The 113,859-nt window shown below is 66.6% G+C and carries 101 protein-coding genes (1 of these 101 only partly in view); 51 read left to right on the top strand and 50 right to left on the bottom strand.

Features of this window, described 5'->3' with window-relative positions; genetic code table 11:
• The 15 genes from B2P87_RS03115 to ruvC all read right to left on the bottom strand — a co-directional run.
• A partial coding sequence (locus B2P87_RS03115) for an ATP-dependent metallopeptidase FtsH/Yme1/Tma family protein (RefSeq protein ID WP_286851817.1) occupies positions 1-718 on the bottom strand: 718 nt, incomplete at its 3' end.
• Positions 719-796: 78 nt separating this feature from the next.
• Complete coding sequence (gene tilS, locus B2P87_RS03120) at positions 797-2,050, bottom strand: tRNA lysidine(34) synthetase TilS (RefSeq protein ID WP_141889719.1); 1,254 nt, start codon at positions 2,048-2,050, stop codon at positions 797-799.
• Complete coding sequence (ybgF, locus tag B2P87_RS03125) at positions 2,047-2,874, bottom strand: tol-pal system protein YbgF (RefSeq protein ID WP_141889718.1); 828 nt, start codon at positions 2,872-2,874, stop codon at positions 2,047-2,049. Before ybgF ends, tilS begins: the two co-directional genes overlap by 4 nt.
• Positions 2,875-2,878: 4 nt before the next feature.
• A complete protein-coding gene (gene pal / locus B2P87_RS03130) occupies positions 2,879-3,391 on the bottom strand; it encodes a peptidoglycan-associated lipoprotein Pal (RefSeq protein WP_058286620.1) in 513 nt (170 codons plus the stop codon).
• A gap of 103 nt (positions 3,392-3,494) precedes the next feature.
• On the bottom strand, positions 3,495-4,820 hold the full coding sequence (gene tolB, locus B2P87_RS03135) for a Tol-Pal system beta propeller repeat protein TolB (RefSeq protein ID WP_141889717.1): 1,326 nt from the start codon (positions 4,818-4,820) through the stop codon (positions 3,495-3,497).
• Positions 4,817-5,968, bottom strand: coding sequence for an energy transducer TonB (locus tag B2P87_RS03140; RefSeq protein WP_141892033.1), 1,152 nt, complete (start codon positions 5,966-5,968; stop codon positions 4,817-4,819). The genes tolB and B2P87_RS03140 overlap by 4 nt, the downstream gene beginning before the upstream one ends.
• A 15-nt stretch (positions 5,969-5,983) precedes the next feature.
• Entirely contained in the window at positions 5,984-6,475 is a 492-nt protein-coding gene (tolR, locus tag B2P87_RS03145) for a protein TolR (protein ID WP_141889716.1), read from the bottom strand.
• A gap of 4 nt (positions 6,476-6,479) precedes the next feature.
• Positions 6,480-7,175, bottom strand: a complete 696-nt coding sequence (gene tolQ / locus B2P87_RS03150) for a protein TolQ (protein WP_141889715.1) — start codon at positions 7,173-7,175, stop codon at positions 6,480-6,482.
• A gap of 107 nt (positions 7,176-7,282) precedes the next feature.
• Complete coding sequence (gene ybgC, locus B2P87_RS03155; RefSeq protein WP_141889714.1) at positions 7,283-7,666, bottom strand: tol-pal system-associated acyl-CoA thioesterase; 384 nt, start codon at positions 7,664-7,666, stop codon at positions 7,283-7,285.
• Between the two features lie 5 nt (positions 7,667-7,671).
• The gene (locus B2P87_RS03160) at positions 7,672-8,094 is read right to left on the bottom strand and encodes a hypothetical protein (protein WP_141889713.1); all 423 of its coding nucleotides are present in this window, start codon (positions 8,092-8,094) and stop codon (positions 7,672-7,674) included.
• 23 nt (positions 8,095-8,117) lie between these two features.
• Positions 8,118-8,657: an RNA 2',3'-cyclic phosphodiesterase gene (gene thpR, locus B2P87_RS03165; RefSeq protein ID WP_141889712.1), complete on the bottom strand. Its 540-nt coding sequence runs from the start codon at positions 8,655-8,657 to the stop codon at positions 8,118-8,120.
• Positions 8,657-9,325, bottom strand: coding sequence for a hypothetical protein (locus tag B2P87_RS03170; protein ID WP_141889711.1), 669 nt, complete (start codon positions 9,323-9,325; stop codon positions 8,657-8,659). Before B2P87_RS03170 ends, thpR begins: the two co-directional genes overlap by 1 nt.
• 351 nt (positions 9,326-9,676) lie before the next feature.
• Positions 9,677-10,708 carry a Holliday junction branch migration DNA helicase RuvB gene (gene ruvB / locus B2P87_RS03175; RefSeq protein ID WP_141889710.1) on the bottom strand — a complete coding sequence of 344 codons (1,032 nt, stop codon included), beginning with the start codon at positions 10,706-10,708 and terminating at the stop codon, positions 9,677-9,679.
• Positions 10,709-10,837: 129 nt separating this feature from the next.
• The gene (ruvA, locus tag B2P87_RS03180; RefSeq protein WP_141889709.1) at positions 10,838-11,527 is read right to left on the bottom strand and encodes a Holliday junction branch migration protein RuvA; all 690 of its coding nucleotides are present in this window, start codon (positions 11,525-11,527) and stop codon (positions 10,838-10,840) included.
• Positions 11,528-11,540: 13 nt separating this feature from the next.
• Positions 11,541-12,038: a crossover junction endodeoxyribonuclease RuvC gene (gene ruvC, locus B2P87_RS03185; RefSeq protein WP_027236725.1), complete on the bottom strand. Its 498-nt coding sequence runs from the start codon at positions 12,036-12,038 to the stop codon at positions 11,541-11,543.
• A gap of 327 nt (positions 12,039-12,365) precedes the next feature.
• On the opposite strand from ruvC, the gene B2P87_RS03190 reads away from it, so the two are divergent.
• Positions 12,366-12,584: a DUF1127 domain-containing protein gene (locus B2P87_RS03190; RefSeq protein WP_141889708.1), complete on the top strand. Its 219-nt coding sequence runs from the start codon at positions 12,366-12,368 to the stop codon at positions 12,582-12,584.
• Positions 12,585-12,780: 196 nt separating this feature from the next.
• Here the strand turns inward: B2P87_RS03190 and B2P87_RS03195 are convergent, their stop codons facing one another.
• The 3 genes from B2P87_RS03195 to B2P87_RS03205 all read right to left on the bottom strand — a co-directional run bounded on the left by B2P87_RS03195 (position 12,781) and on the right by B2P87_RS03205 (position 15,466).
• Positions 12,781-13,125: a hypothetical protein gene (locus B2P87_RS03195; RefSeq protein ID WP_141889707.1), complete on the bottom strand. Its 345-nt coding sequence runs from the start codon at positions 13,123-13,125 to the stop codon at positions 12,781-12,783.
• Between the two features lie 103 nt (positions 13,126-13,228).
• The gene (locus B2P87_RS03200) at positions 13,229-14,101 is read right to left on the bottom strand and encodes a 50S ribosomal protein L11 methyltransferase (protein ID WP_141889706.1); all 873 of its coding nucleotides are present in this window, start codon (positions 14,099-14,101) and stop codon (positions 13,229-13,231) included.
• A 129-nt stretch (positions 14,102-14,230) separates the two neighbouring features.
• Positions 14,231-15,466: an MFS transporter gene (locus B2P87_RS03205; RefSeq protein WP_141889705.1), complete on the bottom strand. Its 1,236-nt coding sequence runs from the start codon at positions 15,464-15,466 to the stop codon at positions 14,231-14,233.
• Between the two features lie 164 nt (positions 15,467-15,630).
• On the opposite strand from B2P87_RS03205, the gene B2P87_RS03210 reads away from it, so the two are divergent.
• Complete coding sequence (locus tag B2P87_RS03210) at positions 15,631-16,692, top strand: YeeE/YedE family protein (protein WP_141889704.1); 1,062 nt, start codon at positions 15,631-15,633, stop codon at positions 16,690-16,692.
• Between the two features lie 141 nt (positions 16,693-16,833).
• Here B2P87_RS03210 and B2P87_RS03215 read toward each other — a convergent pair whose 3' ends face one another.
• Positions 16,834-19,029, bottom strand: a complete 2,196-nt coding sequence (locus tag B2P87_RS03215) for a primosomal protein N' (protein WP_141892032.1) — start codon at positions 19,027-19,029, stop codon at positions 16,834-16,836.
• Between the two features lie 81 nt (positions 19,030-19,110).
• On the opposite strand from B2P87_RS03215, the gene fsa reads away from it, so the two are divergent.
• The 7 genes from fsa (at position 19,111) to B2P87_RS03250 (ending at position 23,724) form a co-directional block, all read left to right on the top strand.
• Positions 19,111-19,764, top strand: a complete 654-nt coding sequence (gene fsa, locus B2P87_RS03220; RefSeq protein ID WP_008557895.1) for a fructose-6-phosphate aldolase — start codon at positions 19,111-19,113, stop codon at positions 19,762-19,764.
• 409 nt (positions 19,765-20,173) lie between these two features.
• Complete coding sequence (locus B2P87_RS03225) at positions 20,174-20,881, top strand: DUF484 family protein (RefSeq protein WP_141889703.1); 708 nt, start codon at positions 20,174-20,176, stop codon at positions 20,879-20,881.
• Positions 20,878-21,798: a tyrosine recombinase XerC gene (locus B2P87_RS03230; RefSeq protein ID WP_141889702.1), complete on the top strand. Its 921-nt coding sequence runs from the start codon at positions 20,878-20,880 to the stop codon at positions 21,796-21,798. Before B2P87_RS03225 ends, B2P87_RS03230 begins: the two co-directional genes overlap by 4 nt.
• 50 nt (positions 21,799-21,848) lie before the next feature.
• Positions 21,849-22,076: a GDCCVxC domain-containing (seleno)protein gene (locus tag B2P87_RS03235; protein ID WP_141889701.1), complete on the top strand. Its 228-nt coding sequence runs from the start codon at positions 21,849-21,851 to the stop codon at positions 22,074-22,076.
• 131 nt (positions 22,077-22,207) lie between these two features.
• Complete coding sequence (locus tag B2P87_RS03240; protein ID WP_058286604.1) at positions 22,208-22,420, top strand: hypothetical protein; 213 nt, start codon at positions 22,208-22,210, stop codon at positions 22,418-22,420.
• Between the two features lie 39 nt (positions 22,421-22,459).
• On the top strand, positions 22,460-23,170 hold the full coding sequence (locus B2P87_RS03245; RefSeq protein WP_058286603.1) for a CDP-alcohol phosphatidyltransferase family protein: 711 nt from the start codon (positions 22,460-22,462) through the stop codon (positions 23,168-23,170).
• Between the two features lie 194 nt (positions 23,171-23,364).
• A complete protein-coding gene (locus B2P87_RS03250) occupies positions 23,365-23,724 on the top strand; it encodes a hypothetical protein (protein WP_141889700.1) in 360 nt (119 codons plus the stop codon).
• Positions 23,725-23,860: 136 nt separating this feature from the next.
• On the opposite strand, the gene B2P87_RS03255 is transcribed toward B2P87_RS03250, so the two are convergent.
• Complete coding sequence (locus B2P87_RS03255) at positions 23,861-24,313, bottom strand: methylated-DNA--[protein]-cysteine S-methyltransferase (RefSeq protein WP_141889699.1); 453 nt, start codon at positions 24,311-24,313, stop codon at positions 23,861-23,863.
• Between the two features lie 182 nt (positions 24,314-24,495).
• Here B2P87_RS03255 and B2P87_RS03260 point away from each other — a divergent pair, with 182 nt between their 5' ends.
• Both B2P87_RS03260 and B2P87_RS03265 read left to right on the top strand, forming a co-directional pair.
• Positions 24,496-24,885 (top strand): hypothetical protein, encoded by a 390-nt coding sequence (locus B2P87_RS03260; protein WP_141889698.1) that lies wholly within the window; start codon positions 24,496-24,498, stop codon positions 24,883-24,885.
• Positions 24,886-25,033: 148 nt separating this feature from the next.
• The gene (locus B2P87_RS03265; RefSeq protein WP_141889697.1) at positions 25,034-25,390 is read left to right on the top strand and encodes a hypothetical protein; all 357 of its coding nucleotides are present in this window, start codon (positions 25,034-25,036) and stop codon (positions 25,388-25,390) included.
• A gap of 27 nt (positions 25,391-25,417) precedes the next feature.
• Here B2P87_RS03265 and B2P87_RS03270 read toward each other — a convergent pair whose 3' ends face one another.
• From B2P87_RS03270 to B2P87_RS03295, 6 genes are all read right to left on the bottom strand, one after another.
• Positions 25,418-26,440 (bottom strand): transporter substrate-binding domain-containing protein, encoded by a 1,023-nt coding sequence (locus B2P87_RS03270; RefSeq protein WP_141889696.1) that lies wholly within the window; start codon positions 26,438-26,440, stop codon positions 25,418-25,420.
• 13 nt (positions 26,441-26,453) lie between these two features.
• Positions 26,454-27,533, bottom strand: a complete 1,080-nt coding sequence (locus tag B2P87_RS03275; protein WP_141889695.1) for a transporter substrate-binding domain-containing protein — start codon at positions 27,531-27,533, stop codon at positions 26,454-26,456.
• A gap of 150 nt (positions 27,534-27,683) precedes the next feature.
• A complete protein-coding gene (locus B2P87_RS03280) occupies positions 27,684-28,274 on the bottom strand; it encodes a hypothetical protein (protein WP_286851832.1) in 591 nt (196 codons plus the stop codon).
• Between the two features lie 490 nt (positions 28,275-28,764).
• Positions 28,765-31,767: an isoleucine--tRNA ligase gene (ileS, locus tag B2P87_RS03285; protein ID WP_141889693.1), complete on the bottom strand. Its 3,003-nt coding sequence runs from the start codon at positions 31,765-31,767 to the stop codon at positions 28,765-28,767.
• 234 nt (positions 31,768-32,001) lie between these two features.
• Complete coding sequence (locus B2P87_RS03290; RefSeq protein WP_141889692.1) at positions 32,002-32,490, bottom strand: DUF2269 family protein; 489 nt, start codon at positions 32,488-32,490, stop codon at positions 32,002-32,004.
• A gap of 1 nt (position 32,491) precedes the next feature.
• A complete protein-coding gene (locus tag B2P87_RS03295; protein ID WP_141889691.1) occupies positions 32,492-33,799 on the bottom strand; it encodes an SDR family oxidoreductase in 1,308 nt (435 codons plus the stop codon).
• 159 nt (positions 33,800-33,958) lie between these two features.
• On the opposite strand from B2P87_RS03295, the gene B2P87_RS03300 reads away from it, so the two are divergent.
• On the top strand, positions 33,959-34,381 hold the full coding sequence (locus B2P87_RS03300) for a group III truncated hemoglobin (RefSeq protein WP_141889690.1): 423 nt from the start codon (positions 33,959-33,961) through the stop codon (positions 34,379-34,381).
• A 107-nt stretch (positions 34,382-34,488) separates the two neighbouring features.
• Here B2P87_RS03300 and B2P87_RS03305 read toward each other — a convergent pair whose 3' ends face one another.
• The 3 genes from B2P87_RS03305 to B2P87_RS03315 all read right to left on the bottom strand — a co-directional run bounded on the left by B2P87_RS03305 (position 34,489) and on the right by B2P87_RS03315 (position 37,345).
• Positions 34,489-35,481: a YcjF family protein gene (locus tag B2P87_RS03305; RefSeq protein WP_141889689.1), complete on the bottom strand. Its 993-nt coding sequence runs from the start codon at positions 35,479-35,481 to the stop codon at positions 34,489-34,491.
• On the bottom strand, positions 35,478-35,846 hold the full coding sequence (locus B2P87_RS03310; RefSeq protein ID WP_375543671.1) for a GNAT family N-acetyltransferase: 369 nt from the start codon (positions 35,844-35,846) through the stop codon (positions 35,478-35,480). Before B2P87_RS03310 ends, B2P87_RS03305 begins: the two co-directional genes overlap by 4 nt.
• An 83-nt stretch (positions 35,847-35,929) precedes the next feature.
• Positions 35,930-37,345, bottom strand: a complete 1,416-nt coding sequence (locus B2P87_RS03315) for a YcjX family protein (protein ID WP_141889687.1) — start codon at positions 37,343-37,345, stop codon at positions 35,930-35,932.
• A 200-nt stretch (positions 37,346-37,545) separates the two neighbouring features.
• Here B2P87_RS03315 and truA point away from each other — a divergent pair, with 200 nt between their 5' ends.
• The 3 genes from truA to B2P87_RS03330 all read left to right on the top strand — a co-directional run bounded on the left by truA (position 37,546) and on the right by B2P87_RS03330 (position 40,308).
• Positions 37,546-38,313: a tRNA pseudouridine(38-40) synthase TruA gene (gene truA / locus B2P87_RS03320; RefSeq protein ID WP_141889686.1), complete on the top strand. Its 768-nt coding sequence runs from the start codon at positions 37,546-37,548 to the stop codon at positions 38,311-38,313.
• Between the two features lie 221 nt (positions 38,314-38,534).
• Entirely contained in the window at positions 38,535-39,272 is a 738-nt protein-coding gene (locus tag B2P87_RS03325) for an NYN domain-containing protein (RefSeq protein ID WP_058286588.1), read from the top strand.
• A gap of 100 nt (positions 39,273-39,372) precedes the next feature.
• Complete coding sequence (locus B2P87_RS03330; RefSeq protein ID WP_141889685.1) at positions 39,373-40,308, top strand: 2-hydroxyacid dehydrogenase; 936 nt, start codon at positions 39,373-39,375, stop codon at positions 40,306-40,308.
• A gap of 113 nt (positions 40,309-40,421) precedes the next feature.
• On the opposite strand, the gene B2P87_RS03335 is transcribed toward B2P87_RS03330, so the two are convergent.
• The 3 genes from B2P87_RS03335 to B2P87_RS03345 all read right to left on the bottom strand — a co-directional run bounded on the left by B2P87_RS03335 (position 40,422) and on the right by B2P87_RS03345 (position 43,284).
• Positions 40,422-41,138 (bottom strand): flavodoxin family protein, encoded by a 717-nt coding sequence (locus B2P87_RS03335; RefSeq protein WP_141889684.1) that lies wholly within the window; start codon positions 41,136-41,138, stop codon positions 40,422-40,424.
• 138 nt (positions 41,139-41,276) lie between these two features.
• Positions 41,277-41,636, bottom strand: a complete 360-nt coding sequence (gcvH, locus tag B2P87_RS03340) for a glycine cleavage system protein GcvH (RefSeq protein ID WP_058286628.1) — start codon at positions 41,634-41,636, stop codon at positions 41,277-41,279.
• Between the two features lie 199 nt (positions 41,637-41,835).
• The gene (locus B2P87_RS03345) at positions 41,836-43,284 is read right to left on the bottom strand and encodes a glutamine synthetase family protein (protein ID WP_141889683.1); all 1,449 of its coding nucleotides are present in this window, start codon (positions 43,282-43,284) and stop codon (positions 41,836-41,838) included.
• Between the two features lie 215 nt (positions 43,285-43,499).
• On the opposite strand from B2P87_RS03345, the gene B2P87_RS03350 reads away from it, so the two are divergent.
• From B2P87_RS03350 to B2P87_RS03360, 3 genes are all read left to right on the top strand, one after another.
• Complete coding sequence (locus B2P87_RS03350) at positions 43,500-44,276, top strand: IclR family transcriptional regulator domain-containing protein (RefSeq protein WP_141889682.1); 777 nt, start codon at positions 43,500-43,502, stop codon at positions 44,274-44,276.
• 70 nt (positions 44,277-44,346) lie between these two features.
• Complete coding sequence (locus B2P87_RS03355) at positions 44,347-44,658, top strand: hypothetical protein (RefSeq protein WP_244940777.1); 312 nt, start codon at positions 44,347-44,349, stop codon at positions 44,656-44,658.
• 121 nt (positions 44,659-44,779) lie between these two features.
• Positions 44,780-45,763, top strand: a complete 984-nt coding sequence (locus B2P87_RS03360) for a type I glyceraldehyde-3-phosphate dehydrogenase (protein WP_141889680.1) — start codon at positions 44,780-44,782, stop codon at positions 45,761-45,763.
• 23 nt (positions 45,764-45,786) lie between these two features.
• Here the strand turns inward: B2P87_RS03360 and B2P87_RS03365 are convergent, their stop codons facing one another.
• Both B2P87_RS03365 and B2P87_RS03370 read right to left on the bottom strand, forming a co-directional pair.
• Complete coding sequence (locus tag B2P87_RS03365) at positions 45,787-46,395, bottom strand: hypothetical protein (protein ID WP_141889679.1); 609 nt, start codon at positions 46,393-46,395, stop codon at positions 45,787-45,789.
• Positions 46,396-46,459: 64 nt separating this feature from the next.
• Positions 46,460-46,726, bottom strand: coding sequence for a hypothetical protein (locus tag B2P87_RS03370; RefSeq protein ID WP_286851845.1), 267 nt, complete (start codon positions 46,724-46,726; stop codon positions 46,460-46,462).
• Between the two features lie 563 nt (positions 46,727-47,289).
• Between B2P87_RS03370 and B2P87_RS03375 the strand changes: the two genes are divergently transcribed.
• The 4 genes from B2P87_RS03375 (at position 47,290) to B2P87_RS03390 (ending at position 54,930) form a co-directional block, all read left to right on the top strand.
• Positions 47,290-49,092 (top strand): autotransporter assembly complex protein TamA, encoded by a 1,803-nt coding sequence (locus B2P87_RS03375; protein WP_141889677.1) that lies wholly within the window; start codon positions 47,290-47,292, stop codon positions 49,090-49,092.
• On the top strand, positions 49,089-52,718 hold the full coding sequence (locus tag B2P87_RS03380) for a translocation/assembly module TamB domain-containing protein (protein ID WP_141889676.1): 3,630 nt from the start codon (positions 49,089-49,091) through the stop codon (positions 52,716-52,718). Before B2P87_RS03375 ends, B2P87_RS03380 begins: the two co-directional genes overlap by 4 nt.
• A 215-nt stretch (positions 52,719-52,933) precedes the next feature.
• A complete protein-coding gene (locus B2P87_RS03385; RefSeq protein WP_244940776.1) occupies positions 52,934-53,983 on the top strand; it encodes a glycosyltransferase family 2 protein in 1,050 nt (349 codons plus the stop codon).
• A complete protein-coding gene (locus B2P87_RS03390; protein WP_141889675.1) occupies positions 53,980-54,930 on the top strand; it encodes a glycosyltransferase in 951 nt (316 codons plus the stop codon). Before B2P87_RS03385 ends, B2P87_RS03390 begins: the two co-directional genes overlap by 4 nt.
• 137 nt (positions 54,931-55,067) lie before the next feature.
• On the opposite strand, the gene B2P87_RS03395 is transcribed toward B2P87_RS03390, so the two are convergent.
• Positions 55,068-55,820 (bottom strand): WecB/TagA/CpsF family glycosyltransferase, encoded by a 753-nt coding sequence (locus B2P87_RS03395; protein WP_141889674.1) that lies wholly within the window; start codon positions 55,818-55,820, stop codon positions 55,068-55,070.
• Between the two features lie 191 nt (positions 55,821-56,011).
• Between B2P87_RS03395 and B2P87_RS03400 the strand changes: the two genes are divergently transcribed.
• The 8 genes from B2P87_RS03400 to B2P87_RS03435 all read left to right on the top strand — a co-directional run bounded on the left by B2P87_RS03400 (position 56,012) and on the right by B2P87_RS03435 (position 74,725).
• Complete coding sequence (locus B2P87_RS03400; protein WP_141889673.1) at positions 56,012-57,475, top strand: hypothetical protein; 1,464 nt, start codon at positions 56,012-56,014, stop codon at positions 57,473-57,475.
• Between the two features lie 261 nt (positions 57,476-57,736).
• Entirely contained in the window at positions 57,737-64,186 is a 6,450-nt protein-coding gene (locus B2P87_RS03405) for a type I polyketide synthase (protein WP_141889672.1), read from the top strand.
• A 5-nt stretch (positions 64,187-64,191) separates the two neighbouring features.
• Positions 64,192-65,208, top strand: a complete 1,017-nt coding sequence (locus tag B2P87_RS03410) for a glycosyltransferase family 2 protein (protein ID WP_141889671.1) — start codon at positions 64,192-64,194, stop codon at positions 65,206-65,208.
• Entirely contained in the window at positions 65,205-69,770 is a 4,566-nt protein-coding gene (locus B2P87_RS03415; RefSeq protein ID WP_141889670.1) for a MupA/Atu3671 family FMN-dependent luciferase-like monooxygenase, read from the top strand. The genes B2P87_RS03410 and B2P87_RS03415 overlap by 4 nt, the downstream gene beginning before the upstream one ends.
• Positions 69,767-70,456, top strand: coding sequence for a 4'-phosphopantetheinyl transferase family protein (locus tag B2P87_RS03420; RefSeq protein WP_141889669.1), 690 nt, complete (start codon positions 69,767-69,769; stop codon positions 70,454-70,456). Before B2P87_RS03415 ends, B2P87_RS03420 begins: the two co-directional genes overlap by 4 nt.
• A complete protein-coding gene (locus B2P87_RS03425; protein ID WP_414671956.1) occupies positions 70,453-71,391 on the top strand; it encodes a hypothetical protein in 939 nt (312 codons plus the stop codon). The genes B2P87_RS03420 and B2P87_RS03425 overlap by 4 nt, the downstream gene beginning before the upstream one ends.
• A complete protein-coding gene (locus tag B2P87_RS03430) occupies positions 71,388-73,892 on the top strand; it encodes a hypothetical protein (protein ID WP_141889668.1) in 2,505 nt (834 codons plus the stop codon). The genes B2P87_RS03425 and B2P87_RS03430 overlap by 4 nt, the downstream gene beginning before the upstream one ends.
• A complete protein-coding gene (locus B2P87_RS03435) occupies positions 73,889-74,725 on the top strand; it encodes a glycosyltransferase family 2 protein (RefSeq protein ID WP_141889667.1) in 837 nt (278 codons plus the stop codon). The genes B2P87_RS03430 and B2P87_RS03435 overlap by 4 nt, the downstream gene beginning before the upstream one ends.
• A gap of 167 nt (positions 74,726-74,892) precedes the next feature.
• Here B2P87_RS03435 and B2P87_RS03440 read toward each other — a convergent pair whose 3' ends face one another.
• Positions 74,893-76,098: a glycosyltransferase gene (locus B2P87_RS03440; RefSeq protein WP_141889666.1), complete on the bottom strand. Its 1,206-nt coding sequence runs from the start codon at positions 76,096-76,098 to the stop codon at positions 74,893-74,895.
• A gap of 237 nt (positions 76,099-76,335) precedes the next feature.
• Between B2P87_RS03440 and B2P87_RS03445 the strand changes: the two genes are divergently transcribed.
• Positions 76,336-77,706 carry an oligosaccharide flippase family protein gene (locus tag B2P87_RS03445; protein ID WP_141889665.1) on the top strand — a complete coding sequence of 457 codons (1,371 nt, stop codon included), beginning with the start codon at positions 76,336-76,338 and terminating at the stop codon, positions 77,704-77,706.
• 82 nt (positions 77,707-77,788) lie between these two features.
• On the opposite strand, the gene B2P87_RS03450 is transcribed toward B2P87_RS03445, so the two are convergent.
• The 4 genes from B2P87_RS03450 to B2P87_RS03465 all read right to left on the bottom strand — a co-directional run bounded on the left by B2P87_RS03450 (position 77,789) and on the right by B2P87_RS03465 (position 82,395).
• A complete protein-coding gene (locus tag B2P87_RS03450; protein WP_141889664.1) occupies positions 77,789-79,039 on the bottom strand; it encodes a DUF874 domain-containing protein in 1,251 nt (416 codons plus the stop codon).
• Positions 79,040-79,186: 147 nt separating this feature from the next.
• Positions 79,187-80,032 (bottom strand): CpsD/CapB family tyrosine-protein kinase, encoded by an 846-nt coding sequence (locus B2P87_RS03455; RefSeq protein ID WP_333868371.1) that lies wholly within the window; start codon positions 80,030-80,032, stop codon positions 79,187-79,189.
• 159 nt (positions 80,033-80,191) lie between these two features.
• Positions 80,192-80,989: a sugar transferase gene (locus tag B2P87_RS03460; RefSeq protein ID WP_141889663.1), complete on the bottom strand. Its 798-nt coding sequence runs from the start codon at positions 80,987-80,989 to the stop codon at positions 80,192-80,194.
• 389 nt (positions 80,990-81,378) lie between these two features.
• Positions 81,379-82,395 (bottom strand): AraC family transcriptional regulator, encoded by a 1,017-nt coding sequence (locus tag B2P87_RS03465; RefSeq protein ID WP_141889662.1) that lies wholly within the window; start codon positions 82,393-82,395, stop codon positions 81,379-81,381.
• 355 nt (positions 82,396-82,750) lie between these two features.
• Between B2P87_RS03465 and B2P87_RS03470 the strand changes: the two genes are divergently transcribed.
• Complete coding sequence (locus B2P87_RS03470; protein WP_141889661.1) at positions 82,751-83,602, top strand: 2-dehydro-3-deoxygalactonokinase; 852 nt, start codon at positions 82,751-82,753, stop codon at positions 83,600-83,602.
• A gap of 297 nt (positions 83,603-83,899) precedes the next feature.
• Here the strand turns inward: B2P87_RS03470 and B2P87_RS03475 are convergent, their stop codons facing one another.
• Together B2P87_RS03475 and B2P87_RS03480 are read right to left on the bottom strand one after the other, a co-directional pair.
• Entirely contained in the window at positions 83,900-84,700 is an 801-nt protein-coding gene (locus B2P87_RS03475) for a TIGR03084 family metal-binding protein (RefSeq protein WP_141889660.1), read from the bottom strand.
• A gap of 90 nt (positions 84,701-84,790) precedes the next feature.
• Positions 84,791-85,804: a hypothetical protein gene (locus B2P87_RS03480; RefSeq protein ID WP_141889659.1), complete on the bottom strand. Its 1,014-nt coding sequence runs from the start codon at positions 85,802-85,804 to the stop codon at positions 84,791-84,793.
• 361 nt (positions 85,805-86,165) lie between these two features.
• On the opposite strand from B2P87_RS03480, the gene B2P87_RS03485 reads away from it, so the two are divergent.
• Positions 86,166-87,497, top strand: coding sequence for a hypothetical protein (locus B2P87_RS03485; protein WP_208764519.1), 1,332 nt, complete (start codon positions 86,166-86,168; stop codon positions 87,495-87,497).
• Between the two features lie 67 nt (positions 87,498-87,564).
• On the opposite strand, the gene B2P87_RS03490 is transcribed toward B2P87_RS03485, so the two are convergent.
• Positions 87,565-88,683: a THUMP domain-containing class I SAM-dependent RNA methyltransferase gene (locus B2P87_RS03490; RefSeq protein ID WP_141889658.1), complete on the bottom strand. Its 1,119-nt coding sequence runs from the start codon at positions 88,681-88,683 to the stop codon at positions 87,565-87,567.
• 278 nt (positions 88,684-88,961) lie between these two features.
• Between B2P87_RS03490 and B2P87_RS03495 the strand changes: the two genes are divergently transcribed.
• The 9 genes from B2P87_RS03495 (at position 88,962) to B2P87_RS03535 (ending at position 97,457) form a co-directional block, all read left to right on the top strand.
• On the top strand, positions 88,962-90,695 hold the full coding sequence (locus tag B2P87_RS03495) for an ABC transporter substrate-binding protein (RefSeq protein ID WP_141889657.1): 1,734 nt from the start codon (positions 88,962-88,964) through the stop codon (positions 90,693-90,695).
• A 156-nt stretch (positions 90,696-90,851) separates the two neighbouring features.
• Positions 90,852-91,916, top strand: coding sequence for an ABC transporter ATP-binding protein (locus B2P87_RS03500; RefSeq protein WP_058286556.1), 1,065 nt, complete (start codon positions 90,852-90,854; stop codon positions 91,914-91,916).
• A gap of 7 nt (positions 91,917-91,923) precedes the next feature.
• On the top strand, positions 91,924-93,018 hold the full coding sequence (locus B2P87_RS03505) for an ABC transporter ATP-binding protein (RefSeq protein WP_141889656.1): 1,095 nt from the start codon (positions 91,924-91,926) through the stop codon (positions 93,016-93,018).
• Positions 93,018-93,881, top strand: a complete 864-nt coding sequence (locus tag B2P87_RS03510; RefSeq protein ID WP_058286554.1) for a carbohydrate ABC transporter permease — start codon at positions 93,018-93,020, stop codon at positions 93,879-93,881. The genes B2P87_RS03505 and B2P87_RS03510 overlap by 1 nt, the downstream gene beginning before the upstream one ends.
• Positions 93,882-93,894: 13 nt before the next feature.
• On the top strand, positions 93,895-94,692 hold the full coding sequence (locus tag B2P87_RS03515; RefSeq protein ID WP_141889655.1) for a carbohydrate ABC transporter permease: 798 nt from the start codon (positions 93,895-93,897) through the stop codon (positions 94,690-94,692).
• The gene (locus B2P87_RS03520) at positions 94,692-94,970 is read left to right on the top strand and encodes a DUF2160 domain-containing protein (RefSeq protein ID WP_027236659.1); all 279 of its coding nucleotides are present in this window, start codon (positions 94,692-94,694) and stop codon (positions 94,968-94,970) included. Before B2P87_RS03515 ends, B2P87_RS03520 begins: the two co-directional genes overlap by 1 nt.
• Positions 94,971-95,275: 305 nt before the next feature.
• Complete coding sequence (locus tag B2P87_RS03525) at positions 95,276-95,692, top strand: BlaI/MecI/CopY family transcriptional regulator (protein ID WP_008555282.1); 417 nt, start codon at positions 95,276-95,278, stop codon at positions 95,690-95,692.
• Positions 95,682-96,824, top strand: coding sequence for a M56 family metallopeptidase (locus tag B2P87_RS03530; protein ID WP_141889654.1), 1,143 nt, complete (start codon positions 95,682-95,684; stop codon positions 96,822-96,824). The genes B2P87_RS03525 and B2P87_RS03530 overlap by 11 nt, the downstream gene beginning before the upstream one ends.
• A 384-nt stretch (positions 96,825-97,208) precedes the next feature.
• Positions 97,209-97,457 (top strand): calcium-binding protein, encoded by a 249-nt coding sequence (locus B2P87_RS03535; protein ID WP_008554669.1) that lies wholly within the window; start codon positions 97,209-97,211, stop codon positions 97,455-97,457.
• A 122-nt stretch (positions 97,458-97,579) separates the two neighbouring features.
• Here the strand turns inward: B2P87_RS03535 and B2P87_RS03540 are convergent, their stop codons facing one another.
• The 6 genes from B2P87_RS03540 to B2P87_RS03565 are packed head-to-tail and all read right to left on the bottom strand — an operon-like array spanning position 97,580 to position 102,465.
• Positions 97,580-97,804 (bottom strand): NnrT protein, encoded by a 225-nt coding sequence (locus B2P87_RS03540; RefSeq protein WP_141889653.1) that lies wholly within the window; start codon positions 97,802-97,804, stop codon positions 97,580-97,582.
• Positions 97,801-97,974 (bottom strand): hypothetical protein, encoded by a 174-nt coding sequence (locus tag B2P87_RS03545; RefSeq protein ID WP_167510233.1) that lies wholly within the window; start codon positions 97,972-97,974, stop codon positions 97,801-97,803. The genes B2P87_RS03540 and B2P87_RS03545 overlap by 4 nt, the downstream gene beginning before the upstream one ends.
• 1 nt (position 97,975) lies before the next feature.
• Complete coding sequence (locus B2P87_RS03550) at positions 97,976-99,853, bottom strand: nitric oxide reductase activation protein NorD (RefSeq protein ID WP_141889652.1); 1,878 nt, start codon at positions 99,851-99,853, stop codon at positions 97,976-97,978.
• Between the two features lie 4 nt (positions 99,854-99,857).
• Positions 99,858-100,652 carry a CbbQ/NirQ/NorQ/GpvN family protein gene (locus B2P87_RS03555; protein ID WP_008557247.1) on the bottom strand — a complete coding sequence of 265 codons (795 nt, stop codon included), beginning with the start codon at positions 100,650-100,652 and terminating at the stop codon, positions 99,858-99,860.
• A gap of 3 nt (positions 100,653-100,655) precedes the next feature.
• Positions 100,656-101,999, bottom strand: a complete 1,344-nt coding sequence (locus B2P87_RS03560) for a cbb3-type cytochrome c oxidase subunit I (protein ID WP_058286548.1) — start codon at positions 101,997-101,999, stop codon at positions 100,656-100,658.
• Positions 102,000-102,012: 13 nt separating this feature from the next.
• Positions 102,013-102,465: a c-type cytochrome gene (locus tag B2P87_RS03565; RefSeq protein WP_141889651.1), complete on the bottom strand. Its 453-nt coding sequence runs from the start codon at positions 102,463-102,465 to the stop codon at positions 102,013-102,015.
• A 124-nt stretch (positions 102,466-102,589) separates the two neighbouring features.
• On the opposite strand from B2P87_RS03565, the gene B2P87_RS03570 reads away from it, so the two are divergent.
• From B2P87_RS03570 to B2P87_RS03585, 4 genes are all read left to right on the top strand, one after another.
• On the top strand, positions 102,590-102,802 hold the full coding sequence (locus B2P87_RS03570; RefSeq protein ID WP_141889650.1) for a hypothetical protein: 213 nt from the start codon (positions 102,590-102,592) through the stop codon (positions 102,800-102,802).
• A 177-nt stretch (positions 102,803-102,979) separates the two neighbouring features.
• Entirely contained in the window at positions 102,980-103,186 is a 207-nt protein-coding gene (locus B2P87_RS03575) for a cold-shock protein (RefSeq protein ID WP_008553396.1), read from the top strand.
• Positions 103,187-103,326: 140 nt separating this feature from the next.
• Complete coding sequence (locus B2P87_RS03580; RefSeq protein ID WP_141889649.1) at positions 103,327-103,557, top strand: DUF982 domain-containing protein; 231 nt, start codon at positions 103,327-103,329, stop codon at positions 103,555-103,557.
• 135 nt (positions 103,558-103,692) lie between these two features.
• Positions 103,693-103,893, top strand: coding sequence for a hypothetical protein (locus B2P87_RS03585; RefSeq protein WP_058286545.1), 201 nt, complete (start codon positions 103,693-103,695; stop codon positions 103,891-103,893).
• A 209-nt stretch (positions 103,894-104,102) separates the two neighbouring features.
• Here the strand turns inward: B2P87_RS03585 and B2P87_RS03590 are convergent, their stop codons facing one another.
• On the bottom strand, positions 104,103-104,798 hold the full coding sequence (locus B2P87_RS03590) for a Crp/Fnr family transcriptional regulator (protein WP_141889648.1): 696 nt from the start codon (positions 104,796-104,798) through the stop codon (positions 104,103-104,105).
• 241 nt (positions 104,799-105,039) lie between these two features.
• Between B2P87_RS03590 and B2P87_RS03595 the strand changes: the two genes are divergently transcribed.
• From B2P87_RS03595 to B2P87_RS03615, 5 genes are all read left to right on the top strand, one after another.
• Complete coding sequence (locus B2P87_RS03595; protein ID WP_141889647.1) at positions 105,040-106,233, top strand: NnrS family protein; 1,194 nt, start codon at positions 105,040-105,042, stop codon at positions 106,231-106,233.
• Between the two features lie 121 nt (positions 106,234-106,354).
• On the top strand, positions 106,355-107,353 hold the full coding sequence (locus B2P87_RS03600) for a cytochrome-c peroxidase (RefSeq protein WP_141889646.1): 999 nt from the start codon (positions 106,355-106,357) through the stop codon (positions 107,351-107,353).
• A 25-nt stretch (positions 107,354-107,378) separates the two neighbouring features.
• Positions 107,379-109,760, top strand: coding sequence for a hybrid sensor histidine kinase/response regulator (locus tag B2P87_RS03605; protein WP_141889645.1), 2,382 nt, complete (start codon positions 107,379-107,381; stop codon positions 109,758-109,760).
• A 238-nt stretch (positions 109,761-109,998) separates the two neighbouring features.
• The gene (locus B2P87_RS03610; RefSeq protein WP_141889644.1) at positions 109,999-112,032 is read left to right on the top strand and encodes a peroxidase family protein; all 2,034 of its coding nucleotides are present in this window, start codon (positions 109,999-110,001) and stop codon (positions 112,030-112,032) included.
• A 226-nt stretch (positions 112,033-112,258) separates the two neighbouring features.
• Positions 112,259-113,859 carry the 5' portion of an acyl CoA:acetate/3-ketoacid CoA transferase gene (locus tag B2P87_RS03615; protein WP_141889643.1) on the top strand. Its footprint extends 331 nt past the window's final position, so 1,601 of the gene's 1,932 nt are visible here — the first part of the coding sequence; it begins with the start codon at positions 112,259-112,261; its stop codon lies off the right edge, out of view.

Here is a 113,859-nt window from a genome sequence, read left to right on the forward strand (position 1 = left end):
CGAACATGTCGCGCACGCGGCTTGCACCGACACCCACGAACATTTCCACAAAGTCGGAGCCGGAGATGGTGAAGAACGGCACGCCGGCCTCGCCCGCAATGGCGCGCGCCAGCAGCGTCTTACCGGTGCCCGGAGGGCCGACCAGCAGCGCGCCCTTGGGGATCTTGCCGCCCAGGCGCGAGAATTTCTGCGGATTGCGCAGGAACTCGACGATCTCTTCCAGCTCTTCCTTGGCCTCGTCGATGCCGGCCACATCGTCAAAGGTGACGCGGCCATGCTTCTCGGTCAGCATCTTTGCCTTGGACTTGCCGAATCCCATGGCGCCGCCTTTGCCGCCGCCCTGCATCCGGTTCATGAAATAGATCCACACCCCGATCAGCAGCAGGAACGGGAGCAGCGTGATCAGGAACGACTGGAAACCGGACTGCTGCTGCTTTTCAGCGCGCACCGGGATGTCGTTTGCGATCAGCAGCGAGGTGACCTCGGCGTCGCCCGGCTTGATGGTGACATAGTTCTGCCCGTCGGTGGTGGTGTAGCGCACCTGTTCCCCGTCCAAGGTGACGGTGCTGACCTTGCCGGTTTCAACCGAGCTGACGAAGTCAGAAAAAGTGCGTTCACGGCTCTGCATCGTGCTGCCGGAACCGCTGAACAAATTGAACAGCGCCAGAATCAGCAGAAACAGAACAACCCAAAAGGCGATATTGCGAGCGTTGCCCAAGGAAAGTTCTCCCTATCAGTTAGGCGCACCTCACAGGCCGCCTGCGTTGTGCTTAAAATAAGGATCATTCGGGCAGGTTCAATGAGATAAAAGGGATGCAAAGAACTCTTCTTCGCTTCCAGCGGTTTCAGCCGACCAGCCATTGGCCATTCCCGCCGCGGGCGCAGCGGCCAGCCGGGCGCCGCGCCACACCGCCGGGGTGGCCTCCAGCACCGGCCCCGGCACGCCGGCGGCGCGCCAGTCGGGGCATTGCGCCAGCCCCTGCCGCCCCAGCGCCCGCACCTCGCATCCCTTTGCGTCGCCGCCGAAAATCTTCCACCTGCCGTCCCAAAGCTGCCCCGGCAACGCGGTTACCCCGTTCACGGCATTGTATTCCCGGCAAACCCAGACCTGCTTGGCAGTGCAGACCAGACGGCAGCCTGCCAGGGTGGCGGAGCTGCCGCTTCGCGCCGCCAGGACCGCTTTTTCCATCGGCACCCGGCGCGGCGGATAGGCGGCGCCGGACACCCATTGGACCGCGCGCACCAGCAGCCGGTGGCTGATTTCGACGGGCAAGGTGCGGAACTTGCGCTGGCACAGCACAACCGCGCCCGCCTGCACATGGGCCAGATCGCGGGCGGCCAGAAAGACGTACCAGTCAAGCGCCTCACGGGCCTTGGACATGTTCCGGGCGATGCTGGCCAGCACTTCGGGCGTCACCCCCAGCGGCGCCAGATGCTCCAGCGCCTTGCGCACCCGCACCCGTTCAAACCGGGTATCCTCGTTGCTTGGATCCTCGGCCCAGTCCACGCCGCGCGCTTCCAGATAGCGGCGCAGCTCGCTGCGGGTCACATCCAGAAGCGGCCGCAGCAGGGTCACCCCCTTGTGGGTGCGCCGCGCCGCCATGCCCGACAGCCCCGTCACGCCAGAGGCCCGGGCCATGCGCATCAGCACCGTTTCGGCCTGATCGTCCGCCGTGTGGCCAAGCGCCAGCACCGGGATGCCGTGCTGCCGCGCCCAGCCGCACAAAAGCTCATACCGCGCTGCCCGCGCCTGCGCCTGCAGGTTGCCGTCCTGCGGCCTGTCCGTCCAGTGTAGCACCTCATGGGGGATGCCAAGCCGGGCCGCTGCCGCGCCGGCCGCTGCCGCCTCATCCGCTGAACCGGGGCGCAGCCCGTGGTCGACGGTTGCCGCAAAAAGCTGCACCTCGCCGCTGCCGAAACAGTCGTGCAGCAGATGCATAAGAGCCATCGAATCACCGCCGCCGGACAGGGCAATTCCCAGCTTGGCGGGCAGAGCAGACCGGAACTGACTGCGCACCAGGGCCGGGATATCCCGCCCGGCCTCGGTCAAGAGCAGCCCAGCTTGGCCAATTCGGCCCTGGCCTCTTCTTCCGCGCTGGTGCCCGGGAACCGCACGCCGACTTCGGACAGCGTCACGCAGGCCTGATCGGTCTGCCCCAGACGGCCCAAAGCCGCGCCCAGCTCAAACAGCGCCTTGGGCGCCACCGGGCCGGCGGAATTGCCTGAAAAGGCCGCCAGATAGGCCCGGGCCGCTTCGCGGGTGTCGCCCAGCCCGTCCAGCGCCTTGCCGCGGCTGAACTCGGCCGCCGCCGCCAGCGGGCTGCCCGGATAGGCCTGGTTGAACGCCGCAAGCTTTTCTGCCGCTTCCTGGTACTGGCCTTCGGCCAGCAGCGCCTCGGCGGCGTCGAAATCGGCCTGTTCGCCAATCGCCAGTTCGCCGCCCGCGGTGCCGCCGTCCGCGGTTTGCGGGGCTACCGCCACCGCCGCCGGCAGTTCGCCGCCGCCCAGCGTGGTGGTTTCGCCCAAGGCGCCGACATCGCCGCCTTCCAGCTCGACCAGGCGGAACTCCAGATCGCCGATCCGATTGGTGCCATCGGCAACAATCCGGTCGATCCGGTGGCCCAGTTCCTCGGTCTTCAGGGTCAGCCGCTGCAGTTCGCCTTCAATCGCGGCGACCCGGTCCAGCACCGTGTTGCCGGAGACGTCCGCAGACGGGGATCCGGTGGTGGACAGCTCGCGTTTCAGCCGCTGCACCTCCACATGCAAGACGGTCAGCTCCTGGCGGATGTCCGCCAGGGTCTGCTGGTCCTGCGCCGCCAGCGGCAGCGGCAGCAGCATCACAGTGGCCAAAAGCGCGGTGCGCAGAGGTTTCATGCCGTTACCCCGTCAGGCCGCCAGCCAGCACGGTGACAGCGCGGCGGTTCTTGGAATAGCAGGTCTCGTCCGAGCAGATCTCCAGCGGGCGCTCCTTGCCATAGCTCAACACCTTGATGCGGCCGCCGGCAATGCCCTGGGAGATCAGGTATTCGCGGGCGGCATTGGCGCGTTTGGCGCCCAGGCCCAGGTTGTATTCGCGGGTGCCCTGCTCGTCCGCGTGGCCCTCGATGGTGACCGCGTAATCGGCGTTCTGCGCCAGCCAGCGCGCCTGCCCCTGCAGGGTGGCCTGGGCGGCAGGCGACAGCGTGTGCTGATCGACCGCAAACAGAACCCGGTCGCCAACGGACTGGCGGAAATAGGCCGGGCTGGCGGGATCCAGTGCCCCGGCACCGGCGCCCGCACCTGCGCCGCCTGCCCCGCCGGCGCCGTTCAAATCGTCATTCCAGGGTTTGTTGCTGCAGGCTGCAAGCCCCAGCACGGCCACTGCCGCGATCGCCAATTTCAAGCCGCTCATGATGTCTGCCTATTCCTTTGCGTTTCTTGCCCCGACGTTATCATAAGCCCGGGTCTGGTTCCATGCGGGTATCCCCGCCTTTATGGCCCTGTTTCCGCAGCATTCACTTCTGCAGCGGCGACCACGACGGGTCCGACGCCCCGTCCGGCGTCTTGACCGGCTTCAGGTTGCGCCCGGTGATATCCACCGAGTAAAGAAGCGCCCGCCCGGAGCTGCCCTGGCTTTCACGGGTGAACATGATCACCCGGCCATTGGGCGCCCAAGTCGGCCCTTCATCCAGGAAGGAGGCGGTCAGCAGCCGCTCCTCGCTGCCGTCTGTGCGCATCACGCCGATGTGGAACCGGCCCTTGTTCTGCTTGGTGAAGGCCACCATGTCGCCGCGCGGCGACCAGACGGGCGTGCCATAGCGGCCCTCGCCGAAGCTGATCCGCCGCGCTTCGCCGCCGCCTGCGGGCATCACATAGAGCTGCTGGCTGCCGGACCGGTCGCTTTCGAACACGATCTGGCTGCCATCGGGCGAGAACGACGGCGCTGTCTCGATCGAGGGGGCCGAGGTCAGCCGGGTGTTGGCACCGGTGCTGATGTCCATCGAGAACAGGTCGGTGTTGCCGCCCTGGGTCTGGGAATAGACGATGGTGCGCCCGTCCGGCGCAAACCGCGGCGCAAAGCTCATGGTGCCGTCGCCGCTGGACAGCACCTTGCGCTGCACCTGGCCCACGTCCAGCACATGGATCTGCGGAAAGCCGCTTTCATAGCTGGTATAGAGCACCCGGTCGCCGGTGGGCGAGAACCGCGGCGCCAGCACGATGGAGGCGCTGTTGGTCAGGTACTGCACATTGGCGCCGTCGTAATCCATCACCGCCAGCCGCTTGCGGCGGTCGTTCTTGGGGCCGCTTTCAGAGACATAGACCACGCGGCTGTCGAAATAGCCGCTCTCGCCGGTAATTTCGCTGTAGATGGCATCGGCCACCTTATGCGCCATCCGCCGCCAGCCGTCGGTGGTGCCGGTGAACTGCAGCGCGGTTTCCAGCTCCTTTTCCGCAAACACGTCATAGCCGCGGAACCGCACCGTCAGCCCGTTGCCGGTGACGCTGACCGCGCCGGTGATCAGCGCCTGGGCGTTCACCGCCTTCCAGTCGGCAAATTTCACCGGGCCGTCGAACGCCGCCACCTTGGAGATGTGGGCGCTGGCAGGCACCTCCCGGAACAGGCCGGTGCCGCTGAGGTCAGAGGCGATCACCCGCGCGATTTCGGCGGCGTATTCCGCTGCCGCCGGGGTTTCCGGCACGAAATCCGGCACCGCGTAGGGCAACGGCTCGATCACACCCTGGTCGATTTCGATGCGGAGCGGCCCGGTCTGCGCCGCGGCTGCGCCTGCTCCGGCCAGTGCCGAAGCGCCGATCAGGAGTGCTGCCAGAATATTCCTCATTTGATCCGCATCCTTTCCGGATTGAATGTCATCTCAATATCACGCCATTGCGCGTATTTTTCAGCCGGAAGCTGAAATCCACTGGCACCGCAGCGGATAATCGCCCGCCGCGCCGCATCAAAGGCCTGCTGCGCCGCCGAAGACGCGCCGCCGGTGCTGGACAGCATCCGGATCGACCCGGAGTCAGGCCTGCCGTCCTGCGCCAGCGACACCGCAACAACCACAGTTGTCTTCAGCGCGTCGGTGGACAGCGAGCCCACGTTCCAGCACTGCGACACCGCCACCCGCAGGGCGTCCTTTTCCCCCAAGGTCAGCGGCGGGCCGGACGGTTCCGGATCTTCCACATCGGCGCCGCCCGCCAGCGCTTCGGCCAGGGCGTCCGCCACGGCCGAGGACGTGCCGGACGGCTCCGGCTCTGCCGGCTCTTCCGGCTTTGCCGGCTGGGCCGCTTCGGTAACCTGCGTGTCCGGTGCCGGCTGCGGCTTCGGCCGCGACGGCCGGGTCACGGGGCGCTTGGAAACAGCCGGCGCGGCGGAGGCCGCAATGTCCTCGCCCTCGTTCTCTTCTGTGACGATCCGGTCGCTGGCGGCCTCGCGCGCAGTGGCTTCCTGCGTCTCTTGCTCGGTCTCGGCCCCCTCGTCCGGCGCGACCTCGGGCTGAACGACATCGTCGATCCGGGTGTCTGGCTCCGGCGGCGCAACGGGTTCCGGCGCCACCCGGTCCACCGGGCGCGGCGCGGCCTCCGGCCTCACCCGCGGCACCAGCGCGGCGATCTCCGGCTCTTCCGCCGCCGGCGGCGGCGCATCAGGCACCTCCGGCTCGGGCTGCGCATCGGGCAGCTCTGCCACCTGCGGGTCAGGCTCTGCCGGCGCGACCGGCTCGGGCCGGGACACCTCGGGCTCCGGGTCCGGCTGCGGAGCGGACTCCGGCGCGGGCTGCACCTCCGCAGGCTCGTTCAACGGTGCGGGCTCCGGCGCGACCTGCGGCGCCTTGCGCTGCTGGCTCAGTTTCTCGAATTCCTCCGCGGAGATCAGCGCCACCTGCTGCACATTGGACGGCAGGGGTTCGGACGGGAACCAGGCGCCGAAGACGACCCATGTCATCAACAGCCCATGGCCTGCCAGCGAGATTTTGGTTCCGGTCTGCACCACGTGCGTCCCCGCCTACTGCCCCGTGCCTTCGGCTTGCCGCCCGTCCAAGGCCGGGCCGCCAGTATCCGTGACCAGCCCCACGTTGGAAAAGCCGCCCGCATTCAGCGCGCCCATCACCTGCATCACGTCCGCATAGGCGATCTTGCCGTCCGCGCGCAGGAACACCCGGTCCGAGGACCGCTCTGCCGCAATCGCCCGCAGCTTGGGCACCAGTTCATCGCGCACCACCGGGGTGGTCTGGATCTCCACCCCGCCCTCGGCGGTCATGGTCACGGTCAGCGGCTCTTCCTCGTCGCCCGGCAAGGCCCCGGCGGCGGTCTTGGGCAGTTCCACCGGCACGCCGACGGTCATCAGGGGTGCGGCCACCATGAAGATGATCAGCAGCACCAGCATCACGTCGACAAACGGCGTGACGTTGATCTCGGACATCGGCGCGCCCCGGCGGCGGCGGCGTCCCCGGCGGCGGTCGCCGCCCCCCGAAGGCTGCTGGACTGCGGCGCCCATCGCCTCAGGAATCCAGCTGGCGGCTGAGGATGGTGGCGAACTCGTCGGCAAAGGCCTCGTAGCCGCCGATGATGCGGTCGCTGTCCGCGCTCAGCTTGTTGTAGAACACAACCGCCGGAATGGCCGCCAGCAGGCCCAGACCGGTCGCCATCAGCGCCTCGGCAATGCCGGGCGCGACGACGGCCAGGTTGGTGTTCTGCTGCTCCGCAATTTCGATAAAGGCGGTCATGATGCCCCATACGGTGCCGAAAAGCCCCACAAACGGCGCGGTGGAGCCGACGGTGGCCAGCACCGACAGGCCGCCCTGCAGCCCCTCGGTCTCCTTGGCGATGGCGACATCCATCGACCGGTCGATGCGCGCCTGCGCGCCGGGGATCAGCCCGCCGTCGCTGCGGTGGCTGCGCCGCCATTCAGTCATCCCTGCGGAAAAGATCCGCGCCGCCTGTCCCGGCGGCTCTGCCCCCACCTGGTCGAACAGCTGATCCAGCGGGTTGCCGGACCAGAACGCCCGGTCGAAGGCATCCGCCTCCTGCCGCGCCTTGCGGTAATTGATCATCTTCTGAATGATGATGCCCCAGGACCAGATCGAGGCCCCGACCAGCATCAGCATCACCAGTTTCACGGTCACGGTGGCCCGCGCAAATAGGCCCCACATGGAGAAATCAATCTCCTGCGCCAGCGCCAGAGTTTCTGCTTCCATTCGCCTGCTCTACGGTTTTTCCCGGCCGTTTATCCGGCCTTATTTGGCAAGACGCTAGCGCAGTTCAATGGCAAAGACCATCAAAACAGGCGGCAGTGTGCCAAATGTTACCGCAATGCGCGAATCTCTGCCGGCAGCCGCGCCGGTTTGCCGCCCGTGGTGATGCAGACGATGGTGACCTGGGCGCGGAACAGCGGCTGGCCGTCGCGGGTGACGTCCTGGATCAGGGTCATCCGGGCGGGGGTCACAGCGTGCATCGAGGTGGTGACCAGCAGCTCCTCGTCGAATTTCGCAGGCGCCAGGTAATCCGCCTCGATCCGGCGCACCACATAGATCAGCCCGGCCTCGCGCATGGCGTTCTGATCGACGCCGATGCCGCGCACCCAGTCGCTTCGGGCGCGTTCGATGAAGCGCAGGTAATTGGCGTGATAGACGATCCCGCCCATGTCGGTGTCCTCGTAATAGACCCGGACGGGGAATTGGTGGTTCATTGCCGTCACAGTAAGTCCATCCGTTTCAAAAGAAGCCCCAACACTGTCAGTCCTAGTGACTGCGCGATCACTTTCAGCTTCTCGGTTCTGAGGCTTTCCCCTTTGCCTTCGCGTGCCCGCCACAGACCGTTGCCGATAATCCAGAGAGCAAGAGCACTCGTCAGCAACCCGACGGAAGTCAGCGCATGAAACTGCCAAGCTTCAACCGCACCGTCTACGACAAGCCACCCCATTGCCAGAACCATCAAGGCAATACCGGCCGCGGCAAAGGGATAGGACTTTCGCACAGCTCGGCCTGCAGACCCCTCAGACCACTTGCCGTGTTCCGCAGGTAACCTCAACAAAGCCGACCAGGTAAGGAATGACCAAACAAGAAAAACAATAAAAATAAAGCCGCTCAATTTCAGCGCGATGCCAAGAAAGCTCATTTTCCCTCCAACTGCGGCAAGCCTTATTGCAGCTCGTACTCCGCCAGCATGTCATAACGCGCGCCTTGCGGTGCCAGCGTCGACTGAAACAGTGCAAAACGCTCCACTTCGCAGTCCAGCCGAAAACCTGCCGCTCCCGCGAGATACCGCGCGATCTTCTCCACCTGCCCCGCCTCCAGATGCCGGGGAAAGCGCGCCAGCGTGACATGCGGACGGAAGCGCTCACGCGGCAGGTCCAGGCCCGCTTCGCGGCAGGCGCTGCGGACACGGCCACGCAGCTGGGTCAGCTCCGGTGTTGCTTGAACCTCCGCCGCCAGCACCCGCGGCAGCTTGCCGCCAAAGGTGTCCAGCCCGCGGAAAGAAAGCGTCAACGGCGGCGCGCTGATCTCCGCCAGCGATTGGTGCAGCGTCTCAAGCACTGCCTCCGGCTGGTCGTCCAGAAAGGCGAGCGTCAGGTGCATGTTCTCTGTCGGCACATGCCGCCCCACCGTCAGCCCCTCCTGCAGGCGCTCCAGCACGTCCAGGGCTGCATCCGGCAGCGGCAGGCCCACGAAAGCGCGCATCAGGACTGCGGCTGATCCGCCGTCGGCGCCTGCAGGCGCGCGAACAGGCGCAGGGCGTGGGATTTGTCGTCTGCCGCCACCGGCATCATCCGGTCATATGCTGCGGCAATCACGCCCGCGATCTCCGGGCGCAGGATGGTGGCACCGGTTTCCGGCAGCACCGCCAGCGGCGAAGCCTCGGCAAAGGCCGCATCGCCCCACAACAGCGCCGCCTGCACTGCCTGGGTCAGCGCCAGGGTCTCGGCCGGGATCTGCGCCATCGCGCCCTTCATCCGCAGGAACACGAACCCCGCCTTGATGCCGCCCTGATCGTCAAACCGGAACGCGCGGTACTGGCTGGCGCCCGCCTCCTTCAGCCGCGCGACCAGCGGCTGCAGGCCCGGGATCAGCCGGTTCAGATCCGGCACCTCCAGCAGTTCGTCCCAGTCGCGAAAGAAGAAGAACATCAGGTTCGAGCCCAGCTCCGGGTCGGTCTCGGCCATCTGGTGGCCCGCCAGCGTCATCACCGCCTCCAGCGCGCCCTTGAGGGTCTTGAGGGTCTCGTCCTGCACCCCGAACACGATCGGCGCCACTGGCCGCCCCCAGCGGGCAAAGGCATAGGCACCGTCGTTGCGGGTGAACAGGGCTTCGATCTGCTCCGGTGTCAGGTCTCGCAGCTGGGCGGTCATGGGCGTCTCCTTCGTCTGCCCCGTCTATGCCGTCTGCGCCGCGCGGCGGCAAGGGGGGCGGCTCCCGCGCCTGCCCGGCCTCCTGGCTGCGCCAGGCCGCCGGCAGCAGTCTTGGGCCCGGCGCCGCTGGCGCGGCGCAGACCTGGATTGAGCGCAGCCGCGCCGTGCGTCAGCGCGGCGCCCCGCCCAACGGGTGCAGGCGCATCTGCGATGCGCCGGCGGCGGGCGGGAGCGCCTCCCTGGAAGAGAAAATGACCCCTCGCAAATAGGTCAGCTGTCCTGCCGCAATGTTTCGCGCGCGAAACATTCGGACAGAAACACTGACACAACTTATGGTGGTGCGCGCTGCTTTTACCCGAACAGGTCGTTCTGGCTGCGCGGCGGCGGCATTCCGAGGTGCGTCCAGGCCTTTTGCGCCAGCATCCGCCCGCGCGGCGTGCGCTGGATCAAGCCCTGCTGCAAGAGGTAGGGTTCAATCACCTCCTCCAGCGCGTCGCGGCTCTCTGACAAGGCGGCCGAGATCGTCTCGATCCCCACCGGACCGCCGCCGTAGTTTTCGGCGATCAGTTTCAAATAGCGGCGGTCAGCCCCGTCGAGTCCCAGCTGATCCACGCCCAGCCGCGTCAATGCGCCGTCGGCCAGTTCCCGGGTGATGGTTCCATCGCCCTCGACCACCGCAAAGTCCACCACGCGGCGCAGGAGCCGCCCGGCGATCCTGGGGGTGCCGCGCGCGCGCCGCGCGATCTCGCGGGCGCCGGCGTCATCGGCGGGCGCGCCCAGCTTGAGGGCGTTTCGGCTGACGATCTCAAACAGTTCATCAATAGTGTAGAACTGCAGCCGGGTCGGGATGCCGAAGCGGTCCCGCAGCGGCGTGGTCAGAAGGCCCATGCGGGTGGTGGCGCCGACCAGGGTGAAGGGCTGCAGCTCGATCCGCACGGTGCGCGCCGCCGGCCCTTCGCCGATCACCAGGTCCAGCTCGAAATCCTCCATCGCCGGGTACAGCACCTCCTCCACCGCCGGGTTCAGACGGTGAATTTCGTCGATGAACAGCACGTCGCGGGATTCGAGGTTGGTGAGGATCGCCGCCAGATCCCCCGCCTTGGCCAGCACCGGGCCGGAGGTCATGCGGAAGTTCACCCCCAGCTCGCGCGCGACGATCTGCGCCAAGGTGGTCTTGCCGAGGCCGGGCGGGCCGTGGAACAGCGTGTGGTCCATCGCCTCGCCGCGGCGGCGGGCGGACTCGATGAAAACGCGCAGGTTGGCGCGGGCCTCGGCCTGGCCGATGAATTCGCCAAGTCCCTGCGGGCGCAGGGCGCGGTCGTTTTCCGCAGCACTGTCTTCCGGCAGCGGTTCGGGGCGCAGGGCGGGGTCGGCGTCAATCACAGGCATTTCCCCTGATACAAAGGGCAGCGCCCGGCCGCGGGCGGAAGCGAAGCGCCCGCCCATGGGGGCGGTCGGGCGCTGCCCGGCCTGTCGGCCCGGCGGTACATTGAGATTTCACGCCCAAGTCCATTATCCTTTCGGCGCCAGCAGGCGCAGTGCGGCGCGGATCAGTTCCGGCTCATCGGCATCCGGCCAGGTGGCCGCGGCTTCCGCCACCGCAGCGGCGGCGTCGGAAGGGCCGTAACCCAGATTGCCCAGGGCCGACAGCGCCCCGGCGGAGGCGGCAGCCGCACCGCTCGGCTTCTTCGGCGGCGCTTTGCGGGCCGGTTTGGCGGCGGGTGCCGGATCAGCCGCCTCGACCAGCTCCAGCCCGGGTCCGTCCATCGCATCGGCCACTGTGCCGCCCATTGCCATCACGCCGGGCGCCTTGTCCTTCAGATCCAGCACGATCCGCTGCGCGGTCTTGGGGCCGACCCCCTTGGCCGCCTTGACCGTGGCCCAGTCGCCCAAAGCAATCGCCCGGCTGACCCCGTCCGGACCCAGCGCGCCGAGAATGGCCAGCGACACCTTGGCCCCAACCCCCTGCACCGAGGTCAGCAGCCGGTGCCATTCCTTCTCTACCAGCGAGGTGAAGCCGTAAAGCTGCATCAGGTCCTCGCGCACCACCAGATCGGTGTACAGCGCGACGGGCTCCCCCGCGCCCGGCAGCGCCGCCATGGTGCGGTCGGAGCAATAGACGATATAGCCGACGCCGCGCACGTCAATCAGCACATGATCCTGCGCCCGGTAGTCGAGGCGGCCCGTCAGTTTTCCAATCATGCCAGCGGTCCGGTCATGCGCGTTTCTCCTTCAGCTGCCGCTGCTGCGTGCCCCTGTAATAGGCGTGGCAAATGGCAATCGCCAGCGCGTCCGCTGCATCGGCGTTTTTCGGCAGGCAGCCCGGCAGCTGCAGCTTGACCATATGCATCACCTGCTCCTTCTCGGCGTGGCCCACGCCCACCACCGTTTTCTTGACCCGGTTCGGGGCGTATTCCCCCACCGGCAGCCCGGCCTTGGCCAGTGTCAGCAGCGCCACGCCGCGCGCCTGGCCCAGCTTCAGCGTGCCGGCGCCGTCCTTGTTCACGAAGGTCTGTTCGATCGCCGCCTGGTCCGGGGCAAAGGCCTCGATGATCTCGGTGACCTGATTGTGCAGCGACAGGAGCCGCTCGCCCAGATCATCGCCGTCGGAGGTGCAGACGCCATTGGCGACATGGCTCAGCCGGGTGCCGCGCGATTCGATCACGCCCCATCCGAGGTTCCGCAACCCCGGATCAATTCCCAAAATCCGCATGATGTGCCCGGTCCCTGCCTGCTTGTCAGAAATTTATTTTTCCCACCGCTAGCACAAAACGCGAACATGTCCAATTGCTTTCCGGCTGCCCGCAGCCGCGAAGCGGCGCTGCCGTGGTCTGAAACCGACCCCTTGCAGAGGCGGAAGCGACATTTTCCGGCCAATTTCCCTGCCGCGCGGAAAGCCCTTGTTTATAAGGGTTTAAGCTATGCACAGACTGCATATGACACATGCAATTTCGGATCTTGCCGCGCTGAAAGTTCGCCACTAGATGCCCGCCATCGCACCACAGAGACGATCGCCAACACCAGATCAGAGGACAAGGACATGGCCGCTTTCGACACCACCCGCACCACCTATGGGTCCACCGGCCTGTTTGGCCGCATCGGCGCCCTCGCTGCCAGCGCTGCTGGCGCTTTTGCTGCCTGGAACGACGCCCGCGCAACCCGCAACGTGCTGTCGGGCCTGACCGACCGCGAGCTGGCCGACATCGGCCTGTGCCGCGGCGACATCGAAACTGTCGCGGCTGGCAAACCCGTATTCTGAAACCCTTTCTTCAGCCCTGCCGCCTCCCTCGGGGCGAATAGGCGGGGCGAATAGGGAAATGCCGCGGACCCGCACCGGGCCGCGGCGTTTTTTTGTCTGGACGCCCCCCCTACCAAGGCACGTTTTCCGGGCATGAAAAAGGCCGCCAGCTCCCCCTGCCGGCGGCCTTTCTGCGGCCCCGCAGCTGACCCGGCGGTCAGCGCAGCACGGGCCCGATCTTCTGGGCGATAAAGACGGAGACCGGATCGGCCTGCATGATAAAGGCCCCAGCGCGCTCCACTGCGCTGCCGCCCGCAAGCGTCCGCACCCGCTGGTCATAGCTGCCAAAGCCCAGCGCGGCCATCAGGAAGCCCTTGAACAGCAGAAACGCCGCAGCGAAGAAAACCAGCGTGCGGGCGGAAATCCGGGATTGCACGCTGCCCGGCTTGATCACCAGCAGCCCGTCCGGCCGCAGCTTTGCCGAGTAACCCCCGGCCATGGCTTCATGTTTGCGGTTGATCTGCTTCAAACGCGCCTGGAACTGATCATGATGTTCCCCCATTACGAGCCTCCGAACTGGCCCCCACCAGCGGATGGCTCATTCTTGGCTCGAAATGAGGCGAAAATGCGGCAAACCCTTAAAATTCATCGCAAACTTAAATCAATTACCCCGCTTTGCGCAGAAGTAACGTTGTCCATTCACCAATTTCGTCCCGGCGTTCAAGATTGACGCCGTTCTGTGCATAAACGGCGACCACGCCGTCGGCCTGCTCGTTCAGGATACCGGAGAGAATCGCATAGCCGCCGGGGCGCAGATTCGCCGCCAGATCGGGGGCCAGGGCCACCAGCGGCCCCTTCAGAATATTGGCGAAGATGAGATCGTAGGGCGCCTGCGCCTGCAAGTCCGGATGATCGAACCCGGCCGCTTCGAGGCAGATGACCTGGCCTTCCATGCCGTTGGCCTTCAGGTTGGCCTCGGCGACGTCCACCGCCACCTCGTCGATGTCGCTGGCCAGAATGGCGCCGTCCCAGACCCGCGCGGCGGCCATCGCCAGAACCGCGGTGCCGCAGCCGATATCCGCCACTTTTTCGCCCCGAAAGCCCTGGTCCAGCAGGTGATCCAGCGCCTTGAGGCAGCCAAGGGTGGTGCCGTGGTGGCCGGTGCCGAACGCCATGGCGGCCTCGATCAGCAGCGGAATGCGGCCAGCGGGCAGCTTGTCCGCGTCGTGGCTGCCGTAGACAAAGAAGCGGCCCGCCTCAACCGGCGCCAGCTCGCGGCGGACATGGGCGACCCAGTCGGTTTCCGGCACTTCGGAGACGACAAAGGGTTTGGCGTCATGCATCGCGGCCAGCAGGGCAAGGCCCGCCTCATCCGGGGCTTCGGTGAAATAGCCGCCGACCTCCCACAGGCCGGAGCCGTCCTCCACCTCAAAGACGCCGATGCCGGTGGGCTCGGGGTTCAGCCGCTCCATCGCGTCACCCAGTGCTTCGGCCTGGGCTTTTCCTGGAAGGGTCGTGAGGGCGGTGAAGGTGGTCATAGCGTCTCTCCTGAAGCTGTTGGCAAGCGCCTAGGCTGCCGCGCGCCCCGCGTCAAGCGCCGCCCGCCTGGCTCCAGACCGGGCAGCGCCCGGGCACATCAAGAGCGCGGGCGCCACGGGGCTGTCCGGTCATTCGGCCGGCGCGGGACGGGCGTATTTGCTGAAAATGGTCTCGTTGCCGGGCTCCGGATGGCGCGGGATCAGCAGCGACAGGGACAGCGACACCAGCGCCATGCCCGCCGCCAGTGTAAACACCATGCCCGGCGAATAGACCCACAGCAGCCCCAGCAGCACCGGCAGGAACACCGCGGCGATGTGGTTGATGGTAAAGGCCACGGCAGCGGTAGGGGCAATGTCGCCCGGATCGGCGATCTTCTGGAAATAGGTCTTGAGCGCCAGCGCCAGCGCAAACAGCACATGGTCCACCACATAGAGAACCGCGGCAACCACCACGCCCCAGCCGAACCAGTAGATGCCGCCGTAAGCGGCAAAGACGGCGGCGAGGCCTGCGTATTCGAAGATCAGCGTGCGCCGCTCGCCGAACATGGCCACGGCCTTGCCCAGCATCGGCGCGGCGGTCATGTTGATCACCAGGTTGATCAGGTACAGCCCGGTCAGCTCATGCACCTCAAAGCCGAATTTCTCCACCATCATGAAGCCTGCAAACACCACAAAGATCTGCCGCCGCGCGCCGGCCATGAACTGCAGCGCATAGTAAAGCCAGTAGCGTTTGCGCAGGATCAGTTTCTTGGTCTGCGGGTGCGGCGCGTCGAACTGCGGATAGGCGAACAGCGCAAACAGCGCGATCAGCGCCGTGGCCCCGCCCGCCGCCATGAACACGGTGTTGTAGGCCAGATCGAAGCGGTCCCAGGTCAGCACGATCAGGCCATAGACCACCAGCGTCGCAGCGGAGCCTGCCGCCACCAGCCAGCCCAGCGTCTGCGGCGCCTTTTCCTTGGACAGCCATTGCAGCTGCAACGACTGGTTCACTGTCTCGTAATAGTGAAAGCCGATCGAACTCAGCAGCGTCACCATCAACAGGCCGCCCAGCGACGGGAACCAGGCGGTGACCGCTGTCGCCACCCCCAACAGCACCAATGAGATCATCCCCAGCACCTGCTCGCGGACGAAGATGATGACGGCGATCACCCCCACCGCCAGAAAGCCCGGGATCTCCCGCACCGTGTGCAAGAGGCCGATGTCGGCCCCGTCGAACTGTGCCGCCTCGATCACGAAGTTGTTGAGCAGCGCGCTCCAGGCGTTGAAGGCTATCGGCATCGCCAGCGCCATCAGGAACAGGAGCGTCACGGGACGGCGCCAGAACGGGAGGCCTTGCGCCTCATGCAGGGGCATCGGTTTGAACATGCACCGGATGTACGCCTCCGCGCCCGGTTTGGCGAGAGGCAACAGGCGGCTGCACATCCACCTTTGCGCCAGCGCGCAGAAGCATACCGCCCCCGTCCCTGATCTGCATCAAAGCGTCCTCCTGCAGGACCACATATGCAAACATGTGAATTTGGAGGTGTGTGATGGATCTGGTTCCCCTGGTTGAGCGTATCGGCGAGGCGCCGGCAGCGGCCTTGCTGGGCCTTTTGACCGGCGTTGTCTTTGGCATCGCCGCGCAGCGGTCGCGGTTCTGCCTGCGGGCCGCCACGGTGGAGTTTGCGGGCGGCCGGCTGGGCGACAAGGTGGCGGTCTGGCTGCTGACCTTTTCCACAGCGGTGGTCTGGGTGCAGGCGGCGCAGATGCTGGGGCTGATGGAAAGCGCCGATGCCCGGATGATGGCGGTGCCGGGCAGCTGGTCCGGCGCCATCCTCGGCGGGCTGATGTTCGGCTGCGGCATGGTGCTGGCGCGCGGCTGCTCGGGGCGGCTTCTGGTGCTGGCGGCCACCGGCAACCTGCGCTCGGTGGTGTCGGGGCTGATCTTTGCGGTGGTGGCGCAGATGAGCCTTTCGGGCCTGCTGTCGCCCGCGCGGGACTGGCTGGCCAGGCAGTGGATCACCGGGGGCGGGCGCAATCTGGACCTGCTGGCGGCCCTGGGCATCCCGCAAGCAGGCGGGGTGATCCTGGGGCTTGCCACGGCAGCGCTGGCCCTGGTGCTGGCGCGCCGCAACCGCATCGGCGCGGCGCGGCTGGTCTTTGCCTCCGGCGTCGGGTTCGCCGTCGCGCTAGGCTGGGTGCTGACCTATGCGCTGAGCCAGGTGGCCTTTGACCCGGTGCAGATCGAAAGCGCGACCTTCACCGGCCCCTCCGCCCACACGCTGATGTTCTTCCTGGACCGGGGCGCGGTGCTGGAATTCGACATCGGCCTGGTGCCCGGCGTGTTCATCGGCGCGATGCTGGCTGCGGCTTTTGCCGGGGAGATGAAGCTGCAGGCCTTCGATGACGCCGCCACCATGCGCAAGGCGATGACCGGCGCCGCGCTGATGGGGTTCGGCGGCATGCTGGCCGGCGGCTGCGCCATCGGCGCGGGCGTCACCGGCGGCTCGATCTTTGCAGGCACCGCTTGGGCGGCGCTGTTTTTCATGTGGATCGGCGCGATGGCCACCAGCATCCTGACCGGCGCTGCAGCTGAAACCGCAACGGCCTGAGCCGGTGTTTCAGGCGAGGCTCTGCCTCGCGCTCCGGGATATTTTCAGCCAGATGAATGAAGGATCCACACTTCATCTGGCCCCAAATATCCCGGGGGAGGCCCGCAGGGGCCGGGGGCAGAGCCCCCGTCTGCCGCAGTCCTAAAAGAAACTCTGCGGGTCGATGTCGACGCTCAGCCGCAAGTCGCCCTTCAGCCGCAGCGGCGCGATCCAGCGGGCGATGGCGTCCTGCAGCGGCACGCCCTTGGCCGCCTTGACCAGCAGCCGCACCCGGTGGCGGCCGCGCACCCGGGCGATGGGGGCCGGGGCCGGGCCGAACAGCTGGGCGCCGATCTGGCGCAGGGGACCATCGTTGCGGGCCATCGCATTGCCGAGGTCAAACACCGCCGCCAAATCCGGACCCGACAGGATGATCCCCGCCATCCGCCCGTAGGGCGGCACGCCGGCGGCCTGGCGTTCGGCGGCTTCGGCCTTCCAGAAATTTTCCTCATCCCCCGACAGGATCGCCCGGATCACCGGGTGTTCAGGCTGAAAGGTCTGCATCAGGGCCTCTCCCGGCCGCTCGGCGCGGCCGGCCCGGCCCGCCACCTGGCGCATCAGCTGAAAGGTCCGCTCCGCCGCGCGCAGGTCGGAGCCCTGCAGGCCGAGGTCGGCGTCGATCACCCCCACCAGCGTCAGGAGCGGAAAGTTGTGGCCCTTGGCGACCAGCTGGGTGCCGAGGATGATGTCGGCCTCGCCTGCTGCAATCTCCCCGATCCTCTGTTTCAGCGCGCGGGCGGAGCCGAAGAGGTCGGAGCTGAGCACCGCGATGCGCGCCTCCGGAAACAGGGCGGTGGCTTCCTCCGCCAGACGCTCGATGCCGGGGCCGACGGGGGCCATCTTGCCCTCCACCTCGCAGGAGGGGCAGGCCTCGGGCACCGGCTTGGTTTCGCCGCACTGGTGGCACATCAGCCGCTTCATGAAACGGTGCTCGACCATCCGCGCGTCGCAATGGTCGCAGGCCACCTGCGCGCCGCAGGCACGGCAGATTGTGACCGGGGCAAAGCCGCGGCGGTTCAGGAACAGGAGCGACTGCTCGCCGCGTTCCATTCTGAGGGTCATCGCCTGCTTCAGGGTTGGCGAGATCCAGGTGGCGGGCAGCAGGTCTTCTGACCGCATGTCCACCGCGCGCATCTCCGGCAGCACCGAGGCGCCGAAGCGGGAGGTGAGGTTCAGCCGCTTGTACTTGCCCGCCTCGGCATTGGCCCAGGTCTCCAGCGAGGGCGTGGCTGAGGCCAGCACCACCTGCGCCGAACACATCGCCGCGCGCAGCACCGCCATGTCGCGGGCGTTGTAGAGCACCCCGTCCTCCTGCTTGTAGGAAGTGTCGTGCTCCTCATCGACGATGATCAGGCCAAGGTCGCGGAACGGCAGAAACAGGGCGGAACGGGCGCCGATCACCAGCTGCGCCGCCCCCTGCCCGACCATTTTCCAGACCCGGCGGCGTTCGGTCATGGTGGCGCCGGAGTGCCACTCAGCCGGTTTGGCACCGAACCGGGCCTCGACGCGGGTCAGGAATTCGGCGGTCAGCGCGATCTCCGGCAGCAGCACCAGCGCCTGCCGCCCGGCGCGCAGGGCGGCGGCAACGGCCTCCAGGTAGACCTCGGTCTTGCCGGAGCCGGTGACGCCCTTCAGCAAGGTTGTCCCGTAGCGCCCGCTGTGCACGGCATCTGCAAGCGCAGCTGCCGCGTTGGCCTGGTCGTCGGTCAATTGCTTGGAAGGCAGTTCCGGGTCCAGATGCGGATAGGGGGTGTCGCGCGGCGCTTCCTCCTCGCGCAATGCGCCCTGTTTCACCAGCCCCTTCACCACCGAAGGCGTGACATCGGCCATATCCGCCAGCTCGCGCGGGGTGAAGGCGAGGCCGCCGAACTCCTCCAGCACCTCCAGCACGCGGGTGCGGGCCTCGGTCATCCGGTCCGGCACGCCGTCGCCCCGGCGCAGGATCTTGCGCATCGAGGGCGGATCGCTGAGGCCCGGCGCGCGGGTGGCCAGCCGCAGCATCGCGGGCATCGGGGTCAGGGTGTAGTCGGCGGCTTTGCCGAGGAACTGGCGCATCTCGCTGCGCATCGGCGCGACATCCAGCACCCGGATCACCGAGCGCAGCTTGGCCGAATCGAAGTCCCCGGCACCCGGCCCCCAGACCACGCCCAGCACCTTGCGCGGCCCCAGCGGCACCTCGACATAGGCGCCGAGGTAACAGCCGCCCTCCGGCGCGCGGTAATCCAGCAGCCGGTCAAGGGGTTGCGTGGTCAGAACCCCGACCCTTTCGCCTGCCTGAAAGAACTCCTGCCCGCTCATGCTGCTGCCCATGTTGCCGCCCGTAATCCCATGAGGTAAAGGCTGAGGCGACCGAGGCCAACCCATCCAAAGGACTGCCCCATGAAATTCTTCGTAGATACCGCCGAGATCGACGCGATTGCCGAGCTGAACGATCTGGGCATGGTGGACGGTGTCACCACCAACCCGTCGCTGATCAAGAAATCCGGCCGCGACATCATCGAGGTCACCAAGGAGATCTGCGCCCTGGTCGACGGTCCGGTGTCGGCGGAAGTGACCGCAACCGATGCGGAAACCATGATCGCCGAAGGCCGCAAGCTGGTGGAGATCGCCGAGAACATCGCCGTCAAGGTGCCGCTGACCTGGGACGGCCTCAAGGCCTGCAAAACCCTGACCGATGACGGCCACATGGTGAACGTGACCCTGTGCTTCTCCGCCAACCAGGCGCTGCTGGCAGCCAAGGCGGGCGCGACCTTCATCTCCCCCTTCGTCGGGCGTCTGGATGACATCAACCTGGACGGCATGGAGCTGATCGAGGACATCCGCATCATCTATGACAACTACGGCTTTGACACGCAGATCCTGGCGGCCTCGATCCGTTCGGTGAACCACGTGCTGGATTCGGCCCGCATCGGCGCCGACGTGATCACCGCGCCGCCCGCGGTCATCAAGGCAATGGTGAACCACCCCCTGACCGACAAGGGCCTGGATGCCTTCCTCGCCGACATCAAGGCGGCAGAGATCAAGATCCTCTGATCTTCCTGCCGGACCGGATGCAACACAAGGCGCCCCGCTGCGGGCGCCTTTTTCTTTGGCCAGTGCTTCTTTGGCAGGTGTTTCTTCGGAATGTGTTGCTTTGGCCGCTGCGGGCCAAGCGCTCCCGCACCGCCAAGCCCCCCGGCTGACGCCGGGCCGCCTGGAGCGGCTTGGGCCCGGCAGCGCGCCTGCCAGCGCGCTGCCGCGGCGCTGTTGCGCCGCTGCGCCGGGCATCTGCCCGGCGCCCGGCCCAACGGGAGCGGGGCATTGCGATGCACCGGCGACGGGCGGGAGCCTGCCTGCGCGCGGCAATTTCTGCCGGTCCGGAATTTTTCCGCAGCATTGCGCGAATCCCGTGTTATACACGTCACCAAACCCGTCAGAGGTCCGGAGCCGTAAGAGTTCACCCATGAGCAGTACAAGCCCTTCAGTCAGCCTGGAAGACCAGCTGCGCGAGGCGATCCTCGCCAAACCCGACGCGGTGCTGGAAGACCAGCACCTGATGAACGCCCTGGTCGCCGCCAATGAGCGCGCGATGGGCTCCAACGTCGTCGACCTGCGCGGCATCGCGATGGAGCGGATGGCGGCGCGGCTCGACCGGCTGGAGGACACCCACCGCTCGGTCATCGCCGCGGCTTACGACAACCTGGCCGGCACCAACCTCATTCACCGCGCCGTGCTGCGGCTGCTGGAGCCGCGCGATTTCACCGCCTTCCTCGCCTGCCTGGAACAGGACATGCCGGAGATCCTGCGTGTCGATGCCCTGGCGCTGGTGCTGGAAACCGCGCAGCCCGGCGGCGCCGCGGTCGAGCGCAAGTCGGGCGCACTGAAACTGGCAGGCCCCGGCTTCACCGAAAGCTATGCCGGACAGCCCGGCAGCCAGCGCACCGTGACCCTGCGCCAGACCCAGGGCGGCAGCCCGCGGGTCTATGGGCAAAAGGCCGAATGGATCCGCTCCGAGGCCTGCCTGATGCTGGATCTGGGCGAAGGCCGCCTGCCCGGGATGCTGGTGCTGGGGTCGGAAGACCCGCATCAGTTCTCGCCGATGCAAGGCGCTGATCTGCTGGGCTTTTTCAGCGGCGTTTTCGAACGTTCGATGCGCTGCTGGCTGTCATGACCCTGATCTCCCCGGCCTGCCGCGATGCGCTGCAGCTCTGGCTGGAGCGGCTGGGCGGGCTGGAGGATGCCTCGGCCAACACGCTGGCGGCCTACCGCGGCGATGTGACCGCCTTTCTGGCCTTCATGACGCAGCACTTTGGCGGCCCGCAGGGACTGGGCGCGCTGGCGCGGATCACCACCGCCGACATGCGGGCCTGGATGGCGTCGGAGCGCAACTCCGGCACCGGCGCGCGGTCGCTGGCACGCAAGCTGTCGGCGGTCAAGACCTTCTACCGCTGGCTGGCCAAGCGCGAGGGGTTTGAGCCTGCCGCGGTGCTGCTGGCGCGCGCGCCCAAGTTTCAGAAAAAGCTGCCCCGTCCGCTGGCGCCGGAGGCCGCCAAGGCGGTGCTGGAGACGGTGGAGCTGCAATCGGACACGGACTGGGTGGCCGCCCGCGACGTGGCGGTGGTCACGCTGCTCTATGGCTGCGGCCTGCGGATTTCCGAGGCACTGGGGCTGAAGGGCGCCGACGCGCCGCTGCCGCAGGTGCTGCGCATTCTGGGCAAGGGCCGCAAGGAGCGCGTGGTGCCGGTGCTGCCCGCCGCCCGCGCCGCGGTGGACCGCTATCTGGCGCTGTGCCCGCACCCGCAGGAACGCGCGGCGCCGCTGTTCCGCGGTGTGCGCGGCGGCGCGCTGAACCCGCGCCAGATCCAGGAGGTGATGGCCAAGACCCGTGCCCAGCTGGGGCTGCCCGCCACCGCGACCCCGCATGCGCTGCGCCACAGCTTTGCCACCCACCTGCTGGAGGCGGGCGGCGATCTGCGCGCCATTCAAGAGCTTTTGGGCCATGCGTCGCTGTCGACCACCCAGGCCTATACGGCAGTGGACACCGCCCATCTGATGGATGTCTACATGCGCGCCCACCCCAAGGCGTGACTTGACCCGGCGCGGTTTCCGGCCTTTGCTGGCACCAGGGAGGCCTGCCCATGCCCGTCTCACAGCCTGAAGACCCCATCCTGACCAGCACGCTCACCTGCCCGTCCTGCGGGCATCAGGCGACGGAAAGGATGCCGCAAGACGCCTGCCAATGGTTCCACGAATGCCCGGGCTGCCGCAGCCTGCTGCGGCCCCGGCCCGGCGACTGCTGCGTGTTCTGTTCTTACGGCACCGTGCCCTGCCCGCCGGTGCAAACAGGACGCGGCTGCTGCGGCTGAGCCCGCCGGCGCCGGATCGGCCGGCCTGAGCTCGATTAGCTAAAATGCGCGCTATTTTTGCACGCTGCGGCAAGCCGGTGTTAAGGCCGCTGCGGCTTTATGGCGGAAACCGATCCAGAAAGGATTCCGCTATGACCATTCCCGGTTCTGCCGCCCTCTATGCCGATGGCGCCCCTGCCGCCCCCGCCCCGCCGCCCGGCGGCCAGCCGCGGGAGCGGATGGGCGATCTGCCGTGCGGGGCGCCGTTCTCCTCCCCCGATATCACCGACCCCGTCCCCTTTGGCCGCCGCATGGCCCGCATCCAGTTTTTTGCCGGCACGGAATTCCGCTCAAAGCTGCATTGAACGGTTGCGGGACCGGGGCAAATTCGCCATCAGGGACCCATGACACCACAGATCCGCGCCCTCTCCGTTCACCTGCTCACCGCAACCGGCGCCGTCTTCGCCATGCTGTCGATGCTGGCAGCGGCGGAGGGCAAGTGGAGCCTGATGTTCGTCTGGCTGGTGGTCGCCTTTGCGGTGGACGGCATCGACGGCCCGCTGGCGCGGCATTACCACGTCAAGCGCTATTCGCCTGAGTTCGACGGGGTCCTGCTGGACCTGATCATCGACTATCTGACCTATGTGTTCATCCCCGCCTTTGCGCTGTTCCAATCGGGGCTGATGGCGGGCTGGACCGGCTGGTTTGCGATCATCGTGATCACCTTTGGCAGCGCGATGTATTTTGCCGACACGCGGATGAAGACCAAGGACAATTCCTTCTCCGGGTTTCCGGGCTGCTGGAACATGCTGGTGCTGGTGATCTTTGCGCTGGAGCCCAGCCATTGGACCAGCCTGGTGCTGGTGACGCTGCTGTCCATTGCCATGTTCCTGCCGCTGAAATTCATTCATCCGGTGCGCACAGCCCGCTGGCGCAAGGTCTCGCTGCCGATGGCGCTGGCCTGGACGTTCTTTGCCGGCTGGGCCGCCTGGGTCGATTTCCACCCGTCCAGCTGGGCCCATTGGGGTCTGGTGGTCACCTCGGTCTACCTGCTGTTTGTCGGCATCGCCCAGCAGATCATTCCCGAACGCCGCCGCGCGCCCTCGCATCCCTGATCCTGCCGCGGCCCGCACGCGCGGCCCTGCACCGGCCACGCATTTTCGCAGGCGCCCCAGGGCTTTGGCAAACCGCCGAAAGTTTGAATGGGTTTTGCATTAGAAAGCGGCCGCGCCGGTAAGCCGGATTTAACGGGCAACTGCGGACACTGACCGGGACTTTGCCCTCGCGGCAGCGATCACAGGAGACCGCCATGCATTCCGTATCCGCCCCTGCCCTCGCCCCAAGCGGGCTGAGCAACGCCTTGAACGCAGTGACCGGCAGCAAACAGCCGGGGCCGCCCGACCATGCCAAGGCCTGGGGCTGGCGCGCCAAGCAGGCCGGCGCCGCCGAGGCCGCACAGCCGCCGGCGGGCGGCACCTCCGGCACCGCGGAGACCGGCGGCGCAGCCCCGGCAGACAGCGCCGCAGAAGCCGCCGCCGCACCCGTCTCTGAGGCTCCGTCCGAAGCTGATATGGAATCGGTGATCCTGGCGCTGATCAGCGATTTTTCCGAAACTTCCGGCGCGGACACCGCACCGCTGTATGACCAGGTGAAGGCCCTGTTTGCCTGACCCCTTGCCGTGCCGCCCCCCCGGCACGATTTGCTCCCGCGGGGACGCTGCCCCGCTGTGCCCTGCGGGCCTGGAACCCCTGTTTCTTATTCAGCGCAATTGAAGCCCCGCAAGACACAGCGGCCAGCCTGCAAGGTCAGATCAGCAGGCCCGCGGCGCCTTCGTGTTTCAGCAGGGCAACCTTGGTTTCCACCCCGCCCTGGCCGGAAAACCCGCCCAGCCCCGTGGCGCTGAGCACGCGGTGGCAGGGGATGATCACAGGGATCGGATTGCCGCCGCAGGCATTGCCCACCGGCTGGGGCGGGGCGCCGAGATCCTTGGCAATCTCCCCATAGGTGCGGGTTTCGCCAAAAGGGATCGCCTGCATCGCCTCGCAAACCGCCTTTTGGAACTCAGAACCCTCCACATGCAGCGGCAGATCGAATTCCGTCAGCTCCCCGGCGAAATAGGCGCGCAGCTGCGCCACTGCCCGGTCCAGCAAGGCCGACCGCCCCGTTGCCGCCGCAGACCAGTCCAGCCGCACAAGCGCACCGCCCCGTTCTGTCACGCTGAGCGCGCCGACAGGTGTTTCAAGGCTGGCTGAAATCATCCTGCCTCCCCGGCTCTGCCACAGGCCCCATCATCCCCGGGAATTTCCCTGCTGGCAAGGCCGCCTGCGCCCGGTTGCCGCAAGCGCGGTTAATGCCGCGTTAACCAATGCTAAGAGTTCCTCACCCAATTACATCAAATTATCATAAAGTGGGTCTCAAGAACGAAGCGAAGGGTAATCAAATGCTGTCTGCAGTTTCCGGCACCGCCAGTCTCTATAACGGCATGAAGCAGATGCAGGCTGCGTACCGCAAGCAGCCCATGATCGCGGAGGCAGGCGGCCAGCCGGTGGATACGCCGCTGATCGACGGCACCACCCGGGGCATCGGCCGCAGCCTGCAGCGGCAGCAGGTGCTGAGCGACGCCCGCACGGAGGCGCTGACTGCGCAGTATATCGGCCCGGCCCGCGACGCGGCCCGCACCGGTGCGCTGAACCTGAAGCAGGTGAACGACATCGGCATGGCCGCGTTCTATCAGGACCTGATGAATGGCTGCCAGGCCGGCCCCAAACCGGTCAGTGCGCTTCAGGCGGAAGCCAGCTATATCAAGGCCCGGCTTATCACCGGCTCATAAGGCCGGCTTCCAGGCTGGTTTTTCAGGCCCATTTGCGGGCCGCCCGCCCGGCCGCTACGCCCTGCGGAACCGCGTTAACCTGCTGTTAAGCGTCTTATGTTAACCTTCGCTTAAGACCGGTTCACAGCCAACGCGAAGGACCCGCTCTATGTTTTTGCCAGTTTCAGGAAGGGTAGATCCTGTCAAACCGAACCGCGGCCATCTGACCGCCCGTCCGGTTGTGCGCTCAGATGACCCGGACCGCAGCGAATCCGCAAACACCAGCCCGCGGGAGCAGGAACCGCATGGCCATCCGCAGGACCCGTCCGGCCGCGATGACCGCCGCAGCCGTCCGGCCGCCGCCGCCCAGCAGGGCACCGGACCGGCGTCCGGCCTGCCGCAGGAAAACCCGGTCCTGGCAGAGCACCTTCTGCTGCAGCGCGCCGAACATCAGGACCCGGGCAGCGAGGCCGAATGCGAGGCGGCCTGCCACGCCTACAAGGCGGTCAAAACCCTGTCAGCCTGACGCAGCCGCCTCTTTGTGCGCCGCCCCTTATTGCAGCTGCGCCCAAAACAGCTCCAGGTGGCGCGACATGATCTCTTCGAACCGGCCGCTGCCGCGCAGCTTTTGCAGGCCCGCATTGATCCGGTAAAGATGGGTGGTGCCGCGCCAGTGGCGCTTGGAAATCACCACATGCAGGCCCTCTTCCGACAGCGGTTTTTCCAGCGGCACGACGGTGTCGCGCAGCCCTTCCCCAACGATTGTGCTGGCGCCCAGGAACAGGTTGACCGCAACCGCGTCCACCTTGCCCTCTGCCACCATGCGGAAGCAATCGGCGGGGGTCTTCGGCTGCACCAGAGTGATTTTGCCGCCGTCCAGCCAGCGGCGCCCGGGACGGTTCAGATCATGGGTGAAATAACCGGCCGGGCGGCACAGGGTCTTGCCCTCGACGTCGGCGTCCTCGCGGTAGTCAAAGCCGCTGTCGGCGCGGGCAAACAGCATGATCGGCAAGGTCATCACCGGGTCCGAGAAATGGAAGCTGGCGCAGCGCTCATTGTCCGGCTCAGCCGCGCAGTCGGGCTTGAGCCAAGGGAAGCCCATATCGAATTCCTTCTGGTCCAGCATCGGGAACAGGTGCTTGGACCAGTCATCCTCCCAGCTCACCGAATAGCTGACTGGCGCAGGCGCCAGCTCCAGCGCGGCGTTGACCAGTTCGGTCACCATCCCCTGCCCCGGCAGGCCGCGGCCGGTGAACGGCGCATAGCCGCCGCCGGTCAGCAGCGTCAGCTCTGCCTTTTCCTGGCGCAGCGGCGTGGCATCCGGGGCGGTGGCGCCGGTGATGCAGGGGATGAACAGCTTGCGGCCCGGCAGCACCGTCGCGCCCGCCAGCAGTTTCTGGTTGTGGTAATAGACCAGCGTCCAGCGCTCGCGGTCGCCATAGTGGGTCTCGGCGATGGAAAACAGCGTGTCGCCGGGCTGCGCCACATAGTCGACATCGCAGATCGCCCAGGCGGCGGCCGGCGCCAGGCTGAAGAAGGCGGCCAACTGGATAAGGCGGGAGAACAGCCGTTTCATGATGGCATCCCCCTCAGAAACCGGCCCAGATCCGGGCCATGTGGTCTTCGACAATCGCCTGATAGCTGCCGTCCTCCTGGATGCTGCGCAGGCCGGTGTTGACCATCGACAGCATCTGATCCGCGCGCGGATGGGTCTTGTGGACCACCACATAGATGCCCAGCACCGACAAGGGCTGCGGCAGGACGGTGAACCGGTCCTCCAGCCCGTGCTCCTTCATCACGCTGCGGCCGGTGAATTCGTTGATTGCCACCGCATCGGCCTCGCCCGCGGCCACCATGTCAAAACAGTCCTTCACCTTGTGCGGCTGCTTCAGGGTGATCTTCTTCTCCGCAATCCAGTTGCGGCCGCGCTCATCCAGATCAAAGGTCAGATAGCCCGCGGGGCGGCACAGTGTCTTGCCCTCGATGTCGCTGTCCTGCTCAAAGGCGAAGGGCCGGCTGCTGTCGGCAAACAGCAGCATCAGGGTTTCGAACATCGGCTCCGAGAAGTGGAAGTTCTGGCAGCGGTAGCTGTCCGGCATGGTTTCGCAGTCGGGCTTGTACCAGGGGAAGCCCAGGTCCAGGAGCGCGTTGGACAGCAGCGGGTCGAAATGCGAGGCCCAGTCGTTCACCCAGTGGATGGCGTAGCCTTCGGCCGGCGCCGCCTTGGCCATGGCGGCGTTCACCACCTCGGTGATCAGCCCGCCATTGTGCGAAGCCTTGGAGGTGAACGGCGCATAGTCGTCGCCGGTCAGCAGGTTGATCTTCTTGCGCACAGCGGCATTGCCCGGCGCCACCTTGACCGGCACCGCAGCGGCCGGGGCGGCGGCGCTGATCTCCTTGCCGCCCGGCAGGCCCAGCGGCAGCCCTTCCAGGCAGGCCAGCGACAGCTTCATGCCGGCCCGGATCGCGTTCGGCTTGGGGCCGATCTGGTCGATGTTGCGATTGTGGATGGCGCTCCACTTGCCCGCGTCCTTGTACATCTTGTCGGCAATCACCGACAGGCTGTCGCCGGACTGCACGGTATACACCCCGCCGCAGGTCTCTGCGGCTGCGGAGTTGGCGGCAAGCGCAAACAGCCCCATGGCTGCGGCAGCGAAAAAGGTCTTCATGGTCCCCCCGGAAGTCTTGAGCACCGCGGCCGTTTTCGGCCTGCGGCGCGGGTCTGTGTTGTTTTTGTTATGAAAAGCCGCCGGTCTGACAGCACCACAATCTGTGCGGGCATCCCGGTGGCAGCTCCGGCGCAGCCGCCGGAGCAAAGGTCAATTGCCGACGAATAGCGCCAGCAGCGTGGCGGTGTCGACCCGCCCGCCGGCGTCAATCAGGCTGGCGGGCACGGTGATTTCCCGGCGCGCATAGGCGCCGTTCACCATCTGGTCGATGTAGGCCTCCGACTGGCCCTGGGCGGCGGCGGTCATCACCATTTTGAACAGCGCGGTGCCTTCGGCAGGCGCCGCAGCGGCGGCGGCCGGCGTTGCAGGGCCGGGCTCGGCCTGCTTGCTGCGCAGCGCGGCCAGCGTGCCGGCGGTGATACGGGCAACCAAAGCGTCCTCGCCGCTGCCTGCGCCCTCGGCCAAGCCCGCAGCCGAAGCCGCCCCGGCGGGAAGAACCGCGTCCGGCGCCAGGCTGGCCTGGTCAATGTCCGCAGGCGTGGTGCCACCGCCGAACTGGAAATAAAGCAGCATGGCAGAAGCCACCGCCAGCCCGGCAGCGGCCAGGCCCAGTTTCGGCAGGGGGCTTCCGGTTTCAGCATTCGGCAGGGGGCTTCCGGTTTCAGCAGCGGCAAAGGGCTGCAGTTCTGCCCGCGCCGCCCGGGCGGCAAAGGCCGCCTTAACTGCTTTTGCCGCCTTCAAAACTATTAGGGTTCGGGCAGGCGCCTGCTGCGCGGCGGGCGCAGGTATTTGCGCTGCCTTCGCTGCACTTGTCACAACGGGTTCAGACGTCTTGACCGGGTCCATCACGCTGCTTGCCGTTGGGCCCGCACCGCCAGCCACCAGCCCGACTTTCATGTTTTTCGGCGCAGAGATCCCGTCAATCCGGACTGCCATTTTGCGCGGCGTGCCAAACTCGACCGCCGGTTGCGCGTCCGCTTTCAGCTTCAGCATTAAAAACTGCCCCCCCTGCCCCATGCCATGTTTTTGAATGAATGGCTGAAAATCTTCATAGAATTAACGAATTCTTAACCAGTTGTGGAAAACCGGTCAACATCTAGAGGAATCCAAAACCCTTGGACACAAGGCAGCACCCGGGAAAAGTGCAGGGAGTTGCGTAATAGCATCGCAAAAACGACAGCGCCCGGCCATCGGGCCGGGCGCTGCACTCAATTACGGGGTGAGCGGCGGGTCAGCTCAGCGCGCTGTCGCAGCGGCCACAGACGCCCGCGTGGCTGTGGCGGCCCACATCCGGCAGGATCTTCCAGCAGCGCTGGCACTTATCGCCTTCGGCCTTCTCAAACACCACTGAGACGCCATCCACCTCCGGCATCCGGAAGGCTTCGGCCGGGGCAGGGTCATTGGTCAGCATGATATCCGAGGTGATGCAGATATCGGCGAAGTTGACCGATTTCAGCGCCGCCAGCGCCTCCTTGTCGCGCACATGCACCACCGGCGCGGCCTCCAGCGAGGCACCGATCACCTTGTCGGTGCGCTGCACCTCCAGCGCCGCGGTCACCACCCGGCGGGCCTGGCGGATCTTGGACCATTTATCGGCCAGCGGCGGGTTCAGCCAGTCCGCCGGGGTTTCCGGGATGTCCTGCAGGTGAACAGAGCTGCCCTCGCCCGGATATTTCTCCAGCCAGACCTCTTCCATGGTGAAGACCAGGATCGGCGCCAGCCAAGTGGTCAGGCGGTGGAACAGGATGTCCAGAACGGTGCGCGCGGCGCGGGCATTCAGCGTGTCGCCGTCGCAGTAGAGCGCATCCTTGCGGATGTCGAAGTAGAAGGCCGACAGATCCACAGTGGCAAAGTTGAAGACCGACGAGAACACACCCTGGAAGTCAAACGACTGGTAGCCGCTGCGCACCTTCTGGTCGAGTTCCGCAAGACGGTGCAGCACCCAGCGTTCCAGCTCCGGCATATCCTCCGGCGCCACCCGCTGCTCTTCGCGGAAGTCGCCCAGCGACCCCAGCATGAACCGCATGGTATTGCGCAGGCGGCGGTAGCTGTCGGCGGTGCCCTTCAGGATCTCCGGCCCGATCCGCTGGTCGGCGGTATAGTCGGTCTGGGCCACCCACAGGCGCAGGATGTCGGCGCCGTATTGTTTGACGACCTCCTCCGGCACGATGGTGTTGCCGAGCGATTTGGACATCTTCATGCCCTTCTCGTCCAGCGTGAAGCCGTGGGTCACCACGTTGCGGTAGGGCGCGCGGCCCTTGGTGCCGCAGGCCTGCAGCAGAGAGGAGTGGAACCAGCCGCGGTGCTGGTCGGTGCCTTCCATGTAGACGTCGGCAATGCCGTCCTCGGTGCCGTCTTCGCGGTCGCGCAGCACAAAGGCATGGGTCGAGCCGGAGTCGAACCATACGTCCAGCACGTCGAACACCTGGTCGTAATCGTCCGGGTCCACGCTGTTCCCCAGAACCCGCGCCTTGAAGCCGTCCTCGTACCAGACATCGGCGCCGTGCTCCTCGAACTCGGCCACGATGCGCTTGTTCACGTCCTCGTTGCGCAGCAGGAAATCCGCATCGGTCGGCAGCGCGCCCTTCCTGGTAAAGCAGGTAAGCGGCACGCCCCAGGCGCGCTGGCGGCTCAGCACCCAGTCGGGGCGGCTTTCGATCATCGAGAACAGGCGGTTGCGGCCGGTCTGCGGGTACCACTTCACCAGCTCGTCGATCGAGCGCAGGGCGCGTTCGCGGATGCTGTCACCCATCTCGCCCATGCCGTCATCCAGCTTGCGGTCGACAGAGGCGAACCACTGCGGCGTGTTGCGGTAGATGATCGGCGCCTTGGAGCGCCAGGAATGCGGGTAGCTGTGCTTGATCTTGCCGCGCGCCAGCAGGCCGCCGACCTCTACCAGCTTGTCGATGATGGTCTTGTTGGCATCGCCCTCGCCGCCCTTGCGGTTGAGGATGTAGGTGCCGCCGAAGAACGGCAGGTCAGCCCGGAAGCCGCCGTCGTCCATGACGTTATAGGTGATCATCTGCTCCAGCATGTTCAGATCACGGTAGAGCTCGAACTCCTCCATCCCGTGGCTCGGTGCACAGTGGACAAAGCCGGTGCCTTCGGTGTCGGTCACGAAGCTGGCGGCGCGGAAGTCGCGGATGCCGTCCCATTCGCCGTTCGAGCCTTCGGCGCCGGCCAGCGGATGCTTCAGCGACAAGCTGGACAGTTCCTCGGCGGAAACCCCGCGCAGGCGGGTATACTGGTCCTCGCTCAGACGCGCGCGTTTGAATACATCCGCGGCCAGGTTGTCAGCCAGCAGGAAGCGGTCGCCCGCCGCGGCCCAGCATTCGTCCGGGGTGCCCGTGACTTCATAAAGGCCATAGGCAATGTCCGCACCGTAAACCACTGCCTTGTTCGACGGGATGGTCCAGGGGGTGGTGGTCCAGATCACCACATGGGCGCCTTCCAGATCCTGCGCAACGATCGCCGAGTCGGCGCCGGCATAATCGGCATCCTCGCCGTCAGCAGCCACGAAGCCGCCGGCCTCGGCCACCTTGAACTTCACCCAGATGGTGAAGCTTTCCTTGTCGTGATACTCGACCTCGGCCTCGGCCAGGGCGGTTTTCTCGACAGGCGACCACATCACCGGCTTGGAGCCTTGGTAGAGCGTGCCGTTCATCAGGAACTTCATGAACTCGTCTGCGATGACCGCCTCGGCGTGGTAGTTCATGGTCAGATACGGATCGTCCCAGTTGCCGGTGATGCCCAGCCGCTTGAACTCCTCGCGCTGTATTTCGACCCAGCTGTCGGCAAAGGCGCGGCATTCCTGGCGGAATTCCACGACCGGCACCGCGTCCTTGTTCTTGCCCTTCTTGCGGTACTGCTCCTCGATCTTCCATTCGATCGGCAGGCCGTGGCAGTCCCAGCCCGGCACATAGCGCGCGTCAAAGCCCATCATCTGGTGCGAGCGCACGATCATGTCCTTGATGGTCTTGTTCAGCGCGTGGCCGATGTGCAGGTGGCCGTTGGCGTAGGGGGGGCCGTCATGCAGGGTGAAGGGTTTGCGCTCCGCGTCCGAGCCCTTGGCCGCGGCGGCCTTCTCGCGGAGTTTGTCGTAGACGCCGATCTGCGCCCAGCGTTCCAGCCAGGCAGGCTCGCGCTTGGGCAGGCCCGCGCGCATCGGGAAATCGGTTTTCGGCAGATTGAGAGTGTCTTTGTAGTCAGGCGTCTGGGGCGTGTCGGCGCACATCGGGGGCGTCCTTTGGATGATCAAGGTCGGAAATTGGGATATTCGGTTCGGCGCGATGGCTCAAGCGCCTTTGCCCGGCGGCTCAATGGTTTCAGAGCGCCGGGGATATAATTCGAATAATGATGGCCGCGAATAGGGACATGCGGGCCTTATAGGCCTGTGCAGCGGAGGCGTAAAGCGGCAGTTGCGCCGCATGCTGGTGAGGATGGCAGCGGGCGGAGGCACCCGCCCTGCTCAGCGCGCCAGCCAGACGCCCAGATCAGGCCGCGCCAGCATCAGCCAGAGGATTGCCAGCACCGCGGCAAAGGCGGGAATGCCGCAGGCAAACCAGATGGCGAACAGGCGATGGTAGCGCGCGGGCAGCGCCTGACCCGCCTCCGCCGCCGCCCGCGCCAGGTCGCGCAGCCGCAGCTGGATCCAGACCACCGGCAGCCAGAACGCCCCGGTCAGCACATAAAGCCCCAGCGACAGCGCCAGCCAGCCTTCGCCGAGCGGCCAGCCCAGCCGCCAGGCCAGCAGCCCGCCAGTGACCGGCTGAGCGATGACCGCCGTGGCGGTGAACAACAAGTCCGCCAGCACCACCACAGAAGCCGTATGGGCAACAAGCACCGTGTCTTTTGTGCGGTGCGCCATCAGCATGAAGAAGGCGATACCGGCCCCGGTGCCCAAAAGCACGCAGGCACCGGTCACATGCAGCCAGCGAAGCACAAGGTCGAGGTCCATTTCAGCGCTCCTGCAGCAGTTGATGGGTGATCAGCGCCAGCAGAACCCCCGGCACCACCTTAACCAGCGGCCCCAGCGGGTCGGCCCACATCTGCGGCGTGACCGCGGTGGCCGCGGCCAGATAGAGCAGGGAGACCGCCGCCATGCCCAGGCAAGCGCGTGCCGCCCAAGGCCGCCAGAGGATTGCCAGCCCCAAGGCAATGTCAGCCAGCGACCAGAACACAACGCTGGTTTTGGCCAGCAGGCCGCTCCAGCCGGCATCCATCAGCACATTCGCCGCAGCCTCCAGCTGCCACAATCCGATCAGCCCTGAGGCCAGCCAGAATACGCTCAGCACGGCGGCAGCGATTGGCATAATAAGGGCCATCCGCGCGTCCAGGCGCTGGGCACGCCCTGAAGGCAGCGCGTGATAGAGTTTGTTCAGCGGCGCCATCCCCTGCCCCGTGGCAGCCCGGTACGCGGCAGGATCGCCGCGCACGCCGTTCTGGATTTCGGCAATTGCGGTCTTGCGCAGCGGCGAACGCCAGCCCAGGCGCCCCAAAGCATCGGCACAACCCGCCACCGGCGGCAGCAGCCACGACGGGAACCGCACCGCCAACCGGGCAGGCGGGAACCCCAGCCAAGCGCGCGTCACTGCCAGGACCTCCTCCAGAGTGTGCGGCTGATCCTCCACCAGATCATAGGTGCCTTGCGGCAGGCCGCCCTTCAGTGCGGCAACCACCGCCGCCGCCAGATCCGCCATTCCGATGCATTGCACCGGCGCCTCGGCCAGCGCCACGGGCTGCACCAGCGGCACGGCCGCCAGCATCCGCAGCAGCCTTGTGCCGCCATAGGCGTCCTGCCCGATCACCAGTCCCGGCTTCAGGATCCGGAAAGCTGCGCCGGAGGCCCGCAAGGCCGCGTCGCCCCGTCCCTTGCTGCGCATGAACTCCGTCCCGGCCTCAGGCCTCGCGCCCGCTGCCGACACCTGCACAACCGGGATGCCACGCGCCGCGCAGGCCGCACCCAGCGCCGCGATGGCGGTATGGTGCACGGCCTCCAGCTCTCCCGGCGCCATGTCCTGCAGGACGCCTGCGCAGTTCACTACGCCATCCACGCCCTGCAGCAAAGGCGCCCAGTCCTCAGCCCGCAGAAGCTGCAGCAGGTCGCCCTTCACAAACGGCACACCCGGCAATACCCGCGCCGCCTGCGCGGCGCTGCGGCCCAAACCGGCAACATCGAACCCGGCGGCTCGCACGGCCCGGACCACCTCGGCACCGATAAACCCGTAGGCGCCCAGAACCAGCACCCGCATAGTGTTCCCCGCCATCAATGAATGCCTTTTTGAAAAAATCTCCCGCTCACCATAACGGCAGGATCCTCAGGCACCAGCGGCGCCGCGAACGAGCGCTGCGGCAGATGCGTCTTACCCCTTCCGCTGGTCCCGGCTTCGGCATATCTAGCGCACAAAGGCAGGCCGGAGCACACAATGACCGACACCGAAACGCAAAACCCGCTGGCGCGGTTCGAAATCACTGCTGAGGAAATCTCCCGGGTGGTCGCAGTGTTCTACGCCCGCGTGCGCACGCACGATGTGCTGGGGCCGGTCTTTGCCGCGCATGTCTCCGACTGGCCGGAGCATGAGGGGAAGATCGCAAACTTCTGGCGCAATGCGATCCTGCGCGAGCGCAGCTACAGCGGCAATCCGATGCGGGTGCATGTCTCGCGGCCCGACGTGAAGGCAGAGCATTTCCCGCTGTGGCTCGGCCTGTTCCACGAGGTGCTGCGGGCCGAGCTGCCAGCGCAGACCGCGCTGCAATGGGGGGCCTTGGCCGACCGCATCGGCGAGGGCTTCCGCACCGGCATCGTGGCGATGCGCCAGCCCAAGGACCAGCCGCCGAAACTGTTCTGACCCCGCCCCACCGCAGCGCTCCCGCACCTGCTGGCGGCCTGGCTGCGCCAGACCGCATCAGCAGCCTTGGGCGCGGCTCATGCCGCGCATGAGCCTTGGCACGCGCATTATTTTTCTTTGGAGAACAGGCCGGTCAGCGCCCGCTGCACCACTTTGCGGGTGCTGGGCTTGCGCCGGTCCGAAAACGGCATCGGGCGGCAGACCTCCATCGCGGCGATGCCGACCCGCGCCGACAGCGCGCCGTTCACCAGACCTTCCCCGAAGCGGCGGGAGAGCTTGGACAGCACCGAGCCGCCCAGCACCGGCTCCAGCAGATCATCGCCCGCCGCCACCGCGCCGGTTGCAGCCAGATGCGCCAGCACCGCGCGGGTCAGCCGCCAAGAGCTGAAAACTCCAGGCCGGCCGCCGTAGATCCCTGCCACCCGGCGGATCATCCGCAGCGAGGAGACCAGCGCCGTCAGGATATCCGCGAGCGCCATCGGCACGATCGCTGTCACCGTGGCGACCTGCCGGGCGGCGGCTTCCACTTCCCGCAGGGCCAGGGCGTCGAGCGGCACCAGCAGCTCCTCCTCTGCCAGCAGCAACAGGGCGTCGCCATCCATGATGTCGGCCTTGCGCTCTGCCAGCCGGGCCTGGTGCCAGCTGAGATCCTCGCGGTCCTTGTAAAACCCCTCCAGCCGGCTGGTGAAGGCGCGGGCCGCGGTCAGGTCAGAGACCTCTGCCGCCTGGTGCCGCAAGGTATCGACCCGGCGCAGCCGCGACAGCGCCGCCAGCTCGCGCAGGCCCATCGCAAGCGCCAGCAGCACCAGAACCGCCAGACCGGTGCTGACCGCCCAGCCCAGCACCGGCACCCGGGCGATCAGCCCGGCGGCAAAGTCCCAGGCCGCGACCGAGGCCATGGCGCCGACCACCGCAACCAGCAGCGCCCAGAACCAGCGTGCCAGCCGCGACGGCTTGCGGGCGGCAATCCGGGCCGCCTGTTCCATTGCCGGCGGCGGCGGAAGCCCCGGCGCCGCAGGCTCGGGCACCGGCGGGGCGTCCGCAACCGGCGGCGCCCCGGCCTCTTCCTCCAGATCGAACAGAACCGGCTTCTTGCTCATGCTGCCGCCTCCCGGATTGCGCGCCATTCATAGGCGATGTCGGGCAGGCCTTCCTCATTGCCCGCCCCGCCGCCGCGGCCGGTCTCGGCAAAGCCCTCGCGCCGGTAAAACTTCTGCGCACGCGTGTTGGCGGCAAACGTGCGCAGGATCAGCCGCGGCGCGGCCGCCTTGGCCGCATCCAACAGCGCCTTGCCCGCGCCCTGCCCGCAGGCGCCGGGCGCGAGGTAGAGCGCGCAGACCTCGGCCCCGTCGCGGGCCAGGAAGCCCAGCACGCAGCCCTGCCGCTCCGCCACGGTGACCCAGCCGCGGTCGATCATCGTGCCGCAGAAGGAGATCGCCTCCGCCCACGTGTAAAGCTTGGGCATCCACTCCGTATCCTGCTGGAAGTAAAAGAGAATATCTCCGGCGGCACCGGCATCCAGGGGAACGGCAGGTCGCAGACAGAGGGTCACAGTACATCTCCGATCAGGAATTCGGCGGCGCGGTCGAGGCGGATATGCGGCGGGCCGCTGCCATGTTTGAGGGTGAGCGGAGCCGGCGCAAAGGCCATCGCCTGATAATCCCCCTCCAGCCAGCGCGCGGCGCCCTGGCGGGCGGGGGTGAGCAGCTGGGCCGGGTCTTCGGGCAGCGCACCGGGATAAAACGCCGCCTGCTTGCCGGTCTCCAGCAAGGTGCCGCGGACGCAGGGCAGCTCAGTGCCGTTGTGGGGGCGCATCTCCTCGGTGGTGGTGCGCAGCGAGGCCATGGCCAGCGCCGCGGTGTGCGCCCCGGCAAAGCGGGCGCGGTCCTGCGCCTCGCGGGTCAGCGCCTCGATGATGGCGGTCATGCGGCCGTGCTGAGCGTGGTGCAGATGGTCGGCCTTGGTGGCGGCGAACAGGATCTTCTCCACCCGCTTGCCGCCCAAGAGCCGGGTCAGGAAACGGTTGCGGCCCGGTTTGAAGGCGCTGAGGATATCCACCATCGCGTGGCGCAGATCCTCCACCGCCTGCGGGCCGGAGTGGATGGCGGAGAGCGCATCGACCAGCACCACCTGGCGGTCGATCCGGGCAAAATGGTCGCGAAAAAAGGGTTTGACGACCTTGGACTTATAGGCTTCATACCGCCGCTCCATCTCCCGCCACAGGCTGCCGCGCGGGGCGCCGGCTTCCGGCGGCAGCGGTGCGAAGGTCAGCACCGGCGAGCCCTCCAGGTCGCCCGGCAGCAGGAAGCGGCCCGGGGTGCAATCGTAAAAGCCGGCGGCGCGGGCGGCGTGCAGGTAGCCGGTGAACGCGGCGGCAAGGGCCTGCGCCTGCGGCTCGTCATGTGCCCCGGCGGGAGCGGCTTTGGATTTCTCCGCCAGGAAAGGCTGCGCCTGCGGGCGCGCGGCGATGCGCGAGAGCACGTCGGAGGACCACTCGGCATAGCTCTTGTCCAGCAGCGCCAGGTCCAGCAGCCATTCGCCCGGGTAGTCGACGATATCCAGATGCAGCGTGCGCAGCCCCTGCAGGCCGGACAGAAGGCCGGCGGGCCGCACCTTTAGGCTGAGACGCAGCTCTGACACCGCGCGGGTGCTGTCCGGCCAATGGGGTGACGGCCCGGTCAACGCCGCGAGGTGGGACTCAAAATCGAAGCGCGGCACGGTGTCGTCGGGCTGCGGCTGCAGAAAGGCGGCCTCGATCCGCCCCTCACGCGCGGCGTTCAGCTGCAGCATCCGGCCCCGGTCCATCAGATTGGCGACCAGCGAGGTGATGAACACCGTCTTGCCGGAGCGCGCCAGCCCGGTGACGCCCAGCCGCAAAGGCCGGTCAAACAACGCCGAGGAGAGGCCGCTGGTGACGCTCTCCACCCCGCTTATCACCCCGTCTGCAAGGGAGGTTAACACCAAGGCCCTGATCCTGCTCTGTTCTTGCTGCTGACAAGATAGGCAGCATGGCTTGAGGATACCAGCCGCTGCCGCCGAATGCGGTTGAGTTCCCGCGTTGCTGGTGCTGGCGGCCCACAGCGCTGGGGCGCGCCTGCACCGGGGCGAAGCGCTGCCGCACGCAGGGCTTGCCCCGGCCCGGCCCTGTTGCTAGTTGCCCGGCCATGCCGCGTTTTGCTTTGAAAGTCGAATACCACGGGAAGCCTTTTGCCGGCTGGCAAAGGCAGAAGGATCTGCCGTCCGTGCAGGGCGCAATCGAGGCTGCGCTGGCGCGGCTGGAACCGGGGGAGCACACCATCGCCGCCGCCGGGCGTACCGATACCGGCGTGCATGCGCTGGGACAGGTGGCCCATTGCGACATGGCCAAGGAGTGGGACCCGTTCCGCCTGTCGGAGGCGCTGAATTACCACCTGAAGCCCGATCCGGTCGCCATCGTTGACTGTGCCCGGGTGGACGATGACTGGCACGCGCGGTTCTCCGCGGTGGAGCGGCAGTATCTGTTCCGCATCCTGATCCGCCGCGCGCCGGCCACTCATGACGCCGGGCAGGTCTGGCAGCTAAGCCATGACCTGGACACGGACGCCATGCAGGAAGCGGCCAAATATCTGATCGGAAATCATGATTTCACCACCTTCCGCTCTTCCATCTGCCAGGCGCAAAGCCCCGTGAAGACTCTGAACGAGCTGACGGTGGAGCGGGTGCAGGGTTTTTCCGGGCCGGAGATCCATTTCCACGTCCGCGCCCGCAGCTTCCTGCACAATCAGGTCAGGAGCTTTGTCGGCACGCTGGAGCGGGTTGGCGCCGGCGCCTGGGAGTCGGCGGATGTGAAGACCGCGCTGGAGGCCCGCGACCGCGCCGCCTGCGGGCCGGTCTGCCCTGGCCACGGGCTGTATCTGGCGCGGGTGGGCTACCCGGAAGACCCCTTCGCCTGAGATCAAAGCGCGGCGGAACCCCCGCGGCACAGCCTGTGCACCTCCCGTGCACCCCCTGTGCACCTCCCGGCACACGCGGCCGGGCGCCGCCCCCCCGCAAGCCGCTCTTGCATCCTGGCAGCCGCGGCCCATACTCGACCCGGACATTCCGGCACCAGGCAACGGCAGGCAAATGCGCTGCCGCCCTGCCCCACTCAGATTTGCAAAAGGCATAACCCGCAATGGCAAACACCACAAAACCGCCGCTTCTGGCCGTCCTGATCGACGCCGACAATATCTCGGCCAAATATGCGGAGGCGATGTTCGAGGAGATCGCCTCCTTCGGCGAAGCCAGCATCCGGCGCATCTATGGCGATTTTGCCGGCGGCAGCCCGCAGGGCTGGAACAAGGAGAAGCTGGCGGCGCTGGCAATTGTCCCGCATCAGCAGTTTGCCAATACCACTGGCAAGAACGCCTCTGACATCGCGCTGGTGATCGACGCGATGGACATCCTGCATTCGGGCCGCTTTGACGGTTTTGTGCTGATCTCCTCGGACAGCGATTTCACCCGGCTGGCCAGCCGCATCCGCGAACAGGGGCTGGATGTCTACGGCATGGGGATGCGCAAGACGCCCGCGGCCTTTGTCAAAGCCTGCAAGCGGTTCATCTATGTGGAGAACCTGCTGGAGGACCCGGGCAAGAGTAAGCCCAAGCCGAAGAAAGCGGAAGAGACCAAAGATGACGCGCCGGCAGAGCTGGTGGACCCGACCAAGCTGGTGGTGCGGGCGATGGATGCGATCGACCAGGACGACGAGTGGTTCACCCTGGGCCAGATCGGCCAGTACATCACCGCCGCCTCGCCGGATTTCGACACCCGCAGCTATGGCAAGCGCAAGCTGAGCGACCTGATCGCCTCGCTCAAGCTGTTCGAAACCAAACGCGGCGAGGGCAACCAGATCCTGGTGCGGCGGCTGGACTGACGCCCTAAAACCGGCAGCGGCGGGCAAATCCGGTGCCCGCTTTACCCCGGACCGAAGCCCGACCCGGCACAATCACGCATGCGGCAAGCAGGAGGCCCCGATGGCAGTTCTGATCAGCATCGGCCACGACGGCTGGTACACCGAAGACCAGCTGGCTGAGGAGCTGCGGGCGGTTGACCCCGGTGCCGACATCCGGCCCCTGTCTGCCCCCGGCAATCTGGAGGAAGTCACGATGCTGGCGGTCTCAGCGCTGAAGGGCGACCTGCCGGCACGGCTGCCGAACCTCCAGCTGGTGCAGAAACTAGGGGCCGGGGTGGAGACCATCGTGGCGCATCCCGGCCTGGCGCCGCATGTGCGCATCGCGCGGCTGAAACCGCAGGAACCCGCGCAGGAGATTGCCGAATACTGCCTGGCCTATGTGCTGCGCGGCCAGCGGAACATGGCGGCGCATGCGGCGGCGCAGGCCCGCTGCGCTTGGCAGCCGCTGGCACCGAAGCGCCCGGCGGACACCACCGTCGGGGTGCTGGGGCTGGGCCACATCGGCGGCAGGACGGCGCGGCTGATGCGGGACATGCGGTTCCGGGTGCTGGGCTGGAGCCGCTCGCCCAAGGAGATCGAGGGCGTCGGCTGCCGCCACGGCGAAGCGGCACTGCCGCAGCTGCTGCGCGAATGCGATTATGTCTGTTCGATCCTGCCCTCGACCCCCGCCACCCGCGGGCTGATGAATGCGGAAAAGCTTGCCGCGATGAAGCCGGGGGCCACGCTGATCAACGCCGGCCGCGGCGATCTGGTAGATGAACCGGCGCTGCTGGCAGCGCTGAACGCGGGCACGCCCGGTCAGGCGGTGCTGGATGTGGTCCGCCAGGAGCCGCTGCCCGCGGACAGCCCGCTGTGGACGCACCCGCGCGTCACCATCACCCCGCATGTGTCAGGCTGGCATCTGGGCGGCGCACTGCGGGACGTGGTGGAGAATTACCGCCGCCTGCACGCAGGCGAGCCGCTGCTGCATGAGGTGGACCGTCAGCGCGGTTATTGAGCGGCAACGCCCTCTGCTTCTGCTGGCTAAAAATATCCCCGCCGGAGGCACCGCCTTGTTTCCTCAAGGAAACAAGGCGGAATCCCGCGCCAGCCCCGGACGCGACCGTCCGTCTATGCGCGGTAATCGGGGTTCTCATAGTCGAACCGGCAGCCCGCCGACCAGGCGTTGCGGTCGTTGCCCTCGTTCGGGTAACCGCCCGCATCGCGCAGCATGGCGGCCAAGTGCATCAGGTTCCAGGTCATGATGGTTGTGTTGCGCTGGGTGAACTCATTCTCGAAGCCCGCAGGCTTGCCCTCCACCTCGTCGCCGTAAGACGGCCCTGGCCCGGCCTCTCCGATCCAGCCGCAATCGGCCTGCGGCGGGATGGTGAAGCCCAGGTGGCTGAGCGCGTAGCAGATTGTCATCGCGGTATGTTTGATGCCGTCCTCGTTGCCGGTGATGACGGTGCCGCCGGTCTTGCCGTAAAAGATCGACTGGCCCTTGTCGTTCAGTTCGCCGCTCATGCCATAGAGCCGCTCGATCAGGACGCGGCAGACCGAGCTTTCCTCGCCCAGCCAGAGCGGGGTGCCGATCACCAGGATCTGCGCCGCCTTCACCTTTTCCCAGATCCTGGGCCAGTCGTCGCGGTCCCAGCCCTGTCCGGTCATGTCCGGGTAGACGCCGGGCGGCACCTGGTGATCCAGCATGTGCAGATGCTCCACCGCGACACCGTTCTTTTCCATGATGGCAGAGGACGCCTCCATCAGCAGTCGGGTGTGGCTTTTGCTGCCGTCCTTTTTCAGCGATGTGTTGATGAAAAGAGCTTTGAGCCCTGAAAATCCGGTCATTGCGCACCTCCTGCCGGGCATGGGTGTTTTGGCGATGACCGGATAGTAGCCCGCAACCGGCAGGTGCATAGGGGGCTGGCGGGATCGTGATCACCGCCGCCCGCAGCCTGCTGCGGTGGCCGCAGCAGGCGGGAGATATCAGGAGATGAAGTCCTTGTAGCCGGCTTCATCCATGTAGTCGTCCATCGGCGACAGGTCGGAGGGCTTGATTTTGAAGAACCAGGCCGCGCCTTCGGGGTCGTCGTTCACCTTGCCGGGGTCGTCGGCCAGGGATTCGTTCACCTCGACGATCTCGCCATCGAGCGGGGCGAGGATGTCGGACGCCGCCTTGACCGATTCAATCACCACGATCTCGTCGTCCTTGGAGACTTCGGTGCCCGGCTCCGGCAGCTCGACATAGACCACTTCGCCCAGCTGTTCGGCGGCGTGGGCGGTGATGCCGACGGTGATCAGGTCGTCCTCGGGCAGCAGCCACTCGTGTTCCTCGGTGTATTTCATGGGGGTTTTATCCTTCGAAGAGGCGTGGGGTTTGAATGGGTTGAGGCTGCCGGAAATGGCGCCGCGGATGGTAAAGGCCGGCGCGGCCGGCCCCTGCATACGCGGGTATACGCTATCAATGGGCGGGGCTGGCGATCAAGACGGCAAAGCCGCATTGAATAGGAATTTTTACGCATCGCCCGGCGGCCCGCGCGGCGCCTCAGAACAGGTTGAAATACTCCGCCTGCTCCCACTCGCTGACGGTGTCCAGATAGCGCTCCCACTCGAACTGCTTGAGCTGCAGCAGGTAATCCGCGGCGTCCGCCCCCAGCGCCTCGCGGCACAAGGCTGAGCCTGCGAAGCCCTCCAGCGCCTGGCCCAGCGAGCGCGGCAGGCGCGCGGCCTCCTCGCTATAGGGCGACAGGGTGGGTTTCGGGGCCTCCAGCCCCTCGCGGATCCCGGCAGCGCCCGCGATGATCTGGGCGGCGAGCGCGTAATAGGGGTTGGCGGAACTATCGGGGGCGCGGTTTTCGATCCGGCTGGCGGCATCGCCCGGCTGCATCAGCGCCCGCAGCATGGCGCCGCGGTTGTCCACGCCCCAGCCGATTCGGCTGGGGGCCAGCTGGAACGGCAGATACCGCTTGTAGCTGTTCACCGTGGGCGCAATCAGCAGCGAGGTCTCAGCCGCGTATTTCAACAGGCCCGCCATCCAGCCGCTGGCAGGCGGGGTCAGCATCCCGGCGGCTTCGGGCATGAACAGGTTGCGCCCCGTGGCCAGATCCTGCAGCGACTGGTGCACGTGCCAGCCGTTGGCCATGGCACCCGCCAGCCGCGGCTTGGCCATGAAGCTGGCGTGCAGGCCTTTGCGGGCGCAGACCTCCTTGACCATGGTGCGGAACATCACCATCGCATCCGCCTGCGCCATGGCGCTGTCGGGGGCAAAGGTGAATTCGACCTGGCTGGGGCCCATCTCGATTTCCACGGACCGCACCGGCAGGCCCAGTTTCTGTGCGTTGCGGCGCAACAGGTCCAAGATGCCCTCGACCTCGCCATAGCGGGTTTCGGTGAGATACTGATAGCCTTGCGTCAGGTTGCGGGTCTGCACCGGTACGCCGGGGCGGCCTGCCTGCTCGTGGGCGGCAGATGGGTCCGCCAGTTCGAAGATGTGAAACTCCACCTCCAGCCCGAAGGTGGCCGCCATCCCCTGCCCCGCCAGCCGGTCCACCGCCCGCTGCAGCACGCTGCAGGAGGCAAAGGGGATCCGCTGGCCGTCCGGGTAGACCGGCGCGCAGAAAATCCAGGCGGAATGGCCGGACCAGGGCAGCGCGCGGAAGGTGTCCGGGCGCGGCACCAGCAGCACGTCGCCAGCGCCCTGCATCGGCCCGGCCAGCCCGGTGCCGCCCTCCCACACAGGAAAGGCATTGCGGTGCGAGGTGTCCTTGAGCAGCAGGGTCGCGGGCACGTTGAGGCCGCGCTCGAAGACAGAGGCAAAAGCCTCCGCCATCACTGTCTTGCCACGCAACAGCCCGTGCTGGTCCGGAAACAGCACCCGCACTGTCTCGATCCCGTCGAACTGCGCGCGCGAGGTGATCTCAGCCGCCTTGCGGCAGCCCTCCGCGCCGAGCAGCCCCAGGCGGGCCAGTTTGCCGGATGTGAAGTCTTGTGCCATGGACGGCCTCTCGATGCAGAGCAGTTTGAAATTGCACCGGAAACGGTCCCAGCGTCCAGCCCGCCGCCAGGTTTCCCCGTAACCCGTTGCGCAATCCGGATATTGCGGAGGTTTTGCGGCTTGACAGAGTTCATGAAGCGAACAAGGTGTGCAGTATTTGCACAAAGGCCGCCGCAGCAGGCGGCAGCATTTCAAGACCAGGACAGGCGGCGCAGATGACAGCGGTGGAACAGGACAGGAATATTTCGTCAAGCTTTGCCAAAGGGCTGGCGGTTCTGGCGGTGTTTGATGCGGCCTCCCCCAGCATGACCCTGGCCGAGATCGCCCGGCGCACCGGCCAGGACCGGGCCACCGCCCGGCGCGGGGCGCTGACGCTGGTGCAGGCGGGTTATCTGCGCCAGGACGGGCGGATGCTGTCCCTGACGCCGCGGGTGCTGGCGCTGGCGGGCGGCTTTCTGCAGGCCAACCAGTTCGGCCGCCGGGTGCAGCCGGTGCTGAACCGCCACGCGCGGCAGATGGAGATCGAGGTGACGCTGGCGATGCTGGACCAGGGCCGGGTGCTGCTGCTGGCGCAATCGACGGTGGATCACGGCCATATCACCTATGGCTTCACCGCCGGATCGCATATTCCGCTGGCCCATACCAGTCTGGGGCGGATGCTGTTGGCCGGGCTGCCGGAGGGTGCGGCGGCGGCGGTGCTGGCAGAAACAGATATCCCGCACCACACCAGCCAGTCGCTGACCGGTCCCGCCGCCATTCTGGACCGCGTCGCCCAGGCCCGCGAACAGGGCTACTGCCTGACCGACAGCGAGTTCGAGGCCGGGATCACCGGCTATGCGGTGCCGGTGTCGCGCCCGGGCCGGACGCCGATCGTGGCGGGCTGCTCTGCCCCGCGCGGGCGGCAGCCGCAGGCCGATGCCGAGCGGCTGTTGCGCGGGCTGCAGCTGTGCGCGGCGGAGCTGCGCCAGGCCGAGGCGGTGGATCACCTGTAAGGCGCGTCTTGCTTTGTGCCGGGGCGGCGCTAGGCTGGGCGCAGGCATTTCCCGCAGGAGCATTTCGATGATGAAACAGACTGCACTGGCGGCGGCCCTGTGCGCCGCGCTTGCGCCCGCCGTATCCGCAAAAGGCGTGGAAGGCATCAAGGTCAGCGTGCTGGGCCGCGACTGGCTGGTGGTGCCGGTCGAAGGCACAACCGGCCGCTACAGCGCCACGCGGATGAACCTGGAGCACCTGGCCTTCCGCCCGCCCGCGGTGCTGACCGCCCGGCAGGCGGTGCGGGCCATGCAGGCGGCCACCGGCTGCAGCGTCAATCTGGATACGATGGTGCGTACGATCACCGGCACCTATTACGCGCAGGTCATCTGCCGCAAATAGAAGCGCCTTTGACGGTTGTGCGGTTTTGCGGTCTTTTTCTGAAACATCCTCTTGGGAAATGTGATCATTTTCCCGGGGGCCATGGATTGAGCGGCCCTAGCGCGCCTGCCATAGATTGCGCATGAAACTTGCTATCAACGGATTCGGCCGCATCGGCCGCGCCATCCTGCGCCAGATTCTGACCACATCGCGCGGAGACGGCATCGAGGTGGTGCGGATCAACGATATCGCACCCTTGGACATGTGCGCCTATCTGTTCCAGTACGACAGCACATTCGGCCCCTTTGCGCATCCGGTGGAGCATGGCAACGGCGCGCTGCAGGTGATGGGCCGCAGCATTCCGGTCAGCCACGAGCCCGACCTGACCAAGGTCGGCCTGAGCGGCGTCGATCTGGTGCTGGAATGCACCGGCATCGCCCGGACCTCCGACGTGGCAGAGCGCGGGCTGAAGGCCGGCGCCGGCAAGGTGCTGATCTCCGGCCCCTCCCCCGCGGCTGAGCTGACCATGGTGCTGGGCGCCAACGAGGAGACATTGGGCGACGCCCGGATCGTCTCCAACGCCTCCTGCACCACCAATGCGCTGACGCCGCTGGTCAAGCTGCTGGACGGGATCGCCGGCATTGATACCGCGCATATGACCACCATCCACTGTTACACCAACTCGCAGCCGATGGTGGACGCGCCGCGGGGCGATTTCGCCCGCTCGCGCGGCGGCGCGCAGTCGATGGTGCCGACGACGACCTCGGCGATGCATCTGATCGACGAGGTGCTGCCGCATCTGAAGGGCCGTGTCAGCGGCGCCGCGGTGCGGGTGCCGACGGCCAGCGTGTCGGCGGTGGATCTGGTGGCGCAGCTGAAGACCCCGATGAGCGCGGCAGAGTTCACCGCCGCCCTGCGCGAAGGGGTGGCGGCCTCGCAGGTGATGGGCTGGACCGATATGCCGCTGGTGTCCTCCGATCTGCGGGCGCGGACCGAGTCGCTGGTTATTGCCGGGCCGGAAACCCGCATGGCCGGGACCGCCCAGGTGCGGGTGTTCGGCTGGTATGACAATGAATGGGGCTTTTCCGCCCGGATGCTGGACGCGGCCCGGCTGATGGCCGGCTGACAGCCGCCCGCCGTTGGCGGCGGCTATCCCTGCGGGCTTCGCCCCTGTCCTGCCAGCCGCAGCCAGCGGAAAATCAGCATCAGGGCAAACATGCAGACCGCAAGGCCGATCAGGTCACCCGCTGCGTAAACCGCCATCACCGGCAGCTGATCGTCGGGGAAAATCAGGCCTGAGAACACCACCGTCTGCCCCAGCGAGTTGATCACCGACGCCAGCCCGCCGATGGCCAGCAGCCCGGTCCAGGCAATCCGCCGCGACTGGCCGGCATACAGATCCCAGCCGAACAGCCAGGCGACCTCGAAGGCCGCAAACACCGAGAAGGCCCCGACGCCGATGGATTGCAGCAAGACCGGCTCCATCAGCTCCCGCACGCCGGCCGTGGTGAACAGCAGCTCCGACAGCAGCGCGCCCGCGGCGAGCGGCAGCACGGCTTTCCAGCCGAACAGCCAGATGCACAGCACCCGCACCCCGTGCGGCAGGTAGGCCAGACTGGCGAAAACGGTGATTTCCGGCAGAAACAGGTTCTGCACAGGTGTGACCACCAAGGCGGTCAGGCCGTGGCAGATGACATAGACAGCGGTGATCACCGCAAACCCCTGTACCGGGGACAGCAACTGGTAAAATCGACTCATGCCGCCCGTTTATCCAGAGGACGCAGAAGCTGCAATCATATGCAGCGCCGCCGGCGGCAAACCATCACTGGGCAGAGGGATCGAAGCGCACCACGTAACGCTTGGCCCGGCTGCCGCCGGCCCGCTCCAGCAGACCCATGCTCAGCAGTGATTTCAGCGTGCGGTGATAGGTGGCCTGGGCAATCCCCTGCACCAGCCGGTGGCTGCGAATCTGGTCGGATTGCACCGCGGCGCCAGGCGCGCTGGTCAGCGCATGGGCCGCCAGCAGCACGTCCCGCTCCGCCGGGCTGAGCCGGTCCAGCCCGATATCGCGCTCCATCTGAAACAGCATGTCGCGCAGTTCAAAAACTGATTTCAAAGCATCCAAAACTGTTACCCCTTGAAAACTCAACCTTCTGGTTCAGAACAGGCCCTGCCAGGGCAAGGCGAAATGATACCCCCTGAAATTATCAGACTGACAATTATATGGACAGCCATAATCCAGATGGTATCATTTCAGACAGGCTAGCTGCATGTGAGTGGTGGCTGCGCCTGCGTTACCCGATGTAGTTTTTGTTAATCAGTGCCAGCTCCGGCAGGTTCGCCTGCCGGAGCTGAACCGAATAGTACATTTTAAAACTGCTTTCCAATCTCCTTTACGGTCATTTTTCCCGCATTCGCGCCATAGCGGCAAAAAAATGTCCTTGCCGGACGCCTCTTTCCCGCGGCTGCCGGGGCCGCAGCCCCTCTCCGCCGTCCGGATGCGCGGCAATCCGCCGCTGCCGGAGACAGGCGGAATGCCGCTGCTTTGCCAGTTCCATCGCGTAAATTTCCCGTGCTAGGCTCAGCGCTGACGCCTGCCGCCCTGCCGGGCCGCACGGCCGGATTTTTTTACGCCCGCCACCGGGAGCAAACATGAATTTTCCATTCCGCCCGCGCCTGACCGCGCGCGCCCTTGCCTTCAGCTTTCTGACCCTGCTGCCGCCTGCCGCCTTTGGCGCCGACGCCACGCTTCAGGCCCCCGGGGCAAATGCCGGCCTTGCTGACCGGCTGCGCGGCGCCTCGGCCTCGGTTGCCGCCAGCGGCGAAACCAATGTGCAGGAGATTCTGGCGGCGGCGCTGTCGGACTACCGGACGCTGGTGCAGGTGCTTTATGACGCGGGCCATTTCGCGCCGGTGGTTAATATCCGCCTGGACGGGCGCGAGGCGGCGCTGATCCAGCCGCTGAACCCGCCGCAAAGCGTCCGCACGGTGGAGATCACCGTCCAGCCCGGCCCGCGGTTTGCCTTCGGCAAGGCGGACCTGTCGCCGCTGCCGCGGCAGAGTGACGTGGAGTTTCCCGAGGAATACGCTCCCGGCCAGCCCGCCAGCACCGGCGCGATCCGGGATGCGGCGGTTGCGGGGGTGCGGGCCTGGCGGCGCAGCGGCCATGCCAAGGCCGCGGTGGCCGAGCAGAGGATCACCGCCAATCACCTGCAGGCGCGCCTGGATGCCCAGCTGCGGCTGGCCCCCGGCCCGCGCCTGCGTTTCGGCCGGATGGCCGTGACCGGCGACACAAGGGTGCGCGAGGAGGCTATCCGCAGTATCGCGGGCTTTCCGGCGGGGGAGACGTTCCACCCCGACCTGATTGCGAAATCCGCCAGCCGGCTGCGCCGCACCGGCACCTTTTCCAGCGTGGTGCTGCGGGAGGCAGAGCAGCCGAACCCGGATGGCACCCTCGATTACACCGCGGTGGTCGAGGACCTGCCGCCGCGCCGCCTCACGTTCGGGGCCGAGATCAGCTCCTCCGACGGGGTGGAGCTGTCGGGCAGCTGGATGCACCGCAACCTGTTCGGGGCTGCGGAAAAGCTGCGGATCGAGGCGCGGGTCAGCGGCATCGGCAGCAGCAACGACATCGACGGGCGCGTGGCAGTGCGGCTGGACCGGCCCGCGGCGCTGGGGCCGGATGACCTGATCTTCTACCTCGCCGAGGCCGAACAGCTGGACGAGGAGCATTACAAGGCCACCCAGGTGTTCGGCGCGGCCGGGGTGCGGCGCACCTTCTCCGACAAGTTCTTTGCCGAGGCTGCGCTGGGGGTGTCCTCGATCCTGGCCGAGGACGTGTTCGGCAAGCGGCGGTTCAAATACATCGCGGGCCGCCTGCGCGCGGAATACGACGAGCGCGACAGCCGGGTGAACCCGGCCAGCGGCTATTACCTGCAAGGCACGGCGACGCCCTTCATCGGCTTTGGCGGCAGCAAGTCCGGGCTGCAGATCAAAGCGGACGGGCGCGCCTATTACGGCTTGGGCGCGGACGACCGGATCGTGCTGGCCGGGCGGCTGCAGCTGGGCTCTGTCGCCGGCCCGTCGCTGAGCGAGATCTCCCCCACCCTGCTGTTCTTCTCCGGCGGTGCGGGCACGGTGCGCGGGCATGAGTTCCAGTCGCTGGGCGTGCCGGTTGCCGGCGGCACCGCCGGCGGGCGCAGCTTTGCGGCGCTGTCGGGCGAAGTGCGGGGAAAGGTCACCGACACGATTTCCCTGGTCGGCTTCTACGACATCGGTTTTGTCGATGCGGACAGTTTTGTGTCGGGATCGTCCGCGCGCCACGCCGGCGCCGGCATCGGGGTGCGGTATGATGTGGCGGGGATTGGGCCGATCCGGCTTGACCTTGCCTATCCGGTGGACGGCGGGTCCGAGGACGGGCTGCAATTTTATATCGGGATAGGACAGGCGTTTTGAAACAGATACTTGCCTATAGCCTGGCCCTGGGCCTCGCGGCGGCGCCGCTGGCGGCGCAGGACACTCCGGAAGAAGACGCGGGCGGGCTGCTGGTCGATTTCCTGGAGGACACGCTGTCAGGCGACAGCCGCTATATCAGCGTCAGCGGGCTGCAGGGGGCGTTTTCCTCTGAGGCCACAATCCAGAAGATCACGGTGGCCGACGAGAAAGGCATCTGGCTGACCATCGAAGGCGCCGCGCTGGACTGGAACCGGCTCGACCTGCTGCGCGGGCGGTTCTCGGTCAATGAGCTGTCGGCGGAGCGCATAGCGGTGGAGCGCGCGCCCGAGCCGCTGCCGCCGGACCCGGAACTGCCGGAGGCGGCGGCCACGCCCTTCTCGCTGCCGGAGCTGCCGGTGGCGATCGAGCTGGGCCTGATCAAGGCGGAGCGGATCGAACTGGGCGCGGCTCTGGCAGGAACCGAAGCCAGTCTTAGGGTTGAGGGATCGCTGCGGCTGGCAGACGGCGCGCTCGACACCAAGCTGGAGGCGGTGCGGCTGGACAAACCCGGCGACCACCTGCGGCTGGAGGCGGGATATGCCGATGAAACCCAGCAGATCACCCTGGACCTGACCGCGGATGAGGCTGCGGGCGGGCTGATCTCGCGCAGCCTGGACTTGCCCGGCAACCCTGACCTGCAGCTGACCGCCAAGGGCAGCGGGCCGGTAACGGATTTCACCGCTGACATCAGCTTCAGCGCCAACGGCGCGGAGCGGCTGGCGGGCCAGGTGGTGCTGGCGGCCCAGCCCCTGCCCGCGGATGCGGCGCCGGAGACGCCGCGCGGCATCCGCTTTTCCGCCGATCTGGGCGGCAATATCGACGTGCTGCTGCCGCCGGTGCACCGCCCGTTCTTTGGCCCGGGCCTGCGGCTCAACGTGAAAGGCATCCGTGAAGGCAGCGGCGCGCTGGCGCTGGACACTCTGGTTCTGCGCACCCGGGCGCTGCAGGTGAGCGGCGCCGCGGCGCTGGCGGCGGGCGGCCGGCTGGACACCGCCAATCTGAAGGCTGCCATCACCCCGCCGCCGGGCCAGGCCGCGGTCACCCTGCCCGTGGGCGGCGGCCAGACCACGCTGGCGGCGGCGGACCTGCAGCTGCGGAAGCGGACGGACGGCAACTGGACCCTGGACGGGGTTCTGCACCAGCTGAGCCATCCCGCCGCACTGGTGGACCAGGCAGAGGTCACCGGCCGCGGCACGCTGGATCAAAGCAGCGGCCTTGCGCTGGAGGGGCGGCTGTCGGCCGCGCTCAGCGGGTTGCAGCCGCGCGACCCGGCGCTGGCCAAGGCCACCGGCAGCGACATCCGCTTTGAGGGCACCCTCAGCACCGAAGGCCCCGGTGCGCTGCGGATCACCGAAATGGAACTGCGCGGCACCGATTACCAGGCGGCGGGTGATGTGACCCTGGACGGGCTGGAAGAGGGGCTGAAAATCACCGCGGACCTGACCGCAGAGGCATCGGAGCTGGCGCGTTTCTCGGAGCTGGCCGGACGGCCCCTGGGCGGCGCGGTGCGGGCGGACGTCCAGGGTTCCTTCACGCCGCTGTCCGGCGCCTTTGACACCGATCTGGACCTCACCGCCGAGAACCTCTCCGCCGGGATTGCCAAGGCGGATGAGCTGCTGGCGGGCACCACCACGGTGGCGCTCAAGGCGTCGCGGGACGAGATCGGCATCGCCGTCGACACATTCGAGCTGAAGGGCAGTGCACTGGCCGCTTCTGCTGCGGGCACGCTGAACAATGACAGCGGACAGATGGAGATCAGCGCCCGGCTGACCCGGGTGGAGGTGCTGCTGCCGCAGGCCCCCGGCACGCTGGAGCTGGCCACCACGGTCACCCGTACCGGCAGGCGGTTTGATGGCGTGGCCGAGCTGACCGGGCCGCATTCCTCCAGCGCCCGGCTGGACGGGTCTGTCACTTTGGAGGGCGACGCCGATTTCGACTTTGCCGCCGCCTTTAATGAGCTGGAGCGGTTCGTGCCCGAACTGGCGGGCCGGCTGACCGCCGAAGGCACCGCGGAGCGGCGCAACGGCGAGTGGCAGATCGCCGCCACCGCGGATGGCCCGGCGGAGCTTGCGGTCAAGGCCGAGGGCCGCTTTGCCGAAAGCAATGGCGACACCGATCTGCGGTTTGACGCCGTCATCGGGCGGCTGCAGCAGCTGGTGCCGGATCTGGCCGGGCGGCTGGCCGCCAAGGGCACCGCCGCCCGCCGCGACGGTACTTGGACGGTCGACAGCACCGCCAGCGGCCCCGCGGGCATCGACAGCCGCATCGCAGGCAGCTGGAACGAGGCCGAGGGCACCGCCGATGTAACCGCCAAAGGCACCCTGCGGCTGGAAGGGATGAACCCTTTCATCTCTCCCAACCTGATGCAAGGGCCTGCGAATTTCGACCTGGCCATGCGGGGGAAGCCGGCGCTGGACTCCTTGAGCGGCACCGTGTCGGTCCCCGGCGCCTCGCTGGCGATCCCGGCGGCGGCGCAGCGGCTGGATGACATCAACGCCACCGTCTCCTTTGCCCGCTCCAGCGCGCAGGTGCAGGCCTCGGCCCGCGGCCGCGACGGCGGCACCCTGCAGATCAGCGGCCCGGTGGCGATGCGCCCCCCCTTCAGCAGCAATCTGCAGATTGCCATCGGCGATCTGGTGGTGACGGACAACCTGTCTTACGAGACCCTGCTGAACGGCAGCCTCACCTTGTCCGGCGCAATGGCGGGCGACAAGCGGATCGGCGGGCAGATCAATGTCGGCGAGACCAATATCAACCTCAACACCGCAGGCGGCTCGGTCTCGTCGGCGCCAATCCCGCCGATCAGCCATGTGGGGGCACCGCGCGATGTGCGCCAGACCCTAGCGCGGGCGGGGCTGACCGGCAACAATGGCGGCGGCGGGGGCGGCTCAGCCAGAACCGAACTGGATATTCTGATCAGCGCCCCCTCGCGGGTCTTTGCCCGCGGCCGCGGACTGCGCGCAGAGCTGGGCGGCGAGATCCGCCTGCGCGGCACCACCGCGCGGCTGTCGCCCTCGGGCCAGATCAGCCTGATCCGCGGCACCTTTGACATCCTGGGCCGGCGGCTGGAGCTGGACGAGGGGCGGATCACCCTACTGGGCGATCTGAAACCCTATCTGGAGTTCAAATCCACCGCCGCCACCGGCGAGGGCACCGCCACGCTGGAGATCTCCGGCCGGGTCGATGCGCCGGAGATCAAGGTGACGTCGGAGCCGCCGCGCCCGTCGGAGGAGGCGCTGGCGCTCTTGCTGTTCGGCGACAATATTGAGGATATCTCGCCGCTGGCGCTGGCCCGGCTGGCCGGCTCCGCGCTGACGCTCAGCGGGCGCGGCGGCGGGGCGCAAAGCAAGGTGCGGCAGGCCACCGGCGCCGACACGGTCGATATCGGCGCCGACAATCTGGGCGCTGGCCAGCTGGGCCTGGGCGGCTATGTGGCGGAGAACGTCTATACCGATTTCAACGTCAACACCCGCGGCGACAGCGAGCTGAGCATCAATCTGGATGTGACCAAAAGCCTGACGGTGCAAGGCACGGTGGACAGCGAAGGCGAGACCGGGTTCGGCCTGTTCTTCAAGCGCGACTATTGACGGCGGCGGCCTAGCCGCGGACAGGGCGCACCGCCGTCCGGTCCGCGCCGCCGGGCCGCCGTCCGCCGAGGGCCTGTTTGCGGCCATCTGCCGCCCCTGGGACTGCAGCAATCCCGCCGCAATTGCAGTTGAGCCGGCAGGCAGCGCTTGCAGCCGCCGGCGGAACCTTGCAGGTTGACAGCGACAGTCCCGGCAGGCGCAAAACGGAGCCCCGCGTGCACAAATCATTCGGCCACAGGCTGGCGGCCCGCGCCGGGAGGATGGCGCAAGACGCCCTGCACCGCGCAAGGCTGCACAGGTCGCTGCAGCATCTGCACGGCCCCGCCCGCCGGTTTGCCGCCCCGCAGGAGGCGGTGCTGATCGCGCTGGTGCGGGACGGGGCCTATTACCTCGACGTCTTTTTCGAGCATTACCGGCGGCTCGGCGTCTCCTGCTTTGTCTTCATCGACAATGGCTCGACGGATGGCACCGTGGAGCGCATCCTGCAGGAGCCGGGCACCGCAGTGCTGCGCTCCGCCCTGCCCTGGCTGGAGTTTGAGAACAGCTTCCGCGCCTATGCCGCCAGCCGGTATGGCCAGGACCGCTGGTGTCTGTTTGCCGACATGGACGAACTGCTCGATTTCGAAGGCAGCGGCACCGCCGGGCTGCCCGGGCTGACCGGCTATTTGGCGCAGCAAGGCTATACCGCGCTGCAGGCGCAGATGCTGGAGATGTTCCCCAAGGGCCCGCTGGCGGCGGCCCGCGGGCTGCCCTATCGCGGCGCGGTAAAGGCCTTCCGCTATTGCGATATCAGCACGGTGCAGGCGCTGGATTACGCCGCCGCGGAGACCGGGCTGGCCTATTACCTGCGCCAGAACAGCCTGCCGCCGGGCGGGGCGCGGATGCTGTATGGCGGGGTCCGCGGCAAGGTCTTCGGCGAGCGCTGCTGCCTCAGCAAGCACCCGCTGGTGTTCAACGGCCCCGGCGTGCAGGCGGCAGTGCATCCGCATGTCTCTGCCGGGGTGGCGGTGGCGGACGTCGAAGGGCTGATCCGCCACTACAAGTTTGCCGGCGACAGCCTGGCACGCGATCTGCAGACCCGGGCCGAGGCGGTCTCCGAACATGGCGAGGACAGGCTGCGCAGCGACGCAATGCAGGCGCAGCCGGAGCTGAGCCTGTGGTCAGATGCGGCCTTGGAAGACGCAAGCATCGCCGGTCTGCAGCGCCGGGGCTTCCTGCGCTGCGCGCCGGGGTACAGCGCCCGGATGGCCGGAGACGGCGCATGAGTGCGGCGTCCATCGGCGCGGTGGTGATCGGCCGCAACGAAGGCGCGCGCCTGATCCGCTGCCTGCGCTCCCTGCAAGGGCAGGTGCAGCAGCTGATCTACGTGGACAGCGGTTCAAGTGATGGCTCGGCGGAGGCGGCGCGGCGCTTGGGCGCTGAGGTTGTGGATCTGGACCTCAGCCGCCCCTTCACCGCCGCCCGTGCCCGCAATGCCGGTCTGGCCGCCCTGCGGGGCGGGATCGAGCTGGTGCAATTCGTGGACGGCGACTGCGAGGTGGACCCGGGCTGGATTCCAGCCGCGGCGGAGTTCCTGCGAACCCGGCCCCGGGCCGCGGCGGCCTGCGGGCGGCGGCGGGAGCGGTTTCCGCAGGCGTCGGTCTATAACCGGCTGTGCGACGCCGAATGGGACACCCCCGTTGGCGAAGCCGCGGCCTGCGGCGGCGATGCGATGATGCGGGTGGCGGCGGTCTATACCGCGGGCGGCTACCGCGAGAGCCTGATTGCCGGCGAGGAGCCGGAACTGTGCCTGCGGCTGCGGCGGGCGGGCTGGGAAATCTGGCGGCTGGACGCTGAGATGACGCTGCACGACGCGCAGATGCTGCGCTTTGGCCAGTGGTGGAACCGCAGCCGCCGCGCAGGCCACGCCTTTGCCGAGGGGGCTGCGCTGCATGGCGCGGGACCGGAGCGCCATTGGCGCACCGAGACCCGCCGCGCGCTCACCTGGGGCGCGGTGCTGCCCGCCGCCATCGCGGCTGCCGGGCTGATCAGCCCTGCCCTGCTGCTGGCGGCGCTGATCTACCCGGTCCAGGTCCTGCGCCTGTCCCGACGCATGGGGTATGAACGGGCGCTGTTTTCGGTACTGGGCAAATTTGCCGAAGCCTCCGGCGCGCTGGAGTACCACTGGCGGCGGCGGCGCGGCACGGCGCGCGGCATTCTGGAGTACAAGTAGCATTGCCGGGGGCTTTGCCCCTCTTGGCCTTCCGGCCAATTCACCCCAGGATATTTGCAGCCAGATGAAAAAAGGATCCGGTCTTCATCTGGCTGCAAATATCCCGGAGCGCGAGGCAGAGCCTCGCATCAGGCTGCTCAGCGGGTCCGGATCCGCCAGGCTTTGAGCATCTGGGCAGGCAGGATGGCCAGGCATCTGGCATAGCGCGGCAGCAGCCGGGTCGGGCTGGACAGCGCCCGCCACAGCCACTCCATCGCGATCGCCCGCACCCAGGCAGGGGCGCGCTTCTGATGGCCGCCGAGGAAATCCAGCCCGGCGCCGATGCTGGCAAAGCCGGTGCGCGGCGCCAGCCGGCGGCCGCGCTGCGCCAGACGCTCCTGCTTGGGGGCGCCCAGCGCCAGGAAACACAGGCCGACGCCTGTCTCATCCAGCCGGTGCAGGATCCGGTCGGCCTCCTCGCCCTCCGGATCGAACCGGCCCGAGGGGGCGTGGCACCAGGCGATGTCCAGCCCGGACACTTCGGCGGCCAGCGCCTCCGCGGCGTCTGCCAGCGCCTCTTCTGTGCTGCCGGCCAGCGCCACCGGCACCCCGGCCCCGGCCGCCAGGCGGCACAGCGGCAGCACCAGATCCGAGCCCGGCATCAGCTCCACCGGGCGGCCCGCCAGCCGCGACAGCCAGACGATCGGGCGCCCGTCCGCCACCACCAGATCCTGCGCCTGGTAGGCGGCCAGGAACTCCGGCGACTGCGCCAGTTTGACCAAGTGGTCCAGGTTGACCGTGGCCAGGGCAAAGCCCTGGCGCGCCTTGAACCGCGCCCGGATCTCCGCCTCCAGCAGCGCCCGGCGGGGCATGTTCACCGCCACCCGGCGGCCGTTGAAATCGAAATACACTGCATCCCCCGGTCTTAGACAATTCCCTGATACATCCGGCATCCGCGTCAGGCCAGCACAGCCCGCCGGCCCCGGCCGCCAGCGTGGCATCGCTGCACACCGTTTACCGGTTCTTGCAAATCCGCGCGACAGCGCCCGCGGCAATCGTTAAACTTTGAACCAACGACCGGGGAACGAGGAGAAACTGGCCTGTGCCCAATGCCTTGGCCTATCTGATGCTGCTGGCCTGGCCGCTGGTCAGCCTGGTGCTGTTCCGGCGTCTGCCGCTGGAACGGGCGATCCTGTGGTGCCTGATTGCGGGCTATCTGCTGCTGCCGCCGCTGGCCGAGTTCGACCTGCCGCTGGTGCCGGATATGGACAAATTCGCCATTCCCTCGGTGATGGCCTTTGTGCTGTGCGCAGGGCTGCTGCGCAAGCCGGTGCCGCTGTTGCCGCGGCATCCGGCAGTGCGGCTGCTGACGCTGCTGTTCGTGTTCGGCGTCATCCCCACGGTGCTGACCAATGGCGAGCCGATCCTGTTCCGCAAGATCGCCAATTCCGACCCGATTATCTTCCTGACCGATCAGCTGCCGGGCCTGCGCTGGCGCGACCTGGGTTCCGTCATCATCAACCAGATGATCGTGCTGATCCCGTTCCTGCTGGCCCGCCGCTACCTCTCCACGCCCGACGCCCAGCGCGAGCTGCTGCTGGCGCTGATGATCGGCGCGCTGGCCTATACCATCCCGTCGCTGGTCGAGATCCGGTTCAGCCCGCAAATCAACGTCTGGGTCTACGGTTTCTTCCAGCATGACTTCAGCCAGATGATGCGTCAGGGCGGCTTCCGGCCCATCGTGTTCCTGCCGCATGCCCTGTGGCTGGCGTTCTTCATGCTGTCGGCGCTGCTGGCGGCCACCGCCCTGGCCCGTGCCACCGCCGGCGGGCAGCGGCTGCGCCTGGCGCTGGCGGCCGCCTATCTGTTTGCGGTGCTGGTGCTGTGCAAGAGTCTGGCCTCGCTCGCCTATGCGCTGGCTTTTGTGCCCGTCGTGGCGCTGGCGCCCTTGCGCTGGCAGCTGCGGGCGGCCCTGCTGCTGGCGGTGATCGCGGTGGTCTACCCGATGCTGCGCAACACCGGACTGGTGCCGACCGAAGCGCTGGTGGCACAGGCCGAGGTGATCAGTGCCGAGCGGGCGCATTCGCTGAACTACCGGTTCGAGAACGAAGCGCAGCTGCTTGCCAGGGCTGCGGAAAAACCGTGGTTCGGCTGGGGCGGCTGGGGCCGCAACCTGGTGCGGCACGAGGAGACCGGGCAGATCCTGTCGGTCCCGGACGGGCGCTGGATCATCGTCTTCGGCACCTTCGGCTGGCTGGGTTACATCGCCGAGATGGGGCTGCTGGCGGCGCCGCTGATGCTGCTGGCCTCTGCCGCGCGGCGGGCGCCTGCCGGCAGCGTCTCGCCCTATGCCGCGCCGATTGCGCTGATTCTGGCGGCCACCATGGTCGACATGCTGCTGAACGCGACGCTGGTCCCGATCACCTGGATGTGCGCGGGATCGGTTCTGGGCTATGCTGAGCGGCTGCTGTACCCGGATGTGTTCCGCCCGCGCCCTGCGCTGTTCGGCGGCGCGCAGGCAATGCTGCCTGACACCGCAGGCGCTGAGCGGCGCAGCATCCTGTGATGCCGCAATCTTTCCGCTTTTCCGGCCCAATTCAACACAATGCGTCCATAGGACAGCCGCATGGATTGACGAAGATAAACAAGAATTCATCCGGCCCCGCGGAGCAGATGGGGATCTATGCCGCAAGGCCGGAGCAGCCGCCGGGAAAAATCCCGGCACCGGATAATAAACCCGTCCGGCGGGCCCTGCCATTTTCGCAAAGCGGACTGGCTGCGGCGTGCCGGGCTGTTTGCGAAGGGCCAGTGGGGTCAGGTATTGACGATGCAGGATGGAATTACCGCAGCGGCGGGCGCTGCCGAACAGATTACGCACGGTGATATTGCCATTGTCGGGCTGTCGGTGACGGTGCCGGGCGCAGGCTCTGCCGAGGCGTTCTGGCAGAACCTGCGCGCAGGGATCGAATTGATTGAGGTTCTGGACCGCGAGACGCTGCTGGCACATGGCGAACGCGCCTCGGCCCTGGCCGACCCGAACTATGTGCCCGCCGCGGCCCGTCTGCAGGGGTTTGACGAATTTGATGCCGAGTTTTTCGGCTTCAGCCCGAAAGAGGCTGCCATTCTCGACCCGCAGCACCGCAAGTTCCTGGAAGTCGCCTGGGGCGCGATGGAAAACGCGGGCCATCCGCCGGAAAGCATTGCTGGCCCCATCGGCGTTTATGCCGGCTGCGGCATGGGCAGCTATTTCTACTTCAACATCTGCTCGAACCCGGCCCTCGTCGATGACGTGGGCATGTTCCTGCTCCGCCATACCGGCAACGACAAGGATTTCCTGTCGACCCGCGTCAGCCATGTGTTCGACCTCAAGGGGCCGTCGGTCAACGTGCAGACCGCCTGCTCCACCTCGCTGGTGGCGGTGCATTACGCCTGCAAAGCGCTGCGCGAGGGCGAGTGCGGCATGGCGCTGGCGGGCGGTGTCACCATCGAGCTGCCGCAGAGCCGCGGCTATCTCTACAAGGAGAACGAGATCCTCAGCCCCGACGGCCATTGCCACGCCTTTGACCACCGGGCGCAAGGCACCGTCTTCGGCTCCGGCGCCGGTGCGGTGGCGCTGCGGCGGCTGGAGGATGCGATTGCCGACGGCGACCACATCTGGGCGGTGATCAAGGGGTCCGCCATCAACAACGACGGCGCGGACAAGGCGGGCTATCTGGCGCCTTCCGTCGGCGGCCAGTCAGCAGCGGTGCAAAAGGCGCTGGCAGCAGCAGGCACCCCGGCTGAGACCATTGATTACGTCGAATGCCACGGCACCGGCACCTATCTGGGCGATCCGATCGAAGTGTCAGCCCTGACCGACGCTTACCGTGCCAGCACGCAGGACACCGGCTATTGCCGCATCGGTTCGGTCAAGACCAACATCGGCCATCTGGACACCGCAGCGGGCGTTGCCAGCCTGACCAAGACCGCGCTGGCGCTGTACCACCGGGAAATCCCCCCCTCGCTGGGCTATGAGGCGCCGAACCCGGCGATTGATTTCGACACCTCGCCGTTCAAGGTGAACGCCGCCCTGACGCCCTGGGTGCCGCACAAGGGTCCGCGGCGGGCGGGCATCAACTCGCTGGGCGTCGGCGGCACCAATGCCCATGTGATCCTGGAGGAAGCGCCGGAGCGCGCGCCTTCGGAGGAAAGCGATTTCCCGTTCCAGATCCTTTGCGTTTCCGGACAGTCCAAGGCGGCGCTGGAGGCCAACTCCCAGGCGCTGGCTGAATATCTGAAAGCCAACCCCGAGGCCGATCTGGCGGACGTGGCCTATACGCTGAAGGAAGGCCGCCGCGGCTTTGCCAAACGGCGGGTACTGGTGGCGGAGACCAATGCAGAAGCCGCCCGGCTGATTGAAGAAAACGATCCGCGCAAGGTCTTCACCCACGACCGCCTGGGCGACTCGCCTGAGGTTGTTTTCATGTTCCCCGGCGGCGGCGCGCAATATGCGGGCATGGCGCGGGATCTTTACGAGACCGAACCGGTCTTTGCCGAGTGGATGGACCGCGGGCTGGAGCATCTGCAAAAGAGCCTCGACTACGACATCCGCGCCCTCTGGCTGCCGGAGGAGGGAGAGGAAGACGCCGCCAATGCGCGCCTGCAGCAGCCCTCGGTGCAGCTGCCGCTGATCATGATCGTGGAATACGCGCTGGCGCAGCTGTGGATCAGCTGGGGCGTGCGGCCTGCCGCGCTGGTCGGTCATTCCATGGGCGAAAACACTGCCGCCTGCCTCGCCGGTGTGCTGTCTTTTGAGGACTGCATCGACCTTGTCCTGCTGCGCGGACGGCTGTTCGACACCGTGCCTGCGGGCGGGATGCTGTCGATTGCGCTACCGCTGGCCGAAGTCGAGGCCATAATTGGCGATGACCTGGATATCGCCAGCGTCAACGCGCCCTCGCTGACCGCCGTGTCCGGCCCGCAGGACGCGCTGGACCGCCTTTCGGCAGACCTGAGCGCCCGCGAGGTGGAACACCAGCGCATCCAGATCGACATTGCCGCCCACTCCCGGATGCTGGACGGCATTTTGCAGGAATACGGAGATTTCATCCGCTCCCTGACCCTGTCCGCCCCGAAGCTGCCGGTGATCTCCAACCGCACCGCCACGGCCCTGACCGCAGACCAAGCTGTCAGCGCCGATTACTGGGTGGGCCAGCTGCGCAATACCGTGCGCTACGCCGATTGCATCGAAACCCTCGCCCAAACCCCGGGCCGCGTGTTCCTGGAGGTCGGCCCCGGCAAGGCGCTCAGCGCGCTGGCGCAGATGTCGCCGGCGGTAAAGCAGGGCCAGGTGCTCAGCTCCCTGCGCCATCCGGATCAGGACGTGATGGATGACAGCTATTTCTTCGGCGTCATCGGCCGCCTGTGGGCCTGCGGCGTCGAGGCCGACTGGCGGCAGATCTGGGGCGAGGCGCGGCGCAACCGCCTGCCGCTGCCCGGATACGCCTTCCAGCGCAGCCGCTACTTTATCGAACCCGGCAGAGCTGTGGTGGAGGAAGACGCTGAGTCTCCGGCCCGCCACGCGGATCTGAGAGACTGGGGCTACCGCCCGGCCTGGCGTCCGAGGCTGGCAGACTGCGCGTGGGACGTGGACCGGGAACTGGGCCAAGATCCGCAAACCTGGCTTATCTTCGAGGATGACACCGGCCACGCCGCCCGCGCCGCCGCCCGGCTGGAGGCCGCAGGCCATGCCGTCGCCCGCGTCCGCGCCGGCGACACCTATGCGCAGCTGTCGCCGAACGCATATATCCTGCCGCCCGAACAGGGCCGCGCCGCCTATGGCGCGCTGCTGGCGGATCTGGCCGGGGCCGGTCTGCTGCCGCACCGGATCGCTCATTTCTGGCTGGTGACGGAACAGGAAACCTTCCGCCCAGGCTCCTCCTTCTTTGACCGCAACCTTGAGATGGGCTTCCACTCCCTGACCGCGCTGGCGCAGGAGCTTGGCAATGCCGATCTGCCCGGCCCGCTGCATATCACGGTCTTTACCACCGGCGCCGCACAGGTCCGGGACGAGGCCCTGCCCTATCCGGAAAAGGCGATGATCGCAGGCCCTGCCGGCGTGATCCCGCGGGAGCTGCCGGGGCTGACCTGCGCCACCGTGGACATTGAGCTGCCAGCGCCGCCGCAGGGCCTGTTTGCCCGCCGCACCCTGGCGGACACGGACATCACCGCCCGGCTGCTGGAAGAGCTGATGGCGGAGCCCGCAAACATCTCCGCCGCCTGGCGCGGAGAGAAGCGGTTCGAACTCACCTGGCGCCCGCAGCCGCTGCCGGAACCGGAGACACCGCCCTTCAAACAGGGCGGCCATTACCTGATCACCGGCGGCTATGGCGGAATCGGCCTGGCCATCGCGGCTTATCTGATGCGGGACTGCGGGGCGAAGATCACGCTGATCTCCCGCGAGGGCCTGCCGCCGCGCGGCAGCTGGGACCGGTATCTCGGCAGCCACAGCCCGGCCAACCGCACCGCCCGGCGCATCCGCGCGCTGATGGCGCTGGAGGAGACCTGCAACGGCACCGTGCTGCCGCTGGCCGCCGACGTCTGCCACGCGGGCGAACTGCGCACCGCGCGCGCGCAGGCCGAGGCCGCAAACGGCCCGCTGACCGGCGTCATCCACGCGGCCGGCGTCATTGATGACGGCCCGCTGCTGGCCAAGGACGACGACCGGATCGCGCAGGTGCTGGCCCCCAAGGTGAGCGGGCTGCGCGCGCTCGACACGGTGTTTCCGGACGGCAGCCTGGAGCTGATGGTGCTGTTTTCCTCCTCCTCCACCGTGACCCGGCCCGCGGGCCAGGTGGATTACATCGCCGCCAACGAATACCTCAACGCCTGGGCCAAGCACCGTTCCGGCGGGCAGACCCGCGTCGTGGCGGTGGATTGGGGTGTCTGGGCAGACACCGGCATGGCCGCCGATGCCATGAATGCCCGCAACAGCGCCGCAGGCGCCAGCACGCCGGAGCCCTGCCCGCAGCCGCTGCTGCAGCAGCAGCGGTTCGACGCTGCCGGCAACCGCATCTTCACGCCCCGCTTCAGCACCGCAGACTGGCTGCTGGATGAGCATCGCACCGCAGACGGCACCGCCCTGGTGCCGGGTACCGGCTACATCGAAATGGCCGCCGAGGCGCTGACGGCAGCAGGTGCCGAAGGGCCGTTCGAAATCCGCGACCTCTATTTCCTGCGCCCTCTGGTTGTGCAGGACGGCGACCCCAAAGAACTTCTGGTTAAGCTAGAAGCTAAAGAAAATGGTTATGAACTGTTTGTTTACTCGGCATGTACAAATGGTTACTCTCTGAACTGTCAGGCAATGCTGGCCTCCGCGGCGGTGGCAGAATGCCCCGCCGCACTCAACCTCCAGAAGATTTTCGCCCGATGCCCGGAGGAGCAGGCGCCTGCCGGCGGGCGCCTGCAATCCCCGCAGGAGGCGCATCTGCGCTTTGGCCCGCGCTGGCATGTGCTGGAACGTGCGGCCCTGGGGAATGGCGAAGGGATTGCCTGCCTAGCCCTGCCGGAGGCTGCGGCGCAGGACGGCACCCTGCTGCATCCCGGCCTGATGGACCTTGCCACCGGCTGGGCGATGAAGCTGATCCCCGACTATCAAGCAGATGCGCTTTGGGTGCCGGTCTCCTACCGCACCATCCGCGTCTTTGCGCCGCTCATCGCGACCATCTTCAGCCACGTGCGGCTGGCCGGCGCGCCCGGCAGCGGCTCCGCCGTGTTCGACGTGACCCTGACGGATGCGGAGGGCACTGTGCTGGCCGAGATCGAAGGTTTCCGGATGCAGCGCCTCGCGTCCGGCTTTGACGCAGCAGCCGCAACGGCCGAGCCCGACGCCAGCGCAGCAGAGCTGGGGCTGGAGCCTGCCCGCAGCGCGCAGCCGCTGTCGCCGGAGGAACGCCGTCTGCAGCTGAACATTTCCAACGGTATCAAGGCCGAGGACGGCGGCGAGGCGCTGGCCCGCGCGCTTGCCGCCGGGCTGCCGCAGGTGGTGGTGTCCTCGCTCGACCTGCCCGCGCTGATTGCACAGGCGTCGCAGAGCGCCGCGCCCGCCGCGGCAGAGGCGCAGACCTTTGACCGCCCGCAGCTCGACACCGATTACATCGCCCCGCGCAACCCGGTGGAGGAGGAGCTGGCCAAGCTCTTTGCCGCGCTTTTGGGCGTCAGCCAGGTCGGGATCGAGGACAGTTTCTTTGACCTTGGCGGCCACTCGCTGATTGCGGTGCGGCTGTTTGCGCAGGTAAAACGCAGCTTTGGTGTGGAGTTCCCGCTGTCGGTGCTGTTCGAGGCGCCCAGCGTCGCCGCGCTGGCAGAGCGGATCATCGCCCGCACCGGCGGCGGGGTTGCGGCGGAACCGGGAGACACGCCCCAAACTGCGGAGGAACAGCCGCAGTACACCCATCTGGTGCAATTGCATCCGGGCGATGGCACCGGGCGGCGGCCCTTCTTCCTGGTGGCGGGCATGTTCGGCAATGTGCTGAACCTGCGCCACTTGGCGCTGCAGGTCGGCAAGGACCGGCCGGTCTACGGCCTGCAGGCCAAAGGGCTGGTGGGCGACGCCGCGCCGCACAGCCGAATCGAGGACGCCGCCCGCAGCTGCCTGTCCGAAATCCGCCAGATCCAGCCCCAGGGCCCCTATCTGCTGGGCGGCTTCTCCGGCGGCGGCATCACCGCCTATGAGATGGCGCAGCAGCTGAAGGACCAGGGCGAGGACACCGCCGCGCTGATCCTGCTGGACACGCCGCTGCCGGTGCGCCCGCCACTCAGCCGCCGCGACAAGGCCCTGATTAAACTCGCCGAACTGCGCCGCAAGGGGCCGGGCTACCTGGCCGAATGGGCCAGAAACCGCATCGCGTGGGAGTTTGAGAAACGCCGCGCCAGCCCGGCGGAGACCGGCGCCCGGCCGGAATTCAACAGCCGCAAGATCGAACTGGCCTTCCGCGCCGCAGTCGGGACCTATGGCCTCAGGCCCTGGGACGGGCCGCTCACCCTGTTCCGGCCGCCGCTGGACCGCAAATGGCAGGTCTCAAACGGCCATTGGGTCAGCGCCGAGCGCGAGTATGTCTTTGACGACAACGACTGGACCCAATGGGCCCCCGCCACCGAGGTCGCCGAGGTGCCGGGCGATCATGACAGCATGGTGCTGGTGCCCAACGTGAGCGTGCTGGCGGCAGGCGTGAAGGCGCGGCTGGACGCCGCCGACGCCGCCGCCGGGCGGCCCCGTTACGACCAGGCCGCGGAGTGACCCTGATGAGCCAGCAGCGTATCCTTACCATCCTTCTCAACTACCGCACGCCGGAGATGACCCTGCAGGCGGCCGAGGCCGCGCTGCGCGAGATGGAGGACCTGCCGGGCGAGCTGCTGATCATCGACAACGGCTCCGGCGACGGCTCCTTTGAGCAGATCCGCGCCGGGGCAGAGGCCCGCGGCTGGCTGGACAGCGGGCGGCTGCGGCTGCTGGCCTCGCCGGTCAACGGCGGCTTTGGCGCGGGCATGAACATCGGCATCCAGGCGGGCCTGGCCGGCGGCAGCGCGCCGGAGTTCTATTACCTGCTGAATTCCGACGCCTTTGTGCAGGGCGGCACCATCCGCACCCTGCGCGACTTCCTGCTGGAGCATCCCGGCGCCGGGCTGGCCGGCTCCTACGTGCGTGGCACCGATGGCGACCCGCACCGCACCGCCTTCCGCTTCCCCTCGATCGCGGGGGAGTTCGAGGCCAGCGTGCGCACCGGCATCTTCACCCGCCTCCTGAAGCCCTGGGTGGTGGCGATGGATATGCCGCAGGGCGAAGTGCAGGTGGATTGGACCGCCGGCGCCAGCCTGATGATCCGCCGCGAAGTGATCGAGGCCGCGGGCGGCTTTGACGAGACCTTCTTCCTCTATTTCGAGGAAACCGACCTCTGCCGCCGCGCCGCCCGCGCCGGTTGGCGCACCCACTATGTGCCCGCCAGCGAGGTGGCCCACATCGGCTCTGTCTCCACCGGCATGAAGGGCTGGCAGCGCACGCCGCAGTACTGGTTCGACTCGCGGCTGCACTACTTCACCAAAAACCATGGCCGCGCCTATGCCACCGCCGCCACGCTGGCCCGCATCAGCGGCAGCCTGATTTATGGCCTGCGCCGCCTGATCCAGAACAAGCCGCAAGCCGATCCGCCGCATTTCCTGCGCGATCTGTGCCTGCACAGCCTGCGCGCGCTGATTGCGCCGCGCCGCTCACCCTCTTCGGAAACGCGCCTCCCTTCTCCGCTTGCAAAGGAGCAGAAATGACCGCATTCACCTGTGCCCTGATCGGCAATGAATCCCTCCTGATCGGCTGCGCCGATGCGCTGCTGGCCCGCGGCCACCGGATCCGGGCGGTGGTCTCTCAAGACGCCGACATCCGCGACTGGGCCGCGGACAAGGGCCTTACGCTGCTGGATAAACCCGCGGATCTGACCGGCGGATTTGACTGGCTGCTGTCGATTGCCAACCTGACCGTGATCCCGGACATGGTGCTGGCCCTGGCCGCCAAGGGCGCGGTCAATTTCCACGACGGCCCCCTGCCCCGTTACGCGGGCCTCAACACCCCGAACTGGGCGCTGATCAACGGCGAGCCGCAGCATGGCATCACCTGGCATCTGATCGAAGGCGGCGTCGACGAGGGCGATATCCTGGCCCAGCGCCTGTTCGACGTGGCGGCGGACGAGACCGCCTTCAGCCTCAACTCCAAATGCTATGCCGCGGCGATGGACAGCTTCGGCGAGGTCGTCACGCAGCTGGAAACCGGTGAACTGAAGCGCCAGAAGCAAGACCTGAGCCAGCGCCGCCTGTTCAAAAAATCCGACCGCCCGGCAGCGGGCGGGATGCTCGATTTCACCCGCCCCGCGGCGGACCTGGCCCGGCTGGTGCGCGCGCTGGATACCGGCGGCTACTGGAACCCGCTGTGCGCCGCCAAGCTGCGCATCGGCGGCACAGTCATACTGGCTGGCGGTGCCGAAGTTGCGGACGGCAGCGGCGCGCCGGGGACGGTGCTCGAAGCCCGCAAAACCAGCATAACAATCGCCACAAGCGACGGCACCCTGACCCTCTCCCGCCTGACCACGCCCGCAGGCCAGCCGCTGGACATTACTAAACTGGCCCATGCCGGAGATCTGGTTCCCTCCCTGACCGCGGCTGAGGCAGAGGCGCTCACCACCCGCCTCGCTGCGGCCCAGGGCGGCGAAAGCCATTGGCGCGGGCGGCTTGCCGCGATGCAGCCGGTGCAGGTGCCGCTGGCCTCGGATGCCGGAGGGGAGGGGTTCGGCCGCTCTGAGATCGCCTTGCCGGGTGCCCTCAGTGAGGGCCAGGCGGCGGCTGGTGTGCTGGCCTGGGCGCTGCTCAGCAGCGGGGAAACCGCCGCGGATGTGGCACTCGCCGCTGGCAGCACGGAGGACCTGCCCGGCCTGATCTCCCCTTGGGTTCCGGTACAGGCGCAGCGCGGCCAGATGCTGCAGGATCTTACCGGCCGCATGGCAGAAGAAATTGAAAAGGCGCGGAAATACGGCGGTTTCCCTGAGGACCTGGTGGCCCGCGATCCGGCAATTCCGGCGCAGGCGCAGCCCGCAATCGGCCTGTCTCTGGACCAGGACCTGCCGGTCGGCGGCTGCATCGCCACCGTCACCTTCTGCGGCGGCAACATGGGGCTGCACACCGACAGCAGCCGGCTGGATGCAAAATCCGCCGGACTGCTCGCCGCCCGGCTGGAGCTGGTGCTGACCGCCATATTGGAAGACGCAAACCGCCCGGTCGCAGAGCTGCCCATCCTGCCGCAAGCCGAGCGCAAGCTGCTGCTGGAGGACTGGAACAACACCGCCGCGGAGTACCCCGCCGGTCAGACCATCCACGCGGCGTTTGAGGCGCAGGCGGCCAAGACCCCGGACGCAACTGCGCTGGTGTTCGAAGACCAGAGCTTCACCTACGGCGAAGTCAACGCCCGCGCCAATGCGGTGGCCGCCCGCTTGCGTGAAATGAACGTGAAACCGGGCAGCCATGTCGGCATTTACATCCGCCGCGCGCCGGACCTTGTGTTTGCCGCGCTTGGGGTGATGAAGGCCGGCGGCGCCTATGTGCCGCTGGATCCTGCCTATCCCGCTGACCGCATCGCGCATTACATCGCAGACAGCCAGGCGCAGGTGATCGTGACGCAAAGCGCGCTGGCCGCCAGCCTGCCTGCCTCGGACGCTGAAGTGCTGGATATCGAAACCGTCCCCGCGGGGACAGCCGGGGAAAACATCTCCGGCGGCGCCACCGGCAGCGATCTGGCCTATCTCATCTACACCTCCGGCTCTACCGGCCTGCCCAAGGGGGTGATGGTCACCCATGCCAATGTGTCGAACTTCTTCACCGGCATGGACGCCCGCATCCCGCATCAGGAGGGTGATGCCTGGCTGGCCGTCACCAGCCTCAGCTTCGACATTTCGGTGCTGGAGCTGTTCTGGCCCCTTTCGCGCGGCCTGAAACTGGTTCTGTCCAGCGACGAAAGCCGGCTGGAGCTGTCCAAGGGCCCTGTGGCGCTCAGCAGCCGGAAGATGGATTTCAACCTGTTCTACTGGGGCAATGACGACGGGCCGGGGCCGCAGAAATACCATCTGCTGCTGGAAGGCGCCAAGTTCGCCGACCGGCACGGTTTCAACGCGGTCTGGACGCCGGAGCGCCATTTCCACGCTTTTGGCGGGCCTTACCCGAACCCGTCGGTCACCGGCGCCGCGGTTGCGGCGGTGACGCGGAATATCGGCGTGCGCTCCGGCTCTTGCGTGGCGCCTTTGCACCATCCGGCGCGGATTGCCGAGGAATGGGCGGTGATCGACAACCTGACCGCGGGGCGTGCGGGCATCGGCTTTGCCTCCGGCTGGCAGCCGGATGATTTCATCCTGCGCCCCGAAAACACCCCGCCCGCCAACAAGGCCGCGATGTTTGACGCCATCGAAACCGTGCGCAAGCTGTGGCGCGGCGAGGAAGTGGCCTTCCCGCGCAAGGACGGCGGTGCGCACAGCGTGATCACCCAGCCCCGCCCGGTGTCCAAGGAGCTGCCTGTCTGGGTCACCACCGCGGGCAACCCGGAAACCTGGCGCGAGGCCGGGGCGATCGGGGCCAATGTGCTGACCCACCTTTTGGGGCAAAGCATCGAGGAGGTGGCAGGCAAGATCCGCATCTACCACGACGCCCTGCGTAAGGCGGGCCATGACCCCGCGGATTTCAGGGTCACGCTGATGCTGCACAGCTATCTGGCGGAGACCCGCGAGGAGGCCCGTAAGGTGGCGCGGGAGCCGATGAAGGACTATCTGCGCTCTGCCGCCGGGCTGATCAAGCAATACGCCTGGGCCTTTCCGGCCTTCAAGAAACCCGAGGGCGTCAACAACCCCTTCGAGATGGACCTGGGGATGCTGTCCGAGGAAGAGCTGGAGGCGATCCTCGACTTCGCGTTCGAGCGGTATTTCGAAGAGTCCGGCCTGTTCGGCACCATCCAGGACGCCTGCCAGCGGGTCGAGCAGCTGAAGCGCATCGGCGTGGATGAGGTCGCCTGCCTGATCGACTACGGCATCGCGCCTGATGTGGTTCTGGAAGGGCTGAAACCGCTGGCCGAGGTGCTGCGCCTGTCGAACGCGCCGCAGGAGCTGGCGGCGGATGACTTCTCGCTGGCGGCGCAGATCGTGCGGCATGGGGTCAGCCATATGCAATGCACCCCGTCGATGGCGCGGATGATAGCCGCGGACGCGGACGCCAGCGCCTGCCTGGGCCAGCTGCAGCATCTGCTGGTCGGCGGCGAGGCGCTGCCCGGCGATCTGGTGCAGGCCTTGAAGGACGCGACCCGGGCAGAGATCCGCAACATGTACGGCCCGACCGAGACCACGATCTGGTCCACCGTCGAGAAAATCTCCGCTGTCCCCGCAGGGACAGCCGGGATTGGCACGCCGGTTGCCAACACGCAGGTCTATGTGCTGGACGAAAATCAAGCGCCTGTCCCCGCGGGAACGCCGGGGGAGTTGTATATCGGCGGCGCGGGTGTCACGGCGGGCTACTGGCAGCGGCAGGAGCTGACCGCTGAACGGTTCGTTAACACACCGTTCGCTGCGGGCCGCCTGTACCGCACCGGCGATCTGGTGCGCTGGACGGCAAAAGGCAGCCTGATGTTCCTGGGCCGCACCGATCACCAGGTGAAGATCCGCGGCCAGCGGATTGAGCTGGGGGAGATCGAGGCAGCGCTGGCAGCACAGCCTGGCGTGACAGGTGCCGTGGTGGTGCCGCGCGGAGAGGCCGGAGCGGAACAGCTCGCCGGCTATGTCACAACCTCTGCGCCGGTGTCCGGGGAGGCGCTGAAACAGGCGCTGGCGGCCCGGCTGGCGGAGGTCATGGTGCCCGCGCATATCGTCACGCTCGAGGCTTTCCCGCTGACGCCAAACAAGAAAATCGACCGCAAGGCGCTGCCGGACCCGCAGCCTGCGCGGGTTGAGGCCGCCCCGGCGGTGCCGCTGGATGCCGGTGCGCAGGCCAGGATCGCTACCGTCTGGAGCCGGATCCTGGGCGTCAGCGGCATTGGGGCGCAGGACAATTTCTTTGCCCTGGGCGGCCATTCCCTGCTGGCGGTGCAGGCGCACCGGGAGCTGCGCACGGAACTGGGCACGGCGGCGCTGTCGATCACCGACATCTTCCGCTATCCGACGCTGGCGGGGCTGGCGGCGCATATCGAAGGGCTTGCAGGCACCCCGGCAAATACGGAAAAACAGCCTGAGGCAGACGCAGGGCCGGACCGCGCCGACACCATGTCGAAGCGGCGGGCCATGCGGGCAAACCGCAGGGCAAGGGCCGGATGACAGAGACCAACAGCAAACTGGCAGAGCGGCTGGCCCTGGTCCGGCCGCTTTTTGCCGCCGATGTGGCGCTGGCCGGGGCGGACCCCTTGGGCACGCCGCCGCCGCCGCTGGCTGATGAGGCCGCAGGGCTGTCGCCCAACGCGGTGGAAAAGCGGCGCAACGAGTTTGCCGCCGGGCGGTCCGCCGTGCATCAGGCGATGCGGCAGCTGCAGATCCCCCCTGCCCCGGTGCAGGTCGGCAGCGACCGGGCGCCGGTCTGGCCTGCGGGGGTGGTCGGCTCGATCACCCACACCAAGAGCTGCGCCATGGCGGTGCTGGCCCGCGCAGGCGACGTGCAGGCCTTGGGCATCGACGTGGAGGAAGACACGCCGCTGAAGGACGACCTGCTGCCCGCGATCTGCTCGGCGCGGGAACAGGCCTGGCTAAGGGGCCAGGACAATCCCGGGCAGATGGCCAAGGTGATCTTTTCCGCCAAGGAAGCGGCCTATAAATGCCAGTACACGCTGAGCCGGGCGTTTTACGGCTTTGACGGGATGGAGCTGGAATTCGATCTGGCGGCGGCGGCTTATCAGGCGTTTTTCACTGCCGACCGGCCGCCGTTTGCCCGCGGCGAGTCCGTCGGCGGGCGGTTTGCGATCGGGGCCGGGCTGATCATGACCACGGCGGAAATCCGGGGGCGCCGATGATGGGGCGGCGCGGGTTCCTGGCGCTGGCGGCGGCGGCTGCCACGCTGGGGCTGATGGTGTTTGCAACCCGCAGCCGCAGCGTGCCGGTGCCGCCGCCGCTGACCCCGCCGGAGGGGCCGCTCAGGGTGTTTCACCTGGGCCATTCGCTGGTCGGGCCGGACATGCCGCATATGCTGGCGCAGCTGGCGCCCAAGGGGCATGAGTATAACAGCCAGCTGGGGTCGGGCACGCCGCTGCGGGCGCATTGGGAGCCGGAGGAAAACATCCTCGATTTCGAAACCGCCAACCGCGCGCCTGCCTACCGCGATGCGAAGGAGGCCGTCGGGTCGGGCGACTACGGCGCCGTGGTTCTGACCGAGATGGTCGAGCTGCGCGATGCGGTCAAGTATTTCGACGCGGCCAAGTATCTGGGAAAATGGGGGGATCTGGCGCGGCAGGGCTCAGCGCAGACCCGGCTTTACCTTTATGAGACCTGGCACCGGCTGGATGACCCCGAGGGCTGGCTGGAGCGGATCGGCAGTGATCTGGAAACGCTGTGGACCGGCAAGCTTCTGGCGCCGGACAGCCGCCGCAATCCGGGCCACCCGGTGTATCTGATCCCCGGCGGGCAGGTGCTGGCGGCAGTGGCGCGGGCTGCGGAGGCCGGGGAGGTGCCCGGACTGGCTTCACGTGAATCGCTGTTTGCGCGCACGCCTGACGGCGGACTGGACCCGATCCATATCAATGATCTGGGGGCCTATGTGATTGCCTTGACCCATTACGCGGTGCTGTACCAGCGCTCTCCCGCAGGGCTGCCTCATGCGCTGGCCCGGGCAGACGGCAGCGCGGCGCAAGCGTTCAGCCCCGACGCGGCGGCGAAAGTGCAGGCAATCGTGTGGGAGACCGTGCGCGCCCTGCCCCGCACCGGTCTGGCGGCGGCAGAGGGCCCGGCATGAACCTGGAGGCGCTGATCACCTCGGTTGTGATGATCGGCCATTCGCTGTTCGGGCCGGACAATCCGCAGATGCTGGACCAGTTGCTGGACACCCGCGCCGAGGCCACGGTGGAGGCGCAGATCATCAACGGTGCGCCGCTCAGCTATAACTGGCAGCACAGCGGCAGTGCCGAGGGTGTTGATTCACGTGAAAGACTGCGCGCTCCTGCCGGTGCGGTGATCGTGACGGAAGCGATTCCGCTGGCCAATCACCTGAAATGGAGCGGCACGGAACAGGCGGTGACGCAGTTCTATGAGCTGGCCCGCGCCGCCAACCCGGAGGTGCAGTTCTATTTGCAGGAAACCTGGCACAGCCTGAACAGCGGCACCGGCACAGCGGTGCCGTTTGATGACGGTGCGGATGTGCCGTGGCGGCAGCGGCTGGAACAGGACCTGCCGCACTGGCAGGCGGTGGTGGAGGAGGTCAATGCCGCAACCGGCGGCGATGTGAAACTGCTGCCCGCAGGCCAGGCGATGGCGCGGCTGGACGATGCCATTCAGGCGGGCACGATGCCCGGGCTTGCCAGTATCCGTGATGTCTTTGCCGATGACATCCACCCCAACGCCACCGGCTTTTACTTCCTGGCGCTGCTGCAATACGCGGTGCTGACCGGGGAAAACCCCTCGGGCCTGCCGCACCGGCTGACGGACCGCTGGGGCAAGCCCTATCCCGCGCCGGCGCCAGAGCTGGCGGCGCGGCTGCAGGACATTGCCTGGGCCGCAGCGCAAGGCGGCAGCCTGCGCACCGCAGCCCTGCCTGCGGAGCCGGCGGCGCTGCCGCAGGATCCGGTGCTCCCCGTGCTGAACGCATCGCCGGCGGCAGCAGAGCCGCTACTGGCGGGGCCGCCCGTGCGCCAGCCCGTCGCCATCAATCTGGCGGGCATTGCCGACTGGAGCACCCAGGCCCCGTTCCTGGACCACTTCAAAACCGCGCGGCCCTGGATCGGCCACCTGCCCGGCCAGTGGGGCGGCGCGGATCACGGCGATCTGCAGGCGGCGGGCTATCTCGATCCGGATGGCTGGCCCACCGCGATCCCGCCGGAACTGGGCTCCATCGGCACGGTGATCCTGACCGACCTGCCGCAGGAGGCGGTGTCCCTGAAGGGCCGCTATGTTCTGCGGTTCGAGGGCGAGGGCATCGTCGAGGTCGCGGGCCGCGCGGAAAACGTCCGCTATGGCAAGGGCGAGGTGCGGTTCGGCTACACCCCCGGCCCCGGCCCGGTGGAAATCCGCATCCAGCGCATGGGCCGGGATGGCGGATATGTGCGCAATATCACCGTGGTGAAGGAAGAGCATCTGGAGGCGTTTGACAGCGGCACCCTGTTCAACCCGCTGTGGCTGGAGCGGCTGGACGGCTTTGCCGCGCTGCGGTTCATGGACTGGATGGCCACCAATGACTCGGCCCAGACCGGCTGGGAGGACCGCCCGCTGCCGCAGGACTACACCTGGGCGCTGAAGGGGGTTCCGGCCGAGGTGATGCTGGCGCTGGCCAATACGCTGGGGGCCGATGCCTGGTTCACCATGCCGCATATGGCGGATGACACTTACGTCCGCCAGTTTGCCCGGCTGGTTGAGCAAGGGCTGGACGAAGGTCTGCGCGCCTATGCGGAATATTCCAACGAGGTGTGGAACTGGCAGTTTCAGCAGGCGGCCTGGGCCGATGCGCAGGCCCAGGCGCGCTGGGGCGGCGAAGGCTTGTGGATGCAGCTTTATGGCGGCCGCGCGGCGGAAGTGGCGCAGATCTGGACGGAGGTCTTCGGAGCGGACAGCAAGCGGCTGGTGCGGGTGATCTCCTCGCAGACCGGCTGGCTGGGGCTGGAGGAGCAGGTGCTGGCGGCACCGCTGTGGAAGGCGGAACGGGCGGACCGGCTGGCGCCCGCGGCCTATTTCGACGCCTATGCGGTAACCGGGTACTTCGGCGGCATCCTGGGACTGGAAGAGCGCGCCGGGCAGGTCCGGGCCTGGATTGCCGCCAGCCGGGACCAGGCCCGGGCGGCGGCTGCGGAGCGGGGGCTGGCGGGGGCCACAGCGGCGGAGTTTATCGAGCAGCACCAGTATGATGCGGCCTCAGCCCAGGCCGGTGCGGAGCTGCGCGACGGGCTGATCTCGGGCGACAGCGCCGACACGCTGGCGGATTTGCTGGGCCGGGTGCTGCCCTATCATGCAGGCGTCGCGCAAAAGCACGGGCTGGACTTGATCATGTATGAGGGCGGCAGCCATGTGGTCGGGATCGGCCCGATGGTGGAGGACGGCGCGCTGACCGGCTTTTTCACTCATTTCAACTACACGCCCGAAATGGGGGCGCTCTACCGCGAGCTGCTGGCGGGCTGGCGCGCGCTTGGGGGGGCGCTGTTCACCGCTTACGCCGATGCGGGCGCGCCCGGAAAATGGGGCAGCTGGGGCGCCTTGCGCACCTTGAGCGATACCAACCCGCGCTGGGATGCGCTGGAGGCGGCGAAGTGAGCCCCCGGGTGTCGGTGCTGATCCCGGCCCACAATGAGGCGGGCTATATCGGGGCCTGCCTGGAGGGCGTGTTTGCCTCCGCGCCGCTGCCGCAGGGCATGACGGGCGAAGTGCTGGTTTTGGCCAATGGCTGCACTGACGAAACCGCGGCGCTGGCCCGGGCATTTGAGCCGCCGCCCGGCTGGACGCTTGAAGTGCTGGAACTGCCGGAGGGCGGGAAATTGCGGGCGCTGACGGCGGGCGATGGCGCGGCGCGCGGGGATATCCTGATTTATCTGGATGCCGACGTGGCGGTCTCGCCCGCACTGATTGCGCAGCTGGCTGAGGCCCTGGCGAATGGCGCGCCCCGGTATGCCAGCGGCCGCCCGCAGGTGGCCCCTGCCCGCAGCGCGGTAACCCGGGCCTATGCGCGGCTGTGGACACGGCTGCCGTTCTTCACCCGCGGGGTGCCCGGGTTCGGCGTCTTTGCCATGAGCCGCGCCGGACGGGAGCGCTGGGGGGATTGGCCGGATATCATCGCCGATGACACCTTTGCCCGGCTGAACTTTGCCCCGGCGGAGCGGGTGCAGGTGGCGGCAGGCTACAGCTGGCCGATGGTGGAGGGGTTCCGCAATCTGGTGCGGGTGCGGCGGCGTCAGAACGCCGGAGTGGCGGAAGTGGCCGCCCGGTATCCGCAGCTGCTGCCCAATGACGACAAGCCGCCCGCTGGCGGTGGTGCGGTTCTGAAGCTGCTGGCGGCGGATCCGGCCGGATTTCTGGTCTACGGCTTGGTGGCCCTGGCGGTCAAATCCCCGCTTTACGCCTCGCAATCCCGCTGGACCCGCGGCCGCTGAGTGCGGTTGCCAAGCCAATGCCCTCCCGCGCCCGCAGGATGCCCTGGCTGCGCCAGCGCACCCTTGGCGGCCTTGGGCCAGGCTCAGCGCCAAGGGCGCTGAGCCTGGCCCAACGGGAGCGGCGTATCTCACAGATGCGGCGGCGACGGGCGGGAGGGCTCCGGCGGCTACCCTGAGATTGCTTTGCGGAAATGCGCGGCGAGTTTGGCCGCCTCGCCCGCGCTGTCGTGACGCTCCAGCACCCGGGCGCGCCCCGCCTGCCCCATGGCCGCCCGCCGCGCTGCCGGAGTGTGCGCCAGCGCCAGCACCGCCTCTGCCAGCGCGGCCTCATCCCCGGCCGGCACCAGCCAGCCGGTCTGTCCCGGCACCACAAGTTCCGGCGTGCCGGCAATATATGTCGCGGCCACCGGGCGGGCGGCAGCCATCGCCTCCATCACCACCATCGGCAGGCCTTCGGCGAAGGAGGGCATCACCAGCGCGTGGGCGCGGGCCAGCTCGGCCCGCACGCCGTCCTCCGCCAGCCATCCGGTCAGGGTGATGTTGCCGCCCAAGCCTTGCCTGGCAATCTCCGCTTCCAGATCCGCGCGCATCTCCCCGTCGCCGATCAGTGCAAGATGCAGGTCCGGGATCTCCTGCACCAGACGGGCCATGGCGCGGACCAGCACCATCTGGCCCTTCTGCTCGACAAAGCGCCCGATGGCGGCCAGCCGCAGCGGCCCCTGGGGCAGCGGCGCAGGATCGGCGAAGCGGTCCGGTTCGATGCCGCAATGCACCACTTTAAGGCTGTCCCACTTGCCGAACGCGGCCCAGCGGCTGAGCTGGCTTTTGCCGAAGCTGCTGACGGCTACAGTGAACCTGGCCCGGTTGATCTTTTCACCCAGCGACAGGGCGTGCGGCGCATCGAATTCCTCCGGCCCGTGCACCGTGAAACTGTAGCCGGGGCCGCCCAGCACATGCGCCAGCATCGCAACCGCGGCGGAGTTGGTGCCGAAATGCGCGTGCATGTGCTGCACGCCCTCAGCTGCGCAGCGCTGTTTCACTAACGCCGCCTCGGCCAAGTAGACCAGGTGGCGCAGGATGCCCTTGTCCGAGGCCCGCGCCAGTTTCAGCGCCAGCTTCAGCGCCTGCCCGAACCGGGCCGGCGCCGCCGTTTCCCGTGCCAAGGCTGCCAGCAGACGCCCGGCCCCGGCCTTCAGAACATACTGCGTGCGGGCCGCCTCGGCCTGATCGCCCGGATCGGCCAGGGCCGCGCCGGAGGGGCGCATCGCCAGGCGCAGGATGTCCACGCCCTGGCGTTCCAGCGCCTGCAGCTCGCGGCGGATGAAGCTGTGCGACGGCTGCGGATAGGTGTTCAGGACATAGGCGATCTTCAACGCTGAATAATCCGTGCAAAAAGGTTTGTCCGCCGCAGGTTAGCGGCGGTTTCGCGTCTTGCCCAGCACCGCCGTCCGCTTGTCGCGCAGGCGTGGAGAATGCGGCAAAGGTTGCGGGATTGTCCTGCGGTTCCGGGCTGCTGGAGCTGTCTGCGCCACCGCAGGCGTCCCCGCGATTGACGCCCCTGCCCCGCCTCCCTAGCCTGCGGTACCGGACGTTGGGGGATCTATTAGAACATGCAGCGGGTTGCATCGCATTTTGCAGGCCAGGGGATGGCGGCGCGGGTGCTGCGCTCGGCCTCCTGGCTGATGATCGGCTATGGCGGCAGCCAGGCCCTGCGGCTGGCCTCGAACCTGATTCTGACCCGCATCCTGTTCCCCGAGGCCTTCGGCCTGATGGCGCTGGTCACCGTGGTGACGGTGGGTCTGTCGCTGTTTTCCGACGTTGGCATCGGGCCGTCGATTGCCCAGAACAAACGGGGGGATGATCCGGCGTTTCTGGATACTGCCTGGACCATTCAGGTGATCCGCGGCTTTGGCCTGTGGGCGCTGACGGCATTGCTGGCCTGGCCCGCGGCGGCGTTTTACGGCGCGCCGGAGCTGCTGGTTTACCTGCCTGTTGCAGGCGCCGGGCTGGCGATTGCCGGCTTTAACCCGACACGGATCGAAACCGCGCACCGGCATCTGCTGTCTGGGCGGGTCACGGTGCTGGACCTGGGCGGCCAGGTGATCGGGCTGGCGGCGATGATTGCGCTGGCGCTGGCAACGCAGTCGGTGATTGCGCTGGTGCTGGGCGGGGTGATCCAGGCTGCGGCCAAGCTGGCTTTGTGCCATTTCGGCCTGCCGGGCACCGCCAACCGGTTCCGCTGGGAGAAGGCCGCCGCGCAAGAGCTGATCCATTTCGGCAAGTGGATTTTCCTGTCCACCGCCTTCTGGTTCCTGACCTCGCAGGGGGACAGGGCGATCCTGGGGAAGTTCGTGCCGCTGGAAGTGCTGGGGATCTATAACATCGGCTATTTCCTGGCGAGCTTTCCGATGCTGCTGGGCCATGCGGTGAACCAGCGGCTGATGATCCCGGTTTACCGCGACAAACCCGCGCGGGAAGCACCGGAGAACCTGCGGCGGCAGCGGCAGCTTCGCGGCGGTCTGACGGCGGCGATCCTGGCGATGCTGCTGGCGATGGCTTGGGCCGGGCCGTGGCTGGTGCAGCTGCTTTATGATGACCGCTACGTGCTGGCCGGGCCGATGATCGTGCTGATTGCGCTGGCGCTGGCGCCGGCGGTGATCACCATGACCTATGACCAGGCGGCGCTGGCGGCAGGCGACAGCCGCGGGTTCTTTGTGTTTTCCGCGGTGCGGGCCTGCCTGCAGACGGCGCTGTTCCTGGGCGGCGTGGCTTGGTTCGGGCTGGCGGGCGGCATCGCGGCGCTGGGGCTGGCGATGCTGGCGGCCTATCCGGTGCTGGTGCGGCTGGCGCGGCGTCACCATGTCTGGGATCCGCTGCATGATGCGGGCTATGCGCTGCTGACGGTGGCGGCAGGCGGAGCCGCGCTGAGCTGGCACTGGCCCGAAGTCGCCGCAATGGCAGCTGCTCTTGGCACCCCTTAGGCACCGCCATAGGCGCCTGCATCGCAAACGCGCTCTGAGGGCAGTGCCCTGCCGCGAGCTGCCGGGAAAAGGTGCCTGATGCCTAGCTTCTGCGCCTGATCAGGTCCAACAGCCCGCGGCGCGGCGGGCGGGTGTTCATCACCGGGATGGAAACCACGGGCACCAGGCCGGTTTCCCGCTCCATCTGCGCGGCGGTGCGCAGCACCGGCTGGCGCAGCTCCTGCAGGAAGGCGGCCAGAAAGGCGGCCAGCAGGCTGGCCGCGGCCCCCATCAGCGCCTTGGTCTTGCGGGCACCGGTCACCGGGTAATCCGGCAAGGGCGCCGGTTCGATCACTGTCAGACGCTCTGCCTGGCGGCCGGTTTCCAGGCGGAAGCCTACTTCTGCCTCGTTGCGGCGGGCGGTCATCTGCGCAAGCTCTGCCTGCAATTGCTCCAACCGCCGGTCGTAGGCGCCCAGCCGGCGCTCCACCTCCGGGGTGGTTTGCAAGGACGCCTCAAGCCCGGCCCTGCGCCGGGTCAGCAGCTGCTCCTGCGCGTCCAGCGTGGCCAGTTTCTGCTCCGCTTCCTCCTGCATCCGGCGGGCGGTGGCGGGGCGTTCGGTGGCCAGCGCCTGGTCCGCGGCGCGGCGGATTTCGATCCGTTCGCGGGCGATTTCCAGAAGGCCCTCGTTCAGAGCTGCGATCTCTGCCCGGCGGAATTCGATGGTGCCCGGCAGGGTTACGTCATTTTCGTTGCGGTAGGCCGCGATTTCATCTTCCAGCGCGGCGACCTGATCGGCCAGCGCGGCTTCCTTGCCGGCAAAGAAGCTAAGGGTTTCGCGGGCCTGATCAATGCGGGTGGCGACGCTCAGCTCAATCGTGCGGCGGCCGAATTCGCTGGCGACCTGCTGCGCCTGTTCGGCGGTGGGCATCCGGGCGGTGATGGTCAGCACCGAAATGGTGCCATCGTCGGCAAAGCCTTCGCGGGCGGCAGCCACGCCGGTGATCCGCACCGAATCGCGCAGCAGCGCCACTTTCTGAAGCTGGGTCAGCGCCTCCATATCCGCATAAAGGCCGAATTTTTCGATGACTTCCAGCACCGCGCCGCGGGCCATCAGGCGCTGCTCGATCAGCTGTATGCGGCGGGCGGAAGAGCCCTCGACGGTGGATTTGGCCAGTTCGCCCGCAATCTGCGGCTGGGTGACCTGCAGCACCTCGGCGGTCTCATACTGATGCTGCTGGCTGGCGGCGAACCAAAGCGAGCCGAGGCAGCCCAGGATAAAGACGCAGACAATGGTGAACAGCCTGCGCCGCACCATGTCCAAAAAATCGCCCAGCGAGTAAATCGGCCCCATCTGTCTGCTCTCTTGCCCCTGCCCGTTGCCCGTGCCCGTTGCATGTGCCGGCTGCCCCTGCCCGCTGCCTGTGCCGGATCGGCCCGGCAGTGGCCCGCGCCCGGAGTCTGACCACAGCAACCGGGCAAAACTATGACGCCGGGATGGTCAATTCAGCGGGCTGTCCGTGTCGCGGGCCCGGTTCAGCACCACGCCCAGAAGCTCTGTATGGCCGGCCAGCATTTTCTCGCAGGCGGCCAGCTGCGCGGCGGTGGTGCGGGTGCCGTCGGAGATCAGCAGCACCGCGTCCACCTGCGGCAGGAAGGCCGCGGTGTCGTCATGCTCCAGCACCGGCGGCAGGTCGAACAGCGCGGTATCGGCGCCCGAGCGCAGCATCATGGCGTCCAGCGCCTCGGCGCAGCTGCCGCTGTGCAGCAGTTCTGCCGCATCCTGATCCGCGCTCCGGTTGAGGCCAACTGCCAGCGACGGCAGCGGGCGCACGAACTGGTCTTCGATCCGGGTGCTGCCGGACAGGAAGGCGGACAGATCGCCCTGCGTCTCTATCCCCAGCGCCCGGGCCATGCCGGGGCGGCGGAAGTTCAGGTCCATCAGGATGGTGCGGCTGCCCGGCACCCGGGCCAGGCTGAGCGCCAGATTGACCGCCGAGAAGGTGGTGCCGCAGCCCGCCGCGGGCGCGGTTACCGCCACCCTGTTCCAGCCGCGCGCCTTCAGGCTGTGCAGCAGCCGGGTGCGCAGCAGGTCAAAGGATTTGGCCGCAGGCGAGGTGCGGAACCGGCTGACCAGCGGCAGCCGCGCGGCCTGCTCAACGCCGGTGTCAAACGGCACCTGGCGGATCCGGTCCCAGGGTTCCGGCAGGCGGGCCGGCAGCTGCACCTGCGGCGGTGCGGCGGGCGCTGTCCTCTGCTGTGGCTCTGCCGCGCCGGTGCCGCCATCGGCAGACGGCGCCGCCGGCGCGCGGCGGCGGCGGAACCGCTTGAAGCTTTGCTCGCTCATGCCGTCCTCATCGTCTTCCAGTCCCGTAAGCGGGCTGCGGGCCGGGATGGCGCCGCACGCCCCTGATATTGCAAAATGCTTCACAACCCTGCCCTCCGCAATGGCTGGCTGATCTGCTGCCAGGCCCGGACGGCGGGCCTGCATAGGATCAGACAGAGGTTAATATCCCGTCCCCTTCATCACCACGCCGACGGTGCGCCAGAGCAGCCCAAGGTCCCGGCCCAGCGACAGCCCGTCGCGGTACTCGAAATCGGCCTGCACGCGGCTGGCAAAGCTGCCTTCGTTGCGCACAGAGACCTGCCAGATGCCGGTGATCCCCGGACGCAGCGCGAAATAGGCGGCAGCATCGCCGTAAAGCGGCAGCTGTTCCGGCATCATCGGGCGCGGGCCGACCAGGCTCATCTCGCCTTTGAAGACGTTCCACAGCTGCGGCAGCTCATCCAGAGAGGTCATGCGCAGCAGCCGCCCGACCGGGGTGATGCGCGGATCGTTCTTGAGCTTCTGGGTGTCCTGCCATTCCCGGCGCAAGGCGGGGTCGCTGTCCAGATAGTGCTGCAGCAAGGCGTCGGCGTCGCGCACCATGGTGCGCAGCTTCAGGATGCGGAACACCTTGCCGCCGCGGCCCAGACGCGGCTGAGTGTAAAACGGCCGCCCGCCCTCCAGCCACAGCGCCGCGGCACAGAGTAAGATAACCGGCAGCGTCAGCGGCAGGATGAGGATAACCAGCAGCAGGTCCAGAACCCGCTTGCCCGCTATCCGGTAGCCGCTGCCGCCAGCCCGGCGGCCGGGCCGGGCAATAGGCCGCCCCGCCGCCGCAAAGCCGGTCAGGCCTGCATTCATGTTGATAGGCTGCAAGCGCAGATGCTGCAGAGGCCGGTGAGGCAGAGTGGCGCCCCCGGTATCCTGTTCAAACTGCGCAAAAGACAGCCCCGCCCCTCCGGGAACCAAGTCTTTCATCGAAAACCCCCGCTACCCAGCCTGAAACCGGCTGGACCGCCCTCATTGACGAGGCGGCCGTGTCTAAACTCAAACCGGCCTCCCGCGCGCCATCGGCCGCAGAACACCACTACTGATTTTCAGGTTCCAAAACGGGGCGCGCCCCCACGCGCCCGCGCCGTTCTTGTTGGTCGCCTAATCCCCTGGCGACACTGCATTTCTGCAGTCACCCCCAATTAAACCAAATTTTAGGAAATTCGCGCAAATTGTGGCAAGGCACCGGAAAAGCCCGGAAAAAGCCTCAATACGGCCGCGTGAGCGGAAACAATTTCCGCTCAATCTACGGAATTGTTCCAGAACTGCGGAAATCAGGTGCAGAATCGCTTCTCGCGCACCCCGGTCTGAGCCGGTCAGCCGCCGCGGAACTGTCCCGGGCTTTGCCCTGTCCAGCGCCGGAAAGCCTCGCTGAAACTGTTCAGCCCGGAATAGCCCAGCAGAAAGGCAATTTCGGAGAGCGGCAGTCTGCTCTCCCGGAGATAGCGGATCGCCAGAGCCTTGCGCAATTCCTCAAGAACGGTGAAGTAGCTGGTGCCTGCCCGGGCCAGCTTGCGCGACAGGGTGCGCGGGCTCATGCCCAGATCGGCCGCCACATTCGCCAGCGATGCGGTGCCGCCGGACAGCCGGGCAGACACCGCTTCTTCGACCTGCGCCGTCAGGTCGGTGCTTTTGCGCCCCAGCCCGCGGCCGTGCAGCAGCTGGTCGCCAAAGGTGCGCAGCACCCGCAGCAGCAGGCGGTCGCCGCTGGCCAGCGGCAAATCCAGATCCTCGGGTTTGAACACAATGCGGCTGGCCGGAGCCGCGAACCGCATCGGGCAGCCGAAAAAGGCCGCGATCTCTTCGGCGCCGCGGCGGCGCTGGTGGACAAAGGCCGCCTCCTGCGGCTCGATCCGCGTACCGGCCGCCTCGCGCAGGGCGGAAAAGAACAGCGCCGCAAGGAATTCGGTATACTGATCCGCCTGCTGGCCGGAGGCCGCCGTGCAGGACCAGGCGAACTCTCCGTGCGAGGCGAGACGGGATGTGTCCACGTCCCAGGCGTCGCTCATCACCCCGGCATAGCGCGCGATGTTGCGCAGGAAGCAGCCCGCGGTCGGCGAGGTGCGGGCGATATAGCCCAGCAGGCCGGCCAGCCGCAGGTCGCTGGCGCAGCCGAGGCGGAAGCCGAACAGCGGATCGCCGGTCAGCTCCGCAGCGCGGCTGAAGAAGCCGGCGATGGCAGCAAAGGGGGCGGCAGGCTCTTCCTGGTTCAGCAGGGCCTGGCCGAAACCGGTGCCGGCAAACACGGCGGCGGGCGTGAACCCCTGGGTCAGCAGGTGACGCGCGGCGAGCTGGGCAAATATGGCATTGTGCGGTACCGGTGCGGCGGGCATGTTTGCGGTCTCTCCTTTTGCTGTCACGGCCGGTTTCAGTGTTTACGGTGCAAACCGTGTTCCGGATTGGCAGGGTCAGTTACGCGCGGCCGTTCGGTGCGGCGCCGGCCAGGAGGACAGGCAGTGCCCGGACCCGGCGCTCTCACCGTACTGGATATTGCGCGCCGGGCGCAGCGCTGCGCGGCCTGTCTTTCGCAGAAATGGCGTGCGTTTTAGCCTATGACGCGCATACCAGCGGGTAGACACCTCTCCTTACGGGTATTTGCGGCTGTACGGCTGCGCGCCGCGCCCTTGCCGGGACCGGGAATCACCGCCATAACCGCAGGCAAAGCCATGGCAGAGGAATGAGGACATCATGCACCCTCCCCAAAGCGCGGCCGGCTTTCTGGCTGCCAATCTGGACGGGCTGACGCTCACCGCCTGGACCGTGATCCCCGGCGCGCCGGCCGCTGCTCCGGCGCAGGTGCTGCAGCTGCCGGACAGCGGCGCTGCCGCGCTGGCCGCGGCGCTGCGCCAGGCCCTGGGCGGCGCGATCTGCCCGGTGGTTCTGGGCGGCAGCTCCCTTTTGCCGCCGCATCCGGTCCCGGCAGTGCCCGCCGGTCTGCCGCTGGGCGAAACCCGGCTGGACGGGCTGGAAATCCACGCCCTGCCCGGTCTCCGACAGGCGGCGCCCTGCGGCGTGATGCAGGGTGCCCTGGCCCGGCTCAGCGGTTTCCTGCAGCTGAACCCGGACTGGGACGGGGTGGTGTGCCTGCCCGGAGCGGTGACCCACTGGGTGCAGGTCAGCGCCCGCGAGGCAGTCAGCTTCCAAAGCGCCCTGACCGGCCAGATGGCGCAGGCAGCGGCGCAGGCGATGGGACTGAAGGCGGCGGTCAGCTGGGACAAGGCGGCGCTGGCGGAGGCGGCAGCAGACGGGATTGCGAGGCCGGAACAGCTGGCGGCCCGGCTGGCGTCGGTCCAGGCTTCGTCGGCTCTGGATGAGATGCCCGCGGCCGATGCGCGCGCCCGGATCTGGGGGCTGCTGCTTGGCGCCGAACTGGCGGCAGCGCGGCCTTACTGGCTGGGCCAGAACCTGGCGCTGATCGCAGAGCCGCCGCTGCAGGCGCTCTACGGGGCGGCACTGGAGGCGCAGGCGCTGCCGGTCAGCCTCGCCGATCCCGGCCGCATGGCGCTGGAGGGGCTGAGCCGCGCCTGGAACCGCCGCTGAGCGGCGGCGGCTGTTTCCTGGCCGGGACTGAGGCTTTCGAGGGCGCCCCGCCTGGCGCCCGGCACAGGCCCGCGCCTGGAAAAGCGAAGCGCTCCCGCGCCCGCAGGTGCCCCGGCTACGCCCAACGGGCACAGGCCGTCCGCCAGGTCGGCCGAAGCCGGGCGGGAGCGCTTCGCTGTCCTTGCCCGCCAGCCAGGCTGCATTTCACGTGAACCGGGACTTTGCCAGCCAGGGAACAAGGCGGAACAGGCCCGTAGAAAAGACCTGTGCATAACGCCTGTGCCTAAAGCCTGTGCATCAGGTCTTTGCGATGAAGCGGCTGCCCTTGCCGGGGGGCGTTTCCGGCGGGCCGGCAAAGCACTGGGCGATGCGCATCCAGTCCTGCGCTGCGGCGCCTTCCGCCTGCAGGCCGGTGTCGCCGGCATTGCGGACCTGCGTAACCACTTGCGCAAATTCCACAGCGCTGCCCTTGACGAAATTGCCGGCCTGCGGCGTGTTCCACTCCCAGACCGCGCCCGACGGTCCCGTCAATTGCACAAACGGCGCTGGCTCCGGCACCTCCAGCCCGCGGTTCGCGAAGCTCCAGCCATAGGTGGCCACCCCGAGATGCGCGATATTGCGGATGCGGTCGTGGTCCTGCCGCTGCAGCCCCAGCAGGTCGAACACCTCTTGGCCATGCGCCCAGGTTTCCATCTGCCGGGCGGTTATGGCGCTCAGCGCGCTCATGTCCGGGCCGATCCACTTGAGCCGCCTTTTGGGATCCGCCGCAGCATAGGCATCGGCGCAGCGCTCCGCCCCGTCCCGCCAGCCCTGAAACAGTGCGCGGCCCGACAGGCCGCCGAGCCAGGGGAACTGGCATTCGAGGATCGTCTTTCCCGCCTGCATGTCCTGCAGCACCGGCGCAATGAAGGCGGCGAACTCATCTTCCCCCTGCAGCGATGCTTCAGCCGCGGCGTTGAACAGGTGCAGGTGCCCCAGAACATGGCCGATGGTCCAGTCCTTGAACTGGGTCGCTCTATGAAAGGCCGCCTCTGGCAGATCTTCCAGAATGGCCGCCAAGGCACGGCTTTCGGCGCGGAAATCTTCGGCCTGCTGCATGTCTTCTCCCCCTGTGTGACCGGCAACAGGATAGCCGCCCCGATCGCATCGCTGGAAGCCCGGACGGCACGTCACAGGAAGGAGAAACCGTCAGCCCGCGGACATTGCCTTAAATGCGCGCTCCGCCGCCTCGAAGTTGCGGCTAAGGGGGGCGGTGTGCCGGGATTGCGCGGCGTAATAGGCGCCGGTGCGGCACAGCTGCGCGGCAAACGCGGGATGCACCCCGGCATCGTCATATTTGCGCACCCGCTCCTGGCTGAGCCAGCCGCGGCTCTTGACCTCTTTCTGGATCAGCTCCAGCCGCTGAATGCAGTGCAGGGCGGTGTAGGCCGACAGATACTCCAAGTATTCGCCTATCTCATGGCCGCAGCCGGGGTCGAAGGTTTCGATCATCACGTCGGCCATCTTGTCCGGCGCCACGGGCCAGGTCTCATCGCCGATGAGCCAGGCAAAATCCTCCGCGCCGTGGCGCAGGCCGGCATATTCAAAATCGAACCAGCGGACATACCCGTCCTCGCCGATCGCCGCATTGCCGGCGCGGCAGTCCCATTTCAGGAACTGCACCCCCGGCCGTTCCATGTATCCAGCGACCGCCGGGTAGTCGAACGCATCGGGGATGGCCATGGAACAGGCTTCCAGCGCCGCCACTGAGCCGACGAAGTTGCGGATCCAGCTGCGGTTGGCGCCCAGATGCGGCAGCACCGTATGCAGCGCGGTCTTGCGCGCCGCCGCCTGGATGCGGAAAACCGCGGCGCAGGCCTCAGCCGCCAGGTCGAGCTGGTCGGCTTCCTCGTGTTCAACGATCTCTTCACTCAGCCGTGTTTCGCCGGTGTCGGACTGGAACAGCACGTCCTTATGCACCCCCAGCACCCGCGGAATGTCATCGCAATGCGGTGCCAGCTGCTCCAGAACATAAGCCTCCAGATGGGTGCGGCGGAAGTTGGCGCGCAGGGTGGCAATTGCCGTGCGGTCCTTGAAATGCAGCCGCAGCGAGGAGCGCGACTTGCCGCCCGGGGCGGTGATTTCCACCGGTTCCTCGCCGAGCACCTCCCAGGCCGCCGCCGCGATATACGCGGTGCGGTCGTCGAATTTTCCATCAGCCATTGCCTGCACCTCTTCCCCGAACGCTGCCCTGCCCCGGCCAGCTCACCCCTCTCCGGTTAACGCCCTAAAGGGTAAAGGCGGCAATTTTCAGGACAGATTTGGGCAACGGCTGCGCACCGCGGGTTGAGTCGCGCTCTCCGGGCAAGGGCGGCGCAGGGCAATTGGCCGGAGACGCCGCACAATCAAAACCTGCGCCCGCGGATTGTTTCCGCAAAGCCCCCAGAAACGATGAAATTCGCCTAAAATGTGACGAAAACTTGGCCCTTCCAGCGCGTCTCCCTACTGTGATCAATTGCGCGGAAGCGGCCCAAGTGCCGGCCACTCCGCAATTTGGATACTAGGGTTTGCTTGGGGGGTAGAGATGGGCCGGGGGCATTCTTCATGGGGCTGGGGCGGCAAGCAGGCTTGCGGCGGCACCAGCTATTATAACGGCGGCGTGCAAGGCGGGCATTTCGGCCGCTGGTACGACAGCCACTTGTCAGACCGCTTTGGCTGGAAAGGCAAGGGCTACAAGGCTTGGCGTGACGACAGAGATGAAGAAGACGGTTCCGGCGGGACGAAAGGGTCTGGCAGCACCAAGGGATCTGGCGGCACGAAAGGGTCTGGCGGAACCAAGGGCTCCGGTGGCACCAAGGGCTGGGGCGGCACCAAGGGATCTGGCGGAACTAGGGGGTCTGGCGGCACCAAGGGCTTCGGCGGCAAGGGCCATCACGGCAAGAAGCACTGGTGGTACCGCGAGGAAGATGACTGGAACGGCTCTGGCGGAACCGGAGGGTCTGGTGGAACCGGTGGGTCTGGTGGAACCGGTGGGTCGGGTGGAACCGGAGACTCCGGCGGAACCGGCGGCTCGGGCGGAACGCACGGCTGCGGATCCGGCACCAAGGGCTCGGGCGGCACCGGAGGGTCCGGCAGCGGCGGGACCAAAGGCAGCGGAGGCACCCGGGGAACCGGCGGCTCCGGCGGGACCAAGGGGACCGGTGGTGACGGCAGCAATGGCGGTGGTGCCGCCGGCAAGACCTCAGTTTTCTTCGAGATCGGCGGCAACGGCGACCCGCGGGTCACCGTCGAGGTTCTGCAGACACCGGAAAACCAGCTGTTCATCAAGATTGAGCCCACCTCCTGGGACGGCGAGGTGGCCGACATCGACGGGCTGTTCTTCAACATGGCGGAGGATGCCAGCGTTGGCGGGCTGAACTTCTTCCCGGACGAAAACGCGCTGCCGGTCACCGGCCATGAGGCCAATGCCAATTCCGTCAATGCGCTGGATACCGGCACCGCCGTGCCGGGCAATTTCGATGCGATGGTGCAATTCGGCCAGGTGCCGGGCAGCACCATCGGCACGGTTACCAATGCCAGCTTTACCCTGTGGTCAGATGCCGGGCTGACGCTGGAGGATATCGACCTCAGCAGCATGTCGCTGGTGGTCACCAGCCCGGACGGCTCGCAAAAGGTGCTGGAAGGCGGTTATGACCCGGCGGCGGCAGCCAGCAGCGGCAGCGCCTATGCCAATGGCGGGGTCACCGGCGACGGCCTGAGCAACTGGTATGACGCCAATCTGGCGGGCCAGTTCCAGGACGGCGGCAGCGAGCCCGGCACCGAGGATTTCATGGCGCTGATGAACCAGCCGGTGGGCGGCACTGTGCCCGGTAGCGGCACCGGGGGCGGCACCGGCGATATGTACGAATTCGGCTGAGCCTGCCCCGTCAGGGCAAACAGCCGGGAGGGCGCCTGAAGGCGCCCTCTTGCCTGTCCCGGGCTGCTCAGGGCAGCGGACCGGTCTTGAACAGGCGGATTTTCAGGCCGCCGTGGGCCACCGGCGCGCCAAGCGGCAGGAACGGCAGGCTGGTGGCCTTGGCCAGTGCGGTTTCCGAGGTGACGATCCCCACGCGCCAGCCGGAGAACCGCTCCTTCAGCACCTGCCCCAAGGCGCCGTATAGGGCGAAGAGCAGCTTCTTGTTGCCGATCCGGGCGCCGTAGGGCGGGTTGACGATCACCAGGCCCGGCGGGCCGTCCGGGCGCTGCAGATCGCTGACCGCCGCCTGGGCGAAACGGGTGCAATCCGCCACACCTGCACGCTCCGCATTGGCGGCGGACATCTCCACGGCGCCTGCGTTGCGGTCGGAGCCGTGGAACAGCAGATCGGTTTCGCGTTCTCCGCCCTGCTGCTTCAGCTCTGCCCAGGCGTCCGCATCGAAGGTTGCCAGCTGTTCAAACGCAAAGCTGCGGCTGCGGCCGGGCAGCAGGCCCTTTGCGATCTCCGCCGCCTCGATCACGAAGGTGCCGGAGCCGCACATCGGGTCAACCACCGGCTCACTGCCGTCAAAGCCGCATTCGCGCAGGAACAGGGCGGCGAGGTTTTCGCGCATCGGCGCCTTGCCGACGGCGGATTTATGGCCGCGCTTGTGCAGCCCCTCGCCCGAAGTGTCGACGCTGAAGACGCACAGGTTGTCCTCAATGCGCAGCTTGACCGTCAGTTCCGCGTCCTTGCTGACCGGGGCGCCGAGGCTCTCGGCAATCGCCTTTTCGACCCGCTGCGCGGCGGCGCCGGCGTGGTAGATCTTGGACTTCTTGTTGGTGGCGACCTCCACCTTCACCGGCACGTCCGCGCGCAGCACATCGCCCCAGGGGAACTTGCGCGCGCGTTTATCAAGCTGGGCCAGATGGAAGGCGCGAAATTCGCCGATCCGCGCCAGAACCCGCGCGGCCCCGCGCACTGACAGGTTGGCGCGCCAGACCTCGCGCCAGTCTCCCTGCACCGTGACCCCGCCCGGAACCGCCTTGGGCGCGGCAAATCCCAGCTCCTTGGCCTCGGCCAGCAGCGCCTGTTCCAGACCCGGCGGCGCGGTCAGGAAAATCTCGAATGTGTTGTCTTGCGTCATGCCGCCTCTGTAGCGGGAATGCTCTGGCGCGGCGACTGCTTTTTCACCGCCGGCACGGCAAAAAATTTGCGTTGCGTCACTCCCGGAAATGCTGCGCCGCGGCATCCTCTGCACGTTGAAAGCGGCCGCCCCAAGGCGTATTTTTCACCAGCAAAATCAGCATCTTAAAGCTTACTAAAAAATTAGTTTGACAACATATTCCAACCTATGAAAGCTCTATGGCAGTCAGATGCAGCTTATGCACAGCTGGCTATAAGCGACTTTCAGGGAGGAAAAAGATGCGGAAGTATCTTTTGTCCGCAGCCGCCGTTTGCGCGATGGTTGCGGGATCAATTGGCTATGCCGATGAAATGGCGGCCAAAAAATGGATTGATGAGGAATTTCAGCCTTCGGTGCTGACCAAGGACGAACAGCTGTCGGAATTGCAGTGGTTCATCCAGGCGGCTGAGCCGTTCAAGGGCATGGAAATCAACGTGCTGTCGGAAGGCATCCCGACGCACTCCTACGAATCCGAGGTGCTGACCAAGGCGTTCGAGGACATCACCGGCATCAAGGTGAACCACCAGATCCTGGGCGAAGGCGAGGTCGTTCAGGCCGTGCAGACCCAGATGCAGACCAAGCGGAATCTCTATGACGCCTACGTCAATGACTCCGACCTGATCGGCACCCATTCGCGCCTGCAGCTGGCCTACAACCTGACCGACATGATGGCAGGCGACTTCAAGGACGTGACCAACCCCGGTCTCGACCTGGATGACTTCATGGGCACCCAGTTCACCACCGGCCCGGACGGCGACCTGTACCAGCTGCCCGACCAGCAGTTCGCGAACCTCTACTGGTTCCGCAAGGACTGGTTCGACCGCGAAGACCTGCAGGCCGCGTTCAAGGAAAAATACGGCTACGACCTGGGCGTTCCGGTCAACTGGTCCGCATATGAGGACATCGCCGAGTTCTTCAGCGAGCAGGTCAAGGAAATCGACGGCACCGCGATCTATGGCCACATGGATTACGGCAAGCGCGCGCCGGACCTTGGCTGGCGGATGACCGATGCCTGGCTGTCGATGGCCGGTGCAGGCTCCAAGGGTGAGCCGAACGGCGTGCCGATCGACGAATGGGGCATCCGGATGGAAGAAGGCTCCTGCAACCCGGCTGGCGCCAGCGTGACCCGCGGCGGTGCCGCCAACGGCCCGGCGGCGGTCTATGCGATCCGCAAGTGGGACGAATGGCTGCGCAAATACGCGCCTCCGGGTGCGGCGTCCTATGACTTCTACCAGTCGCTGCCGGCACTGGCGCAAGGCAACGTGGCACAGCAGATCTTCTGGTACACCGCCTTCACCGCCGACATGGTGAAACCGCAGTCCGAAGGCAACAACACCGTTGACGGCGACGGCAACCCGCTGTGGCGGATGGCGCCCAGCCCGCACGGCCCCTACTGGGAAGAAGGCCAGAAGGTCGGTTATCAGGACGTGGGCTCCTGGACCTTCCTCAAGTCCACCCCGCTGGACCGCGCCCAGGCTGCCTGGCTCTATGCCCAGTTCGTGGTGTCCAAGACCGTGGACGTGAAGAAATCGCACGTCGGCCTGACCTTCATCCGCGACTCTTCCGTGAACCACGAAAGCTTCACCGAGCGCGCACCGAAACTGGGCGGCCTGGTCGAGTTCTACCGCTCGCCCGACCGCGTGGCATGGTCGCCGACCGGCATCAACGTGCCGGACTATCCGAAGCTGGCCCAGATCTGGTGGCAGCAGATCGGTGACGTGAACTCCGGCGCCTTCACGCCGCAGGAAGCCATGGACCGTCTCGCCGAAGAAATGGACATCACCATGGCCCGTATGCAGCGCGCAGACGAGCAGGCGAATGTCTACGGCGGCTGCGGCCCGCGCCTGAACGAAGAGAAGGACGCGGAGTGGTGGCACGCCAATGGCGGCGCCAAGCCGCCGCTGGAGAACGAGAAGCCGCAGGGCCAGACCGTCAACTATGACGAGCTGGTGGCCCGCTGGGCAACCAACTAAGCCCCTCCTCCCGGTCCGGCCAGCGATCCCCATCATCTGGCCGGGCTGCATCAGGCCCCGGAGACCCTTTCCTGTCTTCCGGGGCCTTCTTCCCCAAGATACCGCGCGCCCTGCCCCCGCGCGCAAACAGGCCGCCTGCCGGAAAGTCAAAGCAAGATGGCACTCGAACTTAAGGGTGTGACCAAGCGCGTCGGCGCCATTCAGCACATCAAGGAAACATCCCTGCTGCTGGAGCCCGGTCATTTCAACGTCCTCCTCGGCGCCACCGGCTCCGGAAAGACCTCACTCATTAAACTGATGGCGGGCCTCGACCCGATGGCCAGCGGCCAGGTGCTGATGGATGGCGAAGATGTCAGCCGTCTCAGCACCCAGAAGCGCAACATCAGCCTGGTGCATCAGTTCTTCATCAACTACCCGCATATGACGGTATTCGAAAACATCGCCTCGCCGCTGAAAGTGGCAGGAATGGCGAAATCGGAGATCGAAGGCCGCGTGGAAGAGGCCGCTGCGATCCTGCAGCTGAAGCCGATGCTGCACCGCCGCCCGCATGAGTTGTCCGGCGGCCAGCAGCAGCGCTGCGCCCTGGCCCGCGCGATTGCCAAGGAAAGCCGCGCAGTGTTCCTGGATGAGCCGCTGGCCAACCTCGATTACAAGCTGCGCGAGGAGCTGCGCGACCAGCTGCCCGAGCTGTTTGCCGGCCGCGGCGCAGTGGTGGTCTATGCGACCTCGGAACCGGAGGAGGCGCTGCTTCTGGGCGGCAAGACCGCACTGATGCGCGGCGGCCGGGTGACCCAGTTCGGCCCCACCGCCGAGATCTACCGCAACCCCGGCAATGTCGATGCGGCGCGGGTGTTTTCCGATCCGCCGATCAACACCGCCGAGATCACCAAGCAGGGCAGCATGGCCCGCCTGGGCGCCGGCGTCACCTGGGAGCTGAGCGGCGCCGCCGCCGGTCTGGCCGATGGCACCTACACCATCGCCATCCGCCCGCACCACGTGCTGCCAGTGGCAAAGAACGGCGCCCATGTGCAGCTGTCGGGACAGGTGCAGGTGACCGAACTCTCCGGCTCCGAAAGCTCTGCCCATTTCGACATGGGTTCCGGCAGCTGGGTGTCCCTCGCCCACGGCGTCCACCCCTATCAGGTGGGTGAGCTGCACGACTTCTACATGGACCCCGCGCAGGCATATTTCTTTGCCCCCGACGGCAGCCGCGCGGCGTGAGGCATCAATGGCTAAAATAACTCTCTCAAAACTGCGCCACAGCTATCTTTCGACGCCGAAGTCCGACTCGGACTACGCGCTGAAGGAAATCGACCTCGACTGGACCGACGGCGGCGCCTATGCGCTGCTTGGCCCCTCGGGTTGCGGCAAATCCACTCTTCTCAACATCATTTCGGGGCTTCTGGTGCCGTCTGAAGGCCAGATCCTGTTTGACGGCAAGGACGTGACCGCCCTGCCCCCGGACCAGCGCAACATTGCGCAGGTGTTCCAGTTCCCGGTGATCTACGACACCATGACGGTTTACGACAACCTGGCCTTCCCGCTGCGCAACCGCGGCCGGGACGAAGCCACGGTGCACAAACGGGTGATGGCGATTGCCGAAATGCTCGAAGTGACCGGGATGCTGGATCAGAAGGCGGCCGGATTGTCACCTGACAATAAACAGAAGATCTCGATGGGCCGCGGGCTGGTGCGCGAGGATGTGAACGTGGTGATGTTCGACGAACCGCTCACCGTGATCGACCCGCATCTGAAGTGGAAGCTGCGCTCCAAGCTGAAGGAGCTGCACCAGCGGGTGAAGGCGACGATGATCTACGTCACCCACGACCAGACCGAGGCGCTGACCTTTGCCGACCAGGTGGTGGTGATGCAGCTGGGCGAGGTGGTGCAAATCGGCACCCCCGTGGAGCTGTTCGAGCGCCCGGCGCATACCTTTGTCGGCCATTTCATCGGCTCGCCGGGGATGAACATCCTGCCCTGCGTCGTGCAGCACGGTGCCGCCCTGTTTGCCGGGCAGCAGATTGCGCTGGAAGGCCCCATTCAGGGGGCCGCAAACGGCCAGACCGAAATCGGCATCCGCCCGGAGTTTGTCTCGCTCGCAGGCCACGGCCTGCCTGCGACGGTCACCAAGGTCTCTGACATCGGCCGCCACACGGTGGTGGAATGCGAGGCCGGCGGCCACCGTATCAACGCCATCACCGACGGCGCCGCGCCGGAAAAAGGCAGTGCCGTGCATCTCGCCTTCCGCCAGGACATGACCCGGCTTTACGTGGATGGCTGGCTTGCCACCTCCCCCGCTGCAGACGAACAAGGAGCGGCCTGATGAAAACCGAAAACCAGAAAGCCTGGTTCTTTGTCCTGCCGGTGCTGGCGCTGGTCGCCTTCAACGCGCTGATCCCGATGATGACGGTGGTCAACTACTCGGTGCAGGAGACCTTTGGCGACAACGTGTTCTTCTGGCAGGGGCTGGACTGGTTCCAGCAGATCCTGCGCTCTGACCGCTTCCACGCGGCGCTTGGCCGCCAGTTTCTGTTCACCTTCCTGATCCTGATCATCGAGGTGCCGCTGGGCATCGCCATTGCGCTGTCGATGCCGCGCAAGGGGTTCTGGGTGCCGGTGTGCCTGGTGCTGATGGCGCTGCCGATGCTGATCCCGTGGAACGTGGTCGGCGCGATGTGGAACATCTTCACCCTGCCCGACATCGGCCTCTTGGGATACTTCCTGAACCACGTGCTGGGCATCAACTATGACATGACGCAGGATCCCGTCGCGGCCTGGGTGACCATTGTCACCATGGACGTCTGGCATTGGACTTCACTGGTTGTGCTGCTGTCCTATGCGGGCCTGGTCTCGATCCCGGACGCCTACTACCAGGCGGCCAAGATCGACGGTGCCACCAACTGGGCGGTGTTCCGGTTCATCCAGCTGCCCAAGATGAAGACGGTGCTGACCATCGCCATCCTGCTGCGCTTCATGGACAGCTTCAACATCTACACCGAGCCGTTTGTTCTGACCGGCGGCGGTCCCGGCAACTCCACCACGCTGTTGTCAATCGACCTGGTGAAAATCGCGCTTGGCCAGTTCGACCTCGGCCCCGCTGCCGCCATGTCGCTCATCTATTTTGCAATCACTCTGTTGGTCAGCTGGCTGTTCTACACGCTGATGACCAAAGACGATCAGAACTGAGGGAGGGAGACCGATGCAAAAACGATCCATCGTCCCCATCGTCTATATCCTGTTTCTCATGCTGCCGATCTACTGGCTGGTGGCGATGAGCTTTAAGACGACCAATGAAATCCTGTCGGGCTTCTCGCTGTTCCCGCAGACCTTCACGCTGGACAACTACGCGACCATCTTCACCGATCCCAGCTGGTACTGGGGCTACATCAACTCGATCCTCTACGTGTCGATCAACACCGTGATCTCCATCGCGGTGGCGCTGCCGGCCGCCTATGCCTTCAGCCGTTACCGCTTCCTGGGCGACAAGCAGCTGTTCTTCTGGCTGCTGACCAACCGGATGGCGCCGGCCGCGGTGTTTGCGCTGCCGTTCTTCCAGCTTTACTCCGCGGTGGAGCTGTTCGACACCCATCTGGCTGTTGCGCTGGCGCACTGCCTGTTCAATATCCCGCTGGCGGTCTGGATCCTCGAAGGCTTCATGGGCGGCGTTCCCAAGGAGCTGGACGAGACAGCCTTTGTCGACGGCTATTCCTTCCCGCGCTTCTTTGCGACGATCTTCATCCCCTCGATCAAGGCGGGCGTGGGTGTGGCGGCCTTCTTCTGCTTCATGTTCTCCTGGGTGGAACTGCTGCTCGCGAAGACACTGACCGCCGTCGCCGCCAAGCCGATTGCCGCCACCATGACCAAGACCGCGTCCTCCGCGGGCTATGAACTGGGGCTGCTGGCCGCGGCTGGTACTCTGACAATCATTCCGGGCGCCATCGTGATCTGGTTTGTCCGCAACTACATCGCGAAGGGTTTCGCGATGGGGAGGGTGTAATGCTTTCATGGATGGCCTGGACCTGGCCCACTGCCCTGTTGTTCATCGGCATCTTCACCGCCATCGGCGTGCTGATCATCGCTGAGATCCGCCACCCCGGCGGCGCGGCCCGCAAGGGCGTGCTCGGCCTCACCACCACCCGCGGCGACCGGCTGTTCATCAGCCTCTTGGGCACCTCCTACATCTTCCTGGCCTGGCTGGGCCTGGTGGGGATGCCGCTGTGGTGGCCCTTGGGCCTGTCGATCGCCTGGGGCATCTTCTGCTTCTGGAAGGTCTGACGCCGGCGGATCGGGTCAAGGGGGCCGCAGGCCCCGCCAAAGGCGGCTTGCCCTTGACGCGCAACCCTTAAACACACTGAAGACGGGCCTTGAAGGCAAACCTGCCCTTCAAGGCCGTCTCAGCCAACCCCCTGAACAGATGCGCCAGGCACCGTCCCAAAGACTGGCCCATCACCCCGCAATCCTGCTGAATAGACTCGCGCGGCAGCGCACATTTTAACAACAGCCCCCCCCGCCGCCGCGCATCTTCTAAGAAAATAGTTTTCACGGGAGCCCCCTTCCCCTAGCATGACTGGAACCACCAAATGAGCCGGACTGCCGAGGCGATGCGCAAGAAACACGACACTTCCCTGCTGACCGAGGTCGAGCTGGAATTCATGACTGTCGTCTGGGACCTGGGCGGCGGCACCGTGCGCGATATCCTGGCGGAGCTGAACAAGGTGCAGGAACGCGCCTATACCTCAGTGGCCACGGTTCTCAAGATCATGGAGCAAAAGGGCTTTCTCACCAGCGAGCGCAAGGACCGCTCCCTGGTCTACCGCCCCGCCGTTCCCAAGGCAGAGTATCAGAAAACATCTCTGAAAAACCTTTCGAGCAAGCTTTTCAACGGCGCGCCCGCCGCCCTGGTGGCGCGGCTGGTCGATGATGAGGATGTGACCGACGAGATGCTCGAGGAGATGCGGGCGCTCTTGGAGGAAAGGCTGGGGGACAATGCCAACTGATGTTCTGCTGAACGCCTATATTGACCTGAATATCCTGCTGCTGGCGGGCACCCTGCTGTGGTTCGCCGCCCGCAAGGCGCTGGCGCGCAGCCCGCTGGGCCGCGCCTACCGGCCGCAGCTGCGGCTGTTGAACGGGATGACTGTGCTGCTGGCGGCCTCGCCGGTGCTGATCCTTGCCTTCACCCATTATGTCATCGCCCATCCGCCGAATTTCTCCGACATGCTGGTCTCGCAGTACCTGCAGGGCAATGTCAGCATGAGCGCCGGCACGTTCGAGGCCACCCTGGGCCTGCGCGAGGATGCGGTGCGCGGGCTCACCAGCCTGCAGCCGCTGTGGGCACAGGCCCTTGCCGCGGCGTTTGCCGCCGGGGCGCTGCTCTGCCTGGCGCATGTGGCCGCGTCCGTCTTCCGTCTGCGGCAGAACCTGGCGGGCGCCTTCACCTGGAAGCGCATCGGCCGGGTGCAGCTGATGGTGTCCGATGACATCCGCGTCGCCTATTCCACCCGCGGACTGCTGCGGCGCTATGTGGTGCTGCCCTCGGCGCTGCTCAATGACCCGCGCGATTTGCGCCTGACCATCGCCCATGAGCTGCAGCACTTCCGCCAGCGCGACATCGAATGCGAGTTTCTGCTGGAGATGCTGCGCCCGCTGCTGTTCTGGAATCCCGCCTTTTACATGTGGCGGCGCGAAGTGCGGCTGCTGCGGGAGTTTGCCTGCGATCAGGCCTTGATGGCGCGGCCCGGTTTCGATGTGCGCGCCTATTGCGAATGCCTGATCCGCGCCTGCGCCCATGCCGCCCGCGGCCCGGGCCTGTTCATGCGCCGCAGCCCGGCGGTGGCGCTGGTCGACCGCCGCGAAACCCGCCGCGGCGCGTCTCTGCAGCGCCGCATTATCGCGGTGACGGCAGTTCAGCCGCGGGGGCCGAACTCGCTGGGCTGGGGGCTGGTGTCCTTGGCGATGGCCGGGGTGGTGCTGGCAACCGCGATGCTGCTGCAGCGGCCCAGCGACTGGAGCCATGACCGCATCATGCTGTCGACCATCGTCAACCTGGAGCGGATGGCCAGCCGCAACACGGGGTCAGAGCTTGCGGTCAGCGCCCTGAATGGCGGCTTTGCCGTTCCGGCCCGGTAAACCGGGAACACCGGTCCTCTGCCAAATGCTCAGATCCGCCGCGTGAATTGCGGCGAAGCATTCGTGGCGCCGGCAGTCCGGCTGTGTCCGGCAGCCGCCGCTGTATCAGACCTCCCCCATTTCAAGACGCGGCCCGGTGCCTGCGCCGGCACTGGCAGAATTCTGCGGGACCGGCTGCCGGGCTTGAGCGGAGAAAGGACCAGCCGGCCGCCAGGGCGGCAAAGCGCCGAAGCCGGCGCCCGTTTCCGGCGGTGCGGTGCCTGAAATTCTCTCCTGCGGCCAAGGGGATAGCGCCCGGCGCCTGCACGCCCTAGCTCTATGCCACGGCACGCGGAACACCGTGGCCGCAGGTAGAACACCAAACAAACGAATGGAGTGTCTCACATGAAAAAATTCGCGCTGACCGCCGCCGCTGTTGCTGCTCTGGCTGCTTCGCCGCTGGCCGCGATGGAATCCATCACCGAGGCTGACACGGACGGCAACGGCACCTATTCGCTGGAGGAACTGCAGGCGGCCTATCCGGATCTGACCGCGGAAACCTTTGCCACCATCGACTCCAACGCCGATGGCGAAGCCGACCTGGCTGAGGTGCAGGCAGCGGAAGAGGCCGGCTTGCTGGCAGCAGAAGGCTGATCCCGCGGCAAGGCGGCTCCCCCATCCCCCCCGAGCCGCCTTGCCACCTGAAGTCCCGCCGGTTTCAAACGGTTCAAGGGCCCTGCAGTGCAGGGCCCTTTTCATTTGGCCATGCGGCGGGGTCAGCCGCCGTCCGCCTGTTGCTTCAGCCGCTCGATATGGCGGGCAAAGACATAGGTCAAAGGCAGCCCCAGCAGCAGCCCCCAGGCCACCGACTCATATGGGGTCAGCACCCGCCAGCCGATCCAGCTGGCGATCAGCGAGGCAAAGAAGATGTTGACGGCCGCCGCGCCCGCCCCGAACGGGTAAAGCGCCGCCAGCAGCCGCCAGGAAGGCCGCGGTGTCATCGCCGGCTCACCAGGTATTGGACAAACCCCAGGCTGACGATCAGGGCGATGGAGCCGATCAGGAACCAGAACTCCGCGGTTTCGGTTTGCGGCTGCGGGATCGGACGCTCGAACGTGGTGGCAAAGGCGCTGGAAGGGGCCAGCAGGGCCAAAGAGAGGATGCGTTTCATCTCAGTGCTCCATGGTCAGGGATTGATAGATTTCCGGCAGCGCGCGCGGCAGCCGGTCCGGGTCGGGCAGCAGGGTGAACCCCGCGCGCCCGAAGATGCGGGCAAACCAGTCCTGCCCGTCGGCGTCGATCACCACGCCATGCACCGACTGGCCTAGGGCGCGCGCCTCGCGTACCGCCATGCGGCTGTCCTCGATGCCGTGCACGCCTTCATAGTGGTCCAGATCGTTGGGCTTGCCATCGGTCAGCACCAGAAGCAGGCGGCGTTCGGATCCTTCCTCGGCCAGCTGGGCAGAGGCATGGCGGATTGCCGCGCCAAGGCGGGTGTAGTGGCCGGGTTTGAAGCCGCCGATGCGGGCGGTGACCGCCTCGGACATCGGATCCTCGAAGCCTTTGGCGCGGGTCAGGAACACCCGGTCGCGGCGCAGGGAGGAGAACCCCCAGATGCCCAGCCGGTCGCCTGCGGTGGCAATGCCGCTGGCCAGGGCTGCCAGCGCCTCGCGGGCGGTCTCAATCACCGGGCGGTCGCCGACCGTGGCCTCAGTCGAGCGGGAGCAGTCCATCAGCACCGCCACGCTCAGGTCGCGGGCCATCGGGCGGCTGGCCTGCCAGACCCGGTCGCTACCCTGCTGGCCGCAGGCCAGATCGACATGGGATTTCACCACCGCTTCCAGATCCAGCTCATCGCCGTCCAGCTGCCGCGGCAGCATCACCCGGCGCGGGTGCAGCGGCGCGAACTGGCGGCGCACCCGGGACACCAGCCGCGGGTCGGGCTGGAAGCTGTCCGCGGGCTTGCCCTCGGCTTCCAGAACGCGGGCGTGGGCGGGCATGTGCTTGCCCAGCCGGTGGTTCCATTCGGGATAGGTGAACTGCCCCGCCAGCCGCTCGTGCTCGGCATCCTGCGGCGACAGGTCCAGCGAGATCCGCAGCCGCGACGCAGCGCGTTTCATGTGCTGCGAGAGGGTGAGATTGTCCTGATCCTCCGCCGCTTTCTGGGCGTTCTCGTTGTCGTCGTCATCGACCATCCGGTTGATGTTCAGGCTTTCGGCCCAGGACAGGATGGATTCGAACCGGTGAACGATGAAGCTGTCCTTGCGGGTGGTCTGGTCCTGATCCTGCCGTTTCGCCGTCTTGCGGGTAGAGACGGCGAGACCGGGTGTTTTCATCTCCTCCGCTTCGGGGGCAGCCCCCCTGCCCGCCTGCGGTGCGGCCAAGCGCAGCCAGAACGGCACCGGCTGAAACGTCCGGTAACCGCGCGGGGCGGTGCAGGTGCAGGGTTCGGCAATCCGGCAGTCGGAACCGATCTGGTCCAGCACCATACGTTCGATCCGCGCCTCGAACCGCGGCAGTCCGTTGCGTTTGCGCGTCCCGGCAATATAGGCACAAAAGTCGCCATAGGCAGACCGCAGCCCCGGACAGGCGGCAAACACCTTGTCGGCGGCGCGGGCATTGGCGGCGATCTCCAGCTGGTCGGCTTGATAGCGGTCCTCGTTGCGGTCCGGCAATTCGATCATGGCGGCCATTGCGGCCAGCCACAGGTAGGCCTTGCGGTTCAACTCGCGGCTTGAAAATGCGGCCATTTCCGGTGGCAGGCGCAGGCGCTCGCCGTCAAAGCCGGCCACATGCACCATTTCCCGCGGGGTGCCGATGCGGCGCAGCCGGTCCGGGCGGTGATCCGACAGCACCGCAGGCGCCACCTGGATTTCCACGCCCCCGGCCCCGCCCAGCGCCCGGAACAGCGCCGCCGCGCTGGCGCGCATGTCCTCGAACCGGACGGTGTGTTCGGCCCCATCCTCTGCGGCGCCGATCCGTGTGGCCATGCCGTGCCACAGGTTGCCAACCGTTTCTTCGGGTTCCAGAAGGTCGAGAGCGTGGATCATGGCATCACCCGTAGACGCTGGCGGCAAGGTCGCGCAGCGCTTGCTGCACGTCACTCTCGTCGCTGAGGGGTTCAATGATGGCGGCCTCCACCGCGCGCTCCACGCCCATGCCCTTGGCGATCAGCGTCGCGGCGTAGATCAAGAGGCGGGTGGACACACCTTCCTCCAGATCCATACCGGAGAGCTTGCGGATATGGCCCGCCAAGCGCACCAGCGCGGCGGAGCGGTCCTCGTCCAGCCCGCTCTCAGACGCAACCACCGCGGTTTCGGCAGAAGCCTCCGGGAAGTCGAAGCCGATCGACAGGAAGCGCTGCCGGGTCGAGGGTTTCAGCTTCTTCAGGATGTTCTGGTAGCCGGGGTTGTAGCTGGCCACCAGCATGAAGGGCTTGGGGGCTGCCAGCTCCTCGCCGGTGCGGTCGATGACCAGGCGGCGGCGGTCGTCGGTCAAGGGGTGCAGCACCACGGCCACGTCTTTGCGGGCCTCCACCACCTCATCGAGGTAACAGATGCCGCCCTCGCGCACCGCGCGGGTCAGCGGGCCGTCGACCCAAACCGTCTCCCCGCCTTTCAGCAGGTAGCGCCCGATCAGGTCGGCGGCGGACAGGTCGTCATGGCAGGCAACGGTGTGGAGGGGCAGCCCGAGCCGGGCCGCCATATGTTCCACGAACCGCGTCTTGCCGCAGCCGGTGGGCCCCTTCAGAAGAAGGGGCAGACCGTTGGCTTGGGCCATCTCGAAGACGGTGCATTCATCGCCTGCGGGACGGTAGAAGGGCACGGAAGGCATATTCATCGCGTTCATGGCTTACTCTCCCGGTACGGCCACGGGGCCGGGTTTGATGACTTCGCGGCGGACCACAACGGTTGCGTAGATGAACAGAAGCGCGCCCAAGACCACCACCGCGCCAGAGCCGAGGCGCATCAGGTAGAACAGTCCCAGCTGGTCCTGCACGTCCATGAAGTAGTCGCCGACAATGCGCTGCATGTGGGTCTGGATGGTGCCGGCAAAGGTCAGCACGAAGGTCATGAAGGCCATGCCGCCGGTCATCAGCCAGAAGGACGCCATGTTCAGCACCTGGTTATAGGGATCGCGGTTCTTGAGCTGCGGCATCGCATAAGTAAACATCGCCAGGTTCATCGCCACATAGGCGCCGTAGAACGCGAGGTGCCCGTGGGCGGCGGTGATCTGTGTGCCGTGGGTATAATAGTTCACCCCGTGCAGCGTGTGCAGGAAACCCCAGACGCCAGCGCCGAAGAAGGCCACGGTGGATGCCCCGAGCGACCACAGGAGCGCGGCCTTGTTCGGGTGGTTCTTGCGGCCCTTCCAGACCATGATGAAGGCAAAGCTCATCATCGCGAAGAACGGGATCACTTCGAGGGTCGAGAAGATCGAGCCGATCCACTGCCAGTAGCCGGGCGTGCCGATCCAGAAGAAGTGGTGGCCGGTGCCGAGGATGCCGGAGAACAGGGCCAGCGCCACGATGACATAGAGCCATTTCTCCACCACCTCGCGGTCAACGCCGGTCAGTTTCAGCATCAGGTAGCCAAGGATCGCGGCCATCACCAGTTCCCAGGTGGCTTCGACCCACAGGTGAACAACGAACCACCAGTACATCTTGTCCAAGCTGAGGTTGTCCGGGTTGATGAAGGCGAAGATCCACAGGAGCGACAACAGCCACAGGCCCATCAGGAGGATGTTGGTGATCGCCGTCTTGCGGCCTGCCAGCACGGTCAGGGAGATGTTCACAAGGAAGATCACCGCCGCAACCAGAATGCCGAACTTGACCCACAGGGGCTGCTCCAGGAACTCCCGCCCGCCGTGGATGCCAACAAGGTAGGAGCCGACTGCGCCCAGCGTGCCAACGACAAGAATTGCCAGCTGGATATAGGCGAGTTTCACCGAGAACAGCTCACGCTCGGATTCTTCCGGCACGAGGTAATAGGCGGCACCGAAGAAGCCCAGCAAGAGCCAGACAATCAGCGCGTTGGTGTGCAGCATCCGCACGATGTTGAACGGCAGAAGCTCGCTCAAGGTGTTGGGCCAGACATAGATCCAGCCGGCCAGCAGACCGCCCAGAACCTGAATGGCGAACAGGCCCATTGCCACCATGAAATAGGCATAGGCCACTTTTTGAGATTGATATTTCATTGCTTTTCTCCCCTCAGCCCGCGTCGTTCGGCGGCCAGTTCTGGGTATCGGTCTGATCCGCCCAGCGCAGGAATTCGGACAAGGCCTTGGTCTCTTCCTCGGTCAGTTCGAAGTACGGCATCTGGCGGCGGCCCTCGACGCCGGAGGGCTGCGCCTTCATCCAGCCATTGAGCATTTCATAGGCGCCTTCGGGGTCATCCAGCACGCCCCAGCGGGTCATCACATTGCCCACTTCCGGTGCGAAATAGGCGCCCTCGCCGTGCAGCGTGTGGCAGTTGATGCAGGAATGACGCTCCCACACATGCTTGCCTTGGCGCACCTCGTCGGTCAGCTCCATGCCAGCGGTGGATGTGTTCACGATGAAGCGGTGGCTGTGCGCGGTCATGGCCACGAACACGACGACGAAGAACAAGGAGCCCCCGTAGAACACGTTCCTGGCCCGCGACTTGGTAAGTATCTCTGACATATCGCGGTCCTGAGTACAGTTGCGGATAGGCCCTGCCTAACTGCGCGCACTGCCGGATATGTTGTTGAAGCGCAAAGACCGGGCGCATTGCTGCACGCAAAATGCAGGAAAAGGAGGACAGGCCATGCGACGCCCAGATTTCGACAATCCCGACCTGCCGCTTTCCGAGCTGTTCCACCATTGGCCGGCCTGCGCGGGCGAGTTCATGAACCGCCAGATGCTCTGCCCCGGCTGCCCGATCGCGCCGTTCCACACGCTGGTTGATGCGTGCGAGGAATACGGGCTGGAGGAGATGGCGTTCCGCGAGCAGTTAAGGGGCGTCATGGCGGCCATATAAAAACTATTTTGAAGATATCACTGATGGTCCCTTGCAATCGCGAGTCGCATACCCCACCTTGGTGGAGCAAAGCGCTTCCTACGACCTTCTGTTTCCTCACGGCCCCAGTTGTTCCGATGTTGACACTGGGCCGGGCTATCGCGTGTTGCGGATAGCATTTCAAAAGGAGACGACACGATGGCCAATGGCACCGTGAAATGGTTCAATTCTCAAAAAGGTTTTGGTTTCATCGCGCCCGAGCACGGATCGCGGGACATTTTTGTCCACATTTCCGCCTTGGAACGCGCTGGCATCCAGCAGCTTGACGACGGCCAGGCCGTGACTTTCGACATCGAAAGCGGCCGCGACGGACGCGAGTCCGCCAGCAACCTTGCCCTCGCATAAGACGCTGACGGCCTGAGACCTCTAGCGGGAGCATGTTGCAATGCTCCCGTTTCCCGCATCTGCCAAAACTGTCTGTCAGACGCGGTTTTCCAAAAAGCACAGAAAGATAGAACTTGATAGAAATTTCCTGGGGCACTCCCATGACCATTTTCCTGCCTTCCGAGGGCCGGACCCAAAAAATCACCACAATCGAACAAGCCCATTTCTGGCTGCAGAAAGCTTGGCCGGTTTCCGACCGCAACAGAGATGTTGCGATTGAAAAGATCGATGCCGTCATGGATTGTCTCGCGCCTGTCGGCGCCGCCCGTGACGCATTCCTCTCGGCCGTTAACACCGCCGGTTTCCAAGCGGACCTCCCCGCCGCCGCGTAACCTGCGACGCTTTACCGGCGCCGCCGCAGCTGCGCCGCTTCCATCGGCCCCTTGCCGCACCCGGGAGCAGGTCCGAACCGAGCTTTCGCGCGCGCAATGGAACTCTCCCAAAATCAGCCTCGCAGGAGTGAACAGATGTCCAAGCTTAACACTGAGGAATTGAAACTTGCCGGCCTGACCCGCAAGGAGACGGCGATGGAAAAGACCGCGCGTGCAGCGCGTGAAATCCTGGAGGACGAAAACGAAATGCGCCGCAACAAGATTGAGCGCCTGAGACGTTCCCGGCTTCAGTATGAGCGCGGCAACCCGCCCTCGAAGGACTCCGAAGACACCTGAGTCCGCCCCGGAACGGTCAACCATCCTGAACACCGGGCATAGCCGGGCTGCCAGACGGCGCCGGGAATACCTGCTGCAAGTGGCCTGACAGCTGTTGCGCAGGCATGTCTGCCACCGGGGATGCTTGGGCTGATCCGCGCTCTGTCCGTGATGGAACAAGCCGGACAGCGGAACACTGGCCGGTCTGCCGCCAGTTGCTCCCCCTGCTGCTACCCCTGCGCCCCGCTCAAAACCACCAGCCTGTGCGGGGCGGTGACCACGATGTGCTTGCGGGTGGATTTCACCACGCCGTCTTTCTCCCAGGCCGACAGCAAGCGGCTGACCGTGTGCAGCGTGGTGCCGGTCATCTCCGAGATATTGCGGCGGGTCACCGGGAAGGCGATCTCGATCCCCTCCTCCACCTTGCGGCCCGACTGGGTCACCATCCGCAGAAGCGCCGCTGCCACCCGCTGTTCCACCGCCTGCGTGGCCAGTTCGGTGATCCGCGTCTGCATCTCGCCGAGCCGCTGGCCCAGGGTGTTGTAGCTTTCGGTGGCAAAGCCCTGGTACGTGGCGGTGAACTCCCCCCACAACCGCACCGGCCAGGACAGCGCCAGCGATTCCGAGGCGGCGATGGCGGTGGCCGGATAGGTGTCGCGGTTCAGCGCAGGCGCGATGCCGAACAGCTGGCCCGGTGAAATATGCAGCGCGATGATCTGCTCACCGCCTTCGGTGGTCTTCACCACCCGGATGTAACCGTCCAGCAGCAGGTGAAAGCGTTCGGCGTCATGGCCCTCATGAAAGATCTCCGCCCCCTCGTCATAGCGCTTGGGCAGCGCCTGATCGAGGATTTCGCGGATCTGGCTGCGCTCCAGGAGGCTGAAGGGCGGCAGACCGGTCAGAAGGCTTTCGTCGAGCTTGGACAAGAATGCACCGCAAGTTTGCTGAAGGACAAAGAGGTCTCCCCGCCGTTATCGCATAGTGAGGCCAGAGGAAACAACCGTGCGGGAAAAACCGGCACCCGGAACCGGGGTAGCCTCCCTCGACCCTGCCCGCCGGAGCTGATCCACGGGGTTCGGCGAAAGATTGCGTCCCTTGCGCTGAACCGGCGGGCGGCACCTGACCAGTGCCGCCCGCCCTTCGTTGACCGGACGCAAGGAGGCCACCATGGCTGCGCGAACCGAATATACCGGACCTGTTCTATTTTCCTTCGGCTTCAGGCCGTTCTTTCTGGGCGCTTGCCTGTTTGCCCTGCTGGCGGTGCCCGCCTGGCTGCTGATCTGGCGCGGCGACCTGGGGTATAGCGGGCCGTTCCAGGCAACAGACTGGCACATTCACGAGATGATCTTTGGCTATGGCGCCGCCGTGGTTGCGGGCTTTTTGTTCACTGCGGTGCCGAACTGGACCGGGCGGATGCCTGCCCGCGGCTGGCCGCTGGCGCTGCTTTCCGGACTGTGGCTGCTGGGGCGGCTGGCGATGGCCGGCTGGCTGGACCTGCCCGCGCTGGGGGTATTGCTGGTCGACTGCGCTTTTCTGGCCGCCGTCATCGCAATGATCGCGCGCGAGATCATCGCCGGTGAAAACTGGCGCAACCTCAAGGTTCTGGTACCGGTCACCCTGCTGGGCCTCGCCAACCTATGCTTTCACCTTGAAGCGATGACCGAAGGCGCGGCGGATGTCTCGCGCCGCCTGGGCATTGCGGTTCTGATCTTTCTGATCATGCTGATCGGCGGGCGGATCATTCCCAGCTTCACCCGCAACTGGCTGGCGAAACAGGGGGCTGCGAAAATGCCCGCGCCCTTTGGCAAGTTCGACGCGGTGACGCTGGTCTTTGGCGCGGCGGCGCTGGTGGCCTGGACCGCAGCGCCCTGGGCCGCCGTCAGCGGCGCGCTCCTGCTGGCCGCGGGCCTGCTGCACCTGCTGCGGCTGGCGCGCTGGCGCAGCCTTGCCACCCTGCCGGATCCGCTGCTGCTGATGCTGCACCTGGCCTATGCGCTGGTGCCCGCGGGGCTGATCGCGGCGGGCGGCGTGCCCTTCGGCCTGCTGCAGCCCGCGGCGGCGGCGCATATCCTGGGCATCGGCGCCATCGGCGGCATGACCCTTGCGGTAATGATGCGCGCCACCATGGGCCACAGCGGCCGCCCGCTGGTGGCAGGCCCGGCCCTGACGCTTGCCTTCATGCTGCTGCTGGGCGCGGCCGCCCTGCGTCTTGCGGGCAGTGCAGAGCTTGCCGCGGGCTGGGACGGGATCACGGTTTCCGCCGTGGTGTGGACCGCAGGATTTGCTTTGATGGTGCTGAAGACCGGCCCCTGGCTGATCACGCGGCGCATTGGCCCCAAGAAAGTGTCCGGCAAGCCATGAATCCGGGCGGATACCCGCCTCCTCAGCCGCAGCAAACATGTATGGCTCACGTAAAATTAACGGCCTTCTCAGAAGCTGCCATTCCGGATAGGTAGGAATGGATTGCAAGAGGAGGTCCTGAATGCAGTGGAAAGCTGCCGCCGCCGTGGTGCCGCTGCTGTTTTGGGCCGTCCAGAGCCTGGCGCAACCCGCCGGGCTCGATGCGTTCCGGCGTCCGGATACCGTGCCGTTTCCGGAGAACGCGCCCTATGACCGCGGAATTGCCACCCTGGGCAAGATGCTGTTCTTCGACCCGCGCCTGTCCGGCGCACAGAACATCAGCTGCTCCAGCTGCCACAACCCCTCTTTCGGCTGGGGAACCCCGGTGCCCAAGGCGATCGGCGCCGCCGACAACCCCGTGCACCGCCATGCGCCGACGATCCTGAATGCTGCCTGGATCACGCCGCTGTTCTGGGACGGGCGCGCGGCCAGCCTGGAGGAACAGGCAGTGGGGCCGATCACCGCCCCGGATGAGATGAACGCGAGTTTTGAGGACATTACCGCCCGCCTGACGGCAGTGACCGAATACAAGGCCTGGTTCGAGCGGCTGTTTCCCGGCCAGGGCATCCGCAAGGAAACCATCCTCACCGCCCTCGCCACCTATCAGCGCACCATTGTCAGCGGGGTTGCCGGTTTTGACCGCTGGGTCAGCGGCGATGACGCCGCAGTGCCGGAGGCCGCCAAACGCGGCTTTGCGCTGTTCACCGGGCGGGCAAATTGCGTGTCCTGCCACTCCGGCTGGATGTTCACCGACAACAAAATGCACGACATCGGCCTGCCCGCCTCGGACCTGGGCAGCGGCGGCGTGTCACCGCAGGATCCCGCCGGGTACTTCCGCTTTAAAACCCCGGGCCTGCGGAACATCGCCTTGCGGGCACCCTATATGCACGACGGCTCGCTGCCGTCGCTGCCTGCGGTCCTCCGCCATTACGCCGATGGCGGCGCGGCGGGCGTTGAGCGGCAAACGGACATCGCGGGGTTTGCCGCCAGCGAGGGCGACATTGCAGACCTCATGGCCTTTCTTGAGACACTGACGGACAATGAAACCAATGTGCCCACTCCGATCCTGCCGGCCAATTGATGCGCGCGGCTGAAGGCATCCGTTCATGATCATCAAGCGATCCATCGTCCTGCCGGTTCTTGTGATTACGGTTGCGGCGCTGTTTGCTGTGCTGCTGGTCGGCGGCATGGCGGTCTATGCGTCCAGCCGCAAGGACGCCGTTCTGGAGGCCGCCCTGGAAGTCACCCGCCGCACCAGCAGCGTCAGCACCGGCATCACGGCCGCCCAAACCTATGCCCAGGACGTGCTGGCGATGACCCGGCTGATCCCGCAGGAGGACGTGGCCGCAGAATTCCAGGCGCATCTTCAGGTCATCAACCGCGATCTGAGCGCCCTCCTGCAGCAGCCCCTGCCGGCGCCGCTCCGCGGTGAAGCTGAAGCATTGAACCAGGCGCTGGCGGAATGGTGCCAGATGGCAGTGGTTCTGCTCAGCATCAAGCCGGCCCAAGAGATCCCCACGCTCAGCGCGCTGATGATGAGCAGCGAAGCCGTCACCCGGCAGGCCGCGCTGGTGACCGCCCTTGCGGCGGCGCACGCGGAGCACACCGTGGCGGCAACCAACCAGGCGCTGTCCCGCATCTTTGTGCTCGGGCTGACGGGGACCGCGCTGATCATGGCCGCGGCACTGATCTTTTCGATGCGCAAGGCCCACGCCATTTCAGCGGCGATCCAATCGGCCGCCGCCAAGCTGCAGCGGCTGGCCAGCGGCGAGCAATCCGGCCCGCCAAAGGCCGAAGACGAGATTCGCGCCGTATTCGCAGCGCTCGACACGCTGGCCGCGAGCCTGCAGGAAAAGAAGCGGATTGCCGAGCGTCTGCAGCAGGAAAAGGCCCGCGCAGAGGCCGCAACGGAGACGAAGTCCCGTTTTCTGGCCACCATGAGCCATGAAATCCGCACCCCGATCAACGGCGTTCTGGGCATGGCGGAGGTGCTGAACGAAACCCGGCTGACCCCGGAACAGACGTCCTGCACCAGCACGATCCTCGCCTCCTCCGAGGCGCTGCTGCGCATCGTCAATGACATTCTCGACTTTTCCAAGCTGGAAGCCGGCAAGGCGCAGATGCTGCAGCAGCCGTTCAACCTGCGCGATGTGATCTATGATGTGGCCACGCTGATGTCGCCGAGCGCCACCGCCAAGGGCGTTGAAATCTGCATCGACATCCCCGAGCACACGCCGCCGGAGTTCATCGGCGACAGCGGCCGGGTGCGGCAGATCCTGATGAACCTGGTCGGCAACGCCGTCAAATTCACTCTGGAGGGCCACATCAGCATCACGCTGAATTACGATCCCAGCCACAACATTCCGCTGTGCATCGACGTCCGCGACACGGGCGTCGGCATCCCCGAAGACAGCATCGGCCAGATCTTCCACGCCTTCGAGCAGGTGGAAAGCACCACCGCACGGCGCTTTGAGGGCACCGGTCTGGGGCTGGCCATCTCCTCGCGGCTGGCGCAGGCCATGGGCGGGCGCATCGACGTGGTCTCGCAGGCCGGCAAGGGCTCCTGCTTCACTGTGTGCCTGACGCTGCCGGTTGCGGCTCCGTCACCGGCGCCTTCCAGGCCGCTGGCCGGCAAACGGGTTGCCGTGGTGGCCGATCTGCCGTTCTCGCGCGATGTGCGGCTGCGCCAGCTGGCCTACTGGGGGGCGGACACGATGGTCCCGCCCGGGGCGGCAGAGCTGCTGGAGCAGGTGGAAGCGCTGGCCGCCCGGCAGCAGCAGCCGGACCTGGTGCTGGTGGAAAACAGCGTGCCGCTGGAACAGGCCAGGCAGCTGTGCCAGCGGCTGCACGGCCTGCCCGGCTGCCGGGAGCTGCCGGTGGTGTTCTGCGTCGGCAGCCGGCTGATCTCGGAATACCAGGCGCTCAAGCAGTGCAGGACCTTGCACGTGCTGATGAAACCTGCCCGCAACAGGGTGCTGCTGCGGATGCTGCAAGTGGCGCTGCAGCCCGGCGCAGAGCCTGCTGCCCCGGCTGCGCTGGCTGCGGCAGCCGCGCCAGCGGGCGCAGGATTCAGCCGCCTGCGGCTGCTGGTGGCGGAGGACAACCGCACCAACCAGCTGGTTCTGAAGAAGATGCTCGGCCCGTCCGGCATCCAGATGACCATTTGCAGCAACGGCCAGGAGGCGGTCGAGACCTTTGCGGCGCAGCCGTTCGATCTGGTGCTTATGGATATGTCGATGCCGGTGATGGACGGGCTTGAGGCGACCCGCCGGCTGCGGGCGTGGGAGCAGGAGAACGGCCGCGCGCCCTGCCCGATCCTGGCCCTGACCGCCAATGTGCTGAGCACTGATGAGGCCGCCTGCCGCGCGGCGGGCATGGTGGGTTTCCTGTCCAAACCCGTGCGCAAGCAGGAACTGCTGGATCAGATCGCCAAATGGACAGGCACCCCGGACGCCGGGAGCGCCGCACTGCAAGCCAGGCAAGCCTGACCCTCCCCCGCTCCGTGCGGCAGCTGCCCCTTGGCAGCCTTGCCCTGCCCGCGCCGCGCAATCACGCGATCACACGGTTTGACACGAAATCGTGAAGCACTACCTGAAACCTGCAGTCCGCGCAGGGGTGCATGTGCGGGGGATATCGGCGTTCGGCGGCACGGGGGGCACAGCGCTTTCGGGCCGCGCGACGGCAATTCCGGTGACAGTGTTTTTTTACGAGTGATTGGGGGATCACATGTCCAGTTTACAGATTGGGGCCGTACGGCCCTCCGATGGCACGTCCGCAAATCCAGACCATCCTGACTGGGGCGCAACCGGCACGGAACTGCTGAGACTGGCGGACAGCGGGCTGGGGCCGGATGGCGAAATGGCGGGTGGGGACCGGCCGAACCCGCGCGAACTGTCCAACATACTGTCAGCCCAGACCGGAGAAACGGCGAATGCCGCCGGAGCATCAGACTTTCTTTGGATCTGGGGTCAGTTCCTAGACCATGACCTGTCACTGACCGGCACCGAAAGCGGCGTGCGTGCGAACATTGAAGTTCCGGCAGGCGATCCGTTCTTCGATCCCTTTGGCACCGGCACCGCCATCATTCCGTTCACCCGGGTGGAACAGCACGACGGGGAATTCCTCAATGAGATCACCGCCTGCATCGACGCCTCGATGATCTATGGCTCAACCGCAGAGATGGTCGCCGCGATGCGGGGCGAAGGCGGCAAACTGAAGATGACCGAGGATCATTTCCTGAACCTCGAAGGCGACGGTTTCCTGACCGGCGATGTCCGCGCTGCCGAAAACGTTGCCCTGACCTCGATGCACACGCTGTTCACCCGCGAGCACAACCGGCTGGTCGAGGAGCTGGCGGCAAGGGATCCGTCGCTGACGGATGATCAGCTGTTTGAGGCCGCCCGCGCCCGGGTCGAGGCGCTGGTGCAAGCCATCACATTCAAGGAGTTTCTGCCGGTCCTGCTGGGCGAAAATGCCTTTGGCGCCTACCAGGGCCATGACCCGGATGTGAACCCGGGGATTGCGATCGAATTCTCCAGCGCCGTCTACCGGCTCGGGCACACCCTGCTGTCGGCCAACCTGCAGCGGGTCACCGAAAACGGCACCCAGCTGGACCCGCTGGCGCTGCGCGATGCGTTTTTTCAGCCGCATCTGGTCAGCCAGAATGGCATGGTCGAAAATGTCCTGCGCGGGGCGGCCACCCAGACTTCCGAAGCCATCGACACCAAGGTGGTGGAGGACGTGCGCTCCTTCCTGTTCGGGCCGCCGGGCGCGGGCGGGCTGGATCTGGCGGCGCTGAACATCCAGCGCGGGCGCGACATGGGCGTGGCCAGCTATAATGAGCTGCGCGAGGCTCTGGGCCTGCCGCGTGCGGAACGCTTCTCTGACATTACCTCCGACGCTGTACTGGCCGCCAAGCTGGAACAGGCTTATGGCGATACAGATCTGGTGGACGCCTGGATCGGCGGCCTGGCCGAGGACGCCTTTGGCAGCGGGCTGCTGGGGCAGACGTTCTCGCTTGTCATGATTGATCAATTTACCCGGCTGCGCGATGGCGACCCGTTCTGGAGCGAGGGCCGCGACGGCATCCCGGCAGACGAGCTGAAGGCGCTTTGGGACACGACGCTGTCAGACGTTATCCTGCGCAATACTGATGTTCAGAACCTGCAAAAAGATGCCTTTGCCGCAATGGACAGGATCGCGGGCACTGCCGGCGATGATGTTCTCAGCGGCGGCTCCGGGCAGGATTTCATCTTTGGCCGCAAGGGTGCGGATGTCCTCTCCGGCAAGTCCGGTGATGACGACCTGCAAGGGGGCGGCGGCAGGGACATCCTGGCCGGAAACCGGGGCAGCGATTGCCTGGACGGCGGCAGCGGCGCGGACAGGCTGAAGGGCGGCGGCGCAGCCGACTTCCTGTCAGGCGGCAGCCACAATGACGTTCTGAGGGGCGGATCAGGCCGCGACACCCTGGAAGGGGGCACGGGAAACGACACACTTGCCGGCGGCAAGGGAAATGATGTGCTGACCGGCGGTGAGGGCGCGGACTGCTTCGTGTTCAACACCCGGAAATCAGGCGCGGACACGATTACCGACTTCGAGCTTGGCGTCGACCGGACCAAAATCATCGGCCCGCATTCGTGGAGCGCACAGGCGATGGACACGGACGACGGGCTGGTCTTTGCGTTCGCGGACGGCTGCTCTGTGACGTTCGAAGGCATCACGCTAAGCGACTGGCAGGACGCCGGGGCAAGCTTTTTCTAGGCCCGTCAGCCGGCCGCAGTATACAAAAAGCCCCCGGCGCGGAAATTACAGGCGCCGATCGGAAACTTTCCGCCAGCCAGCGCCGGCCGATGTCGCAGGTCCCCGGTCCGCTGACGCAATCGAAGGACAGGCGCGCCTGCGCGCGGGCCTAACATTCCCGATCATCCCGCCGTCAGGACACCGATCCTGACCGGACGGCAACCGGCATCGGGGAGGACGCGCCGCCATGAAAGACAAGACAACCACCACCGAACAGGCGATGGCGCTGATCCGGGACGGGGATGTCGTGACCACCACCGGGTTCGTGCAAAGCTGCATCCCGGAGATGCTGCACGCGGCGCTGGAAAAGCGGTTTCTGGACCAAGGCGCCCCCCGCGACCTGACCCTGATCATGTGCGCCGGCGCCGGCGACAGCAAGGGGCTGGGCACCGGGCGGCTGCATCACGACGGCCTGTTGCGGCGGGTGATTGCCGGCAATTTCGGCCGCATGCCCAAGGTCGCCCAGGCCGCGCAGGAAAACAAGATCTGCGGCTACAACCTGCCGCAGGGGGTGATCTCCCAGCTTTACCGCGCCTGCGCCGCGGGCCAGCCCGGCCTGTTCTCCAAGGTCGGACTGCACACCTATGTCGACCCGCGCCACGGCGGCGGCAAGGTCAACAAGGTGACCGAAGAAGACATCGTCAAATACGTCCAGGTCGATGGCGAAGACTGGCTGTTCTACAAGGCCACCAAGATCGACGTTGCCTTCATCCGCGGCACCAGCGCCGACCGCTCCGGCAACATCAGCATGGAACGCGAGGCGCTGACGCTGGATTGCCTGGCCCAGGCGATGGCGGCCCACAACAACGGCGGCATCGTCATCGCCCAGGTGGAGCGCATCGTCGAGGACGGCTCGATCAAACCCAAAGACGTGAAGATCCCCGGCCTGCTGGTGGACTGCGTCTGTGTCGCCGATGACCCGGAGATGCACCGGATGAACTACGGCGTGCAGCACAATCCGGCGCTGTCGGGCGAAATCCGGGTGCCCTTGGGCGGCATCCCCAAGATGCCGCTGGATCAGCGCAAGATCATCGCCCGCCGCGCCGCCTTTGAACTGCCGCCCAACGGTGCCGTGAACCTCGGCGTCGGCGCGCCCGACGGTGTGGCCGCCGTGGCCAACGAGGAAAAAGCCACCCCCTACATCACCCTGACCACAGAGGCCGGCGCCGTTGGCGGGGTGCTGGCAGGCGGCTCCAGCTTCGGCTCCTCGGCCAATGCTGACGCCATCATCGACCAGAACCAGATGTTCGATTTCTACGATGGCGGCGGGCTGGACCTCACCTGCCTCGGCATGGCCGAATGCGACGCCGAGGGCAGCGTCAACGCTTCCCGCTTCGGCGGCCGCCTGAACGGCTGCGGCGGCTTCATCAACATCTCGCAGAACTCCCGCGCCGTGGTCTTTGCCGGCACCTTCACTGCGGGCGGGCTGAAGGTTGCTGTGGAAAACGGCGAGCTGCGCATCGTTCAGGAAGGCCGCAACAAGAAATTCGTGCGGCTGATCGAACAGATCACCTTTTCCGGGCCTTACGCCTCGCAGCGCTCGCAGCCGGTTCTTTACGTGACCGAACGCTGCGTGCTGCAGCTGACCCCCAAGGGGCTGGAGCTGATCGAGATCGCTCCCGGCATAGACCTGCAGCGCGACATCCTGGATCAGATGGAATTCAGGCCGATCATCGAAAACGTCGCCCTGATGGATGCGCGCATCTTCCGGGAGGAGCCGATGGGGCTGATGAACGACCTCTTGAACCTCAATCTCTCCGAACGCGTCACCTATGACGCCGCCCGCCA

The sequence above is a fragment of the Leisingera sp. UBA4491 genome (assembly GCF_002388965.1).
GTDB classification, from domain to species: Bacteria; Pseudomonadota; Alphaproteobacteria; order Rhodobacterales; family Rhodobacteraceae; genus Leisingera; species Leisingera aquaemixtae.

Excerpts from the sequence above, each read along its gene's own strand:
- ybgF (WP_141889718.1), bottom strand. The coding sequence starts at position 2,874 with ATGAAACCTCTGCGCACCGCGCTTTTGGCCACTGTGATGCTGCTGCCG.
- pal (WP_058286620.1), bottom strand. The coding sequence starts at position 3,391 with ATGAGCGGCTTGAAATTGGCGATCGCGGCAGTGGCCGTGCTGGGGCTT.
- tolB (WP_141889717.1), bottom strand. The coding sequence starts at position 4,820 with ATGAGGAATATTCTGGCAGCACTCCTGATCGGCGCTTCGGCACTGGCC.
- tolR (WP_141889716.1), bottom strand. The coding sequence starts at position 6,475 with ATGGGCGCCGCAGTCCAGCAGCCTTCGGGGGGCGGCGACCGCCGCCGG.
- tolQ (WP_141889715.1), bottom strand. The coding sequence starts at position 7,175 with ATGGAAGCAGAAACTCTGGCGCTGGCGCAGGAGATTGATTTCTCCATG.
- ybgC (WP_141889714.1), bottom strand. The coding sequence starts at position 7,666 with ATGAACCACCAATTCCCCGTCCGGGTCTATTACGAGGACACCGACATG.
- B2P87_RS03160 (WP_141889713.1), bottom strand. The coding sequence starts at position 8,094 with ATGAGCTTTCTTGGCATCGCGCTGAAATTGAGCGGCTTTATTTTTATT.
- thpR (WP_141889712.1), bottom strand. The coding sequence starts at position 8,657 with ATGCGCGCTTTCGTGGGCCTGCCGCTGCCGGATGCAGCCCTGGACGTG.
- B2P87_RS03170 (WP_141889711.1), bottom strand. The coding sequence starts at position 9,325 with ATGACCGCCCAGCTGCGAGACCTGACACCGGAGCAGATCGAAGCCCTG.
- ruvA (WP_141889709.1), bottom strand. The coding sequence starts at position 11,527 with ATGATTGGAAAACTGACGGGCCGCCTCGACTACCGGGCGCAGGATCAT.
- ruvC (WP_027236725.1), bottom strand. The coding sequence starts at position 12,038 with ATGCGGATTTTGGGAATTGATCCGGGGTTGCGGAACCTCGGATGGGGC.
- B2P87_RS03190 (WP_141889708.1), top strand. The coding sequence starts at position 12,366 with ATGGCCGCTTTCGACACCACCCGCACCACCTATGGGTCCACCGGCCTG.
- B2P87_RS03195 (WP_141889707.1), bottom strand. The coding sequence starts at position 13,125 with ATGGGGGAACATCATGATCAGTTCCAGGCGCGTTTGAAGCAGATCAAC.
- B2P87_RS03200 (WP_141889706.1), bottom strand. The coding sequence starts at position 14,101 with ATGACCACCTTCACCGCCCTCACGACCCTTCCAGGAAAAGCCCAGGCC.
- B2P87_RS03205 (WP_141889705.1), bottom strand. The coding sequence starts at position 15,466 with ATGTTCAAACCGATGCCCCTGCATGAGGCGCAAGGCCTCCCGTTCTGG.
- B2P87_RS03210 (WP_141889704.1), top strand. The coding sequence starts at position 15,631 with ATGGATCTGGTTCCCCTGGTTGAGCGTATCGGCGAGGCGCCGGCAGCG.
- B2P87_RS03215 (WP_141892032.1), bottom strand. The coding sequence starts at position 19,029 with ATGAGCGGGCAGGAGTTCTTTCAGGCAGGCGAAAGGGTCGGGGTTCTG.
- fsa (WP_008557895.1), top strand. The coding sequence starts at position 19,111 with ATGAAATTCTTCGTAGATACCGCCGAGATCGACGCGATTGCCGAGCTG.
- B2P87_RS03225 (WP_141889703.1), top strand. The coding sequence starts at position 20,174 with ATGAGCAGTACAAGCCCTTCAGTCAGCCTGGAAGACCAGCTGCGCGAG.
- B2P87_RS03230 (WP_141889702.1), top strand. The coding sequence starts at position 20,878 with ATGACCCTGATCTCCCCGGCCTGCCGCGATGCGCTGCAGCTCTGGCTG.
- B2P87_RS03235 (WP_141889701.1), top strand. The coding sequence starts at position 21,849 with ATGCCCGTCTCACAGCCTGAAGACCCCATCCTGACCAGCACGCTCACC.
- B2P87_RS03240 (WP_058286604.1), top strand. The coding sequence starts at position 22,208 with ATGACCATTCCCGGTTCTGCCGCCCTCTATGCCGATGGCGCCCCTGCC.
- B2P87_RS03245 (WP_058286603.1), top strand. The coding sequence starts at position 22,460 with ATGACACCACAGATCCGCGCCCTCTCCGTTCACCTGCTCACCGCAACC.
- B2P87_RS03250 (WP_141889700.1), top strand. The coding sequence starts at position 23,365 with ATGCATTCCGTATCCGCCCCTGCCCTCGCCCCAAGCGGGCTGAGCAAC.
- B2P87_RS03255 (WP_141889699.1), bottom strand. The coding sequence starts at position 24,313 with ATGATTTCAGCCAGCCTTGAAACACCTGTCGGCGCGCTCAGCGTGACA.
- B2P87_RS03260 (WP_141889698.1), top strand. The coding sequence starts at position 24,496 with ATGCTGTCTGCAGTTTCCGGCACCGCCAGTCTCTATAACGGCATGAAG.
- B2P87_RS03265 (WP_141889697.1), top strand. The coding sequence starts at position 25,034 with ATGTTTTTGCCAGTTTCAGGAAGGGTAGATCCTGTCAAACCGAACCGC.
- B2P87_RS03270 (WP_141889696.1), bottom strand. The coding sequence starts at position 26,440 with ATGAAACGGCTGTTCTCCCGCCTTATCCAGTTGGCCGCCTTCTTCAGC.
- B2P87_RS03275 (WP_141889695.1), bottom strand. The coding sequence starts at position 27,533 with ATGAAGACCTTTTTCGCTGCCGCAGCCATGGGGCTGTTTGCGCTTGCC.
- ileS (WP_141889693.1), bottom strand. The coding sequence starts at position 31,767 with ATGTGCGCCGACACGCCCCAGACGCCTGACTACAAAGACACTCTCAAT.
- B2P87_RS03290 (WP_141889692.1), bottom strand. The coding sequence starts at position 32,490 with ATGGACCTCGACCTTGTGCTTCGCTGGCTGCATGTGACCGGTGCCTGC.
- B2P87_RS03295 (WP_141889691.1), bottom strand. The coding sequence starts at position 33,799 with ATGGCGGGGAACACTATGCGGGTGCTGGTTCTGGGCGCCTACGGGTTT.
- B2P87_RS03300 (WP_141889690.1), top strand. The coding sequence starts at position 33,959 with ATGACCGACACCGAAACGCAAAACCCGCTGGCGCGGTTCGAAATCACT.
- B2P87_RS03305 (WP_141889689.1), bottom strand. The coding sequence starts at position 35,481 with ATGAGCAAGAAGCCGGTTCTGTTCGATCTGGAGGAAGAGGCCGGGGCG.
- B2P87_RS03310 (WP_375543671.1), bottom strand. The coding sequence starts at position 35,846 with ATGCCCAAGCTTTACACGTGGGCGGAGGCGATCTCCTTCTGCGGCACG.
- truA (WP_141889686.1), top strand. The coding sequence starts at position 37,546 with ATGCCGCGTTTTGCTTTGAAAGTCGAATACCACGGGAAGCCTTTTGCC.
- B2P87_RS03325 (WP_058286588.1), top strand. The coding sequence starts at position 38,535 with ATGGCAAACACCACAAAACCGCCGCTTCTGGCCGTCCTGATCGACGCC.
- B2P87_RS03330 (WP_141889685.1), top strand. The coding sequence starts at position 39,373 with ATGGCAGTTCTGATCAGCATCGGCCACGACGGCTGGTACACCGAAGAC.
- B2P87_RS03335 (WP_141889684.1), bottom strand. The coding sequence starts at position 41,138 with ATGACCGGATTTTCAGGGCTCAAAGCTCTTTTCATCAACACATCGCTG.
- gcvH (WP_058286628.1), bottom strand. The coding sequence starts at position 41,636 with ATGAAATACACCGAGGAACACGAGTGGCTGCTGCCCGAGGACGACCTG.
- B2P87_RS03345 (WP_141889683.1), bottom strand. The coding sequence starts at position 43,284 with ATGGCACAAGACTTCACATCCGGCAAACTGGCCCGCCTGGGGCTGCTC.
- B2P87_RS03350 (WP_141889682.1), top strand. The coding sequence starts at position 43,500 with ATGACAGCGGTGGAACAGGACAGGAATATTTCGTCAAGCTTTGCCAAA.
- B2P87_RS03355 (WP_244940777.1), top strand. The coding sequence starts at position 44,347 with ATGAAACAGACTGCACTGGCGGCGGCCCTGTGCGCCGCGCTTGCGCCC.
- B2P87_RS03360 (WP_141889680.1), top strand. The coding sequence starts at position 44,780 with ATGAAACTTGCTATCAACGGATTCGGCCGCATCGGCCGCGCCATCCTG.
- B2P87_RS03365 (WP_141889679.1), bottom strand. The coding sequence starts at position 46,395 with ATGAGTCGATTTTACCAGTTGCTGTCCCCGGTACAGGGGTTTGCGGTG.
- B2P87_RS03370 (WP_286851845.1), bottom strand. The coding sequence starts at position 46,726 with ATGCTGTTTCAGATGGAGCGCGATATCGGGCTGGACCGGCTCAGCCCG.
- B2P87_RS03375 (WP_141889677.1), top strand. The coding sequence starts at position 47,290 with ATGAATTTTCCATTCCGCCCGCGCCTGACCGCGCGCGCCCTTGCCTTC.
- B2P87_RS03390 (WP_141889675.1), top strand. The coding sequence starts at position 53,980 with ATGAGTGCGGCGTCCATCGGCGCGGTGGTGATCGGCCGCAACGAAGGC.
- B2P87_RS03405 (WP_141889672.1), top strand. The coding sequence starts at position 57,737 with ATGCAGGATGGAATTACCGCAGCGGCGGGCGCTGCCGAACAGATTACG.
- B2P87_RS03410 (WP_141889671.1), top strand. The coding sequence starts at position 64,192 with ATGAGCCAGCAGCGTATCCTTACCATCCTTCTCAACTACCGCACGCCG.
- B2P87_RS03415 (WP_141889670.1), top strand. The coding sequence starts at position 65,205 with ATGACCGCATTCACCTGTGCCCTGATCGGCAATGAATCCCTCCTGATC.
- B2P87_RS03420 (WP_141889669.1), top strand. The coding sequence starts at position 69,767 with ATGACAGAGACCAACAGCAAACTGGCAGAGCGGCTGGCCCTGGTCCGG.
- B2P87_RS03425 (WP_414671956.1), top strand. The coding sequence starts at position 70,453 with ATGATGGGGCGGCGCGGGTTCCTGGCGCTGGCGGCGGCGGCTGCCACG.
- B2P87_RS03430 (WP_141889668.1), top strand. The coding sequence starts at position 71,388 with ATGAACCTGGAGGCGCTGATCACCTCGGTTGTGATGATCGGCCATTCG.
- B2P87_RS03445 (WP_141889665.1), top strand. The coding sequence starts at position 76,336 with ATGCAGCGGGTTGCATCGCATTTTGCAGGCCAGGGGATGGCGGCGCGG.
- B2P87_RS03450 (WP_141889664.1), bottom strand. The coding sequence starts at position 79,039 with ATGGGGCCGATTTACTCGCTGGGCGATTTTTTGGACATGGTGCGGCGC.
- B2P87_RS03455 (WP_333868371.1), bottom strand. The coding sequence starts at position 80,032 with ATGAGCGAGCAAAGCTTCAAGCGGTTCCGCCGCCGCCGCGCGCCGGCG.
- B2P87_RS03460 (WP_141889663.1), bottom strand. The coding sequence starts at position 80,989 with ATGAAAGACTTGGTTCCCGGAGGGGCGGGGCTGTCTTTTGCGCAGTTT.
- B2P87_RS03465 (WP_141889662.1), bottom strand. The coding sequence starts at position 82,395 with ATGCCCGCCGCACCGGTACCGCACAATGCCATATTTGCCCAGCTCGCC.
- B2P87_RS03470 (WP_141889661.1), top strand. The coding sequence starts at position 82,751 with ATGCACCCTCCCCAAAGCGCGGCCGGCTTTCTGGCTGCCAATCTGGAC.
- B2P87_RS03475 (WP_141889660.1), bottom strand. The coding sequence starts at position 84,700 with ATGCAGCAGGCCGAAGATTTCCGCGCCGAAAGCCGTGCCTTGGCGGCC.
- B2P87_RS03480 (WP_141889659.1), bottom strand. The coding sequence starts at position 85,804 with ATGGCTGATGGAAAATTCGACGACCGCACCGCGTATATCGCGGCGGCG.
- B2P87_RS03485 (WP_208764519.1), top strand. The coding sequence starts at position 86,166 with ATGGGCCGGGGGCATTCTTCATGGGGCTGGGGCGGCAAGCAGGCTTGC.
- B2P87_RS03490 (WP_141889658.1), bottom strand. The coding sequence starts at position 88,683 with ATGACGCAAGACAACACATTCGAGATTTTCCTGACCGCGCCGCCGGGT.
- B2P87_RS03495 (WP_141889657.1), top strand. The coding sequence starts at position 88,962 with ATGCGGAAGTATCTTTTGTCCGCAGCCGCCGTTTGCGCGATGGTTGCG.
- B2P87_RS03500 (WP_058286556.1), top strand. The coding sequence starts at position 90,852 with ATGGCACTCGAACTTAAGGGTGTGACCAAGCGCGTCGGCGCCATTCAG.
- B2P87_RS03505 (WP_141889656.1), top strand. The coding sequence starts at position 91,924 with ATGGCTAAAATAACTCTCTCAAAACTGCGCCACAGCTATCTTTCGACG.
- B2P87_RS03510 (WP_058286554.1), top strand. The coding sequence starts at position 93,018 with ATGAAAACCGAAAACCAGAAAGCCTGGTTCTTTGTCCTGCCGGTGCTG.
- B2P87_RS03515 (WP_141889655.1), top strand. The coding sequence starts at position 93,895 with ATGCAAAAACGATCCATCGTCCCCATCGTCTATATCCTGTTTCTCATG.
- B2P87_RS03520 (WP_027236659.1), top strand. The coding sequence starts at position 94,692 with ATGCTTTCATGGATGGCCTGGACCTGGCCCACTGCCCTGTTGTTCATC.
- B2P87_RS03525 (WP_008555282.1), top strand. The coding sequence starts at position 95,276 with ATGAGCCGGACTGCCGAGGCGATGCGCAAGAAACACGACACTTCCCTG.
- B2P87_RS03530 (WP_141889654.1), top strand. The coding sequence starts at position 95,682 with ATGCCAACTGATGTTCTGCTGAACGCCTATATTGACCTGAATATCCTG.
- B2P87_RS03535 (WP_008554669.1), top strand. The coding sequence starts at position 97,209 with ATGAAAAAATTCGCGCTGACCGCCGCCGCTGTTGCTGCTCTGGCTGCT.
- B2P87_RS03540 (WP_141889653.1), bottom strand. The coding sequence starts at position 97,804 with ATGACACCGCGGCCTTCCTGGCGGCTGCTGGCGGCGCTTTACCCGTTC.
- B2P87_RS03545 (WP_167510233.1), bottom strand. The coding sequence starts at position 97,974 with ATGAAACGCATCCTCTCTTTGGCCCTGCTGGCCCCTTCCAGCGCCTTT.
- B2P87_RS03550 (WP_141889652.1), bottom strand. The coding sequence starts at position 99,853 with ATGATCCACGCTCTCGACCTTCTGGAACCCGAAGAAACGGTTGGCAAC.
- B2P87_RS03555 (WP_008557247.1), bottom strand. The coding sequence starts at position 100,652 with ATGAACGCGATGAATATGCCTTCCGTGCCCTTCTACCGTCCCGCAGGC.
- B2P87_RS03560 (WP_058286548.1), bottom strand. The coding sequence starts at position 101,999 with ATGAAATATCAATCTCAAAAAGTGGCCTATGCCTATTTCATGGTGGCA.
- B2P87_RS03565 (WP_141889651.1), bottom strand. The coding sequence starts at position 102,465 with ATGTCAGAGATACTTACCAAGTCGCGGGCCAGGAACGTGTTCTACGGG.
- B2P87_RS03570 (WP_141889650.1), top strand. The coding sequence starts at position 102,590 with ATGCGACGCCCAGATTTCGACAATCCCGACCTGCCGCTTTCCGAGCTG.
- B2P87_RS03575 (WP_008553396.1), top strand. The coding sequence starts at position 102,980 with ATGGCCAATGGCACCGTGAAATGGTTCAATTCTCAAAAAGGTTTTGGT.
- B2P87_RS03580 (WP_141889649.1), top strand. The coding sequence starts at position 103,327 with ATGACCATTTTCCTGCCTTCCGAGGGCCGGACCCAAAAAATCACCACA.
- B2P87_RS03585 (WP_058286545.1), top strand. The coding sequence starts at position 103,693 with ATGTCCAAGCTTAACACTGAGGAATTGAAACTTGCCGGCCTGACCCGC.
- B2P87_RS03595 (WP_141889647.1), top strand. The coding sequence starts at position 105,040 with ATGGCTGCGCGAACCGAATATACCGGACCTGTTCTATTTTCCTTCGGC.
- B2P87_RS03600 (WP_141889646.1), top strand. The coding sequence starts at position 106,355 with ATGCAGTGGAAAGCTGCCGCCGCCGTGGTGCCGCTGCTGTTTTGGGCC.
- B2P87_RS03605 (WP_141889645.1), top strand. The coding sequence starts at position 107,379 with ATGATCATCAAGCGATCCATCGTCCTGCCGGTTCTTGTGATTACGGTT.
- B2P87_RS03610 (WP_141889644.1), top strand. The coding sequence starts at position 109,999 with ATGTCCAGTTTACAGATTGGGGCCGTACGGCCCTCCGATGGCACGTCC.